Genomic DNA, 115,343 nt, shown 5'->3' on the forward strand with positions numbered 1-115,343 from the left:
AAGATGTCGCGTGCGATGCGGATGCCGTCGGCGTCGTCCTCGGCCAGGTACTCGGCCACGCCCGACATCGAACAGTGCATCTCGGCGCCGCCCAGCTCTTCGTCGGTGGCGATCTCGCCGGTGGCGGCTTTTAGCAAGGGTGGGCCGGCCAGGAAAGCCTTTGCACGGCCGCGCACCATGATCACATAGTCGGACATGCCCGGAAGGTAGGCGCCGCCGGCAGTTGAGTGGCCGTGCATCACGCAGACCTGCGGAATGCCCCTGGCCGATAGCCGCGCCTGGTTGGCGAAGCCGCGGCCGCCTTCAATGAACACCTCGCCCACATGCATCAGGTTGGCGCCGCCGGACTCGACCAGTCGCACCACTGGCAGTTTGTTCTCCAGTGCGATGGCTTCGGCGCGCAGGCTCTTCTTCATGCCCATCGGTGTGATGGTGCCGCCCTTGATCGCGCTGTCGGAGGCGATCACCACGCAACGAATGCCCGACACCACCCCGGTGCCGCAGATGATCCCGCCCCCCAGCACGTTCTTCTCGCCGTCGTCGTCGTGCATCCTGAAGCCGGCCAGGGTCGAAAACTCCAGCCACGACGAGCCGCGATCGAGCAGCAGCGCGATGCGCTCACGCGGCAGCAGCTGCTTGCGGGCGCGGAACTTGGCTTCTTGGCTGTTCGACGTGTTGCGCACACGGTCTTCGAGCGTGCGGAAACTGTCGATCAGCGCGAGCATCTGTGCGCGCTCGCGCAGGAAGCTCTCTGACTGCGGGTCGACTTGACTTTGAATGGCGGGCATGGGTGGTTCTCGCTGAAAGGTCGCAGTGAACGAATGGGGTCACAGGCCTGCTTACAGGTCGTAAAAACGCTCACCCTGATCGGCCATGCGGCGCAGCAGTTGCGGCGGCGCAAAGCGCGCACCGTGCCGCTCGGCCAGGGTCTCGCAGGCCTTGACAAAAGCGGCCAGCCCCAGGCTGTGGATCTGGCCGATCGGGCCGCCCAGGTAGGCCGGGAAACCCCAGCCCAGGATCGCGCCGACATCGGCATCGATGGGCGCCAGCAGCACTATTTCTTCGAGGCAGCGCGCGGTTTCGACCGATTGGATGAACATCAGGCGTTGCTTGACCTCTTCGACCGTGGGTTGCGTGGCCGCCAGCGGGAACGCCTGCGCCAGGCCTGCCCACAGTTGCTTCTGGCCATCTTGCGGGTAGTCGTAGAAACCCTTACCGGTCTTTTTACCCAGTCGTCCCAACTTGTCCACCATGCGGTCGCAGACGTCGTCGATGGCGCTGCGCTGGTAGGCCTTGCCGAGGTCGGCGGCGGTCTGTTTCCGGATGCGCGCCATCAATTCGAGCGAGACTTCGTCGGCCAGCGCCAGCGGCCCCACCGGCATGCCGGCCATGCGCCCGGCGTTGTCGATCAGCGCCGGCTTCACGCCTTCGGCCAGCAGCGCCAGGCCTTCGCCGACGTAGGTCGAGAACACCCGGCTGGTGTAGAAGCCGCGGCTGTCATTGACGACGATGGGCGTCTTGAGGATCGCCTTGACGAAGTCCATGGCACGGGCCAGGCATTCATCACTGGTGGCCTGGCCGCGAATGATCTCCACCAGCGGCATCTTGTCGACTGGCGAGAAGAAATGCAGGCCGATGAAATTGGCCGGACGTGCGGACGCCTCGGCCAGCCCGCTGATGGGCAGGGTGGAGGTGTTGGAGGCGAAGATGGCGCCGGGGGCGATCACCGCCTCGGCCTTGCGCGTCACGTCGGCCTTGATGGCGCGGTCTTCAAACACCGCTTCGACCACGATGTCACAGCCTGCCAGGTCGGCGAAGTCGGTGGTCGGTTTGATCAGGGTGAGCTTGGCATCACGCTCGGCCTCGGTCATGCGCTTGGCGGCCACGCGCTTGTTCCACAGGTTCTCGCTGTAGGCCTTGCCCTTGGCCGCGCTGTCGGTGCTGCTGTCGAGCAGCACCACTTCCATGCCGACCTCGGCGGCGGCGAAGGCAATGCCCGCGCCCATCATGCCAGCCCCCAGAATGCCGACCTTGCGGTAGCTGGCCTGAGGCACGCCCTTGGGCCGGGAGGCCAGCTTGCTGGCGGCGGGAATGCCAAAGAACAGCGAGTGAATCATGTTCTTGGCCTCTTTGCCGGTCGTCAGCTTGACGAACTCGCGCATCTCGACCTTGCAGCCGGTGTCGATGTCGACCTGGCAGCCGTTGTAGACGCAGTTCAAGATCGCCTCGGGCGCGGGATAGTTGCCAAAGGTCTTGGCGCGCAGCATGGCGTTGCCTGCGGTGAAGGTTTCGTAGCCCATGGGGCTTTGCACGGCGCCGCCCGGCAGCTTGAAACCCTTGCGGTCCCAGGGCTGAACAGCGGCAGCGGCACCGTCGGTCAGCAGCCACTGCTTGGCGCGGGCCAGCAGTTGGTCGGCCGGCACGACTTCATCGACCAGACCCGCTTCCAGGGCTTTTTTCGGGGCGAGCTTTTTGCCTTCGAGCAGGAAGGGCAGCGCGTTGCGCACGCCGATCATGCGCGGCAGACGCTGCGTGCCGCCTCCGCCCGGCAGTAGGCCAAGGCCCACCTCGGGCAGGCCGATGAGGGCCTTAGGGTTGTCGGCGGCAATGCGTCGGTGGCAGGCCAGCGCGACCTCGTAGCCGCCGCCAAGCGTGGTGCCGTTGAGGGCCGCGACGAAGGGCTTGCCGCTTTTCTCAATGCCGCGCATCAGGGCGTGCAACTGGGTGACAAAGTCCATCATGCCGGCCACGTCGGTGATGGCGAGCATCATGTTGAGGTCGGCGCCGGCGATGAATTCGGGCTTGGAGGATGTGACGACCACGCCCTTGACGGCAGAATCCGCTTGGGCACGCTTCACGGCGTCGGCGAAGGCGGGAATGGATTGCCCGTTGAGGACGTTCATCGGCACGTCCTGCATGGCCCAGGTGATGGTGGCGATGCCGTCGGCATCAACCTTGTAGTCAATAGTCATGGTGGTGGTCCAGGTCTGTGATGAGGATCGCGTCGTGCCGGGGCTTCAGACGCGCTCGATGATGGTGGCGGTGCCCATGCCGGCGCCCACGCACAGCGTGATCAGGCCAGTGGACAGGTTGCGCCGCTCGAGTTCGTCGAGCACGGTGCCCAGTATCATGGCGCCGGTCGCGCCCAGCGGGTGCCCCATGGCAATGGCACCGCCGTTGACGTTCATCTTGTCGTGCGGGACGTTCATCACTTCCATGAAACGCAGCACGACCGAGGCGAAGGCTTCGTTCAGTTCATATAGGTCGATGTCGCTGGCCCTCATGCCGGCGAGCTTGAGCGCCTTTTCCGCCGAGTAGGAGGGGCCGGTCAGCATGATGGTGGGTTCGCTGCCGATGGAGGCGAACGAGCGGATGCGTGCACGGGCTTTCAGGCCCAGCAGCTTGCCGGCCTCGGCGTTGCCGATCAGCACCGCGGCCGCGCCGTCAACAATGCCCGACGAGTTGCCGGCGTGGTGCACGTGCGCCATGCGCTCGATCTCCGGATAGCGCTGCATGGCCACCGCGTCGAAGCCGTATTTCTCGCCCTGCACCTTGAACGCAGGCTCCAGCTTGGCCAGCGACTCCAGCGTGGTTTCGGCGCGCATGTGTTCGTCGCGATCCAGTACGACGCAACCGTTCACGTCCTTGACGGGAACAATCGACTTGGCGAAGCGGCCTTCGGCCCATGCGAGTGCCGCGCGGCGCTGGCTTTCGACCGCGTAGCTGTCAACATCGTTGCGGCTGTGGCCGTAAAGGGTGGCAATCAGATCGGCTGAAATGCCCTGCGGCACAAAATAGGTCGGAATCGCTACCGCGGGGTCAGCCGCCCAAGCGCCGCCGCTGGTGCCCATGGGCACACGGCTCATGCTCTCGACGCCGCCGCCGATGACCAGTGGCGACTGGCCCGACATCACCTTGGCGGCGGCCATGTTGCAGGCCTCCAGGCCCGAGGCGCAAAAGCGATTGATCTGCACACCGGCAGCGCTTTCGTGGTACCCGGCGGCGATGGCCGCAACGCGGGCGATGTTGGCGCCTTGCTCGCCGGCGGGTTCGACGCAGCCGAGGATGATGTCGTCCACGAAGGCGGTGTCCAGGGTGTTGCGGTCGCGCAGCGCCTGCAGCGCGGTGATGGCCAGACTGATGGGCGTGCTGCCGTGCAGCGCACCCGAGCTGCGGCCCTTGCCGCGCGGCGTGCGCACGGCATCAAAAATGAATGTTTCGGTCATGGTGGGTTTCCTTCTTTCTGAATCTGTGGAAGCGATAGGCAAGATGGCGGAAAGCGGCTGGCGGCGTGTGCTACAGCGTACGGCTGATGATTTCCTTCATGATTTCGTTGGCGCCACCGTAGATGCGCGCGACGCGCGCATCCGCATAGGCGCGGGCAATCGGGTACTCCCACATGTAGCCGAAGCCGCCGAACATCTGCAGGCATTGGTCGATCACCTTGCAGTGCAGGTCGGTGGTCCAGTACTTGGCCATCGCGGCGGTGGCGGCATCAAGCTGACCATCCATCAGCAGGCCGAGCAGGCGGTCGACAAAGACCTGTGCGATCTGCACCTCGGTTTTCATTTCGGCGAGCTTGAAGCGGTTGTGCTGGAAATCGATCACGCGCTGGCCGAAGGCCTTGCGATCCTTGGTGTAGGCTAGCGTCCATTCGAGCGCGGCCTCGGCACCTGCGACCGCGCCGACGGCGATCTGCATGCGTTCCCAGGCTAGTTCCTGCATCAGCAAGAAAAAGCCCTTGCCCTCGCCGCCGAGAATGTTGCTGACCGGCACGCGCACGTCTTCAAAGAAGAGTTCCGAGGTGTCCTGCGCCTTCATGCCTATCTTTTCGAGGTTGCGTCCGCGCTTGAATCCGGGGCGATTGGTCTCGACCAGCACCAGTGAGGTTCCTTTGGCGCCTTGCTTCGGGTCGGTCTTGACGACAACGATCACCAGGTCGGCGTTCTGGCCGTTGGTGATGAAGGTCTTTTGACCATTGATCACCAGTTCGTCGCCGTCGCGCACGGCGCTGGTGCGCACGTTTTGCAGGTCGCTGCCCGCGCCCGGCTCGGTCATGGCGATGGCGCCAATCACCTCGCCGGTGGCCATCTTTGGCAGCCAGCTGTGCTTTTGCTCCTCGGTGCCGTAGGCCAGGATGTAAGGTGCCACGATGTCGGAATGCAGTCCGAAGCCGATGCCGGTGGTGCCGGCGCGCGCGACTTCTTCAATCAGCACGGCACTGTGCAGGCGCGTACCGCCGCCGCCGCCGTAGGCTTCGGGAATGGCCGGACACAGCAGGCCTGCGGCGCCGGCCTTGCGCCAGACGGCGCGCGGCACGATGCCATAGGTTTCCCAGCCAGCGTGATGGGGGATGACCTCTTCTTCCAGAAAGCGGCGGGCCTGGTCCCGGAAGAGTTCGTGTTCTTCACCGAAGAGGGTGCGGTTGAGCATGGGTCTGTCCTTGAAATCTGATTGACGCTGGCGTGGCCGACGGTCGCGAAGAGTTGCTCGTCCACACGGGAAGGCGCCGGAAGCGCCCAATGCGCGATGCACAAGGCTATCGACCAAACGCTTGTTAGATGATATAGTATATGGCATGACAAAGGAGCAAGACAACCCACTCCCGCGCAGAGATGCGATCCTGGCGGCTGCGGCGAGTCGGTTCCGGCGCCAGGGTTTCGAGCGCACCTCGGTGCGCGAGATTGCCCAGGCCATGGGCATGACTTCAGGCTCGCTCTTCTACCATTTCGCGACCAAGGAGGATCTGCTGGTGGCGATAATGGAGGAGGGTGTTCGCGACATCATGCGGTCGGTGCGCGACGGGCTGGCTGGCGAAGTTCGCTTGCCCGAGCGGCTGCTGTCGATGGTGCGCAGCCACCTGAAGGCTTTGCTGGGTACGAGGCTCGACGCCATGACCGTGCTGCTCTATGAGTGGCGCAGCCTTTCGCCGGCCGCCCAGACCCGGGTGATGGCATCGCGCGACGCCTACGAGACCTTGTGGATGACGCCGATCAGCGAGGCTGCGGCGCTGGGCCTGGTCGATACAGATGTCGTGTTGGTGCGCCAGACAGTTCTCGGTGCCCTCAACTGGACGGCGCAGTGGTACCAGCCTGGCGGGCGTCTGGACATCGATGCGTTGGCGCAGCGCATGTACGCGATGCTGTTTCCTCGTGTGGCCGCATCGGGAGTGAGCAGTGATTGAACGGGCCGGATTCGGCTTCCATCTTACCGTTTTCAATTGTTTATATTAGTCACATGGAGATAAAGTGAAGATATTGGTCGCTGTCAAGCGGGTGCTGGACTACAACGTCAAGGCCCGCGTCAAGTCCGACGGTTCGGGAGTCGATCTCGCGAACCAGAAATTGTCCATGAACCCGTTCGACGAGATCGCCTGCGAAGAGGCGGTGCGCCTCAGGGAGGCCGGTGTCGCTTCTGAAGTGATCGTCGTGTCCTGTGGCCCGACCGCTTGCCAGGAGACGCTGCGCAGCGCGATGGCCATCGGCGCCGATCGCGCCGTGCTGGTTGAAACCGACGCCGCGCTCGAACCGCTCGCGGTGGCCAAGCTGATGCAGCATGTGGCCCAAAAAGAGGGCGTTCAGTTCGCCATCTTCGGCAAGCAGGCGATTGATGACGACGCTGGCCAGACTGGCCAAATGTTTGGCGCGCTGATGGGCTGGGCCCAAGCCAGCTTCGCCTCCAAGGTGCAGATCGGCGGCGACACCGCCACCATCACGCGCGAGATCGACGGCGGCCTGGAAACCCTGGCCATGAAGCTGCCGGCCGTGATCACGACCGACCTGCGCCTGAACGAGCCGCGCTTCATCACGCTGCCCAACATCATGAAGGCCAAGAAAAAGCCGATGGAGGTGATCAAGGCGGCCGAGCTCGGCATCGACATCGCGCCGCGCACCGTGACCCTGCACGTCAGCGAGCCGCCGACCCGCAAGGCCGGCATCAAGGTGGCCGACACGGCCGAACTCGTCAAACGACTCAAAGAAGAAGCGAAGGTGATCTGATGACAACCCTGATCATTGCGGAACACGACAACGCCGTACTCAAAGCGGCCACGCTGAACACGATTGCCGCGGCCACGCGCATCGGCGGCGACATCCATGTGCTGGTGGCGGGCCGCAACTGCGCTGCCGTGGCCCAGACTGCGGCGGCGGTTGCGGGCGTGAGCAAGGTGCTGCACGCCGACGCGGCGCACTACGAGGCCCATATGGCCGAGAGCCTGGCCGAGCTGGTGCGCTCACGCGTGCGCGCCGATGCGGGCTACACCCATGTGCTGGCACCGGCGACGGCCTTTGGCAAGAACGTGCTGCCGCGCGTGGCGGCCTTGCTGGACGCCTCCCAGGTGTCGGACGTGATCGCGATCGAGTCGCCCGACACCTTCCTGCGCCCGTTCTATGCCGGCAACGCGCTGGCCCGCGTGCAATCAAAGGATGCCATCAAGGTGCTGAGCATTCGCACCACCGCCTTCGACCCGGTCGGTTCGGGCGGCACGGCAGCGGTCGAGACGCTGGACGCGGCTGGCGATCTCGGCTTGACCACCCTGGTCGGGCGTGAGGTGGTGAAGCTGGAGCGCCCGGAACTCGCCGCTGCAACGGTCATCGTATCGGGCGGACGCGGACTGGGCGCGGCCGACAAGTTTCACGCCGTGCTGGAGCCGCTGGCCGACAAGCTTGGCGCGGCGATCGGCGCCTCGCGCGCCGCCGTCGACGCCGGCTACGCGCCCAACGACTACCAGGTCGGCCAGACCGGCAAGATCGTGGCACCCCAGTTGTACGTGGCGGTCGGCATCTCGGGCGCCATCCAGCACCTGGCCGGCATGAAGGACAGCAAGGTGATCGTTGCGATCAACAAGGACGCCGAAGCGCCGATCTTCCAGGTGGCCGACTATGGGCTGGTGGCGGATCTGTTCACAGCGGTGCCCGAATTGGTGACTGCGTTATAGGTCGCAGCGGATGCCGAGGTAAAGCAGAGGCCAGGCTTGTTCCTGGCAGGATGGTCGGCGGCACCGGTCAAACAATTCAAAATGCAGGAGACATCGATCATGAACCCATCAACCTCCGTCATCGCTGGTGTGCCATCCCCTGGCGCAATTGCCCGCGTGGCCATCGGCGACTTCCTGCGCCGCTCGGCAGCTCGAGACCGCGCCAAGACGGCGTTCGTGCTCGGCGATCAGCGCATGAGCTACGGTGAGCTCGATGAGCGCGTGACCCGCTGCGCCAATGCCTTGCTGGCCGCTGGCTTGGTGCGAGGTGACCGCGTGACCACGCTATGCAATAACTCGCTTGAGTTCCTGGTGGCCATGTTCGGCATCCATCGCGCCGGCCTGATCTGGGTGCCGATCAACACCGGCCTGGGGCTGGATGACGTTCGCTACATCATCGACCACTCTGAGGCGCGCTTCCTGCTTGTGGATGCCGCTCTGCTGGTGCGCCCGGAGTTGCGTGCAGCCATCGAGGCGCAGCCCGGTCGCGGATGGGTGCTGGAAGGCGAGGGGGCTGGGGCTTTCAGCAGCTTCGCTGCAGCGATTGCTGCGCAGTCTGCCACTGAGTCCGAGGTTGAAATTCATGACCGCGACGTAGCCCAGATCATGTACACCAGCGGAACCACCGGCCGCCCTAAGGGGGTGATGCAAAGCCATTTGTCGGTGGTGATGGCAGCGATGAACAACGCGCTTGAGTTGGGGGTGTGGCGCGATGCCGTGAACATTGCCGTGCTGCCCCTCTTTCATTGCGCCCAGCACACGCTGATGTGCGGTGTGCTGGCGGGCGGCGGCACGGTGATTGTGATGCGCGCTTTCGAACCCGCCGCCATGCTCGACGCCATCGAGCGTGAACGGGTGACCTTGCTGGTGGGCTTGCCGCTGATGCACCAGGCCATGCTCGATCATCCCTCGCGCCCGGGGCGAGACCTGTCGAGCCTGCGCATGTGCGTGTACGCCATGGCGCCCATGGCCGAGACCCTGCTGCGCCGCCTGATCGCCGAGTTCTGCCCGAATTACTCATTGGCCACCGGTCAGACCGAGATGTACCCGCTCACCATGGCCTTCCGGCCGGAAGAGCAGCTTAAACGCTTTGGTTCCTACTGGGGCGTCAGTGCATTGATCAACGACACGGCGGTGATGGACGACGCGGGCCAGCTGCTCGGCCCCGGCGAGGTCGGCGAGATCGTGCACCGCGGTCCGAACGTGATGGAGGGCTACTACAAAAATCCCGAAGCCACCGCTGAGGCACGCGCTTTCGGCTGGCACCACACCGGTGACCTAGGCATGTGGGTCGATGGCCAGATGATGTTCAGGGACCGCAAGAAGGACATGATCAAGACCGGCGGCGAAAACGTGCCGTCCATCAAGGTCGAGGCCACGTTGCTGCGCCACCCGGCGGTGGCCAATGTGGCGGCGGTTGGTTTGCCGCACCCGCGCTGGATCGAGGCGGTCACCGCCTTCGTGGTGCTCAAGCCAGGGGCGCAGGCCGACGAGGCCGAGTTGATCAACCACTGCAAGGAGCATCTCGGTGGCTTTGAGGTGCCCAAGGCGATCCGCATCGTCGATGCCTTGCCGATGACCTCCACCGGCAAGATTCAAAAGCATCCGCTGCGTGACAGCTATCGCGCCCTGTACGAGGACATTGAACGATAGGTGTCGGGAAGGTCATGGGGTGTGCAACACACGCCCGCGCCTGTGACCAGGCTGCTTGCAAGGCGTGCTTCGGCTTGCGGTCCTAACTAACCACCGTTCTATCAATATGTTCGCATGACGTTTATCGAAACCAGCCGGTTTCCGGCAGGCGCGGACAGTCGCCCTTGATCCTTGATCCTTGATCCTTGATCCTTGATCCTTGTTCATCCCACCGTCAGAAAGGTTTTCCATGTCCGTCGTTCCTGCCATCTTGCTTGCGGTTGATGCCGACGGCATTGCGACCCTGACCCTCAACCGGCCCGATCAGCTCAATGCCTTCGATCTTGAGATGGTGGATGCTTGGCGCGCAGCACTTGAGCAGGCCGAAGCTGATGAGCGAGTCAAGGTGATCGTGGTCACCGGTGCCGGACGCGCCTTCTGTGCGGGTGGCGACTTCGAGGAAATGGCTAAGTTCAGTGAAATGGACAGCATGGGACGCAAGGATTTTCTGTACCGCCACGTGCATCGCATTGCGCTCACGCTGGAGCGGATGGAAAAACCGGTCATTGCCGCTGTCAACGGCGCTGCGCGAGGCGCTGGCTGCGACATGGCCTTGATGTGCGATATCCGCTTGATGGCCAGCTCGGCCACGCTGGCCGAGAGTTATATCAACATCGGACTGATGGCCGGTGATGCCGGTGCCTGGTACTTGCCGCGCCTGATAGGCACGGCGCGCGCGCTCGAGTTGTTCTGGACCGGTCGCGTGGTGGGGGCGGAAGAGGCCGACCGCATTGGCATGGTCAATCGCGTGGTGCCCGATGCCGAACTGATGACCGCCACCTACGATATGGCGCGCACCATTGCCGCCAAGCCGCAGCAGGCGGTGCGCTTCTTTCGCCGCGCCGTCTACCAAAGCCAGACCATGGCGCTCGCCACACACCTGGACATGGTGTCCTCGCACATGGCGGTGCTCGAAGACACGCCCGAGCATCGCGCCGGCATTGCGGCCTTCCGCACCCGCTCACGCGCCAGCAAGTAGAAAAGGGCGTTGCCGTGCAAGGTATTCTGAGTGGCATCACCGTCGTCGATCTGTCTCGCTTGATAGCCGGGCCTTACGCGGCCATGGTGCTGGCCGACCTGGGCGCCCGCGTCATCAAGGTCGAAGCCATGACAGGCGAGGAGGGGCGGCATTTCGGCCCGCCGTTTTATGGCGACTCCAGCGTCGCTTTCATGACCTGCAACCGGGGCAAAGAGTCGATCGCGCTGGACATACGCACCCCTGCCGGGCGCTCGGTGCTGGAGCGGCTGATTTCAAAAGCCCAGGTTCTGGTGCACAACTTTCGCCCCGACTTTGCCGAGACCCATGCGCTGACCTACGACGCGGTGCGGCGCATCAACCCGACGCTGGTGTACTACATGGTCAGCGCCTTCGGTGAGCAGGGCGATTACCGGCTCAGGCCCTCGGTCGACAGCGTGGTGCAGGGCATGACGGGGGCCTTCTACGCCAGCGGGGAAGAGGGCAATCCACCGGTTCGTATCGGCTTGCCGATCATCGATGTGGCGTCCGGCATGTGCGGCGCGTTGGGCGTGCTGGCCGCGGTGATGCATTGGCAGCAGACCGGCCAGGGGCAGCGCGTGGAGTTGTCCCTGGTGGACACCATGTTCAATTTTCTTGCCAGCAAGGTGGGTGAATATGCGGTTGAGCAGCGCGAGCCAGTTCGTGCGGTGAACCTGCCGATTGCTGTGCCGAGCCGTCACTTTCGAGGCTCCGACGGTGCCTGGTTCAGCGTGTCGGTGGTGAATGAAGGTGCGTTCAAGCGGTTTTGCGCCGTCATCGAGCGGCTGGAGTGGCTCACCGATCCGCGTTACCAGCGCAATGCGGTGCGCATTGCCAACCGGCCGGCGCTGCTGGCTGAACTGGAGGCGATTTTCATCACCCGTTCGGCGGCTACCTGGGTGGCAGCCTTCGAGGCCGCCGATATTCCCTGTGGTCCGGTGAACACGGTGTCCGAGGCCATGGCCGACCCGGTGCTGGCCGCCCGTTTCGTGGAGCACCCCGAGATGCCGGGGCTGCCGCTGATCCCTTTTCCGGCGCAGCTGGCTGCAGGCATGCGCAAGATCGGTGAGATGCCGGCGCCTCCTGCGCTGGGGCAGCATACCGGGCAGGTGCTGGGCGAATTGGGCTACGGTGCGCCGGAGATTGCCCAACTGGTGCGCGACGGGGTCGTGCGCCTGCAAGAAACCGCCATGGCAAGCACAGCAGGAGGGAAGCCATGAGCCCGTCTTCCACCGACATCTTGTGGACCCCCCGCGCGGATCGCATCGCGGGTGCCGAGGTGACCCGTTTCCAACAATGGCTGGAACGCGAAAAAGGCCTGCGCTTTGCCGACTACGAGGCCTTGTGGCAATGGTCCGTGGATGACCTGGAGGGCTTCTGGCGCGCCATCGTCGAGTATTTCGAGTTGCCGCTCGACGACTGGAATGGCCCGGTTCTGAGCGATCGCCGGATGCCAGGCGCGCAATGGTTTGTGGGCGCGCGCACCAACTATGCGCGGCAGGTGTTCCGGCACGCCACGGACGCCAGACCGGCCATCGTCTTCCGCAATGAAGCGGGCGAGCGGGCGGACATGTCCTGGCGCACGCTGCAAGACCAGGTGGCGGCGCTGGCCCAGTGGCTGCGCGCGGCGGGCGTGGGGCCGGGCGACCGCGTGGTGGCCTACCTGCCCAATATTCCGCAGACCATCGTGGCTTTTCTGGCCACGGTTTCGGTGGGGGCGGTCTGGTCGGTGTGCTCGCCCGACATGGGGGCGCCCACGGTGCTGGACCGTTTCCGGCAGATCGATCCGAAGGTGTTGATCGCGGTCGATGGCTACCACTGGGGTGGCAAGCGCTTCGACCGGCGCGAAGCCGTGGCCACGCTGCTCGACGGGCTGCCCAGCGTCGAGCGCTGCGTGCTCTTGCCCTGCCTGGAGCGCAGCGCCAGCGCGGACGCGCTGCGCGGTGGCGTGCTCTGGAGCGAGGTGGTCAGCGCCCCGGCTGAACTGCGCATCGAGTCACTGCCTTTCGACCACCCGCTGTGGGTGGTGTATTCGTCGGGCACCACCGGCTTGCCCAAACCCATCGTGCACGGCCATGGCGGCATTGTGCTGGAGCAGGTCAAGCTGATGCGCCTGCACAACGACCTCGGTCCCGAAGACCGCTTCCACTGGTTTTCCACCACCGGCTGGATCATGTGGAACTGCCAGGTGGGCGGTTTGCTGGTGGGGGCGACGGCCTGCCTGTACGACGGCAACCCGGCCTGGCCCGACTACACCACGCTGTGGCGTTTCGCTGGGGAAGTCGGCGTGACGTTTCTGGGTGCCGGTGCGGCGTTTTATGCGGCCTGCCAGAAAGCCGGTGTCGAGCCGCGCGAGGTGGGCGCGCTGGGGCCGCTGCGCACCGTGGGTTCGACCGGCTCGCCACTGTCCCCGGAAAGCTACCAGTGGATTGCCAAGCATGTCGGGCGCGATGTCTGGATCAACCCGATCTCCGGCGGCACCGACTTCGCCGGGGCCTTCGTCGGCGGCGTGCCGACCCTGCCCGTTGTCGTGGGAGAAATGCAGGGGCGCTGCCTTGGGGCGCGCGTCGAGGCCTTCAGCGAGCAGGGCCAGCTGGTCGTGGACGAGGTGGGTGAGTTGGTCTGCACCGCGCCCATGCCGTCCATGCCCCTCTACTTCTGGAACGACCCCGGCAACCGGCGCTATCTGGACAGTTATTTCGACATGTACCCCGGCGTCTGGCGGCATGGCGACTGGCTTCGCATCACACCGCGCGGCGGCGCAATCATCTACGGTCGCAGCGACACCACCATCAACCGCCACGGCGTGCGCATGGGCACGAGCGACATCTACAGCGTGGTCGAGGCGCTGCCCGAAGTGCTCGACAGCCTGGTGGTCGACCTTGAATATCTGGGGCGCGAAAGCTACATGCCGATGTTCGTCGTGCTGCGTCCGGGCGTGGTGCTGGACGCGCCGCTGATCGGGCGCATCCAGAGCGCCATCCGCGCGGCCGCGTCGCCGCGCCATGTGCCGGACGCGGTGTTTGCCGTGGCCGAGGTGCCGCGCACGCTCACCGGCAAGAAGCTCGAACTGCCGATCAAGAAGCTGCTGCTCGGCCAGCCCATCGACAAAGTGGTCAACCGCGATGCACTGACCAACCCCGCCAGCCTGGACTGGTTTCTTGAATTTGCACGCGGGCATGCCACGCAGAGCCGCTGATTTTCCCCAACTTTTTTTCACGAGGAAACACCATGAGCGATCAGGAAGTCATTTACGAAGTCAAGAACTTTGTCGCCACCATCACCATCAACCGACCCAAGACGCTCAACGCGTTCACCGGCGATACGATCAAAGAGATGGAGCGGCTGCTGGCCCAGGCCGGCAATGATCCGAAGGTCGGCGTGATCGTGCTGACCGGTACGGGCGAGCGCGCCTTTTGCGTCGGCGGTGATGTCAACTGGGAAAAGGGCGACAGCAGCGGCAAGAGCGGCCTGCAGGACCTGGAATTCAACTTCAACCGCCAGATCGCCGAATGCCCAAAGCCCGTGATCGCGCGCGTCAACGGCTACGCGATTGGCGCCGGTCACCACATTGCCTATTTCTGTGACTTCACGATTGCCGCCGAGCACGCGATCTTTGGCCAGAACGGCCCGCGCGTCGGTTCACCGGCGGGTGGTTACATCGTCTCGCATTCGGCCAATGTGCTTGGCCACAAGCGTGCGCGCGAGCTGTGGATGCTGTGCCGCCGCTACAGCGCGAAGCAGGCGTTCGACTGGGGTCTGGCCAATTCGGTGGTGCCCATGGCCCAGCTCGACGAAGAAGTGCAGAAGTACTGCGACGAATTGCTGTCGCTGTCGCCGACCTGCCTGAAGATCGTCAAGTGTTCGTTCTACCACCACATGGCCCCGATCATGGGCAAGGACATGAACGACCTGATCCAGGAAGTGGCACCCAACTATTTCAGTAGCGGCGAGCAGCAGGAAGGGGCCAGCGCCTTTCTTGAAAAACGCAAGCCCGACTTCAGCAAATTCCGCTAACCGGTAATCTTTGTCCTGCGCGGCTCAGCGGGGAACTTTTAGAGACTGAAAAATGATGAACCAAGAACGTTACCCCGAGTTGCGCGCCGCCCTGCGCGATCTTTTCAAACGCTTCCCCGACGAGTACTTTCGCAAGATTGACGATGCCCGTGCTTACCCCGAGGCGTGTGTGGACGCGCTGACCAGGGCCGGCTGGCTGGCGGTGATGATTCCGCAGGAGTACGGCGGAGCTGGCTTGGGTCTGGCCGAAGCCTCGGTGGTGATGGAAGAGGTCAACCGCTGCGGCGGCAATGCCGGCGCCTGTCACGGCCAGATGTACAACATGGGCACCTTGCTGCGCCATGGCTCGGATGAGCAGAAGCGCCTCTACCTGCCCAAAATTGCCAGCGGCGATCTGCGCCTGCAGTCCATGGGCGTGACCGAGCCAACCACAGGCACCGACACCACCAAAATCAAGACCACCGCGGTCAAGCAGGGCGACCGCTATGTGGTCAATGGCCAGAAGGTCTGGATCTCGCGGATTCAGCACTCCGACCTCATGATTTTGCTGGCACGCACCACCCCGCTCAAAGATGTGAAGCGCAAGTCAGAGGGCATGTCGATCTTCATCGTTGACCTGCACCAGGCCATTGGCCAGGGCATGACGGTGAACCCGATCCGCAACATGGTTAACCACGAGACCAATGAGCTGTTTTTTGACAACCTCGAAATCCCGGCCGAGAACCTGATCGGCGAGGAGGGCAAAGGTTTCAAGTACATCCTGGACGGACTGAACGCTGAGCGCACGCTGATTGCCGCCGAGTGCATTGGCGACGCCCGCTGGTTCGTCGAGCGCAGCGCCCGCTATGCCAGTGAGCGCCGCGTGTTTGACCGCCCGATCGGGCAGAACCAGGGCGTGCAATTTCCCCTGGCCGAGGCACACATCGAGACCGAGGCCGCTGACCTGATGCGCTGGCGTGCCTGCGAGCTGTTTGACGCCCACCAACCGTGTGGCGCAGAGGCCAATATGGCCAAGTACCTGGCCGCCAAAGCCTCCTGGGAGGCGGCCAACACCGCCATTCAGACCCATGGCGGCTTTGGTTTCGCCTGCGAATACGACATCGAGCGCAAGTTCCGCGAAACCCGGCTGTACCAGGTGGCGCCGATCTCCACCAACCTGATCCTGAGCTACGTGGCCGAACACGTGCTGGATCTGCCCCGTTCATTCTGAAAGAAATTGCCATGCGTCCATTGGAAGGAATGCTGATCGTTACGCTGGAGCACGCGATTGCCGCGCCGTTCTGCACCCGCCAACTGGCCGACCTCGGCGCGCGCGTCATCAAGGTCGAGCGCCCGGGTGAGGGCGACTTCGCCCGCGCCTACGACAGCCGGGCCCACGGCTCGGCTTCCCACTTCGTCTGGTGCAACCGCTCCAAGGAAAGCCTGACGCTCGACCTCAAGCACCCAGATGCCCGCGCCGTGCTGCAAAAGCTGGTGGAGCGCGCCGACGTGCTGGTGCAGAATCTGGCGCCCGGTGCTGCCGCGCGCATGGGACTGGACCACGCCAGCCTGGCGCCGGTCAATCCGCGCATCGTGGTGTGCGACATCTCGGGCTACGGCGACGGCGGCCCCTACACCGAGAAAAAAGCCTATGACCTGCTGATCCAGAGCGAGGCCGGTTTTGTCTCCGTCACGGGCACGCCCGAACAGCCCTCCAAGGCCGGCCTGTCGATTGCCGACATCGCCGCCGGCATGTACGCTTACAGCAGCGTGCTGGCCGCCTTGCTGGAGCGTGGGCGCACCGGGCGCGGCCAGCGGCTCGAAATCTCGATGCTCGAAGCCATGTCCGAATGGATGGGCTTCCCGCTCTATTACACGCTGGACGGCCAGCCGCCGCCGCCGCGTGCCGGCGCCTCGCACGCCGCCATTTACCCCTACGGCCCCTTTGCCTGCGGCGACGGCAAGCAAGTGGTGCTGGCGGTGCAGCACGACCGCGAATGGGCCACCTTCTGCAACCAGGTGTTGCAATTGCCCGAGCTGACCGCACAGTACCTGGGCAACGCCAACCGGCTGGCCCAGCGCGAGAAACTGCGCGGCATCATCGAAGGCGTCTGCGCCACCCTGACCGCGGCGCAACTGGTGGCGCGGCTGGATGCGGCGCAAATCGCCAATGGCCAGCTCAACGAGATGGCCGACCTGTGGAAGCACCCGCAACTCGCGGCGCGCGGGCGCTGGACCGAGATCGGCTCGCCCGGCGGCACGTTGCCGGCGCTGTACCCGCCGCACCACGTCAATGGCAGCGAGCCGCCGCCGCCCATGGGGCCGGTGCCTGCGCTGGGCCAGCACACCGAAGCCATCCTGACCGAGCTCGGCTACGGCGAGACTGACATTGCCCGGCTGCGTGCGGACAAAGCCATCTGACTGCGAGATCGATGCCATGACCCTGGATACAAACCCGAGCGCGACGCTGGCTGCCTTTGCCGCCGATCTGTCATTCGACACCATTCCGGCGCCGGTGCTGCGCCGCACCGAAGACCTGTTCCTCGACTGGTACGCCTCCGCGCTGGCGGGCAAGGGCGCCCGGCCGGTCGAGGCCATCGAAGCCTATGCCCGCACCATGGGGCCGGACTCGGGCCGCGCCGAGGTGCTGATCTCGCGCCGCACCACCTCGCCCCATTTCGCCGCGATGGTCAACGCGGCCGCCTCGCACTTCGCCGAGCAGGATGACGTCCACAACGGCTCGGTGTTTCATCCCGCGGCCGTCGTGTTCCCGGTGGCGCTGGCCATCGCGCAGGACATCGGTGCCAGCGGCCGCGAGTTCCTGGCCGCCGTGGTGGCGGGCTATGAAGTCGGCATTCGTGTGGGCGAGTTCCTGGGCCGCTCGCACTACCGCATCTTTCACACCACGGCCACCGCCGGCACGCTGGCCGCCGCCGCAGCGGCCGGACGGCTGCTCAAGCTCGATGCCGCCACCATGCTGCATGCCTTCGGCAGCGCCGGCACACAAGCCGCCGGACTTTGGGAGTTTTTGCGCGACGCCGCCGACTCCAAGCAGCTGCACACCGCGCACGCGGCATCCTGCGGTCTGACCTCGGCCTACCTGGCGCGAAGCGGTTTTACCGGCGCGCGCCAGATTCTGGAAGGCGCGCAGGGCATGGCCGCGGGCATGTCGAGCGACGCCGATCCGGCGCGCCTGACCGACCGCCTGGGCCAGCGCTGGGCCACGGCGGAAACCTCGTTCAAATACCACGCCTCGTGCCGCCACACCCACCCCAGCGCCGATGCGCTGCTGACGCTGATGCAGACGCACGGCGTGAAAGCCGACGACATCGAAAGCGTCACCACCCAGGTGCACCAGGGCGCCATCGACGTGCTGGGCCGCGTCACCGTGCCGGCCACCGTGCACCAGGCCAAGTTCTCGATGGGCACGGTGCTGGCGCTGGCGGCCGAATACGGCTTTGCCGGGCTGAATGAATTTGAAGCGCATTACCTCGCGCCGCGCGTGGCCGCCTTGCGCGACCGCGTGACCATGCAGCTCGACGCCGAGGTCGATCAGGCCTACCCGCAGCGCTGGATCGGCAAGGTGACGGTGACGACGCGCGATGGCCGCAGCTTGAGCGCGCGGGTCGATGAGCCCAAAGGCGACCCCGGCAACACACTGACGCGCGCCGAGATCGAAGACAAGGCGCAGCGCCTGGCAGCCTACGGCAAGGGGGCTACGCCTGCCGAGGTTCAGGCGCTGATCGCGCGCGTCTGGGCGGTGGCCGAGGCGCCGCGCATGGACCGCTGGTTGGAGGCACGCGCATGACAGCCCATACCTCTGGCCCAAAGGCTTTGCTGCATGCCTATCTTTTTGTGCCCGCCGACCGGCCCGAGCGCATTGCCAAGGCGCGCGCCAGCGGTGCCGACGCGGTGATTGTTGACCTGGAAGACGCAGTGGCCCCCGAGGCCAAAGTGCGCACGCGCGAGGCGCTGTCGGCGCTGCTGGACGAGGCCGCGCCGCTGGTGGTGCGCATCAACGCCGCCGGCACGCCCTGGTTTGACGATGACCTGGAACTGTGCCGCCACCCCGGCGTGGCCGCCATCATGCTGCCCAAGGCCGAAGGCATCGACGCCGTTTGCACCGTGGTCGAGACCACCTACCAGGACGTGCTGCCCATCATCGAGTCGGCGCGCGGCCTGCATGAGATGGACAGCATCGCACGCGTGCCGGGCGTGATCCGGCTGGCCTTTGGCAGCGTCGATCTGGCGCTGGATCTGGGCATTGAGTGTGCGCCCGATGGCACGGAAATCGAGCTGCTGGCCTTCCGCTCCCAACTGGTGCTGGCTTCGCGGCTGGCCGGGCTGGCGGCGCCGGTGGATGGTGTCAGCACCGCCATCGACGACCTGCAACGCTTGCAGGCCGACACCGAACGCTCACGTCGACTCGGCTTTGGTGCCAAGCTGTGCATCCACCCGAAGCAGCTGGCCACCGTCCAGGCGGTGTTCACGCCGAGCCCTGAACGGCTTGACTGGGCGCGCCGCGTCTGCAAAGCATTTGAAACGGCGGGTGGTTCCGCCGTGGCCGTGGACGGCCAGATGGTCGACCTGCCGGTGGTGCAGCGCGCGCGCGCCGTGCTGCGCGACGCGGGTCTGAGCGCCTGATTTTTTAACCCACTCCAATCGACTGGAATTCCTTATGACTCGCAAAGCCAAACCCATCCGCTCCGACATTGCCTGGAGTACCCCCGACCGCATCGAGGTGCACGGCAAGAGTCTGCCTGACGAAATCCTCGGCCATCTCAACCTGGGTGATATGGCCTTCTTGCAGATCGTCGGGCGCATGCCAACGCAGCAGGAGTCCAACGTCTTCAACGCCATCGCGGTGACGCTGGTCGAGCACGGCATCACGCCCAGTGCGCTGGTCGCGCGACTGACCTACGCCGGTGCGCCCGAGTCGTTGCAGGCCGCAGTGGCGGCCGGATTGTGCGGCCTGGGCAGCGTGTTCGTCGGCAGCACCGAAGGCACCGCCAAAATGCTCTACGAGGCCCTGCCACCCGGAACGAAAGGGGCTGACCTGGAGCGCATCGCCATCGACACCGTGGCAGCCTTTCGTGCCCGCGGCCAGATCATCCCCGGCCTGGGACATCCGCTGCACAAGCCGGTCGATCCGCGCGCCCCGCGCCTGTTCCAGATCGCCAAGGACAATGGCTTTTCCGGCGACTACATCCGGCTCGAACAACTGATCTGCGCCGAGGCCGAGCGCGTCGCTGGCAAGTCGCTTCCCGTCAACGCGACCGGCGCCATCGGCGCCATCAGCTGCGAGCTCGGGCTACCATGGAAAATTGTGCGCGGCATCGGCGTCCTGGCGCGTGCCATAGGGCTGGTGGGACACATCCTGGAAGAGAGCAAGAACCCGATGGCGGTCGAGATCTGGCAGCGGGTCGAAGACGAGGCCACCCAGCACATCAGACCACAAGGCGCCTGAAGCGCTGTGGCTGGCCTTGCAGGCACGATGCGCCCGCGTCGACCTATCGATTGAATTTTGCTGGACACCACTGGAGTATTGCGCAATGAATGACACGATCCTGAGAGAAGAACCCATCCACTGGGTGCAATCACCCCCGCAGCCTGCCGAGGCATCGAGCGTGGGAACCTTGTCGGTCGAGGCCCGCCAGCAGGCCTGGCCGGTGGCCGAGGTGCAGGCCCTGCTGGACCTGTCATTCCCTGAGCTGATGCACCGCGCGCAGACCGTGCACCGCGAGCACCACGACCCCACCGAGATGGAGCTGGCCACGCTGCTGTCCATCAAGACCGGCGGCTGCCCGGAGGACTGCGGCTACTGCCCGCAGTCGGTGCACTACGAGACCGGCGTGCCCGCCACCAAGATGATGACGTCCGAGGAAGTGCGCGAGGCCGTGCTCGGCGCCAAGGCGGCCGGCGCCTCGCGCTTCTGCATGGGTGCCGCCTGGCGAGCGCCCAACGACCGCGACCTGGAAAAGGTCGAGGAGTTGGTGCGCGTGATCAAGGACGAGGGCCTGGAGGCCTGCTGCACCCTGGGCATGCTCACGGGCGACCAGGCGCAACGCCTCAAGGGTGCTGGTCTGGACTACTACAACCACAACCTGGACACCGCGCCCGAGCTGTACGGCGACATCATCACCACCCGCGACTACCAGGACCGGCTGGACACGCTGGGCCACGTGCGCGGGGCCGGCATCCACGTCTGCAGCGGCGGCATCGTGGGCATGGGCGAGTCCCGCGCCGGGCGCGCCGGCCTGATCGCGCAACTGGCCAACCTGGCACCGTACCCCGAGTCGGTGCCGATCAACCACCTGGTCAAGGTGCCCGGCACGCCGCTGGCCGACGAGCCCGACCTCGACCCGCTGGAGTTCGTGCGCACCGTGGCGGTGGCCCGCATCACCATGCCCAGGGCCAAGGTGCGCCTGTCGGCCGGGCGCCGGCAGATGGACGAATCGACCCAGGTGCTGTGCTTCCTGGCCGGCGCCAACTCCATCTTCTACGGTGACAAGCTGCTGGTGACCGGCAATCCCGACGTGGAAGCCGACCAGGACCTGCTGGCCCGCACGGGCATGCACACCACGCGGGCGCACGCCTGACCTTGGCCCTGTCGATGGCCGAGGCTCCCTCCGTTCAAGCAAATCCCCTATGTTCCGCACCCTGCTGAAATCCAAAATCCACCGCGCCATCGTCACCCACTGCGAGCTGCACTACGAAGGCTCTTGCGGCATCGACGAAGACCTGCTGGAGGCGAGCAACATCCGCCCCAACGAACAGGTTCACATCTGGAACGTCAACAACGGCGAACGGTTCATCACCTACGCCATCAGGTCGCCGCGCGGCAGCGGCATCATTTCGCTCAACGGCTCGGCCGCCCGGCGCGCCAGCGTGGGCGACCTGGTGATCATCGCGGCCTTCGGCATGGTGCACGAAGACAAGCTCGACGAGGCCGTGCCCCAGCTGGTGTTCCCCGACGCTGCCAACCGCATCGTCGAGATCCGCAGCGAGCCCGCAGGTCCGCAGGCCGGCGACCCGGTCATCCTGCCCCTGGGCGCCGAGCTTTGACGCAGCCCGTGTCGGCCAACGCCGTGGCGCCAGCGCAGCCCTGGTGGGTCAACCTGTTCGGCCACAACCACCCCACGATCCGCGCCGCGCTGATCGACCAGCTGCACACACTGGGCCACGTGATGCTTGCAGGCTTCACCCACGGGCAAGTGGTTGAACTCTCCGAACGCCTGGCCGCGCGCACCGGCCTTGGCCACGCCTTCTACGGCAGCGACGGTGCTAGTGCCACGGAGTTCGCGCTGAAGATGAGCGCCCACCACTGGCGCAATGCGGGCCGGGCAGGCAAGTGCCGGTTTGTCAGTGTCGCCGGGGGCTACCACGGAGAGACGGTGGGCGCGCTGGCCGTGACCGACATCGCGCTGTTCCGTGAAGCCTACGCGCCGCTGGTGCGCATGGCCGCCACCGTGCCCAGCCCCGACGCCAGGCAGGCCGCGCCCGGCGACACCCCGGCCGACGTGGCCGAGGGGGCCGCCGCCTCACTGGGCGACTGGCTGGCCGAACACGCGCACGAGACCGCTGCGGTGATCATCGAGCCGCTGATCCAGTGCGCCGCCGGCAAGGCCATGCACGACCCGCTGTACCTGAAATGTGAAACGCGCGCGTGAGCTTTGCGACCGGCACCAGGTGCACCTGGTGCTCGACGAAATCGCGGTCGGCTTCGGCCGCACCGGCACACTGTTCGCGCACGAGCAGGCGGGCATCCGCCCCGACTTTCTCTGCCTCTCCAAGGGCCTGACCGGCGGCACGCTGCCACTGTCGGTGGTGCTCACCACCGACGCGGTCTATGCCGCCTTCTACGACGACGAGGTGGCGCGCGGCTTCCTGCATTCGCACAGCTACACCTGCAACCCGCTGGCCTGCCGCGCCGCGCTGGCCACGCTGGACCTCTTCGCGCAGACCGACGCGCTGCGCCAGAACCTGGGCACCAGCGAGCGGCTGGCCGCGCAGTTCGCGCCGATCTCCAAGCACCCGCGTGTGCGCTTCGATCGACGCAAGGGCATGGTCTTCGCGTGGCACGTGCTCAGCACGCCTGCCCGACTTCGGCCGCCGCTATGCCTGCCGCGCGCTGGCGCAGGGGCTGCTGCTGCACCCCATCGGCCACACGATCTACGCCATCTTATCGACGATGCCCTGGTGCGACAGTAGTGGTCACGCCACCTCCAAATCCACCATCGCCTCGATGCACAGGTTGCGTTCGTACAGCAGCAACGCGCGGATCGCGCGCAGCCTGACCGCCAGGCACGAGGCGTCGGGAGCAAAAGCCAGCTCTTCGGTCAGCGCCGAGGTGCTGTCTGCCAGGGCCTCACGATGCCGCCCCGCCTTGAACAGCAAGGCGGAAAAGATCACCCGCACCCACATGTGGCCGAAAGGCGAAGGAGCCTCCCCGAACTTCACTTGCACCTCGCGCAAGGACTGGGGGGCCACGGTGAAACGTCAATTGCATTTGTGCGCATAGGCCAGAACCGTTTGTGCGGCGCCATAGTGGAATGGGTCCTGATCTTGTGGTCCTGCCGGCCACTGGCGCACAAAGACCTGGCATAGCGGCGCAAAAAAGCATCATGGGACGACGACGTTGTCCAAGGGCCTGCAACAACGCCAGCAAGCCGCTCTCGACCACCGCCGCCGCGTCAATGGCCCCCATCGCGACCGGCTCCGACGGGCCTCCGATCGCATTCAACAAGGAGCGAACAAAGAACACCTGGTCGCGCCAGGAAGCATCGAGTCCCACCCACACGGGGTCTGCGTCTTTGCAAGCGCGAAACCATCCGCCCATCAATGTCGTCTTGCCATAGCCGACCGGCGCAACGATGGCCACGATCCGTTCATGCATGGACAAGGGCGCAATCGCCCGCCGCGCCACTGTGGCCGTCGTCAGGTCAGGAGGAGCCCCCTCGACTGCCGCCTGGGAGGACGGCGCAGCAACAAGCTGCGGCCACCGAAATCCCGCGTTGGGTTGGGTCATGTCCTCAGACACTCAGAAGGCGCACGACGACGCTGCCTCACGCTGGAGGTCCGGCCGCCCGGAATCGCGGCAGCGACACACCACCACCGACGGGTTCGCAAACCAACTCGACAGCCATGTCGAAAGTGACTGCTGAAGGGTCTGCGCCGATGAAGGAGCTGATCATCCGCGGACCTTCTTCGAGTTCGACCAGCAGCACCGCATAGGGCGTGTCCTGTTTGAAAGCCGGGCCGGGCGCCCGGTGAACCACGCTGAACGAATGCACCTTGGCGCGACCGCTGGCGGCCCGGTGCTCTAGGCGCTCGCTACCGCACTCACGGCAGATCGCCTGTTGGTAGAGCTGCACGTGGCCGCACGCTGGGCAGTGCTGCAGCAGCAGCTTGCCCTCCTGAATGCCGCGCCAATAGATGTCCGAATCTGCATCTGGCATCGGCTGTGGCTTGAGGTGGGCGTCTTTGAGGTTGATCACAGCGTGGCCTCCGTTCCCAGGATGGTGGTGGCGTTGGTCGCAAAACCGGCGCCCAGGCTGTGCACCAGGCCAAGTTCAGCGCCCGCGACCTGGCGTTCACCGCAGCTTCCGCGCAGCTGGTTGACGACCTCGTAGAAATGAAACAGCGAACCCGGCATGCCCGAGTGCGCAAACGACAGCAGGCCTCCATGGGTGTTGCAGGGGATGGCGCCGCCGTAGGTGATCTGCCCGTCTTCGACGAAGCGCCCACCTTCGCCCTTGGGGCAGAAGCCGAGGTCCTCCAGCATCATGATCACCGTGCCGGTGAAGCAGTCATAGATCCCGGCCACGTCGATGTCCTTGGGCCCGCAGCCGGCCATGGCGTAGGCCTTGGCGCTCGACTGCACCGCGCCCGTGGTGGTCAGCGAGGGCATCAAGAAGATGTGCTCGTGCGTGTAGCATTCGCCGCCGCCGAGGATGTAGATGGGCTTGGCAATTCCCAGCGCCCTGGCGCGCTCGGTCGAGGTGACGATGAAAGCTGCTGCGCCGTCGGAGATGAGCGAGCAGTCGAGCTTGTGGTAGGGCGTTGTCACCCAGCCGGAATTCAGCACGTCATCGACGCTCAGCGGATCGGTCATCTGCGCCCCCGGCGTGCGGCGTGCGTGTTCGCGGTGGATCACCGCCACCTTGGCAAATTGCTCGGAGGTGGTGCCGAACTCCTTCATGTGGCGATGCGCTGTCATGGCGAAGGTGTTGGCCACGGGAATGCCGAATGGCATTTCGTATTGCTGGTCCCGGCTTTCGGTCATCGAGCGCAGGGCCAGGTCGGGCGACAGACCAGTCAGCAAGCTGTCGCCGCCCACCACCAGAACGGTCTCGGCCAGGCCGCCAGCAATGGCGGCGGCGGCGATGTTGAACAGGGTGGCCGCCGTGGCGCCGGAGACCTGCATCGTGTTGGAGAACGTCGGCTGGATGCCGAGGTACTCACTGAAGGCTACGCTGAATCGGTGAAACGGCGAGGCGAAGGCGGAGCTGGAAAGCACGCCATCGACCTCGTGCTTGCCGATGCCGGCATCGGCAAGCGCCTTGCCTGCTGCGTCGGCGGCCAGCGCGAGCGCGCTCTTGCCCGGCACGCGGCCGACGGCCGAAATGCCGGCGCCGATGATCGCGGTTTCACCGCGGAGACTGCGCGGCGATGAGTTCGTTTGAGGGGTCATGATTGAGTGTCCAGAGTTGGAGGTCACGCCCCCGAAGCATGCACGCGTTGTCGCAATTGCGCCTTCAAAATTTTCCCCACCGGGTTGCGCGGGATGATGTCAAGGTACTCAATATGCTCGGGCAGCTTGTAGACCGCCACGCCAATTTGTTTCAAGTGGTCAACGATATCTTCCAGCGTCGGCAGCCGGGCCTTGTCCTTGGGCACGACGTAGATACAGGTCTTCTCGCCCATGATTTCGTCGGGCACCGCCACCGCTGCTACCTCTTGCACACCGGGGTGGGTGAGTACCAGGTTCTCGACCTCGGCGGCGCTTATATTGAAACCACCACGAATGATGATGTCCTTCTTGCGGTCAAAAAAGCCGATGTGGCGTTCATCGCGCACGATGAAAAAATCACCGGTGCGAAAGAAACCGTCGGCCGTGAACGAATTCTGCGCGAGGTCTGGCCGCCGGTAGTAGCCGGCAAACACGTTGGGTCCGCGATAGACCAACTCGCCCACCTCGCCTGGCCGCGTGCATTCTTGGTCTTGCTCGTCAAGCAGCTTGGCTTGTACGCCTTCCATTGTCGACGGCCATTCAAGTCCCGGCTTGCCCCACCAGGGAAAATGTTCCGATCGCATAGCGAAGTCCGGCACGTCAACCGGGCCGCCAACCAAGCCTGTGCCCTCGGTCTGCCCCCACAGGTTGCAGATCTCGATGTTCCAGCGGCGCTTGAACTCCTCCATGCTCCAGCGCGAGGGCGGCGCTGAGCCTGTGGCGATTGAGCGGATGGATGACAAATCGAGGCTGTCGACATTGGGCAGCTTGAGGATCATGTTCAGGATTGCAGGCACCAGAATCGTGAACTGAACCTTTTCCGTGAGTATTTGCTTGAGGAACAGTTCGACATTGAGCGGATGGTGCAGCAGCAGCGTGCCACGCGCTGCCAGCCAGCTCAGCCAAGCCACGGCACCCGTCATGTTGACCATCGGTGCTGGTGCCAGTACACGGTCACCCTCTTGAATGCCCGCCGTATTGGGCACCAGCCGCATCTGGTAAAGCCAGTTGTTGTGCGACATCGGACAGCCCTTGGCATGTGATTCAGTACCCGAGGACCAGCACAGGCTGAAAATATCGTTGGCACTGACGCTGACAGCGTCCAGCAGGGCCTGGTCTGGTGCCTGTGCGGCCAAAGCGGTGACGTCTTCAATCGCCACGGTGGCGTAGCCTAGCTTGGCAGCCATCGAAATGTGGTCGAAGCCCTTGAAATTTTTTACGCCGATGTAGAGCTGCGCCTGACTGGCCTCTGCGACGTTGCGCAACTCGGTTTCGCGCCACTGCATGGCCACCGGAGACAGCACGCCTCCGGCGCGGGACACAGCAAAGTACAACGCAATCAACTCCCAGACATTGGGTAACTGCGCAACCACAACATCGTCTTTTTTAAGTCCACGGCGAATCAGCCCGGTGGCAATCGCGTCGACGGCTTTGCCGAACTCGCTCCAAGTTACCGAGGTGGCGGGCGTGCCGATGAGCGCCTCACGGTCTGGTGTATCGACGATGGCCACTCGTTGCGGAACATCGACAACATGTGCCGCAACCACATCAAGCAGGGTGCGGCCCCCCCAAAGTTTGGCGGCAGTGTAGTGTTCAATCGTAGAAGGCGAATGCAGGATCATGAGTAGTTTCTTCAGAAAATTTTGATTAAATCAACGAAAAGCTTTGGTCAGCTCTGGGGATCGAAACCATGGAAGCTGGCAAACGCCTCCACATCGGTTCGTTCGGTAATGAAGGCATTCTCCGGGGCCGACAGATCCTCGTGCCCGAGGGCGATGCCGCAGGCGAGGATTTCGTGGTCACTGATCGGCAACTGGGCGCGCGCCACCTTGTGGAACCAGGCAAACGCGGCCTGCGCACAGGTGTGCAGTCCCTGCGCGCGCGCGGCCACCAGAATGTTCTGGATGAACATGCCCAGGTCCATGAAGCTGCCAGTGTTCAAACGGCGGTCGAGCGTGACGAGCAGCCCCACCGGCGCGTCGAAGAACGTGTAGTTGCGCAGCATCTGGCGCTCGCGTGCCGCCGCGTCGTCGCGGGCGATGCCCAGGCTGGCATACAAACCGAAACCGCAGCGACGCCGGCGCTCCAGATAAGGCTCGACCCAGGTCGTGGGGTAATACGCGTACTCGGGCTGATGCCGGTCAGGCTCGTGCGTGGCCGCCTCAATGAAGGCATCACACAGGCGCTGCCGGGCCTCACCCGCCACCGCATACACCTTCCACGGCTGCACGTTGTTGCCACTCGGGGCACGCGCCGCCACGCTCAGAATGTGCTGCACCACCGAGGAAGGAACGGAGGCAGGTAGAAACCGCCTGACCGATTTTCGGCTGCGAATCGCTTCGTCGACATGCACGGATAGACCGCCTTTCTGACTACGTAGAGCTGCGGAGAAGAAACGACGCGGTGAGACTGCACCGCTGGACTCCAATACGACGTTCGGATAGGATTGCCACATGAATTCTAGCAAACGACCGTTTGATTGGGCGCCTTCCCCTGAACTGATGGCGCAGTCCAACCTGACCGCTTTTTTGCACAAAGTGGGCGAGTCCGACTTCGAAAACTTGAGTGCCCGTGCCGACGCCGATCCGGCCTGGCTGATGCAAGAGGTGTTCGAGTTCTGCGACTTCCGCTTCTACCAGCCCTACACGCAGATGCTTGACACCTCGCGCGGCATCGAATGGGCACGCTGGTGCATCGGCGGCACCACCAACATCGTGCTGAACTGCCTGGAACGGCACCGCGGAACGCCGGTGTGGGACCAGCCTTTCCTGGTGTGGGAGGGCGAAGACCCGAAAAACCGCAAGTCCTTGAGCTACCGCGAATTTGACGCCGAAGTCTGCCGCCTGGCCGGAGCGCTGCAGTCGCTGGGCATCGGCCAGGGCGACCGGGTCGGCCTGTACCTGCCCAATCTGCCGGAGACCTTTGTCGCATTCTTTGCCGTACTGAAAATTGGCGCCGTGTTGATGCCGCTGTTCTCCGGCTTCGGGCCGCAGCCCATTGTCGCCCGCCTGAACGACGGCGAGGCCAAGGCGGTGCTGACGGTGGACGGCACCTGGCGGCGCGGCACGCCCGGCGTAATGAAGTCGGTGCTGGACGAAGCACTTGCCGAGGTGCCCAGCGTGCAGCACGTGGTGGTGCTGCGCCACCTGGGCGACGCCGCCCCCTGCCCGATGACGCCGGGACGCGACCACGACTGGGCCAGCCTGGTCGCCGGCCAGCCTCACGACATGCCGACCGCCGAGATGGCCGCCGACGCGCCCGCCGTGCTGCTCTACACCTCTGGCACCACCGGCAAGCCCAAGGGCTGCGTCTGGACGCACGTCGGCTTCCTGGGCTCGATGGTCACGCGCGACATGCACATCTGTGCCGATTTCAAGTCGAGCGACCGTTTCTTCTTCATGAGCGACATGGGCTGGATGGTGGGCGCCATGTGCGCCTGCATTCCGAGCTATTTCGGCGGCAGCCTGCTGGTGGCCGAAGGCACGCCCGACTTCCCCGACACGGGCCGCTTCTGGCGCCTGGTGCAAGATCACAAAGTCACCTACCTGGGTGTCGCGCCCACGCTGATCCGCAGCCTGATGCGCTACGGCGACGAAGAAGTCCAGCGCTACGACTTGTCTTCGCTGCGCATCACCTGCTCCGGCGGCGAGGCCTGGACCGAGGCGCCCTGGCGCTGGTTCTTCAAGCACATCTGCAAAGAGAAATTGCCGTTCCTCAACATCGTCGGCGGCACCGAGGTGGGCGGCTGCAACTTCACCGGCACCCTGCACCATCCCTTGCGGCCAGGCTCGTTCGGCGCGCGCGGGCTCGGCGCCGGGGTTGACATCGTCGATGAAAGCGGCGAGCCGGTCGGCGCGGGCCAGGTCGGCGAGCTGGTGCTGCGCAACCCCAACATCGGCTTCACCAAGAGCCTGTGGCGCGACGACGAACGCTACCTCGACAGCTACTGGCGCACCATTGCGGGCGTCTGGGTGCATGGCGACTTTGCGATGCGCGATGCGGACGGCCTGTTCTACATCCTCGGACGCAGCGACGACACGATTAAGGTCTCAGGCAAGCGCACCGGCCCGTCGGAGATCGAAACCCTGCTCACCGGCACCGGCAAGGTGTCAGAGGCGGCGGTGATCGGCGTGCCCGACGAGATCAAGGGCTCGGCCATCGTCTGCGTCTGCGTGCCGATGCCCGGCGTGGCGGCGGACGCGGCGCTGAAGGCCGAACTGTCGCAGGCGGTCGTCCATGGCATGGGCGCCTCCTACCGCCCCCGGCAGGTGCTGCTGGTCAGCGACCTGCCCAAGACGCGCAACATGAAGATCATGCGCCGCGTGGTGCGGGCGTTGTACAAGGGCGACAGTCCGGGCGACTTGTCGTCGCTGGTCAACCCGGAAACGGTGGCCGAGCTGCAGGGCAAACTTGCAAAAGCTTGAGCCTGGTTGTGCGCCATATCCTGCCCTGACGGGCAGGATGTGGCCCCGGATTTTTCACGCATCTGACGATGTCGCCGCAGTATGCGACGCCGTCAGCAAATCGCAAACCACCTGCAGTTCCTCGTCGTCACGCGGCCCATAGACCATCACGATGTTCCCGGGCAGGCCATATTGACCCGCCAGCGGATGCAACTCCGCCCAGCCGTTTTCGATGACCTGGGGAACGATCTCGGGCGGCAAGGTCATGTGCAGACTGCCGTCACTGGGCGGGTGGATGTGGGCGAACTCCTTGCCGAACATGAAGGCGCCGAAGGACTGGCATCCGCATCGCGGTAAATAAAAGGCACGCGCTCCGGGAACAGACACCTGGCTCGGAACAACTTCCACGCTGCCCAGGGACTGCCCCCTCTCGAAAACCAGCTCTTGCAGTTCTACCGGCGCATTCTGTTCAAGCTGCGTGTGCGGGTCGCTTGGCGTCGTTTGTGGGCGAGCGCCACGGCGCTGATGGCTGAGATAACTTGTCATGCGGTTCTCCGTCTTCGCACTTCATCGTTTGTTGCTGTACACCTGCCGCGAGGGTAACCGGCAACACCCCTCCGGCGACAAGCGCCTACCGGCCCAGCAAGCCACCGCCACTCAGACCCCGCCTTCCTGGCCGAACCTGAAGCTGGAGACGGTGACGCCGCCAAAGAAGCCTTCCTCGTGGTACACGCACACGGTTTCATCATGCCCGGCGGCACCCACCGCCACCATCAGGGGCAGCAGATGGTCTTCTTGCGGATGGGCCACGCGGGCGGCCGGCGCGTCTTGCCAGTCGATCAGCCGCTGCTCACGCTGGTGCGGCTCGGTGGTGATCAAGGTCTGCTGCAGCCAGTCGTCGAATTGCATTGACGGCCCTGCGGCGGACGGCCCCATGCGGCGCGTGTTGTCGTAGCTCAGCCCGCTGCCGACGATCAGCACGCCCTGCTCGCGCAGCGGCGCCAGGGCACGGCCGACGGCCAAATGCTCTGCCGGGTCATAGCCCGCGCGCAGTGACAGTTGCACGACCGGCACATCGGCCAGCGGGTACATCACCACCAGCGGCGCGAAGCTGCCGTGATCGAACCCGCGCTGGGCATCGAGCCGCGCCGAGAACCCTGCGCTCTGGATCAACTGCCGCGCCTGCTCGGCCAGCGCTGGCAGGCCCGGAGCCAGGTACTGGACATGGTAGGTATGCTCGGGGAAGCCAGCGTAGTCGTAAACCATGGGAGGCCGTTCGGCGGCCATCACGGTGAACTCGCGCTCCTCCCAATGGGCGGAGATCACGAGCACCGCCTTCGGTCGCTCGCCGAGCTGGCGCGGCATGTCCCGCAGGGACTGCGCCAGACGGTCGTACATGCCGTTGGACTGCGCCATCATGTATCGCCAGGGCCCACCGCCGTGTGAGATGAAGTAGGTCGGCAATCGCTCCGTTGTCACGGGCATGGTCCGCTCTTACAGAGCTTTATGCGTGCCGTCGCAAAGCGCGCCGTTCTTGCTTTGCTTGCAGCCGCAAAAATAGACAGTCTTGCTTTCGTCGGCGCTGTAGTTGGTCGGCACGAACTCGCCGCCCTTGTGGCTGCCGTCGCAGAACGGCTGCGATTTGCTGAGACCGCAGGCACACCAGTAGTAGTCCTTGCCTTTTTCCACGTCGATTGCGAACGGCGTGGTGGCGGCGATATGCGGCTTACTCATGTTGAGCTCCTGAGGATGATTAAGAAGTGATACGGCATTGGTTGAAGGCATCAACGAAAGCGCGGCTGATGGGCAGCCTCTTTGAGACTGGATGTCTACCCGACTGACCATGAGGAATAGCTTAATGTTTAATCTTGGTTAATCAATAGCTGTATTATTAAAACATCATTTCCTCACAAGAAACCATAAATGGATCGTCTGACCAGCCTTCGCGTTTTCAGGGAAGTGGTCGAGGCTGGCAGCTTTTCCCGCGCCGCGGCGCGCCTCACCATGTCCGCTCCGATGGCCAGCAAGCATGTCGCCCAGCTCGAACGAGACCTCGGTGCGAGGTTGCTGCACAGGACCAGCCGCAAGCTCAGCCTGACGGAGGCCGGCGCGATGTACTACGCACAATGCCGCGAGGCGCTCGACACGCTGCAGGCTGCCGAAGCGGCGCTTCGGCAAAGCGCGCAGGCACCACGCGGACAATTGAAAATCAGCGCGCCCGTCTGGTGTGCAAACCGGCATTTCGCCAGCGTACTGGCGGCCTACCGCAACACCTATCCGGAGGTGCTGGTCGACATGCGACTGGAGAACCGCAAGATCGACCTGGTCGCCGACGGCTACGACCTCGCGCTGCGCGCCACGCGCGAACTGTCCCCGGCGCTGATTGCACGGCCGATTTGTCCCGTGCAGTTCCACCTGGTCGCAACCCCGGCTTACCTGAAGCGCGAAGGCTCTCCGCGCAGACCCTCCGATCTGGTCAGGTGCAGCGCCGTGGTACCCAACTACGTGAACCTCGATGGCCTCGAAATGCAGGGACCTGCCGGCAAGGCGCGGATCAAGCTGAATGCGGTGATGCGCTCGGACGACAGCACGCTCACCTATCACGCGATGCACGCCGGCATGGGCATGGCGTTCCTCCCCGAATGGACGGTCGACGACGATCTGGCCGCGGGCTGCCTCGCGCGCGTGCTGCCGACCTACACGGTGCCCCCTTTCACGCTGTATGCGGTTTACACGAATCGGCAGTACGTGACACCCAAGCTGAGAACCTTCATCGACTTCTTCAGTGAAGCGCTTGGCGGGGGCAAGTCGTTAGCGCAACAGCCGGATCGATGAACCGAAACTGTTGCAAGCCCCGGGTGTCGATCACTTCGCCGCTGATCGTGGGCACAAAAGCGGCGGCTAAACAGACCGCACAAAATCAACGATGGACACATCGGCAGAAAGCACGCGCTGGCCGATCAACACATTCCAGTGCGCCTCCGAGCCATGCGCCATGCGCCACTCGTGCAGGCGCCGGGTCAGCAATTGCAGGTCGTATTCTTCCGCAATACCGATAGCGCCGTGCAGTGCATGCGCGATGGAGGCGACCAGAACCGCCGCCTCACTGGTGCGGGACTTGGCCATCGCTGCGGCGAGCAGGGACGGTGCCGCAGCGTCGGTGTGGAAGGCCGCTTCGGCTGCCATCGAGGCAGCAGCCACATGTTCGGCCATGACGCTCAACTGGTGCTGCACCGCCTGGAACTTGCCCAGGGTTTTGCCGAACTGGATGCGGTCATTGCAGTGTTTCAGTGTCATTTCGAACACACGGGTCATGGCCCCGCTGAGCACGGCGGCGTGCAAGGCCGCCGCGAACGTCGGCAGCAGCGGGCCAGCGCCGGGCACGTGCGTCGCGACGCGCGCATCGGACCAGCGCAGGGTGGCCGTCAGGCTCCCGTGCACGCCGCTTGCTTCACGCTGCGCCGCTGCGCAGTGCAGCAGCAACAAGGCATCACCATCTTGGGCCAGCACGAAATCCGCCAGCATGCCGTAAGGTGTGAAAGAGCACACGATAGCGCCACCGGCCTCGCGCCGCAACGCAGCGCCCAGCGTAATCATGCCGCTGGGCATCGCAAACTGCGACCCCAGCAGCGCTCGCGCCACAATCGTCTGCGCCACCGGCACCGGCACCGTGTAGCGGCCGAAGCTGCACAGTATCGGGAACAGATCGGCCAGCGGGAGGCCGGCACCGCCAGCGTCCTCGGACGCCAGCAGTTCGAGGAAGCCGGCACCTTGCAGCGCCTGCCACAGCTTAAGCGGCGAGCCGCCCGCTTCAATCGCGCGCACCACGGCGGGCGTGCACTGGTCCTGGAGGATATCTTCAATCGCTTGTGCAAACATGGAATGCTTTCTTTTTCAGCGCAGACCCAGACCGCGCGCGATCATGCCGCGCAGGATCTCGCGCGTGCCGCCGCGCAGGGAATAGGTGGGCGCCATCTGGCTCACATAAGCCACGGCGCGGTACAACTCGGCATCGACCAGGGCGTCCGGGTCCATGGCGAGGGCGGCTTCGATCACAGAGGGAATGCTCTGCTCGAATTCGGTGCCAATGTCCTTGACCAGGGCCGCTTCGACCAACGGGCTGTCCCCGTTGACGAGCTTGGCCGTGACGGCGATCGACATGTTGCGCAGCGTGGCCAGGTGCGTGGCGAAACGCCCGATGGTGGCGGCATGGACCGAGACCGCCGGTGTCTTGCGCAGGCAGGTGATCCAGTGCTCCAGCAGCACGATGCTGGAGTACACCCGCTCCGGGCCGCTGCGCTCGAAGGCCAGTTCGGCATTGACTTGCGCCCAGCCGCTGCCTTCATGGCCGATCAACGCGTCGTCGGTCAGCAGCACGTTGTCGAAGAACACTTCGGAAAAATGTGCATCACCCGCCAGGTCACGGATCGGGCGCACCGTCACGCCGGGCAATGCCAGATCGACAATGAACTGCGACAAGCCTTTTTGCCGGTCCTGCGGCTCGCCCGACGAGCGCACCAGCGCGATCATGTAGTGGCAGTGCTGCGCGTTGGTGGTCCATATCTTGCGGCCGTTCAGCCGCCAGCCGCTTGAACCGTCAATTTGGCAGCGCGTGGCCCGCGTGCCGACGCTGGCGAGGTCGGAGCCGGCATTGGGCTCACTCATGCCGATGCAGAAAAACGCCTCGGCGGCGCAGATTTTCGGCAGGTAGAACTGGCGTTGCGCCTCCGTGCCGAACTTGAGGATCAAGGGCCCGCTCTGGCGGTCGGCGATCCAGTGCGCGGAAACCGGGGCGCCGGCGGCCAGCAGTTCTTCCACCAGCACGAAGCGCGAGAAGGCGTCCAGGCTGGCGCCACCGTATTGCGCCGGCAAGGTCACGCCGACCCAGCCCCGTGCGGCCAGCTTCTTGCTGAAAGCGGCATTGAAACCCATCCATGAACGGGCCCGGATGTCGGCGGGCATTGGCTCAAAACTGGATTGGAGAAAGGCCTTCACCTCGGCGCGAAATGAATTCGTCCTGGCGGGCAGGGCGGCGAACCGGAAAGCGGACAGCAGGTTGTTCAAGAAATTTTCCTCCGAGGGGTTCATTCACCGCCGAGTTGAGGCGCCGCCCCAGGCGATACATCAGATCGGGCTGCGCTCCACCAGCTGGGCGGAAATGATCAGGCGCTGCAATTCGTTGGTGCCCTCGCCGATGCACAGCAGCGGCGCATCGCGGTAGTAGCGCTCGACATTCATTTCCTTCGAGTAGCCATAAGCCCCGTGGATGCGCAAGGCCTCCATCGAGTTCTCGACCGCCGCCTCGCTGGCGAACAGCTTGGCCATGCCGGCTTCCATGTCGCAACGCTGGCCGGCGTCATAAGCCCGCGCGGCCTGTTCAACCAGCAGACGCGCCGCCTCCGCCCGGGTGGCCATGTCGGCCAGCTTGAGTTGGATCGCCTGGTGGTCGCAGATCGGCTTGCCGAAGGTGCGACGCAGTTGGGCATAGGCTACCGACTCCTCCAGGCAGGCGCGCGCCACACCCACGCCGCGCGCAGCCACATTGATGCGCCCAAGTTCCAGTCCGCCCATCACGTGCTTGAAACCCTGTCCCTCCACGCCACCGACCAAGTTGGCGGCCGGCACGCGAAAGTTGTCGAACACCAGCTCGGCGCTGTCGATGCCCTTGTAGCCGAGCTTTTCCAGCTTCTTGGTGGACGTGAAGCCCGGGCCCTTCTCGCAGATGAACAGGCTCATGCCGCGATGGCGCGGTTGCGCTTCGGGGTCGGTCTTGACCAGCACGGCAAAGACCTGGCCATGGATGCCGTTGGATATCCAGGTCTTGGTGCCGTTGATAACGTAATGGTCGCCGTCGCGGCGCGCCACCGTGCGCACCGCCTGCAAGTCGGTGCCGCAATCGGGCTCGGTCAGCGCCAACCCGCCGCTCAGTTCGCCGCTGGCAAAGCGCGGCAAAAAATGCTGGCGCTGCGCCACGGTGCCGTTGCGCTGCACACAGGCGGCCATTATGAGGTGCGAGTTGATGATGCCCGACACCGACATCCAGACCCGCGCGATGCGCTCCACCACCTTGGAATAGGTGCTGGCCGACAGCCCCAGGCCGCCGTACTCCTCGCGGATGATGCAGCCGAACAGGCCCATCTCGCGCATGCCGGCCACAATGTCGGCCGGCCATTCGTCGGCATGCTCGAGCCGCTGCGCCACCGGCTTGATCTCGCGGTCCACAAAGCGTTCGACGGCGTCGAGCACCATATTTTCTTTTTCGGCATCAAAGGCCACGGACTGGCTGGTCGTCATCAGAGGGTTCCGGAAGTGTTGGAATGGGTCAGGGTCTGCGCCAGGACGGCGGCATCTGGGGCGCGGTCGGCTGTCAGCAGCGCGTCGAGCAGGCGTAGCGCCTGCTCGCGCGGCAAGGTCAGTAGCGCATTGCCCATGAATTTGGCTTCGATGTCAGCGGCCGTGATGGGGCGCCCCGGCGCGCCGCGGTGCGCGGCCTCGCGGTGGCGCAGCTCGCGCCCATCGTGCGTGCGCACGCGCAGCTCGCCGGAAAAGAAGGTGGGGTAATCGGCATCGGGGTCGGCCGCGTGTTCGATGCGGTCAGCCAGCGCCTGCACCTGCGGGTCGCTCAGGTTGGCGGCATCCAGTTCGGCCAGCCCCAGCTCGCCGCGCAGCAGGGCCAGCGCGACCAGATGGTGAATGCTGAACTGCGATTCATAGACGTTGGCCGGTCGCCGCTTGGCCGCCACCGGCTCGCACACCACCGGGTGCACCCCTTGCGGCAGCAGCACCTGTACCGAAGCGATCTCGTCAGTGCGCAGACCGGCCGCGCGCAGCGCCAGCGCGGCATCGATGCTGGCGTGCGTGAAGTGGCAGGTTGGATACAACTTGACCGCCACATCCATCAGTTCCCAGCGCTCGCCCAGGCCGCGCGCGCACAAGGACAAATCGGCGTTTAGGCCGCGCGCGGCCAGGTGACTGGCGTACAGACCAAAGCGGCCTTCATAGGGCTGCGACGGGCCGCGGAATCCGGCACCGGCCAACGCCGTGGCGGTCAGCCCGCTGACACCGGCCCAGCCCGAGTGCATGCGCTTGGTCCAGGCGCCGTCGCTCAGAAATTCCATGCTGCCTGATGCCATCGACAGCACCACGCCTTGCGCGTGCTCAAGGCCCGCCTGATCCAGTCCCATCAGCTTGCCGGCCGCCAGTGCGCACCCAAAAGCCCCCACCAGGCCAGTCGGGTGAAAGCCCACGTCGTGGAAGCGTCCCTGGGCCGCTGCACCCAGACGTGCCGCCACCTCGATCGCCAGCACATAGGTCATGATCATCTCGGCCCCGCTGGCATGCCGCTGCGCCGCCAGACCCAGCGCCAGCGGAAAGGCGCTGGCGCTGGGGTGGGTGATCGCGCCGGGGTGGGTGTCGTCGAAATCCAGCCCGTGGACCAGGATGCCATTCATCAGCACCGCATCGCGCAGCGGCAGGGGGGCAAAGGCACCCATGACGGCGCTGTCACCCGCACCGCCCAGGGCGTGCAAGCCGCGGTAAGCGCAGTGCGCGAAGTCGTGCTGGGACGAAGCCAAGGCGATGCCCAGTGCGTCGAGCATCAGCAGCTTGGCCTGTTCGACCACGGCTGCGGGCAGCATGTCTGGCGTCAGGCCGTGCGCGAAGGCGGCCAGTTGGGCGGCGATGCTGGGGGCAGGGAGGGTTGTCGTGTCGGCTGGCATGTGGAATAACCTTACTTGTATTCTTCGAACTTATCCGTAAATAGGTAAAATATCAATCCGAACCGTATCGAACGCGGTGTCGGAGTGATGCGTTGAGCAAACGAGTTGATTCCTGGTTGGTAACGGACGAGTTCTGGCAGCGTGTTGAACCGCTGATCCCTCAACGTGCGCTGGTGCCGGACAAGCAGTACGTTCGCAAGCCTGGAGCAGGTCGACCGGCCAAGCCGGCACGCCAAGTGTTCGAGGCCATCGTGTTTGTGCTGCGCACAGGCTGCCAGTGGAAGGCGCTGCCCGCTGAGCGCTTTGGCAGCGCCAGCGCCATCCACAAACGCTTTCTCGAATGGGAGAAGGCGGGCTTCTTTGAAGCCGTCTGGAAAGCCGGTTTGGCGGAATACGACGACATGCAAGGCATCGCGTGGCGATGGCAAAGCGTCGATGGCGCGATGATGAAGGCACCCTTGGCACAAGAAGCTGTCGGCCCGAACCCGACGGACCGGGGGAAAAAAGGGAAGCAAACGCCACCTGCTGGTGGACGGCCGTGGCGTCCCGTTGTTGCTCGTCGTGAGCGGGGCCAACGTCCACGACTGCAAGAGGCTTGATGCGGTGCTCAGCGCCGTTGTCATCAAACGCAAGAATCCACCCCACAGGCGAAACAAACACCTTTGCGCCGACGCAGGCTACCGTGGTGCCGAGCATCTGCGCACCATCGAAGGCCACGGCTACATCCCTCACGTCGTCAGTCGCCGAACGGAGGCAGCAATCAAGAGGCGCACCCCGGAGAAGAAGGCCAGGCGCTGGGTTGTTGAGGTTTGCCATAGCTGGTTCAACCGTTTCCGAAAACTGCTCGTGCGCTACGAGAAGCTCGAGCGCAGCTTCCTCGCACTCAACCATCTCGCGGCGGCGATCATCGCGTTTCGCAAGGTGCCTTTGAGTGTCAACATAATTTACGGATAGATTCTTCGTATCACTCAGAGTGTGCCAAGCGCAGCAAGAGACTGGGCGTATTGCTTCTGCTGGTCCTGACCGCGGTTGACGCTGCCCCCGACCGGCCGCAGCAAGCCGTCGCGCAGGCCGTAGACCAACCCGTGCACCTCGACTTGCTGCCCGCACTCCCAGGCGCGGCGCAGGATGGTGGTGCGGCACACGTTGCTGACCTGCTCGATCACGTTCATCTCGCAAAGCCGCGCTGCGCGCTCGTCAACGCTGGTAATGCCGTCGAACCGATCAGCGTGTTTGCGCGCCACGTCCTCCAGATGGCGCAGCCAGTTCTCGGCCAGACCGGTGCGGCGCTGTTCTATCACCGCCTGCACGCCGCCGCAGCCGTAGTGGCCCACCACGAGAACATGCTCGACCTTCAACACCTCGACCGCATACTGCAGAACCGTCAGGCAGTTCAGATCGGAGTGCACCACCAGGTTGCCGACGTTGCGGTGCACGAACACCTCGCCAGGCCGCAGGCCCAGAATTTCGTTGGCCGGCACCCGGCTGTCGGAACAGCCGATCCACAGGTAGCGCGGCATCTGCTGGTGCGCCAGCCGCTCAAAGTACTGCGGATCTTCCGCAGCGCAGCGCGCCGACCAGGCACGGTTGTTCTCCAGCAGAGGGGCCAGGCTGGACATGGCATCTCCACGGAGCGACATCAACGCCCCTTCCACACCGGCTTGCGCTTCTCGGCGAAGGCACGCGGACCTTCCTGCGCGTCCTCGCTGGCGTAAGCGGCACGGTAGATGTTGTGGGCCAGCGCCATACCGGCCTCGCAGCCGGCGCTCATCGCCGTCATGATCGATTCCTTGCCCGCCATCACCGACAGCGGCGCGTTGTCGCGGATGCGTTCGGCCAATGCGGTGGCGCGAGCGCGCACGGCATCCGGCGTGTCTTCCAGGTAGTTGATGAAACCGAGCCCATGAAAGGTTTCGATCGGATACAGGTCGCCGGTCAGCACCATCTCCATCAGCAGCGGCTGCGGCAGCATCCACAGCAGGGGAATGGCCCACGGGCTACCGCGCCCGGCGATGCGGGTTTCGGTGATGCCGACCTGCGTGCCCTTGAGGCCGACGCGCAAATCCGAGTTCAGGCTCAGCATCATGCCGCCGGCAATCAGGTGCCCGGTCATGGCCGCGATGATGGGCTTGGCCACACGGCGCTGGCGGCCATGGAACGGGTCCTTCATCTTGGTCAGGATGTCCACGCCTTCTTCCTTCTTGACACGCGAAGCCTCACGCAGGTCGAGCCCGGCGCAGAAGGTGCCGCAGTCGGCAGAAGTCAGGATTGCCACGCGTACGTTTTTGTCGGCATCGACTTCACCCCACAGATCGTGCAGCCGGTTGGCGGCGGCCGGTGACAGCGCGTTACGCATCTCGGGGCGGTTGATCTCCACGGTGGCAATGCCATCGCGCACTTCGTACAAAACCGTTTCTGCTTCACTCATATCCTGATCTCCTATTAAAAAAATTGCTTGCTCTGCACATACGAACGCTGATTCGTCAGCGCCTTCGTCGCATGATTCACTCCGTGACCGATTTCACGCGTTGTAGACCATGTCACCTTCTCTTCGTGCGGCTGCTGAACGCACAAGCTCTTGCGTCAACTGCTCCATCCAGCGGTCGATGGGAACAGAAGGAACAAACCTCTGGTGAATGAGCTGGAAGTAGCGGGTGTTGGCGGCCCAGTCGACAAAATCGGCAAAAGGCAGTTGCTGCTGATCCAGCAATTTGAACTTCAGCAACACCTTGACTGCGTGGTGCGCATGTCGGTCAGGGCTCTTGACAAAGGCGTTGAGGCGCGCGCGCGCGTAGGCCAGCACCTCGGCGCGGTAGCGGAATACCGGGCCGTGGCCAGGAATGACCCAGCACGGGTCAAGCCGCTCGATCAGGTCGAAGGTGGCGGCCACTTCGTCGAATGCGGCGTCGCCCTCAAGCTCCGGAAACACCACGCCGAAGCCTTTTTCCCACAAGGCATCTGCCGAGATCAGGGTTTGGGACTGCGGCTCAAACAGAATGACTGAATGGGGATCGTGGCCCGGCGCCGCATGAATTTGCCACGCCGTGTCGGCCAGCTGAATTTCCGTGCCAGGTAAAAGAAGACCATCGAACTTGAACCGGGGGCAGTGTTGCCCGGATGGCACATAGTTCAGGGCGACGGGGTCCCATGACGAGACAAGTGATGCATGGCCTGGCGGAATGAGGGTTTGAAGTTCTGGGTAATTGCCCTGGAGGACGGCATTGCCGCCGCAGTGGTCGCTGTGTAGATGCGTGTTGAGCAGCAAGTCCAGCGGACCCTGCTGCAAAGCGGCGCTGACCAGCCCGGTCGTTAGTTCCGCGTGCGTGCTGTAGCCACTGTCAACGAGTGCGCTGGACTGTGCTCCGATGAACAAAATATTGTTCGAGGACAGCCAGCCGCGCTCAAAAACCTGAATACCGTTCGGAAGTTGGATGCCGGTCATGGGCCGTCTCGGGCACGTCATTTTGAGCAGTGGATAACACCAGGTTTGCAAAGAGGGGCGCGCATGCTGGATTTGCTGCCGCTCATTCCGCGGCGCCCTCGGACTCAACCACGGCCACCACCAGGCCGCGCTCGACCATCTGCCCGGGCTGCACCGACAGCGAGCGCACCACGCCATCGTGATCGGCGTTGATGCGCATCTCCATCTTCATCGACTCCATCGTCGCCACCACGTCGCCGGCACGTACCCGCACGCCAACCTCCACATGGGTCTTCAGGATCATTCCCATCATCGGCGTGCGCAACTGTCCGCTGGCCTGGCGGCCAGTGGCGACCTGGCTGAGGTAGGAGGTCACGCCGATGGCGTGGGCGGTGCCGCCGCTCTGCACAAACACGGTATCGTCGCTGCGCACGATGGTCAGTACCTCATGACAATCCCCTATGCGCAAACGCCAATCGCTCCCGGCGCTGGCGGTCAGCGCCAGGCGAACCCGTTCGGTGCCGATTTGCACCGTTACTTCGGACTCGGGCGAGACGGCGCCGAACCGGGCTTCGTGTGTTGTTCCTCCTGAGCGCAGCAACAGCGCCGGAACCGGCGTGAGCCGATCGTCGCCAGCGTGCATCTGCCAACCCGTCACGTCCAAGGCCGACCAGGCTCCGAATGGCTTGCTGCTGTGCCGCGCATCGAGCAACCACCAAGCCGCCGCTGCAGCCAGCCGCTCCAGCGGCGCGCTACCCGTGCCCTGACCCCCCTCTGCCAGCACCTCGTCAATCAGACGGGTGTGGAAGCTGGCGTCCCGCGTTGCAGGCAGGGCCAGCAGACGCTGCAGAAAAGCGCAATTGGTTTCGACGCCGTGCACCTGGGTTTCGCCCAGCGCCCCACTCAGACGGTCCAGCGCAGCCTCGCGCGTGGGCGCATGAACGATCAGCTTGGCCAGCATCGATTCGTAGTAGGGCGTGACCACCATGCCGGCCCGCACCCCCGATTCAACCCGCACACCCGAAGTCGGGAACCGCACCGCGATCAGTTCGCCGGTGGATGGCAGGAAATTTTGCGCTGCGTCTTCAGCGCAGACTCGCGCCTCAATCGCGTGGCCGCGCACCTGCACTTCGCTCTGACGCAAGGGCAAGCCCTCGCCGGCGGCAATGCGCAGCATGATCTCGACCACATCCAGCCCGGTCACCTCCTCGGTCACCGGATGCTCAACTTGCAGCCGCGGGTTGACTTCGAGAAAATGGTGACGGTCGCCCTGCACGATGAATTCCACCGTGCCGACACCGCGATAGCGCAGTCGCTGCCCCAGGCGCACCGCGTCACCGAGCATCGCCTCGCGCAGCGCCGGGGCGAGATTCACCGCTGGCGCCTCTTCGATGACTTTCTGATGACGCCGCTGCAGCGTGCATTCGCGCTCGAACAGGTGAATCACTTCGCCATGGCCATCGCCAACGATCTGCACCTCGATGTGGCGCCCGCGCTCGACAAAGGCTTCGACGATCAACGCCGCGTCGCCAAAGGAACTTTTGGCTTCGCGCATGGCCGACTCGATGGCCTCCATCAGCCCGTCCAATTGCTGCACCACCCGCATGCCCTTGCCGCCGCCACCGGCGGCCGCTTTCAGAATCACCGGCAGTGGCAGGCCGCGTACGGTGGCCGCCACTTCAGCCGCGTCGCGGCTGGGCAGCTCGCTGCCGCCGAGCACGGCCACGCCAGCGGCGCGGGCCTCGCGCTTGGCCGACGCCTTGTCGCCCAGGCGCTCAATGACCTCGGGCGTCGGGCCGACGAAGACGAGGCCGGCTGCCTCGACCGTGCGCGCGAAGACCGCGTTTTCGGCCAGAAAGCCAAAACCAGGATGAATGGCCTGCGACCCGGTCCGCCGGGCCGCATCGATCACCGCATCGATGCGCAGGTAGCTCTCGGCTGGCGTTGCCCCACCGATTTCGATCGACTCGCCGATCAGGTCAACGTGCAGCGCATCGCGATCAGCACTCGAATGCACACCGGCCACTGCAATACCGAGGCGTCGGCAGGTGTGTGCAATGCGGCAGGCGATTTCGCCGCGGTTGGCGATCAGGATTTTTTTGAACATGTCAGAGTCCGCTCCAGCGCGGTGGGCGCTTTTCATTGAAGGCCTTCACGCCCTCCAGCCTGTCGGCCGAGGACACCAGCACGTTGTAGGCGGCGATGTCGAGCATGTAGCCGCTGTGGAAGTCAATCTCGCCGCCGCGCGAGGCGGCGAGTTTGGCGTAGTGGGTGGCCATCGGTGCGGCCAGCACGATGTCGCGCGCGTCGGCGACTGCGGCGGCCAGCGCCGTACCCGGCTCGGCCAGGTCGGTGACCATGCCCCATTCGGCGGCTTCTTCGGCCGAGAAGCGGCGCGCGGTGAACAGCAACTTCTTGGCGCGCCGCGCACCGATGGCGCGCACGAGGTTCTGGATACCCCCGCCGCCGGGCATGATGCCGCGCCGCAGCTCGGGCAGCGAAAATACCGCAGCGCGCGAAGCGACGATGTAGTCACACATCAACGCCAGTTCGCAGCCGCCGCCATGTGCGTGGCCTTCGACGGCGGCGATCACCGGTTGCGGGAAATCCTTGACCGCCAGCAACACCTCTTCGGCGAGCTGGTGTTGGCGCCGCCATTGACCGTCGGTCATGCCGTCGCGCTGCTTGAGGTCGCCGCCGGCCGAGAAAGCTCGTTCACCGGCGCCGGTGATGATCAGCACACGCAGGCCGTCGTCGAAGGCCAGTTCGTGCAGGGCGTTGCGCAGGTCGACGAACATCTGCGTGTTCATCGCGTTCATCACCTCGGGGCGGTTGAGCACCAGGCAGCGGATGCCGTCCTCCGTTGCGGTGCCCGGCGCGGGGTGGATCAGCAGGGTTTCGTGGTGCATCTGGGCCATCAGTAAGAGCGGGGCATACCCAGCAGATGCTCGGCCACCTGCGCCAGCACCAGGTTGTTGGAGATCGGCGCGGTGCGGAACAGCCGGCTCTCTTTCCATTTGCGCTCGATGTCGTACTCGCAGGCCACGCCATAGCCGCCGAAGGTGGTCATGGCCGCCTCGGCTGCCTCCCAGGCGGCTTCGCTGGCCAGGTACTTGACCATGGTCGCCTCGCGCCCGCAGGGCAGGCCGGCGTCGAACAGCGTCGCGGCTTTGTTGCGCATCAGTTCGGCGGCCTCGATGTTCATGTGGGCGCGCGCGATCGGAAACTGCACGCCCTGGTTGGCGCCGATCGGGCGGTCGAAGACGACACGCTCGCTGCCGTAGCGCGCGGCCTTGCCGACGAACCAGTGGCCGTCGCCGATGGCCTCGCTGGCCACCAGCAGCCGCTCGGAATGCAGCGAATCCAGCAGGTAGTAAAAGCCCTTGCCTTCCTCGCCGATGCGGTCGTCGTCGCTCAGTTCGAGGTTGTCGATGAAGACCTGGAAGGTGTGGTGATTGATCATCGTGCGGATCGGCGTGGCCTTGAGCGACGCGCCCGCCTTCTTGATGTCGATCAGGAACAGGCTCAGGCCATCGGTCTTCTTCTTCACCGCGTCGATCGGCGTGGTGCGCGCGATCAGCAGATACATGTGCGAGTGGCTGTAGCGCGAGGTCCAGATCTTCTGGCCATTGACGACGTAGCCGCCCGGCACCTTGCGCGCGAAGGTCTTGATCGCCAGCGTGTTGGAGCCAGCGTCGGGCTCGGTCACGCCGAAGGCCTGCAGCCGCAGGCTGCCGTCAGCGATGCGCGGCAGCGTGCGGCGCTTCTGTGCCTCGGAGCCGTGGCGCATGATTGACGCCATCGTGTACATCTGCGCATGGCAGTGCACCGCGCTGCCGCCGTTCTGGTTGATCTCCTGCAGGATCAGGCAGGCGTCGAGCAGCGGCAACCCGGCACCGCCGTATTCCTCGGGAATCAGCGCAGCCAGCCAGCCGGCATTGGCCATCGCGTCGACGAAGGCTTCCGGATAGGCGCCGTCCTGCGCGCACTGGCGCCAGTATTCGGGGCCGAAGCCCTTGCACAACTCCTTGACGGCGGCGCGGATCTGGCCCTGGGTCTCGGTGTAGTCGAAGTTCATGGGGATGTCGGCCTTGTCATTCAATCGACGACGCGTTGCTGTCGCAGCGCCGCCAGTTCATCGGCATGCAGGCCCAGTGCCGTCAACACCTCGTCGGTGTTCCCGCCCAGCACTGGCGGCGGCGGGCCGGTGCGCCCGCGACGGCCCTGCGAACTGATGGGCAGGCCCATCGTCTGGTGTTGCGGTGCGCCCGGCAGCGGCAGCGCGCCCAGCATGCCGATCGCTTGCACCTGTTCGTGCGCCAGCATCTGGGCCACGTCGTGCATCTCGCTGCAGGGCGCACCGGCCGCGCGCAGCGCCGCCACGCAGTCGGCGGTGCTGCGCTGCCGGGTGCGCGCTTCCAGCGCGTCGTGCAGCGCCTCGCGGTGGCCGATGCGCGCCGACATGTCGATGAAGCGCGGGTCCTGCGCCAGCTCTGGGCAAGCCAGCGCGCTGCAGATGCGGCCGAACAGCCGGTCGTTGGCCGCGGCGATGAAGACCTTGCCGTCGGCACTGTCGAAGAGCTCGTAGGGCGCCATCATCGCCATGGCCGAACCCATCTTGCGCGGTAGGCGCTGGGTGGCCAGGTAGTTCGCCACCGGCACCGTCATCCACGACAGCCCGGTCTCGAGCAGGCTGGCGTGCACGCGCATGCCTTCGCCCGTGGTGGCGCGGCGCAGCAGCGCGGCCAGGATGGCCATCGTGGCCCACATGCCGGTGCCCATGTCGATGAGCGACACGCCGACGCGCGCCGGCTCGTCACCTTCGTGGCCGCTGACGCTCATGATGCCGGTGAAGGCCTGCATCAGCGGGTCGTAGCCGGGCAGCGCGCGCATCGGGCCGACCTCGCCGAAGGCGCTGATCGCGCAGTACACGAGGCGAGGATTGGTCGGTCGCAGGTGTTCGTCGCCGAGGCCGCGCGCTTCGGCGCTGCCGGGCTTGAGCGAATGCACCAGCACGTCGGTACCGGCCGCCAGGCGCGCAACCAGCTGCTGGCCGGCCGCGCTGTCGAGGTCGATGCAGACGCTCTTCTTGTTGCGGTTCAGCGCCGCGAAGCCGGTCGAGACGCCGGCCACTTCGGGCGGTTTCCACTGGCGCGCATCGTCGCCGCTGCCGGGGCGTTCGATCTTGATAACCTCGGCGCCGAGGTCGCCGAGGGTCTGGGTACAAAACGGGCCGGCCACGTTTTGGGTCAGGTCGAGCACGCGGCAACCGGAGAGAATGGCGTCGAGCATGTTCAATTCGGTGGGCCAAAGGATTACATGCGGAACACGCCGAAGTGCGTGTCGCGCGCCGGCACGCGGCCCGCCAGCTCCAGCAGCAAAGCCATGGTGTCGCGTGTTTCCAGCGGGTCAATCACCATGTCGCACCACAGGTTGGAGGCGTAGTTGTAGGGACTGGAAAAGCTCTCGAACTGCTCGCGTATCGGTTGCTTGAATTGCTCGCGTTCTTCGTCGCTCCAGCTAGTGCCCTCGCGCCGGTGGATGTTCTCGCGCACCAGGCCCAGGGTGGTGGCGGCCTGCTCTGGGCCCATCAGCGCGGCGCGGCCGGTAGGCCACATCATCATCACGTTGGGCTTGAACGGGCGCCCGCACATCGCCAGGTAGGCCGCCGCGTACGAGCCTCCGGTGATCAGCGTGTAGCGCGGCACGTTGGCCGAGGCCATGGCCGTCATGAACTTGGCGCCGTGCTTGGCAATGCCCTGCTGCTCCACGGCTTTGCCGACCATGAAGCCCGACACATCGGCCATGAACAGCAGCGGAATGTCGCGCTGGCAGCACAACTCAATGAAGTGCGCGCCCTTGAGCGCGCTCTCGGAGAAGATCACGCCGTTGTTGGCTAGAATGCCGATCTGAAAGCCCTTGATGCGAGCAAAGCCGCAGATCATGGTGTCGCCGTACAGGGGTTTGAACTCCTGCAGGTCACTGTCGTCGATCAACCGCAGCAGCACTTCGCGGTTGTCGGTCGGATGCCGGTTGTCGGCGCTGACAATGCCGTAGATCTCGCGCGGGTCATGGCGCGGCGGCAGCGGCGGCACCACGTCCCAGCGCTGCTTGGCTGCGGTACCGAGGTTGGCCACGATGCCGCGCACGATGGCGATGGCATGGCCATCGTTCTCGGCCAGGTGGTCAGTGACGCCGCTGATGCGGCTGTGCATCTCGCCGCCGCCCAGGGTTTCAATGTCAACCTCTTCCTTGGTGGCGGCGTACACCAGCTCGGGCCCGGCGAGGAACATCGCACCCTGGTTGCGCACGATCACCGCTTCGTCGCACAGCGCCGGGAGATAGGCGCCGCCGGCGGTAGACGGCCCGTGCACGGTCGCGATCTGGGTGATGCCCTCGGCCGACATGCGGATCTGGTTGTAGAAAATGGAGCCGAACTGGCCGTCGTCGGGGAAAATATGCGCCTGCTCCGGCAGGTTGGCGCCGCCCGACTGGACCATGGTGATGCACGGCAGCCGGTGCTGCCAGGCGAACATCTGGGCCCGCACATGCTTTTTAGCGGTGATGCCGTAGTAGGTGCCGCCCTTGACCGTGGCATCGTGGATCATCAGCATGCAGGCGCGCCCGCACACCAGCCCCACGCCGGTGATGATGCTGCCGCCCGGCGGCACGCCCTCGTACAGGCCGTCGCCGGCAAGCTGCCCGAACTCGAGGAAGGGCGAGCCGGGGTCGAGTACGGCAGCCAGGCGCTCGCGCGGCAGCAATTGCTTGCGCTTCTTGTGCAGCAGGCGCGCCTTTTCGGGGCCGCCGACCAGGGCACGCGTGCGGCGTTCATGCAGATCAACAATGCGCGCCTCGTAGGCTTCACGGTTGCGCTGGAACGCGGGCGAGTTCGGCGCGGCGGTGGATGTCATCAAGCTCATTTTGGCAGCCCCTAAAGTGGCTCAGTGTGGGTCGGTCATCAGGCGATCAGGCCTCCGCACGCAGCGCCGCAAAGCGCTGCAGGTGGTGGTCGGTGCTGCCCAACAGGTTGCAAAAGAGCGTGAGGCGGCGAAAGTAATGGCCGATGTCCAGCTCATCGGTCATGCCCACGCCGCCGTGCAGCTGCACCGCTTGCTGCGCCACATACCGTGCGCGTTCGCCGATGGCCGACTTGGCCGCCGACACGGCACGCGAGCGGGTGGCCGCATCAGCATGATCGGCATGCAGGGCCGCCATCAGCACCAGGGAGCGGCTGGCCTCGACCGCGGCGAACATGTCGACCAGCCGGTGCTGGATGACCTGGAAGCTGGCAATCGGCACGTCAAATTGTTTGCGCGTGCTGACGTATTCGCCAGTTTTGCGCAACAGCGCGCCCATGGCACCCAGGGCGTCGGCGCAGGCGGCAACAATGCCAAGATCAACCAGGTGCTCAAGCAGCCCCAGGCCCTCGCCTTCCGTGCCCAGCAGTGCGTCGGCCCCGAGCACGACCTGTTCCAGTATCAGATCACCGGCGCGACTGCCGTCGTAGGACCGGTAGCCCGCCACCTGCACGCCCGGCGTTTTGGCACTCACTAGAAACAGGCTGATGCCCTGGCGCTCGTCCGCTGCGCCCGAGGTTCTGGCGACGACCACGAAGCCATCGGCCCAAGGGGCGCCCAGCACGCCGCTCTTGCGACCCGACAGCAGCCAGCCACCGTCCTTGGCCGTGGCACGCGTGATCACATAGCTGAGTTCATGACGGGCATCGGCCTCGCCGTGCGCCAATGCGAGTATCCGCTGGCCGGACGCGAGCCCGGGCAGCCAGGCCGCCTGCTGCGCAGCACTGCCCGCGCGCGTCAGCGCCTGCGCGCCCAGCACCGTGCTGGCCAGGTAGGGCTCGACCACCAGCGCAGCCCCCATCGCCTCGGCGATCTGGATCAACTCGACTACGCCGCCAAAGCCGCCATGCGCCTCGGGCAGCCCGAGCCCAAGCCAGCCGAATTCGCCGAATCGCTGCCAGTGCTCCCGGCTCATGCCGGACGCTGACGCAACGATCTGGTTGCGGGCATCGAAACGGTATTCGGTGCGCAGAAATTTCTGTGCCGCGTCGCGCAGCATCTTTTGTTCTTCGGAGAGATCAAAGTTCATGACGATCCTTAGCGCGTGCCGCCGGCCAGCAGCATCTTGGCCAATACATTCTTTTGCACCTCGTCGCTGCCGCCGTAAATCGTGGCAGCGCGCGAGAAACAGTAGTGCGGCATTGCATGGGCATGGCGTCCGCTGCCAAACTCGCCGCCGTCATGCCAGGGCCAGGCTTGCTCGGCGGCGATCTCGACGCCCAACTCGGCCAAGGTCTGTTGCACCGCAGTGCCCATGGTCTTGAGCAGCGAGGATTCCGGCCCCGGCGCCTTGCCCGAGGCGGTGGCGGCCAGCACGCGGAAGTTGGTGTATTCGAGCGCCATCAGTTCGATCTCGGCGCGCGCCAGCTTGAGCCGCATCGCCGCGTCCTCCATCAGCGGTTGGCCACCCGAGCGGCGCTCGGCGGCGGCCACGCGCAGGTTGGACAGGTGCGCCTTGCAGTCGGCCACGCCGGCAATGCTGGTGCGCTCGTGTGTGAGCAGGTACTTGGCAATGTCCCAGCCCTGACCTTCGCGACCCACCAGATTACTCTTGGGCACGCGCACATCGGTCAGAAAAACCTGGTTCAGGTGGTGTTCGCCGTCGATCGATACAATAGGTTTGACATCGATGCCGGGGCGGTCCATCTCGATCAACAGGAAGGAAATGCCCTCTTGCTTTTTGCCGCTGTTGGCGGTGCGCACCAGGCAGAACATGTGCGTGGCCCAGTGCGCGTAGGTGGTCCAGATCTTGGAGCCGTTGATGACGTAATCATCGCCATCGGCCACGGCCGTGGTCTTCAGGCTGGCCAGGTCGGAGCCGGCGCCGGGCTCGGAATAGCCCTGGCACCACCAGTCCTCGCAGCGGCGGATGCGCGGCAGGTACTGCGCCTTTTGCTCTGGCGTGCCGAAGGCAATCAGCACCGGTCCGAGCATGATGACGCCCATCGACAGCCCCACCGGCGCGCTGGCCGCCGCGCGCTCCAGGTCGAAAATGTAGCGCTGCGTCGGCGTCCAGCCCGGCCCTCCATGCTCCTTGGGCCAGCCGGTGACCAGCCAGCCCTGGCCATCGAGTCGGCGCTGCCATTGAACGATGTCGTTCTTCTGCAGCATCTCTCCGGTGACGGCCTTGCGCTTGAGATCGGACGGTGTGTGGGCTTTGAACCAGGTGCGAACCTCTTGCTGGAACGCCATGTCTTCCGGGCTGAAATCGATGTCCATCGTGGGCCTTTCTGCGTTCGGCTTGCGCTTTAGATCGAGATGCCGCCGCCGCAGATCAGCGTCTGTCCGCTGACGTAGTTCGACTCGGGAATGCACAGCAGGTAGACCGACCCGGCTGCCTCCTCGGGCGTGCCGCCGCGACCCAACGGAATGGTGCGCTCCATCATTTCCAGCAGCTCGGGGTTGACGCCGACCTTGATCTTGCGACCCTCGACGTCGATGGAGGCATCGCCACTGGCTGGTGCCTCGGTCAGCCGCGTCTTGATCATGCCAAAAGCAACGGCGTTGACGTTCACCTTGTAGCGACCCCACTCCTTGGACAGCGCCTTGGTCAGACCAATGATGCCGGCCTTGCCCGCCGAGTAGTTGGCCTGACCGGCGTTGCCACCGGTGCCGGCGATGGACGAAATGTTGACCACCTTGCGAAACACCTCCTGCCCCGCTTCGGCTTCCTTGCGCGAGGCGACGCGGATGAACTCCGAAGCAGCGCGCAAAATCTTGAACGGCGCGGTCAGATGCACGTCGATGATCGCGTTCCATTGCTCGTCCGTCATCTTCTGAACCACGTTGTCCCAGGTGTAGCCGGCGTTGTTGATGATGATGTCCAGGCCGCCGAAGCCGTCGATCGCGGTCTTGACGAACTTTTCAGCGAAGCCGTCGGCAGTGACGCTGCCGGCACAAGCCAGCGCCATGCCGCCAGCGGCCTTGATGTCGGCCACGGTCTGCTCGGCCGGGCCGGCGTCCAGGTCATTGACGACCACCTTGGCGCCTTCGCGGGCGAGTTTCATGGCGATGGCGCGGCCGATGCCGCGACCCGATCCGGAGACGATGGCAACTTTGCCTTCAAGTGTTTTCATGGTGTGTCCTTGCTTGTGATTAAAAGGAAATAAATAAAAAGTCGGGCCGCCAAACGGAGGCCTCAGTTCAAGGCAACCAGTGCCTCGCCGGCCAGCGTGATTTCGCCTGTCGCCTTCGCCGCGCTGATTTGAACGCGCACGCAGGGCCGACCTGCATGCTCAATCTTTTCAAGCACCTTGCCCGTGCAGCGTATGCGGTCGCCGAGGTGGGTCATGGCCGCGAAGCGAACGCCATAGCTGAGGAGCTGGCGCTGCGGCACCCATTCGGTGAGCGCACGCCCGAGGTAGGCCATCGACAACATACCCTGCGCGAACACATCCTTCATACCCGCGCTGCGGGCGAAGTCGATGTCGATGTGGATCGGGTTGTGGTCACCCGACGCACCGGCGAACAGTGCCAGTGTGGTGCGGCTGATCGGTGGCAATTCCAGTACAGGCATTTCGTCACCAACATCCAGGATTTTTACTTGAGTGTTCATGAATAGTCCTTCAGGCGTGGCGCACGACGACCACCGAATGCAGGTCAGAGACAGGCTCGCCGAGCTGATTGGTGACTTTCGTGTCGTTGACGACAAACTCGAGCGCGCCGCCCTTCTTGTCGTAGATGTCGGTGACGCGGGTCTGGAAGCGCAGCGTGTCGCCAGCGCACACCGGGGCGTGGTAGTCAATGCGTTGCTCGCCGTGCAAGACCTTGCGCAAGTCGATCTTGAGCGTGTCGAGCAACGTCATCAACACCCCCGAATCGCTCTCGGCGCCAAAGATGAAGGTCGGTGGTGCCACGACGTTGCGGTAGCCAGCGGCCTGGGCGGCGCTCGCGTCGAAGTAGATCGGGTCGGTGGCACCGATCACCTCGGCGAAAAAGCGGATGCGCCCCTTCTCCACATCCCACAGCGTGGGCGGCACCTCGTAACCGATGAATTGCTTGTCAATCATGGGACTCCAGCTTCTGGTTTGCTGCGCCTGCGCTCAGCCGGCTTGGTAAAGCGTGACGACGCAAGCGCCGCCCAGCCCGAGGTTGTGCTGCAAGGCCACACGCGCACCCTTGACCTGGCGTTGCTCCGCCGTGCCGCGCAGTTGATGGGTCAGCTCGAAACATTGCGCCAGGCCGGTAGCGCCCAGCGGATGACCTTTCGACAACAGGCCGCCCGACGGGTTGGTCACCACCTTGCCGCCATAGGTGTTGTCGCCATCGAGCACGAACTTCTCCGCGCCGCCCTCCGGGCACAGGCCCAACGCCTCGTAGGTGATCAGTTCGTTCTGCGCGAAGCAGTCGTGCAGCTCAACCACGTTCACGTCCTGCGGCCCGATGCCGGCCTGCTTGTAGACCTTTTGCGCCGCATCGCGCGCCATGTCGAAGCCGACCACGCGCATCATGTCGTGCGACTCGAAGGTGCTGGGGAAATCGGTCGTCATTGCCTGGGCGGTAATCGACACGCGGGTGTCGAGCCCATGCTTTTTGGCGAAGGCTTCGGAGCAAATCACCGCAGCAGCGGCGCCGCAGGTCGGCGGGCAAGCCATCAGGCGGGTCATCACGCCCTCCCACAGCATCGGTGCGTTCATCACGTCATCGACCGAGACCTCCTTGCGAAACAGCGCCAGCGGGTTGTTGGCGGCATGGCGGCTGGCCTTGGCGCGAATGCTGGCAAAGGTCGCCAGTTGGGTGCCGTACTTGTCCATGTGCGCCTTGCCGGCACCGCCGAAGTAGCGAATGGCCAGCGGGATTTCCGGATGACCCACAAGCTCGGCGGTGGCCCGGTCAAACTCCTCGAACGGTGTCGGCCGGTCCTCGAACTGGGCCTTGATGGCTCCGGCGGCCATCTGCTCGAAGCCCAGGGCCAGCACGCACTCGGCGGCACCGCTTTCGACCGCCTGGCGCGCCAGGAACAGCGCCGACGAGCCGGTGGAGCAATTGTTGTTGACGTTGACGATGGGGATGCCACTCATGCCCACCGGGTAGAGCGCCCGCTGGCCGCAGGTGGAATCGCCATACACATAGCCCACATAGGCTTGCTGGATCATGGGGTATTCGACGCGGGCATCGGCCATGGCCTGGCGCACCGCCTTTTCTCCCATCACGTGATAGGGCTCGCTGGCGCCCGGTTTGGTGAACGGGATCATGCCCGCACCGGCAACAATAACTTTCTGGTTCATCGCACTGACTCCTTGGGTTGAAATGTTTCGATCGAAACGTTTTGGACTCGGACACCGGGAGGCCGACGGCCTCAGCCGCCCTTGTCCGCGTTGGCATACTCGGTTTTGAGGTCCTTCTTGAGGATCTTGTTGGCCGCACTGATTGGCAGCGAGCTTCGGAAGTGAATCCGCTTCGGCGCCTCGAAGCCGGGCAGGCGGCCACGACAGAACTCGAAGATGACCGTATGTTTTTCTCCGGTTGCCTTCACCGCGCGGCGCAAGTTGTCGCCCACGTTTTGGCGGCGCAGCAGGTTCATCCCGCGTTCGTGGGTCAAGGCTGTTTCCTTAGGTCGAAGCGTCGTTTGTCACTGATGAAGGGTCGCGCCGCGAGCGGCGTGATCCGATAGGTGTCACGGGTGAATGCGGCACGGGTGACCACCTGCTTGAGCAACAGGTCGGCCCCCGCCAATGAATCCGCACTGATTCCGCCTCCCATGGCCGAAGTCTCCAGATCTCTGGCACTTCAGGTGAGCGCCTGCAACGAATCCTACCTAACGCTTGACAGTTTGGCAATCCCTCATTAAATTCGCGCAAACCCAAAGAGACCTCGTCCCCGCAGCTTGGGCGCGCGCCGTGACACCTTGCCCGCAGCCCACGCATTGATAGGCATCCTTTATGTCCACGCCTCGCAGTTTTGCCCTCTCCGCCGACGACCGTGCCGTGCTCGAAGCCGCCGACAAGTTCGCGCGCAAGGAATTCGTGCCACTCGCGCGCCGCATGGACGACGAGGAGTGGTGGCCATCTGATATCTTTCAGAGAATTGGAGCGGCTGGCTTCATGGGGGCCACCGTGCCTGCCGAGCATGGTGGCGCGGGCATGGACCTGTTCAGCTCGGGCCTGATCTGCCAGGCCTTTGCGCGCTGGAACCCCGCCATCGCCTTGTCCTGGGCGGCGCACGACAACCTGTGCGTCAACAACATCTACCGCAACGCCAACGAGGCGCAGCGCCGCCAATACCTGCCCGATCTGTGCAACGGCACAAAAATCGGCGCGCTCGGCCTGACCGAACCCGGCGCCGGCTCGGATGCGCTGGGCGCGATGCGCACTAGCGCGCGCCGCGAGGGCGACCACTACATCCTCAACGGCACCAAGATCTACATCACCAACGGCCCGGTGGCCGACGTGCTGCTGGTTTACGCCAAGACCGCGCCGGAGTTGGGTGCCAAGGGCATTTCGGCCTTCATCGTCGAGAAGAATTTTCCCGGCTTCAAGGTGGCTCAAAAGCTCATCAAGATGGGTTTTCGCGGCAGCCAGACCGGCGAGCTGGTGTTCGACAACTGCCGCGTGCCGGCAGCCAACCTGGTGGGCAAGGAAAACGAAGGCGTCAAAATCGTCATGAGCGGGCTCGATCTGGAGCGCGCGCTGGTGGCTGGCTTGTGCGTGGGCATCTGCGAACGTGCGCTCGAATTGAGCGTCGAGTACGCCAGGACGCGCGTGCAGTTCGGCAAACCCATCGGCAGCTTCCAGATGGTGCAGGCCATGCTGGCCGAGATGTACACCGAGATCGAAGCCATGAAAACCCTGGTCTGGCGCACCCTGGCCGAGGTCAATGATCTGGAGGTGGGCGGCGGAGGCCGCGGCGATGTGCACAAGCTCACCGCAGCGTCCATCCTCTACGCTGGCGAAGCCTGCAACCGGGTGCTCAACAAGGCCGTACAAGTGCATGGCGGTAGCGGCTACATCTGGGAGTCCGAGATCAACCGGCTGTTCCGTTGCATCAAGATCCTCGAAATCGGTGCAGGCACATCCGAGGTGCGCAAGATGATCATCGCCGAAGAGCTGCTGCGCGGTTGATTCCCCAAACCCGCATGGCAAGCGCAGCTGACCACCACACAAACAAGCAGGCCTTGAAGATGCAACCCTCGTTGACCATCCGCTTTGAGCAACGTGGCGCCGTGGCGTGGATCACGCTGAACCGGCCCGATGCGATGAATGCCCTGTCGGAGTCAATGTGCGCCGAATTGCGCAATGCGACCGAGCGTTGCGAGCGTGACCCGGCCATCCGCGTCATCGTGCTGACCGGTGCGGGCCGAGCCTTCTGCGCAGGCGCCGACCTCAAAGGTGTGTTCGAGAGCAGCGCTGGCGACCCCGGCCCAAGCGACCCGATGGGCGAGTTTCTCGATCTTGTCGGCGGCATGATGGATCGGCTGCGCGTTTGCCCCAAACCCACCATCGCCGCGCTGAACGGCCTGACGATGGCCGGCGGGCTGGAATTGGCCATGGCCTGCGACCTCATCGTCGCCGCCGAAAGTGCCCGCATCGGCGATGCGCATGCCAACTTCGGCGTGTTTCCGGGCGCGGGCGGCGCGGCGATCCTGCCACGGCGCATCGGCGCCACCGCCGCCAAATACCTGCTGTTCACCGGCGACACCATGCCCGCGCGCGAACTGGTTCCGCTTGGCCTGGTGAACCGCGTGGTGCCGGATGCCGAGCTGGCGTCCGAGGTCGAAAAAATCGCCTTGCGTATCGCCAGCAAGAGCCCGTTGGTGCTGCGCCGCATGAAACAGGTCGTGGCCGATGGGCTGGAGCAGCCACAGGCTTCGGCACTGCGGCTGGAGCGCCTGGTGCTCGACGCGCACCGCCATTCGCACGACATACAAGAGGGCCTCGCGGCTTTCGTCGGCAAGCGCACACCCGATTTCAAGGGCTACTGATTTCACACCGCTTCTTCTGAATGGACGCATTACCATGACCAACCCGCAAGCCGCCGTTTACATAGTCGGCGTCGGCATGACGCCGACCGGCAAGTTTCTTGACCGCGATATCAAGCAACTGACCGCCGCTGCCGTGAACGCCGCGCTGGCCGATGCCGGACTGTCCATCAGCGAAATCCAGTCGGCATACTTTTCCAACGCAACACAGGGCGCACTCGAAGGCCAGACCATGATCCGTGGCCAGGTTGTGTTGCGTTCGATGGGCTTCGAGTCCATCCCGATTTTCAACATTGAGAACGCCTGCGCCAGTGCCAGCTCGGCTTTCAACCTGGCGGTGCAGTACGTGCGCTCGGGGGCAGGCGAGATCGCGCTGGCCATTGGTGCCGAGAAAATGTTCTGCGCCGACAAAGCCAAAATGTTCAGCGTCTTCGACGGTGCCTGGGACGTGGCCACGGTCGAGGAGAATAAACGCAGGCTGCTTCAAATGGGGCACGGTATTGAGCCGCCGGAAGGGTCCATGTCCAAGGCGCCCTACAGCCTGTTCATGGACATTTACGCCGCCTTTGGTCGCTTTCACATGCGCGAGTTCGGCACCACGCAGCGACAAATTGCCGCCGTGTCGGCCAAGAATCATGGCCATTCGGTGCACAACCCGCTGGCGCAATACCGCAATGCATACACCATTGACGAGGTACTGGCCGCGCCCCCCATCACCTACCCGTTGACGCTGCCGATGTGCGCACCCATCAGCGACGGCGCTGCCGCGGTCGTCGTGTGTTCCGAGGCAGCATTGGCGCGCATGGCAAAGCGTGAGCGCGCCATCAAGGTGCTGGCATCGGTCATTGCCACTGGCAGCACCCGCCGCTCTGAAGACCTGGATCAACACATCACCGTCAAGGCTGCCAAACAAGCCTACGAACTCGCAGCCGTTGGCCCGCAAGACATTTCGCTGGCCGAGGTCCACGATGCCACCGCCATCGGCGAAATCGTGCAGAGTGAAAACCTTGGCTTCTGTGCGTTCGGCGAAGGCGGGCCACTCGCCGAGCGCGGTGACACCACGATTGGCGGCCGCATCCCGATCAACACCTCGGGTGGTCTGGAGTCCAAGGGGCACCCGATCGGCGCCACCGGGCTGGGTCAGTTGCATGAACTGGTCGTGCAGTTGCGCGGCGAAGCGGGGGCTCGCCAGGTGCAAGGGGCCCGCCTTGCCATCGCAGAAAACGGTGGGGGCCTGTTCGGAATTGAAGAAGCCGTGGCCGCCATCACCATCCTCGGTCGCTGAAGGACAAAAATGATTCTGCATGACAAGGTGGCCATCATCACAGGTGGTGCTTCAGGCTTGGGGCGCGCGGTGGTTGATGCGCTCGCCGCAGGCGGCGCACGGGTGTCATTGTTCGACCGCGACAGCGAGCGTGGTGTACAGGCAGCCACCGAACTGGGTTCTGCCGCCATGTTCGAGCAGGTAGATGTCACCAGTGAGTCACAGGTGCAGGCGGGCATCGACGCAACCCTGGCCCGTTTTGGCGCCATTCACATTTGCATCAACTGCGCTGGCGTGCCCGACGCAGCCAAGACCGTGGCCGATGGAAAACCCTTTCCCCTGGCACTGTGGGACAAGGTGATTGCCGTCAACCTGACCGGCACTTTCAACGTGCTGCGCCTGGCAGCCGTGGCGATGGCGCGCAATGAGCCTGAGGGTGATGAGCGCGGCGTCATCATTAACCTGTCGTCCGGTGCCGCACAGGACGGCCAGATGGGACAGGCGGCCTACGCCGCCAGCAAGGCCGGGGTGATCGGCCTCACGCTGCCGGTGGCACGGGACCTGGCCGGTCTGGGCATCCGCTGCGTAGCGGTTGCGCCGGGCTTGTTCGAAACGCCAATGGTCGCGGGCCTGCCAAAGAAGGTCGCACAGGCCATCGTTGACCGCATGATTCTGTTCCCGCGCCGCATGGGTCAAGCCGGCGAGCTGGCCCACCTGGTGCGTTCCATCGTCGAGAACCCCTATATCAACGCGACCTGTTTGCACATTGATGCCGGTGCACGCATGAGCACTCGCTGAACGAGACCGACAACACACCGAGACCAGCACCATGAATTTCCTCCCCACCGAAGAACAGCGCATGGCCGTGGAAGGCTTCACTCGCTTCCTGGAGACCGAACTGCGTCCGATTGTCGAACGCTACCAGCCCGACAAGCTAATTGAAAAAGAGGTGATGCTGGAGATCTTCCAGAAGATGCTGCCCTACGGCATGGGCGGCAACGGCATCATTGCCGAGGAACATGGTGGTCTGGGCATGCCCTGGCTCACCTATGCACTGATGTATGAGCAACTCGCGCGCATTTCCGGCGACGTGGCAATCTCGCTGTTGATTCAGCAGCTCGGCGCCTATTCGCTGGAGGTCTGCACGAACGTGGCCATGCGTGAGAAATATTTGCCACGCATGGTACGCGCCGAAATCATTGCCTGCAGCGGCATCAGCGAGCCCGGGGTCGGCTCCAACGTGGCTGAAGTCACCTGCCGTGCCCAGCGCGATGGCGACCACTACATTGTCACCGGGGAGAAAACCTGGATATCCAACGGCCACTACTCCGACTTTTGCATGGTCATCGTGCGCACCTCACAAGAAGGTTCGGGCGCCATCTCGATGATCCTGGTGGACCGCGCCGAACACGGCTACGAAAGCCGCAACATCGACAAGCTGGGGCTCAACAGCACGTCAACCGCACAACTGTTCTTCGACGGCGCTCGCGTACCGGCCGAGAACATGATGATTGAACCCGGCACCGGTCTGAAGAACACCATGGTGCTGTTCGAGAAGGCGCGTCCCATGGTCGGCATGACTTCGATCGGTATCGCCCAGGCGGCACTCGACAAGGCGGTGGCCTATTCGAAGGAACGCCGCCAGCATGGCAAGCCGATCGGTGGTCATCAATTGATCCAGGGCATGCTGGCCGAGGCGGCCACCGAACTCGACGCCGCGCGATTGCTGGTCTACCGCGCGTTCAACCTGATCGACCATGGCGTGCGCAGCGAGGTGCAAAGCGCCATGGCCAAGTGGTACGCGACCGAGATAGCGGTCAACGTCGCGTCGAAAGCATTGCAGATTCATGGCGGCAACGGCATCACCAAAGACTTCGGCGTTGAACTGTTGTTCAGAAACGCCCGCATGATGCCGATTCCCGACGGCACCACCGAAATCCAGAAACTCATCATTGGCCGCGCCCTGACCGGTATCAACGCCTTCTCCTAACCCATGACCTCTAACTCCTTGAATAGCCCGTCCAGCGAGGCTTCGGTGCTGCAGGCGCGGGACATCACCTTGCGCTTTGGCGGTGTCACCGCGCTGGCCGAGGTCGCCATCGATGTGCGTGACAACGAGCTGCTGGCCATCATTGGACCCAACGGCGCAGGCAAGAGCTCGCTGATGAATGTGCTCAGCGGCTTTTACCTGCCGCAACAAGGCAGCGTGCACTACCGTGGTCAAGACATCAAAGGCCGCGCGGTGCATGAGATCGCGCGCGATGGTGTGGTGCGCACTTTTCAGGGCACCCATTTGTTCTCCAACATGAGCGTGATCGACAACATCCTGGTCGGCCGCTACAGCCAGATGCGATCAAATCTGGCGCAGGCATTTCTCTACTTTCCCTGGACCCAGCGTGAAGAAACGCTGCATCGGGAAGCAGTCGAGGAAATCATCGACTTCCTTGAAATTGAGAATATCCGCCACCAGCCGGTAGGCGCACTCGGCTACGGTCTTCGCAAGCGCGTTGACCTGGGCCGTGCGTTGGCGATGAAACCCAAGGTTCTGTTAATGGATGAACCCATGGCCGGCATGAACACCGAAGAAAAAGAAGATTTGGCCCGTTTCATCATAGACGTGCGCGAGGCCAAGCGCATCCCGGTTGTGCTGGTGGAGCACGACATGGGGGTGGTCATGGATCTGGCAGACCGCGTGGCGGTGCTCGACTTTGGCCGCAAGATCGCCGACGGCACGCCAGCACAAGTGCAGGCCGACCCGGCCGTGATCCAGGCCTACTTGGGAGCTGCGGCATGAGTGCGAACGACCCCGCCCCGGAAGTCGTCATGACCCTGCCGCAGAAGTTGTTCGCCCACGCCCGGGAACATCCCCAGTTGCTGGCGCAGCGCGTCAAGCGCAAAGGTATGTGGCGCTGCCATACATGGGCCGACGTGTTTGATCGAACGCGCAGCATTGCGCTTGGCGCGGCGGCGCAGGGCCTGCAGCGCGGCGAAACCGTGATCGTGATCGGCGAGAACGAACCCGAGCATTACTGGGCGCTGTTTGCGGCCCAGTCACTGGGCGCCAAAACCGTGTCGGTTTACCCGGATGCCACCGTCGACGAATTGCATTACCTGTGCGAGGATTCAAAGGCCCGTTTCATCTTCGCGCAGGATCAGGAGCAGGTTGACAAGGCGCTCGCGCTGCTGGAGCGACTGCCTGATATCCAGGGCATCGCCTACTGGGACAACTCGGGCATGTGGTCGTACCGGCATCCGCTGCTGCAATCCTTTGATGACCTGACCGCTGAAGGTCGGCGTCAGCACGAGAAGCACCCGCTGCGCTTCGAACGTGAAGTCAACGCCGGCCAGGCGGACGATCTGGCGCTACTGACCTACACCTCCGGCACCACCAGCAAGCCCAAGGGCGTGATGATCAGCCACCGTTGGCTGATGGACAACGCGGTTCGGATGAGGAGCGCGTTGCCGCTGCAATCCGGCATGGAATATTTGTCTTACACGCCGCTGGCCTGGATCACCGAGCAGTTGCTGGGTGTGACCCTCGGGCTGATCACGCCCCTGGTGGTCAACTTCCCGGAGGGCCCCGACCAGGTCTTGCCGAACTTGCGCGAACTCGCGCCACACATCGTGCTGTTCGGCCCGCGCCAATGGGAGAACATCGCCGCCACCATCGAGGCGCGCATGCTCGCAGCGAGTTGGATGGCGCGCGGCATCTACCGCTGGGGCATCCGCATCGGCCACGACGTGCATGTGGCGCGGCTCGAAGGGCGCACGGCACCGTGGCTGTCGCGCCTGCTGCTGCCGGTGGCCGAAGCGCTGGCCCTGCGTCCGGTGCGCGATCAGTTCGGCTTTGTTCGCAGCGACGTCGCGGTTTCAGGCGGCACCGCCATGGCGCCCGACGTGTTTCGTTTGTTTCACGCCATGGGCGTCCATTTGCGCAATATTTATGGCTGCTCGGAGTTTGGTCTGATTGCTGGCCACCGCGGCGAGCGCTACGACCTCGAAACCGTGGGCCCGCTGCTGGATGTGGACCCAGCCTTCGGCGCACCGCTGGAATCGCGCATCGAGGACAACGGCGAGCTGCTGCTGCGCGGCGGTACCGGCTTTCTCGGCTACTGGGGCAAGCTCGACAAGACCGCCAGCATCCAGCGCGACGGCTGGTACGTCAGCGGTGACGCAGTGCGCAAGACCGAGAGCGGAGAACTCGTGTACCTCGACCGCGTGGAACACCTGGTCAAACTCGCCAGCGGTCACTCGTATCCCCCGCAGTTCATCGAGACGCGGTTGCGCTTTTCGCCCTTCATCAAGGACGTGATGGTGCTGGGCGACGCCACCCGGCCCTGGGTTGGCGCGCTGATCAACATCGACATGGCGGTGACCAGCCGCTGGGCCGAGGAGCGGCGCATCGCATTCTCCACCTTCACCGACCTGTCGCAACGGCCCGAGGTGCGGCAACTGGTGCAGGGCGAAATCCGCCGCATCAACAAACTGCTGCCAGAAAGCTCGCGGGTGGTGCGCTTCGCCAATTTTCCGAAGGAGCTCGATCCCGACGAAGGCGAACTCACCCGCACGCGCAAGCTGCGCCGAGAGTTTCTCGAGGTGCGCTATGGAGCTCTGATTGACGGACTGTATGCAGGTGTCGCCGACATTGCCTGCGAAATAGCCGTGACCTACCAGGACGGCCGCCAAGGCGCGTTGCGCGCAACCGTGGTGGCCACCGACATTGAAGGAACACACACCCCATGATCATCGAATTCATCAACTACACCATCAACGGCGCGCTGCTCGGCCTGCTGTATTCGCTGGTGGCAATGGGCTTTGTCGTCATCTACCGCGCCAGCAAGGTCTTCAACATGGCGATCGGCGAGATGATCGTGCTGGGCGCCTTCCTGCTGTGGTGGGCGATCCAGTCGCGCGGCATGCATCCGGCGCTGGGCATCGCCGTTGCACTGGGCATTTCGGTGCTCATCGGGCTGGCGATTGAACGCCTGTTGTTCAGGCGGCTGATTGGCGAGTCGGTGTTCTCGATGATCATGGTCACCATCGGGTTGCTGATCCTGATGCGCGGACTGGTGCTGGTGATCTGGGGCCCGCAGGAGCGCCAGTTCCCCGCCATCTTTCCCCTCACGCCCATCATCCTGGGCGAGATGATCATCCCGCGCTCGCTTGCCATCGGTGGCCTCATCGCGGTGGTGGCGGCTGTGGCGCTGCACTGGTTCTTCAACCGCAGCCGCACCGGGCTGGCGATGGCGGCGGTGGCCGAGGATCACCAGATCGCTCTGGCCATGGGCATTAGCGTGCGCCGCTCCATCGCCTTCGCCTGGGCGCTAAGCGGTGTGCTGTCGGTCATCACCTCGATGGTCTACCTGAGCGGCAAGTCGCTGACATTCCTGTCCTCCGAAATCGGCTTCGCCGCCCTGCCGGTGGCCCTGCTGGCAGGGCTCGAATCCATCGGCGGCCTGCTGCTGGCGGGCATCATCGTCGGGGTCGTGCAGGGACTGACCGCCGCCTACATCGACCCGCTGATCGGTGGCAGTGCCGCTGCCGTCGTCCCCTATATCTTCATGCTGGTGGTGCTGGTTATTCGTCCGACCGGCATGTTCGGCTGGAAACGCATTGAAAGAGTCTGACCCATGGATCCATCCGGCATTTTTTCCACCAGCTATGCGCGCGACCGCGCGCTGATCCGCACGCGCGCCCAGTGGGTCACCCTGGCGCTGTTCATTGTCATTCTGCTGATCCTCCCCTGGTTCGCCTCGGAGCGTCTGGTAGCCGTAGCCAACCTGATGCTGGTCACGTCCATCGTGGTGGTCGGGCTGCAAATCACCACCGGCTACGCCGGGCAGATCAACCTGGGCCAGGCTGCCTTCATGGGGGTCGGTGCCTACGCCGCCAGTGTGGTCGAGGTCAAGGCCGGGCTGCCGTTTTGGGTGGCAGTGCCGGTTGCCGGCCTGGTGGCTGCGCTGGCCGGTTGGCTGTTCGGCATGACAGCGAAACGCATCAAGGGTTTCTACCTCGCACTGACCACCATCGCGGCCCAGTTCATCTTCCACTTCGTTGTCCTGAACCTGCCCTCATCCTGGCTCGGCGGCGTCAATGGTTTCAGCCTGGAGCCTGCGAGGCTGGGCACATTTTTGTTCAACACCGACCGTTCTCTGTATTACCTGTTTCTTGTCGTCACCATGGTGATGGTATTCGGCGCTTTCGGCATCCTGCGCAGCCGCCACGGGCGCGCCTTCGTCGCCGTGCGCGACGACGATGTGGCCGCCGGCATGATGGGCATCGACGTGGCCGGCGCCAAGTCGCGCGCCTTTGTGCTCGGCGCTTTTTACGCTGGCATCGGCGGTGCCCTGTGGGCCTACCAGGTGCGCTTCGTCTCGGTCGACCAGTTCACGCTGTTCAACTCGATCTGGTTCATTGCCATGATGATCGTCGGCGGGCTCGGTTCGATCGTCGGGGCACTGATCGGCACCGTGCTCATCCGGGGCGTCCAAGAAGTCATCACCAGTCTGGGCCCCGACCTGGTCGAGCGAATTCCCAGCCTGAGCAGCGACCTGATCTTCGCCAGCATGAATGTGTTTCTCGGCCTCATCATCACGCTGTTCCTGCTGCTTGAACCGAAAGGCCTGATGCACCGCTGGAACATCCTGAAAGCCAACTACCGGCTCTGGCCGTTTCACCACTGAGCCCGCCCGGCACAGCGAGTCGCAATTCCCCCCGCCCCTTTTCCTCACCACCACCACAACTGGAGACAAGCATGCAACGCAAAACCTTTCTGAAACTCACGACCGCCCTGGCCACTGGCCTGCTGCTGAACGCGCCCGCCCACGCGCAAACGACGACGATCAACGTGGCCGCCTTTGCCGACTTCGCCGGCCCCTACGCCAACGTCATGCCACAGATGCAAGGCGGGCGACTCGCCGTGATCGAGTGGTGGAACAAGGAAGTCGGTAGCAAGCTCAACGTGCAGATCGTCGTCAAAACCTTCGACACGCGCTACGACGTGGCTCAAACCGCCAGCCTGTGGCCCGGCATCAAGGCCGAAGTCAAACCCGCGCTCCTGCTCGGCCTCGGCGGCCCGGATGCCGCCGCGCTGCAGCAACGCTTGCCGGAAGACAAGATCCCCATGCTCATGAGCACCGCCACCTACGGCTTCGGCTGGAAACCCAACCAATGGGCCCTGAACCTGCGCCCCACCTACGCCCATGAGGCGGGCGGATTCCTGGAATGGTTCCGCACCACCAAACTCGATGGCAAGCGCCCTGTCAAGGTTGCGATCATCACCTCCGAAGCCACCCCCGCTTATGCCGACATGGCCAAGGGCCTGCAAAGCTACACCAAGGCCAACCCGGACAAAGCCACCTTCGTCGAGGCGGTCTGGACCGAAGTGCAACCGGCCGACGTGACCCTGGCAGTGCGTCGCTTGGTCAACGCTGGCACCGACGTGATCGTGATCCAGACCAACACCGCGCAGGCCGTGGCCACCAAGCGTGCGCTGCAGGCGTTGGGTAAAAACGTCCCGATCATGCTCTCGCTGCACAACAGCTTGGTGGGATCATCCAAGGCACTGGGCGACCCGAACGGCTTTGCCGGTGATTTCGAGGTGGGTGCCATCGCCGATGCCAGCGAAAGTGACTCGACCGCACGCGAGTTCTACAGCATGTTGCAGGAAAAGCACGGCCTGAAATCGACCTGGAATGCCATGACCATCATGGGTCTTGGACAAACCATCGTGGCCGTGCGCGCGATTGAAGCCACCATCAAGGCCAAGGGCGCCGGCAAAGTCACCGGTGAATCCGTGCGCGAGACCTTGATGAACAGCCAGTTCACCAGCAACGACCTGATGGGCATACTGCCAGGCGCGGACTTCAGCAACGACAACCCCTTCCCCACCGGCACCGCCAAGGTCAACATCGTGACCATGAAGGACGGCAAGGTCGTTCGGGCGGCGGGCGATGTGGCCGTCCCAATGGTGCCCAAATGGTGAATTCAGCCCTTGCTGCAGCACCGGATCAACGGACCACGCCCGATGCGGCCGCCAATCCGGCGGTGCTGACGCTGTCCAACGTCGAGGTGCTGTATGCCGAGGTGATCCTGGCGCTCAAGGGCATGTCGATGCAGGTCCCCGAAGGCGGATGTGTGGCGCTGCTGGGCGCCAACGGCGCAGGCAAGAGCACCACCCTCAAGGCCATCTCCGGCGTCATTGACTCGGAAGATGGCCGCGTCTCAGGGGGGACGATCACCTTCGACGGCCGACCGATTCAGGGGCACGACCCGGCGACCGTGGTGCGCGGTGGTCTGGTTCATGTGATGGAAGGCCGGCGCGTGCTGCAGCACATGACGGTCGAGCAAAACCTCATCATCGGCGGCCACATGTTTCCATCGGCGCAGGCGATGCGCCGGGCGATGGACAGCGTGTACGAAGCGATTCCGCGCCTGGCCGACCTGCGAAAACGCACGGCCGGTTATCTGTCGGGCGGCGAGCAGCAAATGCTGGTGATCGGGCGCGCGATCATGGCCGAGCCGAAACTCATGCTGATCGACGAGCCGTCACTCGGGCTGGCGCCGCGCATGGTCGAGGAAGTCTTCAGCGTGCTGCGCCACCTGCGTGAGCAGGGGCTGTCGCTGCTCATCGTCGAACAAAACACACGCGTGGCCCTGGAGATCGCCGACTATGGTTATGTCATGGAGAGCGGTCGCATCGTGCTGGAGGGGCAGGCCCAGGAACTCCGCGACAACGAGGATGTGCGCGAGTTTTATCTCGGCCTGGACCGCGAGGGGGTGCGCAAGAGTTTCCGAGAGGTCAAGCACTACAAGCGGCGCAAGCGCTGGCTGGGGTAACAAACGGCTGGCTTGTGGTTCAAATTCAGTTTCAGGAGTAACGACAAATGAGTGGTCCCTTGCAGGGGTTGAAAGTTATCGAGTTCGGCGGCATCGGCCCCGGACCGTTCTGCGCGATGATGCTGTCCGACATGGGTGCGGATGTGATCCGCCTGGACCGCAAGGCCGACAAGGGCAAAGACCGCGGGGAAGGCGCCTTCCTGGCCAGTGGTCGGCGCAGCGTGCTGCACCGCGGCCGGCGTTCGGTGGCGGTCGATCTGAAGTCACCCGCAGACGTACAGCGGGTGCTGGAGCTGGTCGACGGGGCCGACGCAATCATCGAGGGTTTTCGCCCGGGCGTGATGGAGCGGCTGGGATTGGGCCCGGACGTGCTGCTGGCACGCCACCCGCGACTCGTCTACGGACGCATGACCGGCTGGGGTCAGGACGGCCCGCTCGCGCAGGCCGCCGGGCATGACATCAACTACATTGCGCTGTCGGGCGCGCTTAGCATGATTGGCCGCTCGGACGGCGGGCCAGTAGCGCCGCCGGCGATGGTTGGCGACCTGGGCGGCGGCGGCATGATTCTAGCCTTTGGCATCGTTTGCGCTTTGCTTGAAGCGCGCTCCTCTGGCCATGGTCAGGTGGTCGATGCTGCGATCACCGACGGCGCTGCGCTGCTGACCTCCATCGTCTGCGACCTCAAGGCGCTGGGAATGTGGAAGAATGAGCGGCAGGCCAACCTGTTGGATGGCGGATCGCATTTCTACGACACCTATGAGTGCGCTGACGGGAAATGGATCTCGATCGCATCACTGGAACCCCAATTCTATGTGCTGCTGCTGGAGAAGCTGGGCATCAGCGATCCCGAGTTTCAACGGCAACGCGATCCGGCCGTCTGGCCGACACTCAAACGCCAGGTCACCGACATCTTCCGCTCCCAGCCGAGCACGCACTGGTGTGCGTTGCTGGAAGGGACCGACGTGTGCTTTGCGCCGGTGCTGACTCTGGAAGAGGCTGCACATCATCCACACAACAGCGCGCGCGGCACTTTCTTTGAGCGAGACGGCGTGCTCCAACCTTCGCCGGCACCAAGGTTCAGCCGGACGGTGACTGATCGCCCAGGCCCCGCACCGTTCATTGGCGAACACGACGACGAACTCTTGTAGTCGAAGAATGGTGGGGGCTGGGGAAAACGGACCACAGGCATTCGACGCAGTTTCAGCCCGACCAAATCGAACGCATCAACCGCGAGCTGAAAATCCTTCCGCCGCCCGATGATCATTTGCATTGAGCGGCAGTGCTTTGCCGGGCGGTCTCCGCCGAGCACCGATCAGACCGCTTTGACCAGTGACTTGGTGTAGATGCGGTAGGTGCCGATGCCGCGCGACACGATGTCTCCGTCGAGTGCGTCGAGCGTGACCTTCACCGACACATAGGCCAGCGTCTTGCCGATGTGGTCAGGCGTTGCCGATGCAAACAGGATTCCTGTGCCGACCGCACGCATGAAATCCACGGTGAGCGTGACCGTTACCGACGACTGGATGAGCTGGCCGCTGCCCGGGATCGGCCGGTCGATCAGGGTTCTGCCCCCGACCGCATCGAGCAAGGTCAGGGGCACGCCGCCGTGGAGCACGCCGTGGGGGTTGAGGTGGTCGCGCCGGATCGGCAGCCGGAAATACAGGCCGCGCTCGTTGTGCAGGATGTCGTACCCGACGAGCTGCTGAAAAGGCCCGTGGGAGTATGTTGCCGACGGAAGAGGGGGCTGTGAGGTCACTCTTGATCGACCTTGAAGTAGTCGGGTTTTCCGGCTGGCCAGAACTCGCCCCACAGCAGCATCCCGCCTTCGACGTTGAGTACCTCGCCGGTGATGAACTTGCCCGAGGGTGCGGCGAGGTAGACCACCGCCTCCGCGATGTCCTGCACGTCGCCGGCCCGTTTCATCGGATTGCACGAGTAGAAAGTGGAAACGTTTTCTTCGCGGTAGTTGTTGAAACCGTTGCTCTCGATGGCGCCGGCGCCAATGCAGTTCAGGCGGATGCCGTGCTCTGCCCACTCGATGGCCAGCGTGCGCGACAGCGCGATGACGCCCGCGCGCGAGGCGGTGGTGTGCGCCATGCCCGTGAGGCCGCGGTCGATGGCGGCGGTGATGTTGACGATGTTGCCGGGCCGGCCTTGCTCCACCCAGCGCCTGGCCGCGCCCTGCATCATGTACCAGCTGCCATTGAGGTTGGTGTCGATCACCGCGTTCCAGCCCTTGACGTTGAAGTCCATCGCATGGGCGGCAAACTGGCCGCCAGCGTTGTTGACCAGCACGTCGACGCCGCCCAAACGTTCCCACACGGCACTGAGCATGGCGTCCACCTGCTCGGGGTCGCGGATGGTCATCGGGTAGGTGAATACCTCACGGCCCGACAGCGCGCGCAGTTTTTCGGCGCAGTCCTCGAGTTTGTCGGCCTTGCGCCCGCAGATGGCGAGCGTGGCACCCAGCCGCGCGAACAGGAAGGCAATCGCCTTGCCGATGCCACTGCCGGCGCCCGACACCAGCACCACTTTGCCGGCGAAAAGGTCGTCGCGATAGACCGTCGGGAGTGCGGCCAGGGCCTCGTCGCCCGGGCCGAACTTGGGGTGTTGCGAGTCAGCCGAATTCATGTGTTCACCTTGAAGTAATCGGGTTTGGCGATGGTCCAGACTTCGCCCCAGAGCACGCCGCCGCCATCCACCGTGAGCAGTTCGCCGGTGACGAACTTGCCGCTGGGCGCGCTGAGGTAGACCGCGGCCTCGGCCACGTCCTGCACGTCACCGACATGTTTCATCGGGTTGGCTCCGGCGAAGGCCTTCACCGCCTCGGGGGAGTACTGACGAAAGCCGGTGCTGGCGATCGCTCCAGGCGCTATGCAATTGACGCGGATGCCATGCTGCGCCCACTCCACTGCAACAGTTTTAGACAGGTGAGTCACCGCGGCGCGCGCAGCGCAGGTGTGCGCCACGCCCGGCATGCCCCGCTGGAACGTGGCGACTATGTTGACGATGTTGCCCCGCGTGCCGGTGCCCTGCCAGCGGCGCGCCATCGCATGCATCATGTACCAGGTTCCGTTCAGGTTGGTGTCGATCACCGCCTTCCAGCCCTTGACGCTGTAGTCCAGCGCCCGCTGCGGGAATTGCCCGCCGGCGTTGTTGACGAGCACGTCGATGCGTCCGAAGTGCAGCCAGGCCACGTCGATCAACTGTTCCACCTGCTCGGGATCACGGATCGTCATGGGGTGCACCAGCACATCAGGGCTGCCGAGCCGGCGCAGCCATTCGGCGCAGCTCTCTAGCTTGGCTGGGTCGCGCCCGCAGATGACCAGCTTGGCGCCCAGGCGCGCGTACAGGAAGGCGATGGCTTTGCCGATGCCGCTGCCGGCGCCGCTGACCATCACCACCTGGCCTTCGAAGAGTCCGCTCTGGTAGACGGTGGGGCGGGTTGCGAGGGCTTCATCGTCGAAGCCGAAGGTGGTGTCTTCTGTCATGTTGTCCCTTCAGAATCGGAAAATTCCGTAGTGCGGGTCGGCGATCGGGGCGTGTGCGGCGGCTGAGAGTGCCATGCCCAGTGCGTTGCGGGTGTCAGTGGGCGCCAGCAGACCGTCGTCCCACAAGCGCGAGGTGGCAAAGTAGGCGTTGGATTCGCGTTCGGCCTTTTCGTACACGCGCTGGCGCAATTGCGCCATCTCGGCCTCATCGGGCGTGTGGCCCTTGCGGCGCAACTGGGCGATTTTCACGTCGGCGAGGGTGTTGGCGGCCTGATCGGGGCCCATCACCCCCATGTGCACGTTCGGCCAGGCCCAGATCATCCGTGGATCCCACGCCCGTCCGCACATGCCGTAATAGCCCGCACCGAAAGCTGCGCTGGTGATGACGGTGAACTTGGGCACCTCGCTGCCAGCCTGCGCCATCAACATCTTGGCGCCGTCCTTGGTGATGCCTTCCATTTCGTAGTTGCGGCCGATCATGTAGCCGGTGGTGTTTTGTAGAAACACGAGCGGTGTACGGTTCTGATTGCACAGCGAGATGAAGTGCGCCGCTTTCTTGGAACTGTCGCTGAACAACACGCCGTTGTTGGCGAGGATGCCCACGCGGTACCCCCAGATGTAGGCGTAGCCGCAGATCAGCGTGGTGCCATAAGCGGGTTGGTATTCGTGGAAGCGGCTGCTGTCGACGATGCGGGCAATGAGTTCGCGCTGGTCAAACTGCACCCGGTGGTCGGGCGAGACGATGCCCAGCATTTCGTCGGGGTCGTAGTAGGGTGGCTCGGCATCGCGTTCTGGCAGGTAGCTTTTCGTCGCGGGCTTGAACTGCGCAACGATCTCGCGGCAAATCGCGATGGCGTGGGCCTCATTGTCAGCGGGGTAGTCGACCGTGCCGGATACCCGCGTGTGTAAATCACAGCCTCCGATCTCGTCGGCGGTGTGCTCCTCACCGGTGGCGGCCTTCACGAGCGGTGGCCCGCCGAGGAACACGCCGCCGGTGCCACGCACAATGATGCTGTAATCGCACAGCGCCGGGATGTAGGCACCGCCGGCGGTGCAGTGGCCGAACACCATCGCGACCTGCGGCACGCCGGCCTTGGACAGCAGGCATTGGTTGCGGAACACCCGGCCACCCTCGATGTACACGCCTGACAGTTCTTCAAGGAAGGCGCCGCCGCTGTCGCACAAATGCAGGACCGGCAACTGGTTCTCCAGCGCGATGTCCAGCAGTCGTGCCAGCTTGCGTGGCGTGAGCGTGTACCAGACACCGCCCTTGACGCTGGAATCGTCGGCGTGGATCAGCACCTCGCGGCCACTGACCACGCCCAGGCCAGTGACCACATTGGCACCCGGGACCTCGCCGTTGTAGTCCTCGCAGGCAGCCAGCGCCGAGAACTCAAGAAAGGGCGTACCGGGATCTAGTAGCAGGTCCAGCCGTTCACGTACCAGTAATTTGCCCTGCGCGCGCACGCGCTTGATCTCATGCGGCGGACGTTGGTGGCGCGTGATTTCCATGCGCTCGCGAAAACTCGTGACGATGGCGCTCATGGCTTGATGGTTTCGCCGGAACGCTTCGGATGCGGTGTCGATGCGGGAGTCGATGCGTTTCATCAATCGGTTCTCAGGGGTCTTGCAGCGTCACGAGGGTGGACTTGAGAGCGAAGGTGTTGCCAACGGCAAAGTGCACAGTCTTGACCCGGGCGTCGCGCGGTGCCGTCAGCGTGGTTTCCAGCTTCATGCTTTCGATCACGATGAGCGGTTGGCCCGTGTGCACGGCATCGCCGGCTGCTACATGAACCGCGATCACCGTGCCGGGCATTGGCGCCTGCAGCAAGTCGGAAGCGGCACCGGCCCGGTCGCCGCCGGAGGCTGCGCTGAGATCGATCACCTCGACTTCAAGGGCACCGGTGGCCGCACTGTGCACGAATCGACTGTCGCCTTGCGCGGCGATCCTGACGGCTTGCGGGCGCTGATCCACGGTGACCCGCCAACGGCCATCAGGCAGCGTCTTCCCCTGCATCTCGAATTTGCGTTCGCCATGGCTGACGTGGAACACGCCATTCGCTCCACGTGTTACCACGAGGTCATGGACCTTGCCATTGATGACATAGCGGCGGCGCATCGTCAATTCCTCCAGGGTCCCATGGCGGCGTGCATCGCGGGAATGGAGTGAACGGCGCGCAACAGTTCGCGGTCGGCGAGCACCGCCGATGCCAGTACCAGGTCGATGTCATCGGGGGTGAGAGACTCGCGCAGCTCGTCGGCGCAGCGTGCCAGCATGCCGGTGTCGGCCTGCCCAGCACGGAACTCGGCATGGCGCAGTACCCGCGTGAGGTAGCGTGCGTTGGTGGTCAGACCCAACAGCACCGATTGCTCAAGCGCCAGGATGGAGCGTTCGATAGCCTGTGCACGCGTGTTTGCATGGCAAATAATTTTGGCGATCATGGGGTCAAATGCGGCAGTTACCGCCTGTCCTTCGCGCACGCCGGCATCAACCCGCACGCCGGGACCAGAGGGTGGTCGCCAGCACAGGATGTCACCGGTGGAGGGGCGAAAATCATGCTCGGCGTCTTCGGCGTAAAGCCTGCATTCGATGGCGTGACCAAGCTGCACGATGTCCGCCTGGGTGTAGCCGAGCGGCTCACCCTGGGCGACGCGTACCTGTTCGCGAACGAGGTCAAAGCCCGTCACCATTTCGGTGACCGGGTGTTCGACCTGCAGACGCGTGTTCATCTCAAGAAAGTAAAACTCGCCACCGGCGCCGTAGATGAACTCCACGGTGCCGGCGCCGCGATAGTTGGCGGCGCGGGCAATGCCGGCTGCGGCTTCGCAAATATCGTGGCGCTGCACCGGTGAAAGGGCCGGGGAGGGGGTTTCTTCAATGATTTTCTGGAAGCGTCGCTGCACTGAACATTCACGCTCCCAGAAATGCACCAACTGGCCATGCGCGTCGCCCATCACCTGCACCTCGATGTGGCGTGGGCGCTCCACATAGCGCTCGACAAACAGCCGACCGTCGCCAAAATAGCGCTCACCTTCGCGCCGTGCGGTCTCGATCTCGCGATCCAACACGGCGAGGTCACGCACGATTCGCATGCCCTTGCCGCCACCGCCGGCTGAAGGCTTGATCAGCAGCGGCGCGCCGAGCGCCCTGGCGCGCTCGACGAAGCTGGCCGGGTCATCGTCCTCGATGGCGCTCGGTGCCACCGGAAAGCCGCGTTGGGCGACGAAGCTGCGCGCGCGCACTTTGTCGCCCATCAGTTCGATGCTGTCCGGACGCGGGCCAATGAAGACGATGCCAGCAGCTTCCAGCGCACGCGCAAACGCCGTGTTTTCAGACAGGAAGCCGTAACCGGGATGCAGCGCCTGTGCCCCACTGCGCCGACACGCTTCAACCAACTGCGCGATATCGAGGTAGGCCGCCACGGGCGTCAAGGCGTGCAATTCGACCGACTCGTCAGCCTCCAGCACGGCCGGGCTATCGGCGTCCACCGCGTGGTGGGCCACCACGGTGGCGAGCCCCATGCCCTTGAGTGTGTGCAGGATCCGCAGCGCGATCTCGCCACGGTTGGCGATCAGAACTTTTTGAAACACGGGCGGAACCAGTTGTACGGCGGGTGACGAACGGCGTCTGGTGTCAATCGAGCACGGGGATGGGTTCGGACACGCGCTCGAAGCGGGAGTTTTTGGCGTCCGAGCGCAACACGAGCACGCTGCTCGGCGAGTGCCGGTCATTGGGGCCGAAACTGATGGGAGAAGCCAGCCCATCGGTGTTGAAGTTCTTGGTTGTCTCCAGCTTCTCGACGACACAGGCGCGGGTCAGCGCCTTGCCACAGCGGCGGATCGCGTCTTCCATCAGCAGCGCACCGACGTAGGCTGTGATCGAATAGCGGTTGAGCGACTTCAACTCGTCGGCTGACAGATATTTCTGTGCCAACCCCATGAACTTGGCCATGCCTGGCACCGACAGGTCGGTCAGAGGCGGGACATAGTCTGCGACGAAGTAGCCGTCGCCCGCGGCACCGGCGAGCGCCTGAACAGGGGTCAGGTGGGCCGAGTGCACGGCAAGGAAGGTCAGCGACATCTGGTTTTTAGCGGCTTCCTTCATCAGCATCGAATGCTCGGCTACCACGCCGCCCGACGCGAGAAAGGTCGCTCCCACCTGCTTCAGACTCAGCATCTCAGCCGAGAAGTCCTTGGTGCCACGCTTGAAGGAGATCTCGGACACGCTGTTAAGCCCCAGATCCTTGATCGCCTTCTGGTAGCCGCAACGCACGTCGCTGCCAAACTCGTCATCCTGATAGACCAGCGCAAACTTCTCCTTTTGCAACTTCTTGCTAGCGACCATGTTTTTCATGGCGGAGCTCAACTCCTGACAATAGGTTGGCCCGATCACAAATACCGTTTTGTTCGGTGGAGTGAAGTGCGCTGCTGCCACGGCCATCGCGTTGATGGTTGGCAAGCCTTGCTCGTTGATGTAGGGCAGCATGGCTTGCAGCATCGCTGAGCCCGAGGTGCCGATGAGGCCGAAGATGCCTTCCACGTCGACCAGTCGCTTGACGCCTTGCACAGCACGCTGAGGCACATAGCCGTCATCTTCCTGGCGAATTTCCACCTTGCGGCCGTTGATGCCACCGCGGGCGTTGACATCCTGCTCCCATACCCGCAAGGCAAGCATGTGGGCCTTGCCCAGCAGGCTAGGGGGGCCGCTGACGGGCGTCACCGAGCCGAGGACGATTTTGGCGTCGGTCACGCCGGGGTCGGCAGCAGCGGCGGTCGTGGCCGTCAGGCTGATAACCATGCTGAGCAGACTGGCGGCGGCATATCGAAAGTATTTGCGTGTCATGAAAAGGCACTCCTGGTTGAGTAATGGGGGAGGGGCTGGTGGCACGTCGTCTTGATTACTTGGAACTCAGAAATTCAGAGGCTCGCTCGAATTTCCCGGCGCTGGCATTCGCCTTGAGCAAAATGGGGCGGGTCCCCGACTGTCGAATATTGGGCCCGAAGGTCAAGGGGGCCATGATGCCGTCGCTGGTGAAATTGTTGGTCTGCTCGAGCTTTTCAACCACGCAGGCACGCGTGAGGTTTTTGGCACAGGCGTTGAGCGCTGATTCGAGCAACTGGACACCCACATAGGCGGTCAATGAATACCGGTTCATGTCCTTGACCTCATTGGCTGAGAAATATTTGTAGGTCAGTGCGGTGAGTTTGCCAATGCCCTGTGTTTGTGTGTCGGTCACTGGAGGCACATACTCGGCGACGTACACGCCGTCTGCTGCCGGGCCGGCCAGGGCCAGTACCGCAGGCAGATGCGAAGGGTGAGCGGCCAGGCGCACGGCTTGCATCTGGTTCTTCGCGATCTCTTTGAGCATGGCGGCGGTTTCGGTGATGATGCCGCCGGTCAGCACGAAGGTGGCGCCGGCGCGCTGCACGCTCAACACCTCGGCGGAAAAATCCTTCGCCCCGCGTTTGTAGGCAACTTCGATGCTGCTTTTCAAGCCGAGCTCTTTCAGGGCCTGTTCGTAGCCGCATTTGACGTCGGTGCCGTAATCGTCTTCCTGGAAGATCAGGCCGAACTTCGATCCCTGCAGCTTCTGGGATGTGACCAGATGCTTCATGCTGGCAGAGACCTCCTGGCAGTAAGTTGCCCCGATATTGAACAGCGTCTTGTGCGGTGGGTTGAAGTGGGCGCTGTTGACGGCGATATGGTTGATGGCGGGAATTTTCTGCTCGTCGATGATGGGCAGCATGGCCAGCAACTGCGACGAGCCGGAGGTGCCGATCAATGCAAAGATCTGTTCGACATCGATCAGTTTTTTGAGACCCTGAACGGTGCGCTGCGGCACATAGCCGTCGTCCTCGATGCGAATGTCGATTTTGCGTCCGCCGATGCCGCCGCGCGAATTGACGTCCTGCTCCCAAACTTTCAGGGTCGTGGCAATGGCCTTGCCAATGATGCTGGGCGGGCCGCTCAGCGGAATGACCGCGCCAAGCACGAGTTTCTCGTTCGTGACCCCGGGATCTGCCGCCAGTGCGCTGTCGAAGGTCAGTGCGGCGAGGGCGCCGAGGCAAAAGCGCTGGGTCAGCTTCTGTAGTGTTCGCATCGCAGGTCTCCTATGGAATAAGCAGCGCGTGTGTTGCGGGGTCAGAATCGGAAGGGCCAATGGGTCCAGTAATGCTTGATGTCGCGCCATCGCCCCATCAGGCCATCGGGCTCAAAACGCAGGAACAACACAATCGCGAGTCCATAAATGACGCCTTTGATCTCATAGGCGGCAGTGGAGCCCGACCCGCCGAAGCTGGCGCCGATCATGCCGAACACGAAGCCCAGGCTTTCGTTGAGCAGGACGATGAAAGCCGTTCCGAGCAAGGCGCCGGCTACAGAACCCAGGCCGCCGACGATGAGCATGGAGAGCACCTCGATCGATATCAGCAGGCTGAAGCTGTCGACATTCAGGTAACGTGTGTAGTAGGCCAGCAAGCCTCCGGCGATGCCGGTGTAGAAGGCGCTGACCATGAACGCCAGCAACTTGTAGCGCACCAGGTTGACGCCCATGGCCTTGGCTGCGATGTCGTGCTCCCGAATCGCCAGGAACGCCCGGCCAATGCGGCTGCGCAGGATGTTCAGGGTGATGAAGGTGAACACCACCACAAAGCACAGCACCACGTAGTAGTAGCCACGTTCTGCCCCCAGCGCCTGACCGAACAGCGAGGGTTGCGGCACCGTCAAGCCTTCCGAGCCTCCGGTCAGGTCGCCACCGTTGAGGATCAGGTGGTTGATGATCACGGCAAATGCCATCGTCGTGATGGCCAGGTACAGCCCTTTGAGACGCAGCGAGGGTATGCCCACGATGATCCCGGCGATGGCCGCGCTCACGCCACCGGCGAAGATGGACGCCAGCATTGGCCAACCAAGTTTGCTGGCCACGATGCCGGCCGTGTAGGCGCCGACCGCCAGAAACCCCGAGTGCCCGAGCGAGATCAGCCCGGTGGTCCCGGTCAGCAGGTTCAGGCCCAACACCCCCACCGCTGTGATCAGCAGCAGCAGAATGACGGAGACATAGTACTTGGCCAGCAGCAGTGGCGCGGCCGCCAGCAGCGCCACCAGCAGACACGACCAGACGATGACAGGAACCGAGTCGGTCAGTGCCAGCAGCTGACGATAGTTTTGTTTGAAGTTTCCGCTTCGCATCAGACACGCTCGATTTCAGGTTTGCCGAACAGGCCATAGGGTCTGACCATAAGGACGACGAGGATCAAAACAAAACCGGCGATCTCCTTCATGCCGCGGCCGATATAGCCTTCCGACAGATTCTCGACCACCCCGATCAGGATGCCGCCGAGTGCGGCGCCGAACACCGAGTCCAGCCCGCCCAAGATGACCGCGGGAAAGCTGCGCAGACCTGTCGTCCACATGCCGGGATTGACGTCGTAGACCACGCCGATCAACACGCCCGCAATGGCGGCGAGCCCCGCCGACAGGGCCCAGGACAAGGCGAAAATGCGCTTGACATTGATGCCCATCAGCAGGGCTGCAGTTTGCACGTTGGCGGTGGCACGCATGGCGATACCGACCCGCGAATAGCGAAAGAAGGTCCACAGGCCGAGCAGTACGGCCGCCATCAGCCCAACGGAATACAGCTGCGCCGGGTACAGGCCGGCCGGGCCGATCTTGATGACCTCCGTTGGCAGGCCGGCATTGAGCGGCATGGGGTCTGCGCCCCAGATCAGCACCACCACCGAGCGTAGGATCACGGCCAGGCCAATGGTCACCATCACCGTGGAAAACACCGGCTGACCAAGCATCGGACGGATCAGCAAGACCTCGATCAGCAGGCCAATCAGCACCGAGGCCGCGACAGTTGCTGCCAGCATGAGCCAGAAGCCAAATTGGAAGGTGCCGGCCAGGGTGAAGGCGATGTAGGACACCAGCATCATCAGCTCGCCCTGGGCGAAGTTCACCACGCCGGTGGCGCGGTAAATCATCGCAAAGCCCATGCCGATGAAGCCGTAGAGCAGGCCCACGGCGATGCCGGAAATGACCAGTTGCAGAAAATAGTCCATCAGCCCGCTCCTGCGCCGTAGATGATCGCGATCTCTTTCGCGAAGGTTTTTTCGATGACGTTGCGGCGCACCTTCTGGGTGGCGGTGAGTTCGCCGTCGTCGTGGTCGAGTTCTTTTTCCAGGATCAGGAACTTGCGGATGTTCTCGACCCGGGCAAACAGCTTGTTCACACGCTTGACGTCCTCGTCGATCAGTTCGCGCACCTCGGGCAGCGCGGCCAGGCTCTTGTAGGTGGTGTAGGCCAGTTTGCGTTCTTGTGCCCACTTGCCGACCGTTTCGTAGTCGACCTGGATCAGCGCCGCCAAATAGTGGCGTCCGTCGCCCAGGATGATCGCCTCGCGCACATACAGGCTGTCCTTGAGCGCGTTTTCGATCTCCGAGGGCGCGATGTTCTTGCCGCCGCTGGTGATGATGATGGCCTTCTTGCGGTCAACGATCATCAGCTCGCCGTTGTCAGCCAGCGCCACGATGTCGCCCGTGTGCAGCCAGCCGTCCACCACGGTCTTGGCGGTGGCGCCTTCGTCGTGGATGTAGCCCTTGAACACGGCGGGGTGCTTGACGACGAGCTCGCCGTCCTCCGCGATCTTCCAGTTCAGGCCGTCGATGGGCAGGCCGGTGGCGCCCAGTTTGATCGCTTTTTCATGCTGGAAGAAGATCACCCCGCCGGACTCGGTCATGCCGTAGACCTGGTACACCGGAATGCCGAGGATGCGGAAGAACTTCAGTACCTCGGGCGAGACGCTGGCGCCGCCACAGAAGCCGCACTGCATGCGGTCCAGGCCGACGAATTTCTGCAGATTGCGAAACATCAGCAACCACAGAACGAAGAAGTGCAGGCGATCCGACAGACTGCGCTGGCCCCCTTGCGCCTCGACCTTTTCGAACAGACGGCGCCCGGCATCGAAGCAGCGCTGGAAAGCCCAGCGCTGAAAGCGCGAGGCGTCCTGCATGCGGATCAAAATGCCTTGCTGCAGCTTCTCCCAGATGCGCGGCACGCCCAAAAACACCGTGGGTGCGATCTCGCGCAGATTGACGGCTACCGTGTCGATCGATTCGGCGTAATTGACCACGCCACCGGTGAGCAGGTGCATGACCGTCGAGAAGGCACGCTCGGCTACGTGGCACAACGGCAGGTAGCAGACCACTTCGTAGTTGTGCCGGTCGAGCTTGAAATGGGTTTTGAGCTTGTCAACGGTGACGATCAAGTTGCGGTGCGACAGCATCGCGCCCTTGGGCGGCCCGGTGGTGCCCGAGGTGTAGACCAGCATGCAGGTGTCGTCGGGTTGGGTGTCCTCGATGGCGCGATCAAAGGTTCCCGCGTGCTGAGGCGATGCCGCGGCGTATTGGTCTCCTAGCTCAAGCACGTCCTCGAACGACATCAGCTTGTCGTGTTTGTAGCTGCGCATCCCCTTCATGTCGACGCAGATGATCTTCACCAGGTCGGGCAGGCCGGTGTCGTGCTTGGCCATGGCGTCGAGCACCTTGTCGACCTGTTCCTGATCGCCGCAGACCACGAACTTGCTGTTCGAGTGGTGCACGATGTACTGCAGTTCCGGCCACGGGTTGGTGGGGTAGATGCCCACCACGACACCGCCGATGGCTTGCGTGGCCAGGTCGGTGAACATCCACTGCGGACTGTCCTCGCTGGCAATCGCCAGCCGGTTGCCCTTGTCGAAGCCCAGAGACTTGAGACCGAGGGCGAAGCGGCGCGCCGTTTCGAAATAGTGCTGCCAGGTCATCCGGTTCCAGATGCCGTAATCTTTCTCGCGAAACGCGAGCGCATCCGGAAAGCGCTGTGCCCAGTGCTGGAGCAGCTTGGGGAATGTGGTGTTACCGTCGCGCAGCAACGCGTCCAGGTTGTCGATCACGCGGCCTCCTTGGTTTTGCTGCCCAGGTAGGCGTCGATCACGGCCGGGTTGGCCGATATCTCGACCGGCGTGCCCTCGCCGATCTTGCGGCCGAAGTTGAGCACGCAGACGCGGTCGGAGATGTCCATCACGATGCCCATGTCATGCTCGACCATGAGGACCGAAATGCCGAGTTCGTCGCGGATGTCCAGCACGAAGCGGGCAATGTCTTCGGTCTCCTCGCTGTTCATGCCCGACACCATTTCGTCCAGCAGCAGCAACTTGGGCTCGGTGGCCAGTGCGCGCCCCAACTCGACCCGCTTTTGCAGGCCATAGGACAGGGTGCCCACCGGCATGTCGCGAATTTCCTCGATTTCGAGAAAATCGATGATCTCTTCCACCTTGCGACGGTGTTCGAGCTCCTCGCGCCGCGCCCGTCCGAAGAACCACGAGGCATCCAGCACGTTGGTGGCCATGTGGCAGTGGCGGCCGACCAGCAGGTTGTCCACCACGCTGGCATGTTTGAACACCGCCAGGTTCTGGAAGGTCCGACCGATGCCGATGGCGGCCAGGCGGTGTGCCGGCATGCCGGTGATGTCGCTGCCATCGAAATGCACGGTGCCGCTGCTGGGCTTGACGACGCCGCTGATCATGTTGAAGGTGGTCGTCTTGCCGGCCCCGTTGGGGCCGATCAGGGAATAGATTTCACCGCGCCGAACGTGAAAACTGACACCGGCAACGGCTTCGACGCCGCCGAAGCGCTTGGACAGGGTTTCGACCCTTAACAATGTGTCGTTCATGTTTTTTCTCAGGACAGCCAGCGTTTGCGCCGCTTGTAATGCTTCACGTCGCGCATGTTCTTGCGCGATCCACCTTCGCCGAAGCCTAGGTAGAACTCTCGCACGTCGTCGTTGCGCAGCATCTTGTCGGCCTCACCGTCGAGCACCACGCGGCCGTTTTCCATGATGTAGCCATAGTCGGCAATGGCCAGCGCCATCTGTGCGTTCTGCTCCACCAGGAGAATGCCCATGCCTTCCTGGCGGCACAGGCGGGTGATGATGTCGAAAATCTCTTCGCTGATCTGTGGCGCCAGACCGAGCGTGGGCTCGTCGAGCATCAGCAGTTTCGGGGACGACATCAGCGCGCGGCCGATAGCCACCATCTGCTGTTCGCCGCCCGACAGGTAGCCCGACACCGTGCTGCGTTTTTGCACCAGACGCGGGAACAGCCCATACACCATCTCCATCTGGCGTCTGGCGTCGGTCAAACTGCGTGTGTAGCCGCCCATCACGAGGTTTTCCTCGACCGTCAACTGGTCGAACAGGCGGCGCCCCTCGGGCACCATGACCACGCCGGCGCGCACGATTTCGTCCGGCGCCAGGCCGGTCAGCTGGCGGTTTTCAAACGTGATCTGGCCACCCTTGATCTCACCGTCTTCCGGATACAGAACGCCCGAAATGCCTTTGAGCGTGGTAGATTTCCCGGCCCCGTTGGAACCGAGCAGGGCGACTATGCGACCTTTGCCGACGGCCAATGAGGCCTCTCGCACCGCCTCGATGGTGTTGTCGTAAACGATCTGGACATTGGTGAGATTCAGCATGACAGGCCGCTACTTGCGCTGTGCTGCGGCGACTTAACCATTGAACGGGTTTGCTGGTCGAGCGTAGTGGAGGGGTGCGCCAGGATGGCAGCCGCAGTTGTGCAGACCTTCGGCTCGGATGGGCCGGGTGCATGGGCGCGACCATGGTCTCTGGTTGCCAGGGTGCCGGTCGAGGGGGCAGTTAATTTTCTCAAAGGTTGTCCCGTGTTGGCCGTGTTGGGCAGCGTGCCTGCCATGTGCCTTACCGTTCGGTAGGCGCCATGCCTTGTTTGCATGATGGTAAGCTAACGGTAGTTAGGCTGACGTCAACTCGGGAAATCCCTATGCAGGTGCCATCAAGTCCGGGTGCAAGTGCGGGCGGCAACTTCTGGCCAGGCTCGCTACAGCATGAATGCCGGTGATTCACCCTCGGCGGATTCAAGACTGAAGTGCAACAACTGCCCCCGAGTACGGTCCGCAGATACAAAGCAGCCCACCCAAGCGCAAACGACTACCTCGCAACAAAGGAAAAGGCCGAAGAGCTCAGATACTATTGCTCCGGCCCCATGAATCTTGAACTTCCGTGGATCGTTTGCCTGTGGCAGTCCGTCCACGACTCGCGACTTCAAAGGGCCGGATCAATAGATGGACATGGTGAGCATCCATGTGCGTCCGCCCGAGATTGAAGACCGGCAGTTGCCCGGGCACGGGGAGGGTGACCTGATCGAGGGTGCTGCGAACGCCAGCGCGGTGGGCACCCTGGTGGAGTGCACCAGTCGGGCTGCTCATGCTCATCAAGCTGCACGGGTTCAAGCCCGCCAGCGCGGTCAATGTCCTGCAGGCCTTCTCTGACAAGCTGCTGAGGCTCGCCGAGCCTATGTGCCAGAGCATGACGTACGACCAGTGCCGGGAGAAGGCGATGTACAGGGAACTGAGCCGACGCACGGACATTGCGGTGTACTTCTGTTACCCCCACAGCCCTTGGCAGCGAGGCTCTAACGAGAACTCCAACGAGCTGGTGCGCCAGTACCAGCCCAAGGGCTCGGACCTCTCAGGGTACAGCCAGGAGCAGCTCGATGCGATTGCCGATCAGATCAACAACCCGCCCTGGAAGGGGTAGGGCGCACGATCCCCCTCTGGCAGTCTATCGGGACCTCCTGCTCAATAGCACGCAACACCCACCCTCGTTCATTGAAACCCAGGGTATTGCACTTTAGATTTGAATCACTCTCGGCTACATTCCCGCGTAGTTCGGCCCGCCGCCGCCTTCGGGCGTGAACCAGACGATGTTCTGAGTCGGATCCTTGATGTCGCAGGTCTTGCAGTGCACGCAGTTCTGCGCGTTGATCTGCAGCCGGTCCGAGCCGTCGTCGTTCTTTACGAATTCGTAAACGCCGGCCGGGCAGTAACGGCTCTCGGGGCCGGCGTATTTCGCCAGATTGATCTGCACCGGCACGCTGGCGTCCTTGAGCGTCAGGTGCGCGGGCTGGTTTTCTTCGTGGTTGGTGTTGCTGACGAACACGCTGGAGAGCCGGTCGAAGGTGAGCTTGCCGTCGGGCTTGGGGTAGCTGATCTGCGGCATCTCGGCGGCCGGGCGCAGGCTGGCGTGGTCGGCCTGGGTGCGGTGGATCGTCCAGGGCGGACGCTTGATGCCAAGCCTGGGCAGCAGCCACTGTTCAATGCCGGTCATCAGGGCTCCGACGAGGCTGCCCTTCTTGAACCACTGTTTGAAGTTGCGCGACTGGTCGAGTTCGGTGTGCAGCCAGCTGTTTTTGAACGCAGCGGGGTAGGCGCTGAGTTCGTCGCCGCTGCGTCCGGCGGCCAGGGCTTCAAACGCGGCTTCGGCGGCCAGCATGCCGCTCTTGATGGCGGCGTGGCTGCCTTTGATGCGTGCGGCGTTCAGGTAGCCGGCATCACAGCCGACCAGCGCGCCGCCCGGGAACACGGTCTTGGGCAGGCTGAGCAGGCCACCGGCGGTGATGGCGCGCGCGCCGTAGCCGATGCGCTTGCCACCTTCGATGTGGGCGCGAATGGCGGGGTGGGCCTTCCAGCGCTGCATTTCCTCAAAGGGGCTGAGCCATGGGTTCTTGTAGTCGAGCCCGGTGACGAAGCCCAGCGTGACCTTGTTGCCTTCCAAGTGGTAGAGAAAACCGCCGCCGTAGGTCTGGCTGTCCATCGGCCAGCCGGCCGTGTGCACCACCCGACCAGGTTGGGCGCGGGCCGGGTCGATCTCCCACAGTTCCTTGATGCCGATGGCATGGCTTTGTGGATCGCGGCCTTCGTCGAGCTTGTATTTCGTGATGAGCTGTTTGCCCAGATGGCCGCGCGCGCCTTCGGCAAAGATAGTGTATTTGGCATGCAACTCCATGCCGAGCTGGAAGCCGTCGTGCGGCAGGCCGTCCTTGCCAATGCCAAGGTTGCCGGTGGCGACACCCTTTACGGAAGGTAAATTCCCGATCTCCGAACCGTTGTCGTTGTACAGCACCTCGGCGGCTGTGAAGCCGGGGAAGATTTCCACGCCCAGGGCTTCCGCCTGCTCGCCCAGCCACTGGGTCAGGGCGCCCAGGCTGATGACGTAATTGCCCTCGTTGTGGAAGCAGTCGGGCACCAGGAAGTTGGGCGTGCGCCTGGAGCCGGTTTCGCTCAGGAAAAGCACGTCGTCACCGGTGACGGGTTGGTTCAGCGGTGCGCCCAGCTCCTTCCAGTTGGGGAAGAGTTCGTTCAGCGCGATGGGGTCCATGACCGCGCCGGAGAGGATGTGAGCACCGGGCGCGGAGCCTTTCTCCAGCAGCACCACGGAGACGTCCGCGCCCTTTGCTGCAGCGAGCTGCTTGAGGCGGATGGCTGTGGCCAAACCGCCGGGGCCGGCACCCACCACTACCACGTCGTATTCCATCGCCTCGCGCGGGCCGTATTGTTCGAGCAGGGAGGTGGGCTTCATGCGGAGAGAGTCAAAAAGTTGGCGATCCTGGGGCCGAAGTTGACGAAATAAAAAGGGGAGGTCAGGGTCGGCTGTCGACCGGCAGCGGCGGTGCGGTGCGCGGTGCGCCGTCACGTTTGTAGACCATCACCGTGCGTTTGAAGGTGCAGACAATCACGCCGCTCTGGTTATAGCCTTCGGTGCGCACCGTGACGACGCCGACATTGGTTCGCGACCGCGACTCGCGCCTATCCAGTACCGTGGTGCGGGAGTAAATCGTGTCGCCTTCAAACACTGGATGCGGAAGTCGAACTTCGTCCCACCCCAGGTTGGCCATGACGTTTTGCGAGACATCGCTCACCGTCTGCCCCGTCACGAGGGCCAGCGTGAGGCAGGAATTGATGAGCGGACGGCCGAACTCCGTCTGCGCGGCGTAGTGGGCATCGAAGTGCAGCGGAGCCGTGTTTTGCGTCAGCAACGTGAACCAGATGTTGTCGTTCTGGGTCAGGGTGCGGCCGAGGGCATGCCGATACTCGTCGCCGACCTCGAAGTCTTCATAGAACCGGCCGCGCCACCCTTCCTTGACAGTCATTTTTTGATCCTTCGGTGTGTTGTTCAATTTGCGATTTCCAAGATGCAGTCGGTTGGCGTGCCACTGAGCCACGTAGGCGACATGGGGACCATGGTTGTCCGTCTCTCTGCCCGGCCTATTGAAGTTGCCGGCAATGCATTGCGGCTATGCTTTGTCATGCATGAGGATTCCATCGAACACGATCGCTGTGATTTGCCGTGAGAAGTCCTGAAAAGAGCCGCGTTGGGGGTTGTACCATTCAACGGTCCAGTTCAATGCCCCAATCACGAAAAGCCGAATCATGGCCGTGCTGGTGTCCTGGCGCAACTCGCCGCTGGCGAGCGCTGATTCGAACAGCCGATCCCAATAGTCTGCGTAAGCCCGCCGCACGACCCGGTGGCGATTTTTTGCGCTGATCGGGATTTGGCCGTAGATGCGGATGTTGGCTGACGTAAAGTCGCCATAATGCAGCATTCCCCAGAGATGGCCTTCAATGCCAGCGGCGATTCGGTCTCGCCAGGGTGCACTTTCGGGAAGAGCCGCAACACGGGTGCGCACGGCATCGGCGACGATGGTGATACCTTTGTCCAGTACCTCGCCCAGGATCTGCTCTTTCGATTCGAAGTGATAGTAGATGCTGCCGGCTTTGACGCCGGCAGCATCCGCAACCTCGCGCAAAGTAGTTGCCGCATAGCCATGATGCCTGAACAGCCGCGCAGCTTCGAGCAGCACCCGTTCACGTGTAGCGGGGCCATCTGCGTTATCGTTGCTGAGCTTTGCTTCTGTACTTGGCTTCATAATGACCGATAGTTAGATCCAAAAAAAGCAAATCGTATCAAACTTGGCTTTGGTCGAAGGGGCAGACTCGTGCATTGGCGCGTCGCAAGTAGTTGCTCACTTGCTCCCGTTGGTCCACTGCCTGAAATCAGGCCGGCGTTTTTCCAGGAACGCGCTCACGCCTTCTTTGGACTCTGCCGTGTCGTAGTACAGGCTCAGCGCTTGAAGTCCCAGGCTGCCGATCCCGCGAATGTGCTCGGTGGATGCATTGAACGAACGTTTCGCGATCGCCAGAGCCGTCGGACTTTTTTCGACAATTTCCTTGCACCAGCGGGCGACTTCGGCGTCGAGCTGGTCGTGGGGCACGACGGTGTTGCACAGACCCATGGCCAAGGCCTCCTGTGCACTGTAGCGGCGGCACATGTACCAGATCTCGCGGGCTTTCTTTTCGCCAACCACATGGCTCAGGTAAGCCGTGCCCCAGCCAGGGTCGACCGAGCCTACTTTCGGGCCGACTTGGCCAAACACGGCCTTTTCCGAGGCAATGGTCATGTCGCACAAGGTGGCCAGGACATTGCCGCCGCCAATGGCGTAACCCTGCACGCGGGCGATCACGGGCTTGGGCACGTCACGAATGGCACTGTGAAACTCTTCCACCGGGATACCGATGGTGCCCCGGCCGTCGTACTGGCCGGCATGAGCCGACTGATCGCCGCCGGTGCAGAAAGCACGGTCACCCGTCCCGGTGAGCACAATGGCGGCGATTCGCTTGTCCCAGCCTGCTTTCATGAATGCCTGCAGCAGTTCCTCGACGGTCTGGCCGCGAAACGCATTCATCACTTCGGGGCGGTTGATCGCGATGTAGGCCACCGAGTCGAGTTCTTCGTAGAGGATGTCCTTGAATTCCATGGGTTTTCCTTTTTGTCTGTTGTTTCAATGCCGCATGTCTTTCGACCGTGCCCGGGCGTTTACCCAATCATGCTGTAACCACCAGACACTGAAAGAACCTGCCCGGTGACATGGCCCGCAGCCTTCGCTGAAGACAGGAAGACGACGGCATTGGCAATATCCCGCGGCCGTCCCACCTTGCGCAACGGCAGCGCCTTGGCGACTTTTTCCAGTTGCTCCGGCGTGAACATACTGTCGGCATCAATCCACATGCTGCTTCCGCCCACTTCGTCGGTGGTACTGGGGATAGTGACGCCGGGGCATACCACGTTGCAGCGGATGCCGTAACGCCCGTTTTCCTTGGCGATCGTTTTCATGAAACTGTTGATGGCAGCCTTGACGCCGCCATACACCGCTTCACGTGGCTCACCTTGCCGACTGGCATCAGAGCTGATGGAGACGATTGAGCCGGCGTTGCGAGGAACCATGACTTCAAGCGCGGTCTTGGTGCAGTTGAGAACGCCGAGGTAGTTGATGTTGATGATCTTTTGCCACAGATCGGGGGTCGTCTGCGTGAAGAACATCAACTGGTCCCAGCCGACGTTGTTGACGAGGACATCGACGCCGCCGAACTTGTCCGAGGCTGCCTTGAACATGGCTTGCACCTGGTCAAGTTGGGTGACATCGGTCTTGACAACCTGCGCCGACGCCGCGCCGCTCGCCAGCGCGAGTTCTGCCGTCTTTTGCGCCTGACTTTCGTCGATGTCGCCGATGGTGATGTTGGCGCCTTCCGCGGCGAAGCCGAGCACGATGCCGCGGCCAATGTTCGAGCCGCCACCCGTGACGATGACCGATTTTCCTTTTAGTTCGAGATCCATACTGATTGCTCCTTGCGCTTTAGGCGCCACATTGGTGAGGATGAAATTATAACTATCTAACGATAGTTAGATGGCGGGCGAGATTTCCTGTGTTGGATGGTGCGCCTGGCAGCTACCACTGCAATCCACTGTGGCATAGGCTGCCACCTGTCGATTCAAGAGAGGGATGAAAATCCGAGAAACAAGACGGGATGGTTCACTATCAGTGCGCAACGCGCCTGACCGTGAACCATCCCATGGGAAGGCAATTACTGTTTGTTCTTGGCGAACTCGCCAGATTCTTTCTTCACGATGTCCTGGACCACGTCGTCATACGCCGAGAACCAGTCAGTCTGGGGCACCCACTTGGCGCCGTCCCACATGTCGATGCGGGTTTTGCCGCCGCCGCCATGGTCTTTGGCGGTCACCGTCACGGGGGCGATCAGGCCTTCGGCATCAAAGTTTTTCAAGCTTTCCAGTCCGCGCTTCATTTTGTCAGGGTTGAGGGGCCATCCACTTTGCTTGATGGCTAGGCGAGCGCCTTCGAAAACGCTGGCATAGATGGCCAGACCGGTGTTGTAGTAAACATCGTTGAGATGCTTGCGGTCACCGCTGCCCTTGTTTTTCTCATACAGGTCCTTGATGATCTGCTGCATCAGCGGGTGGCTCTGTCCACCCGTCACGTTGGTGCCGCGCTTGAGACCTTTTGCGTTTTCCAGACCAATGTTGGCGAGGTCAACTTCGTTGAGCCAATTGACGGAAATGTACTTGTCCATCGGGATGCCGTTGCGCTTCATTTCGCGCGAGGCGACGACGTGCATGCCGGCCAGGTTCCAGCTGATCACCCAGTCGGGGTTGTTGCGGCGGATCTGGGACCAAGCGGCGGCCTGGTCATTGCCCGGCATCGGGTTGGGAACCAACTGCAGGTCAAAGTCCTCTTTGGCCGCAAGTGTCTTCAACACGCCGATCGGTTCCTGCCCGAACGGATAGTCGGGGTAGATGAACGAAATCTTCACGCCCTTGAGGTTGTTGTTGGACTTGGTTTTGATGTAGTGGATATTGTTGGCCATTTGACCCCAGTAGGTGGGCCCAATGGGGAAAATCCACTTGAACACATCACCATCGACCGCATCGCCACGACCTACAAAGGATTGCACCATCACATTGCCATCCGCCATGGCGCGCGGCAGAACGGCGCGGGAAACCGGCGTGGACAGGAAATCAAAGGCAACGGCGCCTTCGCGTTTCATCTTTTCGTAGCACTCAATGCCACGCTGCGGCTCGTTGCCATGGTCTTGAACCAGTATCTCGATGGGGTGGCCTTCAATGCCGCCTTTCTGATTCAATATCTTGGCATAGTCATTCGCCGCCTGGGCAATTTGTGGCGTCACAAAGCCGTAGGATTTACTCAGGTCATAACAAAGCGCGAATTTGAGGGGCTGGGCTGGTGCCTGCGCCTGCGCGGACTGCAGACCGGCCAGCGCCAATCCCAGGCCAGCAAGAATGGAAAGCTGTTTGATTTTCATGATGATGTTTCCTGTTTGGTTAGTACGGGGTGAAATGCAGTCTGCAGAAGGCACGCCGTACAGTCGTGCCCGAGGCCTGACCGAGGCGTATCGCTACTGCTTCGACTTGGCGAACTCCGCCGATTCCTTCTTGGCGCTTTCCTGGACTACATCGTCGTATGCGGAGAACCAGCCAGTCTCTGGCACCCACTTCGCGCCATCCCACATGTCGATGCGCGTCTTGCCGCCGCCGCCATGGTCCTTGGCCGTCACAGTTACTGGGGCGATGAGGCCGTTAGCGTCGAAGTTGCGCAGGCTCTCCAGCCCGCGCTTCATCTTGTCGGATGTCAGAGGCCAGCCATACTGCTTGATTGCTAGACGCGCGCCTTCGAAAACAGGAGCGTAGGTGGCCAGCCCAGTGTTGTAGAAGATGTCATTGGTATGCTTGCGGTCGCCGTTGCCCTTTCCCTTGTCATACAGATCCTTCAGGATCTGCTGGATCAGCGGGTGCTCCTGACCGCCCACCACATTAGTGCCGCGCTTGATGCCCTTGGCTGCGTCGGCGCCAATGTTCGCGATGTCCACTTCGTTGAACCAATTGACGGCGATGTACTTGTCCATCGGCATGGCGTTGCGTTTCATTTCGCGCGAGGCAACAACGTGCATGTTGCCCAGATTCCAGCTGATGACCCAATCGGGGTTGAAGCGGCGGATCTGGGACCACGCCCCTGACTGATTGTTACCAGGCAGCGGGTTCGGGAACAATTGGAGGTCGAAGCCTTCCTTTGCCGCGAGTGTCTTCAACACGCCGATGGGCTCCAACCCAAACGCGGTGTCCAGGTAAAAGAATGCGATCTTCACCCCCTTCAGGTTGTTGTTCGACTTGGACTTGATGTACTGGATGTTATTGGCTGCTTGGCTCCAATAGGTGGGCCCGATCGGGAATATCCACTTGAACACATCGCCGTCGACTGCATCGCTGCGGCCAGTAAAGGATGAAATCATCACATTGTTGTCCTGCATTGCGCGCGGCAGCAGCGCGCGCCCGACCGGCGTGGAAAAGAAGTCGAAGGTGATCGCACCCTCGCGTTTCATCTTTTCATAGCACTCGATGCCCCGCTGCGGTTCGTTGCCATGGTCTTGAACCAGAATCTCGACCGGATGGCCTTCGATGCCGCCTTTCTGGTTGAGTATCTGCGCATAGTCGCGCGCGGCCTGGGCAACTTGCGGTACGGCGAAGGCGTAAACCTTGCTCAGGTCGTAACATAGCGCAAATTTAATCGGTTCGGTCTGGGCCTGGGCCAGCGCGGGCTGGACGTTGGACATCGCCATCCCCACGCCAGCAAGAATTGAAAGCAGTTTGATTTTCATGGTGATGGTTGCTGTTTAGCTAGCACGGGGTGAAATGCAGTCTGTAGTAGGCATGCCGGTCGTGCCCAAGACTTAATGCGAGAGCTCGACGCGATGTGGAGGTGTCCATGCTACGAGAAGCTTGTTTCAGGTGAGCCAGCGTTTGCGCCGACTATAGTGTTTGATGTCATGGAAGCTTCGCCCTTCGGTGCCTCCTAGATAGAACTCCTGGATGTCCGGGTTTTTCTTCATGGCTTCTGCGCTGTCATGCATCACCACGCGTCCGTTCTCGATCAGATAGCCATGCGAGACGACCTCTAAAGCTGCAATTGCGTTTTGTTCCACCAGCAGAACGGACAGGCCTTCTTCCTTGTTGATGCGCCGAACAATGTCGAAAATCTCGGCCACCAGAAAAGGCGCGAGACCAAGACTCGGCTCGTCAAGCATCAGCAGCTTGGGTTGCGTCATCAAGGCACGGCCAATGGCCAGCATCTGCTGCTCGCCGCCTGACAGGTAGCCGGACTGCGCGGTGCGCCGCTGATGCAAGCGCGGGAAGTAGCTGTAAACCATATCCTTGTTACGCAGCATGTCTTGGCGGGTGCCACGAACAGCCGAGGCCGCCACCAGGTTTTCGTCAGGCGTCATGTGTTCGAACACACGCCGCCCTTCCAGCACATGCACGATACCGAGCTTGACGCGCTCCTGCGGCGCCAGTGCATCGATGTTCTGACCCAGGAATTGCACCTCACCGCGGGTTACCAGGCCGCGCTCAGGGCGCAGCAGGCCGCTGATCGACTTCAGCGTCGTGCTTTTGCCAGCGCCGTTGGCGCCCAGCAGTGCCACCATGGCGCCTTGCGGCACATCGATCGAAACGCCCTTGATGGCGAGCGATACATGATCGTAGATGACCTCGACATTGTTCAGTGACAATATCAAGGCAGGTTCCGCAGTCTGGTTTTGCATCAGCGTTGGGGTGGAAGTCAAGTTGTCAGTCGCCATGATGTCGTTTTTACTTTCGGGCGTAGCCGAAGGGCCAGACCAGCAGGTAGTTGCGCAGATTGGTGTACATCTTGCCCAGCCCCATAGGCTCAACCAGCAGGAAAATAATGATCAGCGCGCCATAAACCGCATGTGGAATGTGGGCCAGCGTTTCGATCCCGAGCGAGATGCCCAGGAGCTGCGCCAGCCAGCCGATCAGACTGTTCATCAGGCCGGGCATCAACAGAATGAAGGCGGCCCCAAAATAGCTGCCGATGATGCTGCCCAGTCCGCCGACGATCACCATGGCCAGCAACTCGATGGAGACATTGACGGCAAATTGCTCCGGTGTGGCTGCTCGGTAGAAGGTGAAGATCAGGATGGCGCCGCTGATGCCGCCAACGAAGGACGAGGTGGCGAACGCCACCAGCTTGTAATACAGGCTGTGCACGCCAATGACCGCCGCAGCGAAGTCCTTTTCACGCACCGCAATGAGCGCGCGGCCAAGCCCGGTGCGGCGCAAGTTGAGCATGAACACGGTGACGATCAGGCACCAGCCCAGCGCCACGTAATAGAGTCCGGTATCCGAGGTGATGGCCTGGCCGAGCAGGCTGATGTCAGGTGCCTGCAGTGTGGCCTGGGTGCCGCCGCTGATGGCCGGCACGTGGGAGATCACCCAGTCCATCACGAACTGCAGGGCCAGCGTGCTGAGCGCCAGATACAGGCCTTTCACGCGCAGCGCCGCGAAAGCGAAAACGATGCCGATCACAGCGGCCATCACGCCGCCGAGCACCATCGCGATCTCCCAGGGAATGCCGTTGCGTACGCCGTGCACCGCCGTGTAGGCGCCGATGCCCATGATGGCGGCATAGCCGAAGTGGAACTGTCCGGTCCAGCCCAGGATCAGGTTCAAGCCGAGCACGGCCGCAGTCCACACCAGCCACGGTAACAACTGGGTGCTGAGGACGAGCGTGCTCATGGTGAATGGCGCAGTTAACGCAAAGGCCAGCAACAAGCCGATCATCCAGCGATCCGCGGGGAGCGGAAAAAGCGAGCGCGCGTTGGCGTAATTGGTATGGAAAATTCCTGATTGACGAAATAGCATGAGCTTCAGATCCTTTCAATGTCGTGGCGCCCGAACAGGCCATGCGGCCGAATCAGGATGGTCAGAATCAGTATTGTGGCAACCACCAGGTCGCGGCTACCACCGCCAACCAAGGGGTCGAGATAGCCAGATGCAACGCCTTCAATAAGGCCCAGCAGCAAGCCGGCCAGAATGGCGCCGCCGATGCTGTCAAGACCGCCCAATACGGCGACGGTCAAGCCCTTGAGCAAAAGCAGCGCCAGCGCCTGGCTGACCCCTTGAACCGAGCCCCACAACACGCCGGCCGTGGTGGCTAGAACCGAGGACATTGCCCAGGAAAACGCCACCCCGCGTTCAACCGAAATACCGATCGACCACGATGCGATGTAATCGTCGGAGATGGCGCGCAGAACAATGCCCCTGCGCGTGCGAAAGAAGAACATCAAGACCAAAAACAGCGCGATGGCCACCACGGCGCTCACCACATAAGCCCGACTGAGCAGCACCGGCCCCAGAAACAGCGGGTCGTCGCTGATGCCAATGGACAGCGGAAGGCCAGAGCCGCCCCAGATGGCCATTGTTGTCGCGCGTATAAAGATGTCCAGCCCCAGTGTCATCATCAGGATCATGATGATGGGGCGGCCCGCCAGCCGGCGCAACGCCACCCGCTCGATGCCCATTCCGACAAAGAACATCGTTCCCATGGCCAGCGGGATGGCGACCCACATCGACACGCCCAATCCATTGGCGATGGCCAGCACGACATAGGCACCCAGCATGGTCATCGCACCTTGCGCCAGGTTAGGCACCGAGGATGACTTGTAGATGATCACGATGCCCATGGCGACCAGTGAATACATGAGCCCCGACAGCGCGCCATTGATGGCCAATTCGGCAAACAGTGAAAAATCCATAATTTAAATCTCCTGCACCGAGAGTTGGCGCTCGATGGTGCCGACTTCACCGGATTCATACGTGATCTGCGCCTTCATCGTGACCGTCTGCTGGCCGCCGTAGATCGCATCTATGATGGGCGCATAACGCTCCTCGACCACGTTGCGGCGCAGCTTGCGGGTTCGCGTGACCTCTCCGTCGTCGGGGTCGAACTCCTTGTGTAAGGACACGAAGTGATGCAGTTTCAACCCGTCTGGCAGGATGCTGTTGACGCGCTTGACCGCTGCCGTGACCAGTTCGATCACCTCGGGTTTTTGCGACAGGTCGGCATAGGACATGTAGGAAATGCCCCGTACCTCAGCCCAATGGCCCACCGGCTCCATGTCGATGCAGATGATGGCCGCCAGCGTGTCGCGGCCGCTCCCGAGCACGGCCACATCCTTGATGTACGGACTGAATTTGAGGCGGTTCTCAATGTAGTTCGGAATGTAGCGTTCGCCTTTGGAGGTATACACCACCTCCGACAACCGTCCGAGCACCACCATGTGTCCATCAGGCTCGATATAACCTGCATCGCCCGTGTGCAGCCAGCCGTCCTCAAGTGCTTCACGGGTGGCATTTTCAAGTTTGTAGTAACCGGAAAACACGCTCCCGGAGCGAATCAAGACCTCTCCGTTGTCGCCGATCTTGACTTCCACACCGGGCAGCGGTTTGCCGACCGTGTGCAGGCGTACTTCTTCGGTGTCCTGCAAGGCAGTGAAGGCGCTGCTTTCAGTTTGACCATAAAACTGTCGCAATTTCACGCCCAGTGCGCGGTAAAAAACAAAAGTGTCTTCGCCAATGGCCTCGCCGCCGGTGAAAGCACCTCGCAGGCGGGTGAGGCCCAACTGGTCCTTGATCGGTCCGAAGATCAACCACTCTCCCAGTTGCCGCATCAGACGCTCTGTCAGGCTGGGCTGTTTTCCCTCGAGCTTGCGTCGTTCGGACGCCAGCGCCGAGTTCATGAAAACATCGTAGAGCCATTTCTTGAGCGGCGTCGAATCCTCCATGCGAACCTGGATGGTGGTCAGCATGTTGTCCCAGCTGCGCGGTGCCGCCAGATAGAAAGTGGGAGCCACCTCGCGCAGGTCGTGCAGCACCGTTTCCTGGCGTTCGGGGATATTGATGGTGAAGTGCAGCGCAACACCGGCGCCGACCGTGATGGCAAAGTCGCCCACCCAGGCCATGGGCAGATAGGCGAGGATGGTCTCGCCAAATGTGAAGGCGCCCCCGCGATGGGCGTTGCGCACCCCCGCGAGGAAATTGCGGTGGCTCAGTACCACGCCCTTCGGCTTGCCCGTGGTCCCCGACGAGTGCACGAACACCGCCGGTCCGTCGGGCAGCGCCCGTTCGATCAAGGCATTTCGCAGTTTCGGCTCGGCACGCAAGCGATCTGCACCGATGGCCTGCAACTTTTCCCACGAAATCAGTCCGGGATTCGAATAGTTGGTCAAGCCGCGTGGCTCGTCGTAAATGATGTTCTTGATCGTTGCACCCTGATCGCCCAGATCAAGCACCTTGTCGACTTGCTCCTGGTCTTCTGCCAGGACAAAGCGGACATGCGTCTCATGCATGAAGTGACGGATTTCGTCGGGTGTTGCAGTAGAGTAGACGGGCATCGCGTAGCCGCCCAGCACGCCGGCCGCGAGCATGCCCATGTAGAGCCGGGGTCGGTTGTCGCCCAGGACCAGCAAGGCATCCTCTGCGCTAAAACCCAGGCTTTCCATGCCGGCCGCGCAGGCGAGCGTGGTATCCAGCATCTGCGACCAGGTGATCTCCTGCCATATTCCCAGGTGCTTTTCGCGCATGGCCACGCGATTGCCCAGCAACTCGGCGTTGCGAGCCAGAATGTGGATGAGGGTGGTGTCGGTGCCCATATCCCATGTGGTGTTGCTGCCCTTGGCAGCATTGGTTTCAGTGCTTTGCATGCGCACCCCCCAGGTAGGCCTTGATCACACGTTCATCCTTCATCACGTCGGCAGGAATACCGGTTCCGATGGTTTCACCATAGCTGAGCACCATCATGCGGTCGCAGATACCGGTGATCACATCCATGTGGTGCTCGATCAGCAGCACAGTGACATTGCGCTCGGCACGCGCATCGAGGATAAAACGGGCCATGTATTCCTTTTCCTCCTGGTTCATGCCAGCCATCGGTTCGTCAAGAACCAGAAAGCTGGGTTCGGCCACCAACGCGCGTGCCAGTTCGACGCGCTTTTTCAGCCCGATCGGAATGCTGTCCACCAGCTCGTCGCGCACGCTCTGCAGCTGCAGGAAATCGATAATCTCTTCGACCTTGAGCCGGCTCGCCATCTCATCCTTGCGACCCAGCCACCAGTAGAGGGCGGTTTTTGCCACGCCGGGCTTCATGTGGATGTGACGCCCCAGCAGGATGTTGTCAAGCACGCTCATGCCGTTGAAGAGCGCCAGGTTCTGGAACGTGCGCGCGACGCCCAGAGCTGCGACCTTGTGCGGCGCCATGCCGGTGATGTCGCGGCCATTGAGCCATATGCTGCCGACCTGGGGTGGAAAGAAGCCGGTGATGGCGTTAGTCATGGTCGTCTTGCCGCTGCCGTTGGGGCCAACCAAGCCGAAGATCTCCCCACGCTCAATGCGCAAATTGGCATCCTTCAACGCGACGAGGCCGCCGAATCGCCGCTCCAGCCCTCGGCATTCGAGGGCGGGCACTGCCGCCGCGTTGCTGGCTTTCATCGGAGTTGGCCGCTGCTCTTTGGTACTGATGGTGTTTATCACTGAGGGTGCCTATGACATAGCACGGTCGACCACCTGCCTGTGCGCAGTTTGCCGAGCCGATTTTCTTTTCTGCACAAAGGTTTTTCATTATGGTACCTAACATTAGTTAGGCACATAGGGGGTTCCCCTAGTCTCTGGCAGGCAGAGTTCATTTCGCAACGTGTTCTACGATGCTTCCCCGTGCGATCAGGGCATCAATGGTGGCGGCGCCGTAGCCGTGCTCCGTGAGCAGTTCGCGTGTGTGTTGGCCGAAGCGCGGCGGCGCGCTGTGGGCGCGCCCCGGTGTGCGTGACAGCTTGACCGGGATGCCGATGCCAGGCACACCCTCGACCTGCACCACCATGTCCCGATGCAGGGTGTGGAGGTCGGTCAATACCTGCGGAATGGCCCTGACTGCGCCGGCCGGAATACCGGCGGCCAGCAGGTCACGGCACAGCTGTTCGCCATCCACCTCTTGCAACTGCGCCTCTAGCAAGGCGCGCAGTTCGTCGCGATGGCGAAAACGCTCGGCGTTGGTGGCAAAGCGCGGCTCGCTGGCCATGTCGGGATGGCCGAGGAACTCGCACAGTTTTTCCCACTGCCCGTTGTTGCCGATGCCCAGGAAGACCTCGCAGGTCCGGGTCGGCAACTTGTCGTAGGGCACGATGTTGGAGTGCGCATTGCCGCTGAGCCTGGGTGTCTGGCCCGACTGCAACCAGTTTGCACTTTGCGGATGCAGCAGCGACACGGCGGTGTCGTACAGCGTGGCCTCGACGAACTGCCCTCGCCCGGAGCGCTGCCGCTCGATCACCGCCAGTAGCACGCCTATCACGGCCGACAGGCCGGTGGTGATGTCGACCACCGGGACACCGACCCGCAGCGGGCCGGTGTCCGGCGTGCCGTTGACGCTCATCAGGCCGCCCAGTGCCTGTGCCACCGCGTCGTAGCCAGGCGCGCCGCCGAGCGGCCCATCGGCGCCGAAGCCGCTGACCCGGCAGTGGATCAGGCGCGGGAAGCGCTCGCGCAGCGTCTGTTCATAGCCGATCCCCCAGCGCTCCAGCGTGCCGATCTTGAAGTTCTCGATCAGCACGTCGGCGTCCGCCAGCAGCTTGAGAACGATCTCGCGCCCTTCGGGCTTGGACAGGTCGATCACGATGTCGCGCTTGTTGCGGTTCAGGCCGTTGTAGTAGGCCGCCGTGCCGTCGTCGGCAAAGGGTGGGCCCCAGGCGCGGGTCTCATCGCCAGCGGGCGGCTCGACCTTGATGACCTGCGCGCCGTGGTCGGCCAAAATCTGTCCGCAGTACGGGCCACCGAGCACGCGTGAGAGGTCAATCACCTTCAGGCCGGCCAGGGCACCAAAGGCTGGCAGGGGAGCGTTGTTACCCATGGTTGCCTGTCAATAGGAGCGCGGCAGGCCCATCACATGCTCCGCGATGTAGTTCAACACCAACTCGCGGTTCAACGGAGCCGTGCGCAGCAGCCGCACCAGACCGTACAAGTCGTAAATGCCGTATTCCTTGGTGAAACCGTTGCCGCCATGGGTCTGGATGGCCGCGTCAACGGCATGGATGCCGGCTTCGGCACCCGCGTACTTGGCGATGTTGGCAAACTCCCCGGCAGGCAGACCCTGGTCGAAGGCCCAGGCGGCCTTGAGCGCCATCAGCGAGGCCATCTCGATCTCGCTGCGGGCTATCGCGAGCGGGTGCTGAACGCCCTGGTAGGCGCCGATGGGGGTGTTGTTGAACACCTTACGGTCGTTGGCGTAGGCCACCGCCTTCTTCAAGGCGAAGCGCCCGACACCGGTACACAGGCCCGACAGGATGATGCGCTCGGGGTTGAGCGTGTCGAACAGGATGTTGAAGCCTTTGCCGACTTCGCCCAGCACATCGGCCTCGGTGAGCTCCACGTTGTCGAAGAACAGTTGCCATTGTGTTTCGGGCACCGGGAAGGCAACTTCAATCAGCGTCTTGCTGATGCCTTTTTTCGTCATGTCGACCATGAAGATGGTGAAGCCGTCGGTCTTCTTTTTCACGTCAGCGCGCGCTGTGGTGCGGGTCACGACCATGGCGTAGTCGGCGCAGTTGGCGTCGGTGATGAAGACCTTCTGGCCGTTGAGCTTGAAGCCGCCCTTGCCGTCGGACTTGGCGATGCTGGTGATCTCGATCGAGTTCGAGCCGGCGTTCGGTTCGGTGATGGCGAAGCAGAACTTGATGTCGCCGGTGCAGCCGCCCGGCAGAAAGCGGCGCTTCATGTCCTCGCTGGCGTGCTTGGCCAGCAGACCCATGGTCATGGTCGGTCCGACCACCAGGTTCAGCAGCGGAATGCCGTTGTTGGCCAGTCCCTCCATGAACAGCAGCATCTCGGTCATGCCCTGGCCGGCACCGCCATAGGCTTCGGGCACCATGATGCCGAGAAAACCGTCGTTGGTGATCTGCTCGTACAACTCGGTGGGGCGTTCGTTCTTGTTGGCGTAGCCGCGCCAGTAATTGTGGTCGAACTGCTTCGAGATACGGTCGCCGTACTCGTAGATCATCCGTTGTTCTTGGGTCAGCGCGAAATCCATGGGGTGTTCTCCTGTGTACTTGGGAAATTCAGGCTCCTTCCCCGAGAGGGAGAAGGAGCGAACTCAATCAGTTCTGGGCCGAGGGGAACTCGGGCGCGCGCTTCTCGCGCACTGAGGCCACGCCCTCCTTGGCGTCTTCGCCCAGGAAGCACAGCATTTCCATCGCCAGCGAGCTCTCGAAGATCGGGCGCGCCACGTTCATCCAGCCGTTGAGCGAGCGCTTGGTGAAGCGGATCGCCTGCTGGCTGCCATTGGCCAGTTTGTTGGCCACGGCCATGGCCTTGTCCATCAGCTCGGCGCGCGGCACGCACAGGCTGACCAGACCGATGCGCTCGGCTTCCTTGCCGTTCACGAACTCGGCCGTCATCAGGTAGTACTTGGCCTTGGCCATGCCGCACAGCAGCGGCCACAGAATGGCTGCGTGGTCGCCGGCGGCGACGCCGATCTTGACATGGCCGTCGGTAATCTTGGCCTCCTCGGCCATGATGCTGATGTCGGCCAGGAAGGCGACTGCCAGACCGGCACCGACGGCCACGCCGTTGATGGCCGAGATGATGGGCTTGTCGCAGGCCATCATGTTGTAGACCACGTCCGAAGCCTCGGTCATGGTGTTGGCGATTTCCTTCGGGTTGCCGACCATGCCGGCCACCCATTCCAGGTCGCCGCCGGCCGAGAAGGCCTGGTCGCCCGCGCCGGTGATGACCGCCACCTTGGTCTTGGCATCGTCAGTGACCACGCCCCAGATCTTGGTCAGCTCCCAGTGCAGCCGGCCATTGGTGGCATTCATGACCTCGGGGCGGTTGATGGTGATGACCAGCACGCCGTTGGGCTTGTGGTCGAACTTGAGGAATTGAAAGTCAGCGTAGTTCATGTTGAGGCTCCTTGAAAAAAATTGAAAACGAAAACGAAAATGAAAGGCAAAGGACGGTCAGCGCAGCTCGGCGCGTCCGTTGTTCAGCACGACGATGTCGCGTTCGACGGCGCGGGCGCGAAAGGAAACGACCTTGCCATCCACCCAGAGCTCGGTGCGTATCGTTTCGCCGGGGTAAACGGGTGACGAAAAACGCACATCCAGCGACTGCAGGGCGCTCGGGTCGCCGCCGCAGACGCGCTGGGTGAGTGCCCAGCCGGCGATGCCGTAGGTGGCCAGGCCGTGCAGGATGGGCTGCTTGAAACCAGCGGCGCTTGCCACCGCGGGTTCGGCGTGCAGCGGGTTGTAGTCGCCCGAGAGGCGGTAGATCAGCGCGGCACGCGGCTGGGTGGCGAAATCGTCGCTGTGATCAGGCGCGCGCGTGGGCAGCTCATGCACGGTTTTGACCGGCCCGGCCGGGCCGCCAAAACCACCGTCGGCGCGGCAGAAGGTGGTCGAGGTCAGCGTGGCCAGCAGTTCGCCGCTGGTGGCGTCCGTCACCGTGCGCTCGGTGTAGATCAGAGCCCCCTTGTCCGGCCCCTTGTCGATGATCTGGCTCACCCGCGTGCGCCCGATCACTTCACCCTCGGGCGGCACCGGCCGGTGCAGGCGCAAGCCCTGTTCGCCATGCACCAGCCGCACCCAGTCAACGCCGGTGGCCGGGTCCTTGAGCCACATGCCGGGATAGCCCAGCACCACCGGCAGAGTGGGCAGCGCCAGCAGGTTCTTTTCATAGACAAAGCGCAGCTCGGTCTCGTTGGTCGGGTCGGTGCCCAGGCCCACGCCCAATGCGTAGAGCATGGTGTCGCGCTGGGTGTAGCGATGGCGAACGTCCTCGAACGGCCATGCCATCAGTTTCTCGTAGTTGATCGCCATGGCAGATGACGTCAGACGGGATCCCAGGAGAACACGATGTTCGAGCTCTCCAGCGGATAGAAGTTCTGCTTCATGGCGGGCAACACGCGCTCGGCGATGGTCTCGGGTGTCCAGCCCTCGGCGGTGTGCATGCCGCGGATCGGGCGCGACTGGCTCATGAGGAAAATCTCGTTGCCGCGCACGGCGAAGATCTGGGCCGTGACGTCGGCTGCGGCATCGCTGGCCAGGAAGGTGGCCATGGGCGCAATTTGCTCGGTACCGAGTTTTTTTAGTTTTTCCACGCGTGCCTGCTGCTCGGGTGTGTCGGTGGGGATGGCGCCGATCATGCGGCTCCAGGCGAACGGCGAGATGCAGTTGGAACGCACGTTGTAGCGTTGCATGTCGCCGGCGATGTGGCGCGACATGGCCACGATGCCCAGCTTGGCAGCGGCGTAGTTGGCCTGGCCCAGGTTGCCGATCAGGCCGGACGTGGAAGTCATGTGCACATAGGCACCCGACTTCTGCGTCTTGAAGTGCGGGGCGGCGGCTCGCGAAGTGAAGAAGCTGCCGTTGAGGTGCACGTCGATGACGGCGCTCCACTCCTCGGGCGACATGTTGAAGAACAGGCGGTCGCGCAGGATACCGGCGTTGTTGACGACGATGTCGATGCGCCCGAAGGTGTCGGCCGCGCATTCGATGATGCGGTTGGCCGTGGGCCAGGTCGAGACGCTGTCGGTGCTGAGAACGGCCTGGCCGCCAGCGGCCTTGATCTCGTTGACCACCTGCTGGCCGTGGCTGGCGTCATTGCCTTCGCCGCCGACCGAGGCGCCGATGTCGTTGACCACCACCTTGGCGCCTTGCGCCGCCATCATCAGTGCGATGTCGCGGCCGATGCCCCGGCCCGCGCCGGTGACTACGGCGACTTTGTCTTGCAGCATGTTGCCCTTGCTCATGAAATGACTCCTGGTTGTTGATTTGAAAAATCAGACAGTGGCGGCCGTGCCCAGCAGGGCCGTCACCTGGCTGGAAAGAACGCCGCCGTTGCCGTGGCACAGGGCGATCTCCGCATTCGGCACCTGGCGGTCGCCGGCCTCGGCGCGCAGTTGCTGCATGGCCTCGATCAGCAGGAACATGCCGTACATGCCCGGGTGGCAGCACGACAGGCCGCCGCCATTGGTGTTGACCGGCAACGCGCCCCCCGGTGCGATGCGCCCGTTGCGCACGAAAGCGCCGCCTTCGCCCTTGGCGCAAAAGCCCAGGTCTTCGAGGAACAGCAGCGTGTTGATGGTGAAGGCGTCGTACAACTCCAGCACGTCCACGTCCTTCGGGGCCAGCCCGGCCATAGCGAAGGCGCGCGGCCCGGACTCGGCGGCGGCGGTGACCGTCAGGTCGGGCATGCAGCCGATCTGGCGGTGCCAGGTGGCCGCAGCCGCGCCCAGCACATAGACCGGTGGCTTGGGAAAGTCTTTCGCCCGCTCGCTGCGCACCAGCACCAGGGCGCCGCCGCCGTCGGTGACCAGGCAGCAATCGAGCACCGACAGCGGATCGCTCACCAGACGCGAAGCCAGCACCTGCTCGATGCTGAGCGGATCGCGTGCATGGGCCAGCGGATTGAGTTGCGCCCACTGGCGCGCCGCCACCGCGATGTGCGCCAGGTCTTCGCGCGTGGTGCCGTACTGGTGCATGTGGCGCGCGGCCGCCAGCGCGTAGCTGGAGATCGGGTAGCGCGGCTCGTAGGGCGCCTCGTACAAGGGCGTTTCGGCCATCGACTTGAGTTTGCCAAAGCCCGAGCCCTGGTTGCTGCCGTAGCAAATGAGCGCCACTTCGCACTGGCCGGTGTGCAGCGCCATGGCGGCGGTAAGCAGGTGGCCCACATAAGACGAGCCGCCAACCATCGTGGCTTCGCAGAACTTGGGATGGATGCCCAGATATTCGGCCACCGATAGACCGGCGAGGAAGTGGTAGGACGAGCCGGTGAACAGGCCATCGACATCGGACAGCTTCAAGCCGGCATCGGCCAGCGCGCCGTGCACCGCTTCGCCCAGAATTTCGAGCGCGCTGCGACCGGGGGCCATGGGCACGCCGCCCAGGCTGGCACCCACGATGGCGGCCGCGCCGCGCAGGGGAGAGATGGTGCTCATGGAGGACCTTCGCGCTGCGCACTGCGGTGCGAGCTTGCTTGGGAACGGCCCGACGCGGCGCTCATGGTGTGGCGCCCTCGGGGATGAAGACCAGCAACTTGCCCTTGGCAGGATCGTCGATCACGCGCGCCTGCACCCGCATGCCGATGCGCACCTGGTCGGGTGCAATGCCATCGATGCGCGACATCAGCCGCGGCCCTTCGGCTAGGTCCACCAGCGCCACGTTGTAGTCGCCACCGGCTTGCGGTTTGCGGCGCACCGTGGTGCTGGAATAGACGCAGCCGACCCCGCTGGGTTCAATCCAGTCGAGCTGGGCCGAGCCGCAATGGGTGCACAGCGCGCGCGGATAAAACACATGCTGGCCGCAGGCCGTGCAGTGCTGGATCTGAAAGCGGCCTTGCGCCAGCTCCTGCACGAACTGAGCGTCCGGGCCGGGGCCGTCAAATGCCGGATAGCCCGATGCGCTCATGACGGTAGCTTCAGCACGCTGGCAGCCAGGATGTTGCGTTGCACCTCGTTGCTGCCGCCGTAGATGGTGGCTGGGCGCGCGTTGTAGAAGCTGGTCAACGCATCGGTTTTGCCACCGGGCAGGGCTGTGGAGCCGGGCGTGCCGCCACTCGATCCCATGACATCGACCAGCAGGTCGGCCAGCCGCGAATAGGTTTCGGTGGCGAACAGCTTGAGCATGGAGACATCGGGCCCCAGGGTTTCGCCGCGCTTGACTTGATCGATGAAACGGCCATAGAGCGCGCCCAGGTCGGACACGTCCAGCGCCAGCTTCGTGTAGCGGTCCACGAAGCCGGTGTCTTCGAACAGGCCGAGGCGCTGCGCGGCTTCCTGCACGCGCGCCAGCGCGTACTGGCTTTGTTTGGGGCTGCCCAGGAAGATGCGCTCGAATCCGAGCAGCGCCTTGGCGATGGTCCAGCCCTTGTTAAGCTCGCCGACAATGCTGGTGCGCGGCACGCGCACGTTTTCCAGGAAGACCTCGCAGAAGTCTTCGCTGCCCGCGATGTTGCGGATGGGGCGCACCGTGATGCCCGGCGTGTTCATGTCGACCAGCAAAAAGCTGATGCCTTCCTGCTTCTTGGCCGATTTGTCGGTGCGCACCAGCAGGAAAATGTGGGTGGCGTCCTGTGCCAGCGTGGTCCAGGTCTTTTGCCCGTTGACGATAAAATCGCTGCCATCGACCACCGCCTCGGTGCGCAGACTGGCCAGGTCGGAGCCCGAATTGGGTTCCGAGTAACCCTGGCACCAGATGTGCTCACCGGAAATGATCTTGGGCAGGTAGTAGGCGCGCTGGGCGTCGTTGCCATGGTTGATCAGCAGCGGGCCGACCATGGTGATGCCCATGTCGGGCGCGCGCGCCACGCCCCAGCGCTCCTGCTCTTCAATGAAGATGATGAGTTTCTCGGGTGAGAGTCCCATGCCGCCGTACTGCGTGGGCCAACTCGGCGCGACCCAGCCTTTTTCTGAAAGCCTCAGGTACCAAGGGCCGATTTCGGACCAGCGCAGGCGCCGTTGCGGGTAGCGCCATTCGCTGGGGAAATGTTCTTCAAAGAATTCGCGCAGTGTGGCGCGAAAGCTGGCGTTGTCGAACGCATTCCAGTCAGTGGAAGTGGAGGCGGTGGTGTTCATGCGTGCTCCTGCGCGGTGGCGTTTTGGGTGAGGTTGGCGTAGCGGCGGCGCTGCTGGTTGCCATTGCCCAGCCAGGCGGCCAACACCAGAGCACGCTGCAGATACAGTCCCAGGTCGTATTCGTCGGTGACGCCGATGGCGCCGTGCAGTTGCACTGCCTCCCGCGCCACCTGCAGCCCCGCATCCGACGCGCGCGACTTGACGCGGCTTGCCAGGGCAGAGCGCGCGCTGGCGTCGGCGGCCGGGTCATCTAGCAGGGCCAGAGCCTGCGTCACCACGCTGGCAGTCAGTTCCTGCTGAATCAACAGGTCCACAGTGCGGTGCTGCAGTGACTGGAAGCTGCCTATCGGCTTGCCGAACTGGATCCGCGTTCGCAGGTAGTCTTGTGTCATGGTCAGCATGCTGCGCACAAGGGCCAGCAGTTCAACGCTGGCCAGTACCAGGGTTTCGTCGTAGGCGCGGGTCAGCGCGGCCGCGGCGGCGGCCCCTTCGGCCAGCAGGTGGCTGGCGGGCAGGCGAACGCTGTTCAAGTTGAGCTGTGCTGCATAGCTGCCGTCGGCCAGCGGCTGGCTCGACAGGGTAAGGCCGGATGCATCTGCCGGCACCCACACCAGGACCAGACCTTGTGGGTTGGTGGCGCTGACGATGTAGCCGTCGGCCCCGGCACCGGGGCGTACATGGCGCTTGTAGCCATGTATCAGCAGGGAGTCGCCCTGGCGCTCCAGCCGGGTCGCGGCCAGACCGGGCTGGTCTTTCGCGCCGGTTACATCTTCCTGCCAGGCCACGGCGGGTAGCGTGCGACCCTCGGCGAGTTCGGTCAAGAGACGCATCGATAGCTCGGTGGCACCCACATGGGACAGCAGCCGGCCGGCAAACACCAGCACCGGCACCACCGGTTCGGGCGCGACCTGAGAAGCCAGGGCGGCCGCCACCTCGGCCATCTCAGCGAAACCCTGGGCGTAGCCGCCCAATTGTTCGGGCACCAGCAGCCCGGTCCAGCCCTGCTCGGCCAGGGCGCTCCAGAAGCGGCGGTCGTAGCCCGGCAACTGTTGGCGCAGGGCGCGGGCACGGTTGAGTGGTGATTCTTTGGTGACGAAACTTAGCGCGCTTTCGCGCAGCATGGTCAGTTGTTCAGCGCGTTCGCTGTCGTGGGTGGTAGTCATGATGGGGTGGGTGCTGGCCTGGGTAAAAATTGGGTATTGCTGGCCTCAGCGGGAAGAAAATCGGTCGCGAGCTCGTGAATGTCAATAGGATTTAGGCAGGCCCAGCACCTTCTCAGCGATGAAGCACAGGATGAGTTGCGGGCTGATCGGCGCGATGCGCGGAATCATCATTTCGCGCAGATAACGCTCGACGTGGTATTCCTTGGCATAGCCATAGCCGCCCAGCGTGGCCATGGCGCGCTGGCAGGCGTTGAAACCAGCCTCGGCCGCCATGTACTTGGCAGCATTTGCGTCGGCGCCGCAGGGCAGGCTGTTGTCGTATTTCCAGGCCGCGCGCATCGCCATCATTTCAGCGGCCTCAAGCTCCATCCATGATTGCGCCAGCGGATGCTGGATAGACTGGTTCTGCCCGATCGGCCGGTCAAAGACCACGCGCTCGCGGGCGTACTTGACGGCTACCTGCAGCGCCGCCCGACCCAGGCCGACGGCCTCGCCCGCGATCAGCACCCGCTCCGGGTTCATGCCATGCAGGATGTACTCAAAGCCGCGGCCTTCTTCGCCGATGCGGTCTCCTACCGGCACGCGCAAGCCGTCGATGAAGAGTTCGTTCGAGTCGACCGATTTGCGTCCCATCTTTTCGATTTCGCGCACCTCGACAAAACTGCGGTCGAGGTCGGTGTAGAACAGGCTCAGGCCGAAGGTCGGTTTCTTGCAGTCCTCGATCGGAGTGGTGCGCGCCAGAATGAGCATCTTCTCTGCCACCTGGGCGGTCGATATCCATACCTTCTGGCCAGACAGCACATAGTGGTCGCCTGCCCGTTCGGCGCGGGTTTTCAGACGGGTGGTGTTCAGGCCGGTGTTGGGCTCGGTGACGGCGAAGCAGGCCTTCTCCTTGCCCTGGATCAGCGGAGGCAGCATGCGGCGTTTCTGCTCCTCGTTGCCAAACACCGCCACGGGCTGCAAGCCGAAAATGTTCATGTGCACCGCCGATGCGCCAGACAGCCCCGCACCCGACTGTGAGATGGTCTGCATCATCACGGTCGCTTCACTGATGCCCAGTCCGACGCCGCCATATTCCTGTGGCAGACAAACGCCGAGCCAGCCGCCGTCGGCTAGAGCGCGGTGCAGCTCATGCGGAAAGCCGCCCAGCCGGTCCCGTTCGAGCCAGTAGCTGTCGTCAAAGCGAGCGCAGATTTTGCCGATTGCTTCGCGTATCGCTTCATGTTCCTGGTTGTGGGCGAAATCCATGGTGGTGTTCCAGTGGACTCAAATCGCCAGACCGAGGCGTGTGCCTTGGTCAATGGCGCGCAAGGCGTCGAGTTCGGCGGCCAGCTCGGCGCCGCCGATGACATCGGGCGCCAGGCCGAGCGCGCGCAATTCGGCGACCAGCGCGTTCTCGCTGTCCTGGCCGGCGCAAATCACGATGGTGTCCACGTTCAGCGTCTGCGGTACACCGTTGACGCGCAGGTGCAGCCCGGCGTCATCGATGTGTTCATAGACGCATCCTGGCAGCGTGCGCAGGCCGCGCCGCGCCAGCTCGGCCTTGAGTGCCCAGCCAGTGGACATACCCAGACTGCGTCCAGGCTTTTCAGGTTTTCTCTGCAACAGGGTGACTTCGCGTGGCGCGCTGATTGGCTGTGCCGGTTTGAGGCCACCCGCAGCTGCGGGCGAGGTATCGACGCCCCATTCAGCGTAAAACTGCGCAAGCGCCTGAGGCACGTTGGCAGCGTTACCCTCATGCTCGTCATGCAGCAGGAAGGTGGCTACATCGAAACCGATGCCACCGGCGCCGATCACCGCGACCCGGCGGCCTGCCTGCACCCGACCCGACAGCAGATCGGCATAGCTCATCACTTTCGGGTGAGCCATGCCCAGGAGCTGCGGCAGGCGCGGGCGCACGCCGGTGGCTATCACGATGCGGTCGTAGTGACCGGCAGCGAGAGATGGGGCATCCGCCCGGCTGTTGAGCCTGAGCGTCACGCCATGCCGAGCCACGCCTTGCCTGAAATAGCGCAACAGTTCGTTGAACTCCTGCTTGCCCGGCACGGCCCGGGCCAGGTTTAACTGGCCGCCAATCTCGGGTCCAGCCTCGAACAGGGTGACCGCATGACCGCGTTCCGCCGCAGTCAGCGCGCAGGCCAGTCCGGCCGCGCCGGCACCGATCACCGCCACCTTGCGCTGCATGGCCCGTGACGGCATCAGCGAGAACTCCAGCTCGCGCCCGGCGCGTGGATTGACCAGACAGGTGGCGGGGCGGTCGGCGAAGATGTAGTCGAGACAGGCTTGGTTGCAGGCGATGCAGGTGTTGATCTCATCGGCGCGGCCCTGCGCCGCCTTGCGTACGAAGTCGGCATCGGCCAGGAAGGGGCGCGCCATCGACACCATATCGGCGTCACCGCTGGCCAGGATTTCTTCGGCCAGATCGGGCGTGTTGATCCGGTTGGAGACGATGACAGGAATCGTCACTGCTTGTTTGATGCGGGCCGCCGCAAAGCGCCACGCCGCGCGCGGCACCACGTAGGCAATGGTCGGGATGCGCGCTTCGTGCCAGCCGATGCCTGTATTGAGGATGTCAGCGCCTGCGGCCTGCACCGCCTGGGCGAGCTGGATGATGTCGTCAGCCGGGGCACCGCCCTCGACCAGATCGAGCGCCGAAACCCGATACATGAGCAGAAACTGCGACCCCAGGCGTTCGCGCGTGCGCCGCACGATCTCCACCGGCAGGCGATGACGATTTTCCATGCTGCCGCCAAATTCGTCGCTGCGGTTGTTCGTGCGCGTGACGGTGAACTGGTTGAGCAGGTAGCCCTCCGAGCCCATGATCTCGACGCCGTCGAAGCCGGCGCGTTGCGCCAGTTCGGCACAGCGTACATAGTCTTCCACCGTTTGCCAGACTTCGGCCGTGCTCAAGGCGCGAGGCGCGCGGGAGTTGATCGGGGAGGGGATGTCAGAAGCGCCCACTGGCCTGGCGACTTTTGCGTAGCGCCCTGTGTGCAGGATTTGCAGAATGATCTTGCCGCCCTCGGCGTGCACCGCCTGAGGGATCGGTCTGAGCACATCGGCTTGTGCCGTCGTGATAAGCAGGGGACCCGTTTCATCCAGCAGGCCATCCTGGCAGGGGGCATAGCCGCCCGTGACAATCAGGCCCGCGCCGCCGCGTGCGCGCTCGGCATAGAACAGGGACAGCCGGTCGATCGACCGGTCCAGCGACTCCAGACGTGTGTGCATCGATCCCATCAGCGTTCGGTTGCGAAGGGTGTGCGCGCCTACCTTCAGGACGGAGAGTAGCGTCGGAAAGAAAACAGTGGCTTCGGTGGACATGGGGAACGCCTCTTTAAAAATCTAACTAACACCTGTTCGATGATATCATGCGACAACGACCAGCCATGCAATTGGCGAGCACCTCAAATTCTTCGTCCGGATTGACGGTGTGATGCAGGCGGCGATTTCGACAACAGTCAGTCAGGAGATTTACCCATGATGTTCGACGATGACCAGATTGCGCTGCGTGACGTGGCGCGCCGCTTTGCACGAGAGAAGCTCAGGCCCGATTACCAGAAGCGCGAATCGCAACCTGGCATCGACCGGGCCTTGTTCAAGGAAATGGGTTCGCTCGGTCTGATCGGTGTTGATCTGCCCGAGGAATATGGCGGCTTGGGCCTCAGTGGCGTCACTGCCGGCATGATCACCGAGGAAATTGCCTATGGTGACTTCAACGTCAGCTACATGCAGCTGCTCAGTTCGCTGATGGGCGCCATCATCCATGCCAATGCGTCCCCCGAGCTGGCGCGCACCTGGAACAGCCGGATCGTGGCGGGCGAGGCAATCGTCGCGCTGGGTCTGACCGAACCACGGGGCGGCTCGGATGCCGCCAATCTGCAACTCAAGGCGCGTCGCGTGGGCGACGAGTACGTGCTTTCCGGCGAGAAAACCTCCATCACTTTTGCCGACCAGGCCGATGCCATGGTGTTGTTCGCACGCACCGGAAAGCCCGAGGATGTCGCACGAGGCATCAGCGCCTTCCTGGTCGATCTGACTCAGCCCGGCGTGCAACGCACGCGCTTCAACGATGTTGGTAGCAAGATCATCGGCCGTGGTTCGGTGTTTTTCGACGATGTGCGGGTGCCGGTCGAGAACCGGCTGGGCGAGGAGGGCAAAGGCTTCACGCAGGTGATGCAGGGCTTTGACTTCAGCCGCATCCTGATCGCGCTGCAGTGCGTGGCCGCCGCGCAGGCCTCGATCGACGAAGCCTGGGAATACGTGAAGGAACGCCAGACCTTTGGCGCGCCGCTGGCGCAGTACCAGGGCGTGAGCTTTCCCCTTGTCGAGTTCGAGACCCTGATCGCCGCTTGCCGCCAGCTCTGCTACCACGGCCTGGCCCTGCGCGATGCCGGTCAGCCGCACACCGCGGAAGCGGCCATGGTCAAGTGGATGGGCCCCAAGACCGCTTTTGACGCGATTCACCAGTGCCTGCTGACCTTTGGGCACTATGGCTGGTCGATGGACCTGCCTCACCAGCAGCGCCTGCGCGATGTGATGGGCCTGGAAATCGGCGACGGAACGGCGCAAATCATGAAGCTGATCGTTGCCCGCGAGCGCGTGGGACGCGCCGCCGTGCAGTACGCCAAGGAGAGCAAGAAATGATTCAGACATCCCCAGTGGAGATCAGCCGTGCCGGCGCCGTTGGAATTATCGAGTTAGCCCGCCCCGAAAAATTCAATTGCCTGTCGATGTCCGTTCATGCGGCCATCGAGGCCGCCATCGACGGATTCGAGAAATCCGACTCCGGTGTGCGCGCCATTCTGATCCGGGCGCAAGGCAAGCACTTCTGCACCGGCGCCGATCTGGATGAGGTGAAGTCGCTGCGTGGCGATCCAGCCAGGCTCAAGCACTTCATCAGCTATGGTCACAGCGTGCTCAAGCGCCTGGAACGCAGCGATTTGCCGGTGGTGGCGGCCTGCCAGGGTCTGACCCTGGCCGGTGGTAGCGAACTGATGCTGGCCTGCGACATCATCTTTGCGGCCAAGGACGCGCGCTTTGGCGACCAGCATGCCCAGTTCGGCCTGATTCCCGGGTGGGGCGGCAGCCAGCGCATGCCACGCATTGCGGGTCTGCGCCGTGGCCTGGACCTGTTCTTTTCGGCGCGCTGGATCGATGCCGCCACCGCCGAGCAGTGGGGGCTGGTGAACTATGTGGTCGAGCCTGAGCAGTTGGGTGAAGCGGCGCTGGCGTATTGCAGCAAGATCGCCACGCGCAGCCGCATCGGCATGGCCACCATGAAACGTTTGGCACGGCAAGGCATGGAGGGTTCGTCGGAGGTCGGTCTGCAGCTTGAGGAAGACCTGGCCAGCGCGGCTCTGCTCGATGACGACGTCAGCGAAGGTCTGGCGGCCTTCGAGGCACGCCGTACACCGGTGTTCAAGGCCTGAGCGGCTGAATGCTTTGTCTCGCGAATAGGCGCAATCACATATGACCATCCTTTCCTCCCGCATATCGACTTCCGACGACGAATTTCGGCTCAACCAAAAAGCCTACCAGGCCGTGATTGCGGACCTGCAAAGCCGTCGCCAACTGGCGCTGGCCGGAGGCCCCCCGAAAGCGCGGGAAAAACACTTGGCGCGCAACAAGATCCTGCCGCGCCATCGCGTCGAAGTGCTGCTCGATCCAGGTTCGCCTTTCCTAGAGGTCGGCATGCTTGCCGGCGAGGGCATGTACGACGGCGTGCCGCCGGGTGCCAGCATCATCACCGGCATCGGTCTGGTGCAGGGCCGTCCGTGCATGATCATTGCCAACGATGCCACCGTGAAGGGTGGCACCTACTACGGCATGACCTGCAAGAAGCATGTGCGGGCGCAGCAAATTGCCTGGGCACACCGCTTGCCCTGCATCACGCTGGTGGACAGCGGTGGCGCCTTCCTGCCTGAGATGGCCAACATCTTTCCCGATGTGGGGCAGTTCGGCAGCATTTTCAACAACCAGGTACGCATGTCGGCCGAGGGTATCCAGCAGATTGCCGTGGTGATGGGGCCTTGCACGGCGGGTGGCGCCTACATCCCGGCGCTGTGCGACGAGGCGGTGATTGTCAAGGAACAAGGCTATATGTACCTCGGTGGCCCCGAGTTGACCTTTGCCGCCACCGGCGAGACGGTGGATGCAGAGTCGCTGGGCGGCGCCAAGATGCACTGCAGCGTCAGCGGTGTCACTGATCATATTGCCGAAGATGACCGCCACGCGCTGGCCATCACGCGTGAAATCGTACGGGACCTGGGTGAGCAGCCCAAGCCACGCTGGACGCGTCAGCCGTCGGTGCCTCCGCGCTTCGATCCGCGCGAGATTTACGGCATCATCAGCCGCGACACCAAAATCCCGACCGACACGCGCGAGATTCTGGCGCGTTTCGTCGATGACAGCCGGTTCCAGGAATTCAAGCCGATGTACGGCGACACCCTGCTGACCGGCTTTGCTCGCATCCATGGCCACGAGGTCGGCATCCTGGCCAACCAGGGCGTGCTGTTCCCGGAAAGCGCGATGAAGGCGGCGCACTTCATCGATCTGTGCTGCCAGCGAGACATCCCTCTGCTGTTCATGGCCGACGTGACCGGCTTCATGGTCGGGCGCGCCGCCGAGCAGGCTGGCATTGCCAAAGCCGGGGCCAAGATGATCACGGCGATGGCCTCGGCCAACGTGCCCAAGTACACCATCATCATGGGCGCCTCTTACGGTGCAGGTTACCTGGCGATGTGTGGCCGCCCGTTCAACCCGACCGCGATGTTTGCTTGGCCGACCGGCCGCGCGGCCATCATGGGTCCGGATCAGGCCGCCACGGTGATGGCACTGGTGCGCAGACAGATCAACAAGACCGAGGGAAAAGAGTGGACGCCCGAGGAAGAAGAGGCGTTCAAGGCGCCGGTACGCAAGATTTACGAAGACTTCCAGCCTGCTGCGAACTTCTCCTCGAATTTGTGGGTGGACGGCATCATCGATCCGGTGGAAACACGCGACGCCATGGGACTGCTGCTCGACCTCGCATCCCGGACTGCCGCCAAACCGACGCCGTTCGGTGTCTTCCGTTTTTAACCAGGACGCCAGCCATGCAATGCATCCACACCGTATTGATGACCCACTTCGCCGCAGGAGTTGGGCATGCTTAAGAAAGTCCTCATTGCCAACCGCGGCGAGATCGTCTGCCGCATTGCCCGCACCTGCCGCAAGCTCGGCCTGGAAGTGGCCACCGTGCACTCCAGTGCCGACCGGTTTGCCCGCCATGTGCGTGAGATCGGTGAATCGGTCGAACTCGGGGGTGCAGCGCCCAGCGAGAGTTATCTGAACATCGATGCCATCATCGCGGCGGCCCGGCGTGTGGGCGCCGACGCCGTTCATCCGGGCTACGGTTTTGTCTCGGAAAATCCGGCCTTTGTGCGCGCACTGGATGCGGCTGGCTTGACCTTCATCGGACCCCGGGCCGACACCATCGAGCGCGTCGGCGGCAAAGCCAGTGCCAAGCGCGAGGCAGCCCGTCTCGGCGTGCCGGTCATTCCCGGCAGCGAAAGCGGCATGACCGACCCAGCCGAGGTGTTGAATCTGGTGCGCGGTATGAAGCTGCCCGTGCTGCTCAAGGCCGTGGCTGGTGGCGGTGGCCGTGGCATGGCGGTGGTCGAGACGCTGGAGGGGCTGGAGTCGCGCATCGAGAGTGCCATGCGTGAGGCCGAAAAAGCCTTCGGCAACGGCGAACTGATCGTCGAGCGCTACCTGCCGCATGTGCGCCACCTGGAGGTGCAGGTGGCCGGTGACGGCCAGGGCCACGCCATTCACCTGTTCGAGCGCGAGTGCACCTTGCAGCGACGCCATCAAAAAGTGATCGAAGAAGCGCCGTCAAGCGGACTGAGCCCGCGTCTGCGTGAAGCTATCCTGGCCGATGCGGTCAAGCTGGCCTCTGGCGTGAATTACCGCGGCCTGGGCACGGTTGAGTTTGTCGTCACGGGTGAAGAATATTATTTCCTGGAGGTCAATCCTCGCTTGCAGGTCGAACACCCGGTGACCGAAGAAGTCACCGGCCTCGATCTGGTCGAACTGCAACTGCGCATTGCCGACACGGACAGCCTGCCGCTGGCGCAAGCCGACGTGCGGTGCACCGGTCACGCCTTCGAGGCCAGGCTGTGCGCTGAAGACGCCGCTGCGGGATTTTTGCCGGCTACCGGGCGGTTGCAGGTGGTCGATTTTTCGCGCGCGGGCGTGCGCGTCGAGTCCGGGGTAGACAGTGGCGACGAAATCTCGCCGCACTACGACTCGATGATCGCCAAGCTCATCGCGCACGGGCCCGACCGCGAGTCGGCGCGCCGGGCGCTGGTGGCCGGATTGCGCGAAAGCACGGTGATCGGCCTGGTCACCAACCTGGAATTTCTGCATGAACTGCTGGAATGGCCGGAGACCCGCGATGCCACATTTCACACCCGCCTGATCGACGAGCGCCACGCGCAGCGCGGCGTGGTGGCTCCCGCCGCGCCGCCTCTTGAGCATCTGGCTGCTGCCGCGCTGCACTGGCTGGCGCAACGGCGTGCCGAGTCGTCCGCGCTGGGCTGCTGGACCCTCTGGGACGGTTTCACGGGCTGGCGCCTGAGCAGTGGGCCGATTCAGGCCGCACCCCAGCCGGTCCTTGTGTTGAAGGCGGGCGCGGCGGAGTGGCCCGTGCGGTTTTCGATGCGCGATGACCAGGGCAGCAGTGCGCTGGTCATTGGCGAGCAAAAGGTGCGCGCTACGCTGCAGCCGCTCGCGGGCGGACGCTTCCTGCTGCAATGTGGTGGGCGGGCGCTGGAAATGACGATCCGGGGCGACGCGTGGCAGGCCGAGCTCGCCAGCGCGTTGGGCAGCAGCTTGTTCACGGCACGACCCTATCTGGGGGGGGGCGCCGGTGACGCTGCCGCCAGCGGTCAATTGGGCGCGCCAATGATGGGCAAGGTGGTGGCGGTCAAGTCGGCGGTCGGTGAGAAGGTTTCCATCGGCCAGACCGTGATCGTGCTCGAATCGATGAAGATGGAGCTGCACGTCATGGCGCCATTCGAAGGCAGCCTGAGCAGCCTGCGCTGCCGGGTCGGCGACATGGTTGAGCGCCACCAAGTGCTGGCCGAAGTCAGCCCAGCTTGATCGAAGGAAGTACAAGCGATGAGCAACTTGCCTACCTCCGTCGAGTTCCATGAGGAGGGACCGCGCGAGGGCTTCCAGATGGAGCCAAAAACCTATCCGCGGGCGGACCGCGCCGCGCTGATTGACGCTTTGAGCCTCTCGGGTCTGAGGCAGATCCAGGTTGCGTCCTTTGTCAGTGCGCGCGCGGTGCCGCAGATGGCCGACACGTCCGAATTGTTCGCCGCCATCATCAAGCGCCCTGGAACCCGCTACACGGCGCTTTGGCTCAACGACAACGGCTTCGAGCGGGCGCGCGCCTGTGAACAGGTGGATCTGGACGGCAAGCTGATGTTCTACACGACCGAGCCGTTTTCGCAGCGCAACAACAATTGCAGCGTGGCCGAGATGCGTGAACGCCAGCTCGGCTGGCTGGACCGCTACATCGCCCTGGGCATTCCGGTGGAAAAGGCCTACGTGATCACGGCCTTTGGCTGCAATCTCGGTGGCGCCGTGCCGCTGTCGGTCCTCACCGATCAGGTCCGCTGGCTGGTCGATGCCTGCGCCGACCGGCGTGTGCCGCTGCCGGCGGTCTACTTGGCCGACACCATGGGCTGGGCAAATCCCGAGGAGATCAAGCGCCGCGTCGGCGCGGTGCGCGCGATCGTGCCGGAGGCTCAGATCGGCCTGCACCTGCACGACACGCGCGGCGTCGGCGGTGCCAACGTTTATGCCGCCTTGCAAATGGGCGTGCGGCTGTTCGACAGTTCGGTCGCCGGTCTGGGCGGCTGTCCGTTCGCGGGTCACACGCACGGTGGCGCGGCCGGCAATATCTGCACCGAAGACATGGTGTTCATGTGCCAGGAACTGGGCATCGAGACCGGCATCGATTTAGAGGCGCTGATCGAGGCGTCCCTTCTGGCCGAACGCGTCATCGGCCGCACCCTGTCGGGCCGTGTGATGCACAGCGGCTCGCTCAAGGGATTTCGCGCCGGCCAGCGAATGCAAGAGATTTGTGGGGCGGTGCGCTGAATCACATGACAAGGAGAAGGTCATTGGTCGAGTACAGGACAAGGTCATTCTGGTGACGGGCAGTGCGATGGGCATGGGCCAGGTCCACTGCGAGCTGCCTGTCGCGGACATGAACGCCGGGATTGGCGAAACCGTCGCGGCGGGCGTTCGTCAGCGCGGCGGAGTGGGACCGCATGTTCAACGTCGACGTGCGCTACCCCTTTTTCGGCACGCGGACGGGGGTGCCGACGATGAAGCAGGCAGGTGGTGGCTCGATCATCAACATCCAGTCTATCTACGGCCGTTAGGCGCACCCTGTGCCTATGGGGCTTCCAAGGGCG

General features: G+C 63.4%; 103 protein-coding genes and 2 pseudogenes (1 of these 105 running past the window's edge). 38 read left to right on the plus strand and 67 right to left on the minus strand.

The window, feature by feature from the left end; translation table 11 throughout:
* The 4 genes from AC07RV_RS31010 to AC07RV_RS31025 form a co-directional block, all read right to left on the minus strand.
* A protein-coding gene (locus AC07RV_RS31010; protein ID WP_492714895.1) for an acyl-CoA carboxylase subunit beta crosses the window boundary here: on the minus strand, positions 1-788 show its beginning. It extends 832 nt beyond the left edge of the window; only the first 788 of its 1,620 coding nucleotides appear in the window; its start codon is at positions 786-788; its stop codon lies beyond the left edge, outside the window.
* A gap of 51 nt (positions 789-839) precedes the next feature.
* Positions 840-2,972, minus strand: coding sequence for a 3-hydroxyacyl-CoA dehydrogenase NAD-binding domain-containing protein (locus AC07RV_RS31015; RefSeq protein ID WP_492714897.1), 2,133 nt, complete (start codon positions 2,970-2,972; stop codon positions 840-842).
* Positions 2,973-3,017: 45 nt separating this feature from the next.
* A complete protein-coding gene (locus AC07RV_RS31020) occupies positions 3,018-4,226 on the minus strand; it encodes an acetyl-CoA C-acetyltransferase (protein WP_008905376.1) in 1,209 nt (402 codons plus the stop codon).
* Between the two features lie 70 nt (positions 4,227-4,296).
* On the minus strand, positions 4,297-5,433 hold the full coding sequence (locus tag AC07RV_RS31025; RefSeq protein WP_204734825.1) for an acyl-CoA dehydrogenase family protein: 1,137 nt from the start codon (positions 5,431-5,433) through the stop codon (positions 4,297-4,299).
* 145 nt (positions 5,434-5,578) lie between these two features.
* On the opposite strand from AC07RV_RS31025, the gene AC07RV_RS31030 reads away from it, so the two are divergent.
* The 16 genes and pseudogenes from AC07RV_RS31030 to AC07RV_RS31105 all read left to right on the plus strand — a co-directional run.
* Positions 5,579-6,184: a TetR/AcrR family transcriptional regulator gene (locus tag AC07RV_RS31030; protein WP_310309198.1), complete on the plus strand. Its 606-nt coding sequence runs from the start codon at positions 5,579-5,581 to the stop codon at positions 6,182-6,184.
* Positions 6,185-6,248: 64 nt separating this feature from the next.
* The gene (locus AC07RV_RS31035; protein WP_008905380.1) at positions 6,249-6,998 is read left to right on the plus strand and encodes an electron transfer flavoprotein subunit beta/FixA family protein; all 750 of its coding nucleotides are present in this window, start codon (positions 6,249-6,251) and stop codon (positions 6,996-6,998) included.
* Positions 6,998-7,936 carry an electron transfer flavoprotein subunit alpha/FixB family protein gene (locus AC07RV_RS31040; protein WP_008905381.1) on the plus strand — a complete coding sequence of 313 codons (939 nt, stop codon included), beginning with the start codon at positions 6,998-7,000 and terminating at the stop codon, positions 7,934-7,936. Before AC07RV_RS31035 ends, AC07RV_RS31040 begins: the two co-directional genes overlap by 1 nt.
* A 99-nt stretch (positions 7,937-8,035) precedes the next feature.
* Positions 8,036-9,628: an AMP-binding protein gene (locus AC07RV_RS31045; protein ID WP_246330766.1), complete on the plus strand. Its 1,593-nt coding sequence runs from the start codon at positions 8,036-8,038 to the stop codon at positions 9,626-9,628.
* Between the two features lie 229 nt (positions 9,629-9,857).
* Positions 9,858-10,646, plus strand: coding sequence for an enoyl-CoA hydratase/isomerase family protein (locus AC07RV_RS31050; protein WP_008905383.1), 789 nt, complete (start codon positions 9,858-9,860; stop codon positions 10,644-10,646).
* Positions 10,647-10,660: 14 nt separating this feature from the next.
* Positions 10,661-11,884 (plus strand): CaiB/BaiF CoA transferase family protein, encoded by a 1,224-nt coding sequence (locus AC07RV_RS31055; RefSeq protein WP_085942575.1) that lies wholly within the window; start codon positions 10,661-10,663, stop codon positions 11,882-11,884.
* On the plus strand, positions 11,881-13,863 hold the full coding sequence (locus tag AC07RV_RS31060; RefSeq protein WP_204734823.1) for an acetoacetate--CoA ligase: 1,983 nt from the start codon (positions 11,881-11,883) through the stop codon (positions 13,861-13,863). The genes AC07RV_RS31055 and AC07RV_RS31060 overlap by 4 nt, the downstream gene beginning before the upstream one ends.
* Before the next feature lie 32 nt (positions 13,864-13,895).
* Complete coding sequence (locus tag AC07RV_RS31065) at positions 13,896-14,681, plus strand: enoyl-CoA hydratase-related protein (RefSeq protein WP_444760088.1); 786 nt, start codon at positions 13,896-13,898, stop codon at positions 14,679-14,681.
* 52 nt (positions 14,682-14,733) lie between these two features.
* Positions 14,734-15,891, plus strand: a complete 1,158-nt coding sequence (locus AC07RV_RS31070) for an acyl-CoA dehydrogenase family protein (protein ID WP_008905387.1) — start codon at positions 14,734-14,736, stop codon at positions 15,889-15,891.
* Between the two features lie 29 nt (positions 15,892-15,920).
* On the plus strand, positions 15,921-17,081 hold the full coding sequence (locus AC07RV_RS31075) for a CaiB/BaiF CoA transferase family protein (protein WP_127806081.1): 1,161 nt from the start codon (positions 15,921-15,923) through the stop codon (positions 17,079-17,081).
* A gap of 16 nt (positions 17,082-17,097) precedes the next feature.
* A complete protein-coding gene (locus AC07RV_RS31080; protein WP_008905389.1) occupies positions 17,098-18,468 on the plus strand; it encodes an MmgE/PrpD family protein in 1,371 nt (456 codons plus the stop codon).
* On the plus strand, positions 18,465-19,304 hold the full coding sequence (locus tag AC07RV_RS31085; protein ID WP_492714903.1) for an HpcH/HpaI aldolase/citrate lyase family protein: 840 nt from the start codon (positions 18,465-18,467) through the stop codon (positions 19,302-19,304). Before AC07RV_RS31080 ends, AC07RV_RS31085 begins: the two co-directional genes overlap by 4 nt.
* 34 nt (positions 19,305-19,338) lie before the next feature.
* The gene (locus AC07RV_RS31090) at positions 19,339-20,127 is read left to right on the plus strand and encodes a citryl-CoA lyase (RefSeq protein WP_008905391.1); all 789 of its coding nucleotides are present in this window, start codon (positions 19,339-19,341) and stop codon (positions 20,125-20,127) included.
* Positions 20,128-20,212: 85 nt separating this feature from the next.
* Positions 20,213-21,259: a biotin synthase BioB gene (gene bioB / locus AC07RV_RS31095; protein ID WP_310309208.1), complete on the plus strand. Its 1,047-nt coding sequence runs from the start codon at positions 20,213-20,215 to the stop codon at positions 21,257-21,259.
* A 49-nt stretch (positions 21,260-21,308) separates the two neighbouring features.
* The gene (gene panD / locus AC07RV_RS31100) at positions 21,309-21,725 is read left to right on the plus strand and encodes an aspartate 1-decarboxylase (RefSeq protein WP_008905393.1); all 417 of its coding nucleotides are present in this window, start codon (positions 21,309-21,311) and stop codon (positions 21,723-21,725) included.
* Positions 21,726-21,766: 41 nt separating this feature from the next.
* Positions 21,767-22,842, plus strand: a pseudogene (locus tag AC07RV_RS31105) (aminotransferase class III-fold pyridoxal phosphate-dependent enzyme); the annotation flags it as partial.
* 32 nt (positions 22,843-22,874) lie between these two features.
* On the opposite strand, the gene AC07RV_RS31110 reads toward AC07RV_RS31105, so the two are convergent.
* The 5 genes from AC07RV_RS31110 to AC07RV_RS31130 form a co-directional block, all read right to left on the minus strand.
* Positions 22,875-23,150 carry a hypothetical protein gene (locus AC07RV_RS31110; protein ID WP_008905394.1) on the minus strand — a complete coding sequence of 92 codons (276 nt, stop codon included), beginning with the start codon at positions 23,148-23,150 and terminating at the stop codon, positions 22,875-22,877.
* A 575-nt stretch (positions 23,151-23,725) separates the two neighbouring features.
* Positions 23,726-24,157: a Zn-ribbon domain-containing OB-fold protein gene (locus tag AC07RV_RS31115; protein ID WP_008905395.1), complete on the minus strand. Its 432-nt coding sequence runs from the start codon at positions 24,155-24,157 to the stop codon at positions 23,726-23,728.
* Positions 24,154-25,353 carry a thiolase C-terminal domain-containing protein gene (locus tag AC07RV_RS31120; protein ID WP_008905396.1) on the minus strand — a complete coding sequence of 400 codons (1,200 nt, stop codon included), beginning with the start codon at positions 25,351-25,353 and terminating at the stop codon, positions 24,154-24,156. Before AC07RV_RS31120 ends, AC07RV_RS31115 begins: the two co-directional genes overlap by 4 nt.
* Positions 25,354-25,376: 23 nt before the next feature.
* A complete protein-coding gene (locus tag AC07RV_RS31125) occupies positions 25,377-27,014 on the minus strand; it encodes a class I adenylate-forming enzyme family protein (RefSeq protein ID WP_204734821.1) in 1,638 nt (545 codons plus the stop codon).
* 47 nt (positions 27,015-27,061) lie between these two features.
* Positions 27,062-27,745 carry a nitroreductase gene (locus AC07RV_RS31130; RefSeq protein WP_034694535.1) on the minus strand — a complete coding sequence of 228 codons (684 nt, stop codon included), beginning with the start codon at positions 27,743-27,745 and terminating at the stop codon, positions 27,062-27,064.
* A gap of 208 nt (positions 27,746-27,953) precedes the next feature.
* On the opposite strand from AC07RV_RS31130, the gene AC07RV_RS31135 reads away from it, so the two are divergent.
* A complete protein-coding gene (locus AC07RV_RS31135; RefSeq protein ID WP_492714908.1) occupies positions 27,954-29,816 on the plus strand; it encodes an AMP-binding protein in 1,863 nt (620 codons plus the stop codon).
* Positions 29,817-29,870: 54 nt separating this feature from the next.
* Here AC07RV_RS31135 and AC07RV_RS31140 read toward each other — a convergent pair whose 3' ends face one another.
* From AC07RV_RS31140 to AC07RV_RS31150, 3 genes are all read right to left on the minus strand, one after another.
* A complete protein-coding gene (locus AC07RV_RS31140) occupies positions 29,871-30,341 on the minus strand; it encodes a luciferase domain-containing protein (RefSeq protein ID WP_492714910.1) in 471 nt (156 codons plus the stop codon).
* Positions 30,342-30,452: 111 nt separating this feature from the next.
* The gene (locus AC07RV_RS31145) at positions 30,453-31,280 is read right to left on the minus strand and encodes a DODA-type extradiol aromatic ring-opening family dioxygenase (RefSeq protein WP_127806078.1); all 828 of its coding nucleotides are present in this window, start codon (positions 31,278-31,280) and stop codon (positions 30,453-30,455) included.
* A gap of 9 nt (positions 31,281-31,289) precedes the next feature.
* Positions 31,290-31,529, minus strand: coding sequence for a CDGSH iron-sulfur domain-containing protein (locus tag AC07RV_RS31150; RefSeq protein WP_008905402.1), 240 nt, complete (start codon positions 31,527-31,529; stop codon positions 31,290-31,292).
* Between the two features lie 189 nt (positions 31,530-31,718).
* Here AC07RV_RS31150 and AC07RV_RS31155 point away from each other — a divergent pair, with 189 nt between their 5' ends.
* The gene (locus tag AC07RV_RS31155) at positions 31,719-32,630 is read left to right on the plus strand and encodes a LysR family transcriptional regulator (RefSeq protein WP_008905403.1); all 912 of its coding nucleotides are present in this window, start codon (positions 31,719-31,721) and stop codon (positions 32,628-32,630) included.
* A 66-nt stretch (positions 32,631-32,696) separates the two neighbouring features.
* On the opposite strand, the gene AC07RV_RS31160 is transcribed toward AC07RV_RS31155, so the two are convergent.
* The 4 genes from AC07RV_RS31160 to AC07RV_RS31175 are packed head-to-tail and all read right to left on the minus strand — an operon-like array spanning position 32,697 to position 37,513.
* On the minus strand, positions 32,697-33,674 hold the full coding sequence (locus AC07RV_RS31160; protein WP_008905404.1) for an acyl-CoA dehydrogenase family protein: 978 nt from the start codon (positions 33,672-33,674) through the stop codon (positions 32,697-32,699).
* Between the two features lie 15 nt (positions 33,675-33,689).
* Positions 33,690-34,859 carry an acyl-CoA dehydrogenase family protein gene (locus AC07RV_RS31165; protein ID WP_182118894.1) on the minus strand — a complete coding sequence of 390 codons (1,170 nt, stop codon included), beginning with the start codon at positions 34,857-34,859 and terminating at the stop codon, positions 33,690-33,692.
* A 60-nt stretch (positions 34,860-34,919) separates the two neighbouring features.
* The gene (locus AC07RV_RS31170; protein WP_204734818.1) at positions 34,920-36,089 is read right to left on the minus strand and encodes an acyl-CoA dehydrogenase family protein; all 1,170 of its coding nucleotides are present in this window, start codon (positions 36,087-36,089) and stop codon (positions 34,920-34,922) included.
* The gene (locus AC07RV_RS31175; RefSeq protein ID WP_008905407.1) at positions 36,089-37,513 is read right to left on the minus strand and encodes an MmgE/PrpD family protein; all 1,425 of its coding nucleotides are present in this window, start codon (positions 37,511-37,513) and stop codon (positions 36,089-36,091) included. Before AC07RV_RS31175 ends, AC07RV_RS31170 begins: the two co-directional genes overlap by 1 nt.
* A gap of 92 nt (positions 37,514-37,605) precedes the next feature.
* On the opposite strand from AC07RV_RS31175, the gene AC07RV_RS31180 reads away from it, so the two are divergent.
* Positions 37,606-38,467, plus strand: a protein-coding gene (locus AC07RV_RS31180) for an IS5 family transposase (protein ID WP_444760056.1) whose coding sequence is annotated in 2 segments (ribosomal slippage) — positions 37,606-38,021 and positions 38,020-38,467 — 864 coding nt in all. Because the reading frame shifts where the segments join, the coding sequence is not laid out codon by codon here.
* 14 nt (positions 38,468-38,481) lie between these two features.
* Here the strand turns inward: AC07RV_RS31180 and can are convergent.
* From can to AC07RV_RS31255, 15 genes are all read right to left on the minus strand, one after another.
* Positions 38,482-39,132 carry a carbonate dehydratase gene (can, locus tag AC07RV_RS31185; protein WP_182118896.1) on the minus strand — a complete coding sequence of 217 codons (651 nt, stop codon included), beginning with the start codon at positions 39,130-39,132 and terminating at the stop codon, positions 38,482-38,484.
* Positions 39,133-39,152: 20 nt separating this feature from the next.
* The gene (locus AC07RV_RS31190) at positions 39,153-39,941 is read right to left on the minus strand and encodes an enoyl-CoA hydratase/isomerase family protein (RefSeq protein ID WP_182118897.1); all 789 of its coding nucleotides are present in this window, start codon (positions 39,939-39,941) and stop codon (positions 39,153-39,155) included.
* 93 nt (positions 39,942-40,034) lie between these two features.
* Entirely contained in the window at positions 40,035-40,955 is a 921-nt protein-coding gene (locus AC07RV_RS31195) for an MBL fold metallo-hydrolase (protein WP_008905410.1), read from the minus strand.
* Positions 40,956-41,037: 82 nt separating this feature from the next.
* Positions 41,038-43,041 (minus strand): acetyl/propionyl/methylcrotonyl-CoA carboxylase subunit alpha, encoded by a 2,004-nt coding sequence (locus tag AC07RV_RS31200; protein ID WP_204734816.1) that lies wholly within the window; start codon positions 43,039-43,041, stop codon positions 41,038-41,040.
* 1 nt (position 43,042) lies between these two features.
* On the minus strand, positions 43,043-43,951 hold the full coding sequence (locus AC07RV_RS31205; protein ID WP_492714916.1) for an enoyl-CoA hydratase/isomerase family protein: 909 nt from the start codon (positions 43,949-43,951) through the stop codon (positions 43,043-43,045).
* The gene (locus AC07RV_RS31210) at positions 43,852-45,012 is read right to left on the minus strand and encodes an acyl-CoA dehydrogenase family protein (protein WP_204734815.1); all 1,161 of its coding nucleotides are present in this window, start codon (positions 45,010-45,012) and stop codon (positions 43,852-43,854) included. The genes AC07RV_RS31205 and AC07RV_RS31210 overlap by 100 nt, the downstream gene beginning before the upstream one ends.
* Before the next feature lie 20 nt (positions 45,013-45,032).
* On the minus strand, positions 45,033-46,226 hold the full coding sequence (locus tag AC07RV_RS31215; protein ID WP_492714918.1) for a CaiB/BaiF CoA transferase family protein: 1,194 nt from the start codon (positions 46,224-46,226) through the stop codon (positions 45,033-45,035).
* A 23-nt stretch (positions 46,227-46,249) separates the two neighbouring features.
* Positions 46,250-47,857 carry a carboxyl transferase domain-containing protein gene (locus AC07RV_RS31220; protein WP_204734813.1) on the minus strand — a complete coding sequence of 536 codons (1,608 nt, stop codon included), beginning with the start codon at positions 47,855-47,857 and terminating at the stop codon, positions 46,250-46,252.
* Between the two features lie 46 nt (positions 47,858-47,903).
* Complete coding sequence (locus AC07RV_RS31225; protein ID WP_008905416.1) at positions 47,904-49,043, minus strand: acyl-CoA dehydrogenase family protein; 1,140 nt, start codon at positions 49,041-49,043, stop codon at positions 47,904-47,906.
* A gap of 8 nt (positions 49,044-49,051) precedes the next feature.
* Entirely contained in the window at positions 49,052-50,233 is a 1,182-nt protein-coding gene (locus tag AC07RV_RS31230; protein ID WP_008905417.1) for an acyl-CoA dehydrogenase family protein, read from the minus strand.
* Positions 50,234-50,262: 29 nt separating this feature from the next.
* Positions 50,263-51,090, minus strand: coding sequence for an SDR family NAD(P)-dependent oxidoreductase (locus tag AC07RV_RS31235; RefSeq protein WP_008905418.1), 828 nt, complete (start codon positions 51,088-51,090; stop codon positions 50,263-50,265).
* A 62-nt stretch (positions 51,091-51,152) separates the two neighbouring features.
* Entirely contained in the window at positions 51,153-51,569 is a 417-nt protein-coding gene (locus AC07RV_RS31240) for a MaoC family dehydratase (RefSeq protein ID WP_204734810.1), read from the minus strand.
* Positions 51,570-51,579: 10 nt separating this feature from the next.
* Positions 51,580-52,023, minus strand: coding sequence for a MaoC family dehydratase N-terminal domain-containing protein (locus AC07RV_RS31245; RefSeq protein ID WP_492714922.1), 444 nt, complete (start codon positions 52,021-52,023; stop codon positions 51,580-51,582).
* Positions 52,024-52,056: 33 nt separating this feature from the next.
* A complete protein-coding gene (locus AC07RV_RS31250; RefSeq protein ID WP_492714924.1) occupies positions 52,057-53,241 on the minus strand; it encodes a lipid-transfer protein in 1,185 nt (394 codons plus the stop codon).
* A gap of 71 nt (positions 53,242-53,312) precedes the next feature.
* A complete protein-coding gene (locus AC07RV_RS31255) occupies positions 53,313-53,555 on the minus strand; it encodes a hypothetical protein (RefSeq protein WP_008905422.1) in 243 nt (80 codons plus the stop codon).
* 340 nt (positions 53,556-53,895) lie between these two features.
* Here AC07RV_RS31255 and AC07RV_RS31260 point away from each other — a divergent pair, with 340 nt between their 5' ends.
* The 12 genes from AC07RV_RS31260 (at position 53,896) to AC07RV_RS31315 (ending at position 67,181) form a co-directional block, all read left to right on the plus strand.
* Positions 53,896-55,074 carry an acyl-CoA dehydrogenase family protein gene (locus tag AC07RV_RS31260; protein ID WP_204734808.1) on the plus strand — a complete coding sequence of 393 codons (1,179 nt, stop codon included), beginning with the start codon at positions 53,896-53,898 and terminating at the stop codon, positions 55,072-55,074.
* Positions 55,075-55,133: 59 nt separating this feature from the next.
* On the plus strand, positions 55,134-55,934 hold the full coding sequence (locus tag AC07RV_RS31265) for an enoyl-CoA hydratase/isomerase family protein (protein ID WP_164868399.1): 801 nt from the start codon (positions 55,134-55,136) through the stop codon (positions 55,932-55,934).
* 34 nt (positions 55,935-55,968) lie between these two features.
* Positions 55,969-57,216, plus strand: coding sequence for a thiolase family protein (locus tag AC07RV_RS31270; RefSeq protein WP_204734842.1), 1,248 nt, complete (start codon positions 55,969-55,971; stop codon positions 57,214-57,216).
* A 9-nt stretch (positions 57,217-57,225) separates the two neighbouring features.
* Positions 57,226-57,993 (plus strand): SDR family NAD(P)-dependent oxidoreductase, encoded by a 768-nt coding sequence (locus AC07RV_RS31275; RefSeq protein ID WP_204734807.1) that lies wholly within the window; start codon positions 57,226-57,228, stop codon positions 57,991-57,993.
* Between the two features lie 31 nt (positions 57,994-58,024).
* The gene (locus AC07RV_RS31280) at positions 58,025-59,185 is read left to right on the plus strand and encodes an acyl-CoA dehydrogenase family protein (RefSeq protein ID WP_204734806.1); all 1,161 of its coding nucleotides are present in this window, start codon (positions 58,025-58,027) and stop codon (positions 59,183-59,185) included.
* 3 nt (positions 59,186-59,188) lie between these two features.
* Positions 59,189-59,989, plus strand: a complete 801-nt coding sequence (locus AC07RV_RS31285; protein WP_182118906.1) for an ABC transporter ATP-binding protein — start codon at positions 59,189-59,191, stop codon at positions 59,987-59,989.
* Positions 59,986-61,938 (plus strand): AMP-dependent synthetase/ligase, encoded by a 1,953-nt coding sequence (locus AC07RV_RS31290; protein ID WP_310309232.1) that lies wholly within the window; start codon positions 59,986-59,988, stop codon positions 61,936-61,938. Before AC07RV_RS31285 ends, AC07RV_RS31290 begins: the two co-directional genes overlap by 4 nt.
* Entirely contained in the window at positions 61,935-62,822 is an 888-nt protein-coding gene (locus tag AC07RV_RS31295; protein ID WP_204734805.1) for a branched-chain amino acid ABC transporter permease, read from the plus strand. The genes AC07RV_RS31290 and AC07RV_RS31295 overlap by 4 nt, the downstream gene beginning before the upstream one ends.
* Positions 62,823-62,825: 3 nt before the next feature.
* On the plus strand, positions 62,826-63,878 hold the full coding sequence (locus AC07RV_RS31300; protein WP_008905432.1) for a branched-chain amino acid ABC transporter permease: 1,053 nt from the start codon (positions 62,826-62,828) through the stop codon (positions 63,876-63,878).
* Between the two features lie 71 nt (positions 63,879-63,949).
* On the plus strand, positions 63,950-65,179 hold the full coding sequence (locus AC07RV_RS31305) for an ABC transporter substrate-binding protein (RefSeq protein WP_182118907.1): 1,230 nt from the start codon (positions 63,950-63,952) through the stop codon (positions 65,177-65,179).
* Positions 65,173-66,033 (plus strand): ABC transporter ATP-binding protein, encoded by an 861-nt coding sequence (locus AC07RV_RS31310; RefSeq protein ID WP_204734804.1) that lies wholly within the window; start codon positions 65,173-65,175, stop codon positions 66,031-66,033. The genes AC07RV_RS31305 and AC07RV_RS31310 overlap by 7 nt, the downstream gene beginning before the upstream one ends.
* A gap of 47 nt (positions 66,034-66,080) precedes the next feature.
* On the plus strand, positions 66,081-67,181 hold the full coding sequence (locus AC07RV_RS31315; RefSeq protein ID WP_204734803.1) for a CaiB/BaiF CoA transferase family protein: 1,101 nt from the start codon (positions 66,081-66,083) through the stop codon (positions 67,179-67,181).
* 164 nt (positions 67,182-67,345) lie between these two features.
* Here the strand turns inward: AC07RV_RS31315 and AC07RV_RS31320 are convergent, their stop codons facing one another.
* Genes AC07RV_RS31320 through AC07RV_RS31380 form a run of 13 tightly spaced genes read right to left on the minus strand, consistent with a single transcriptional unit; the run spans position 67,346 to position 81,032 of the window.
* Positions 67,346-67,789 carry a PaaI family thioesterase gene (locus AC07RV_RS31320; RefSeq protein WP_182118908.1) on the minus strand — a complete coding sequence of 148 codons (444 nt, stop codon included), beginning with the start codon at positions 67,787-67,789 and terminating at the stop codon, positions 67,346-67,348.
* Entirely contained in the window at positions 67,786-68,664 is an 879-nt protein-coding gene (locus AC07RV_RS31325; RefSeq protein ID WP_008905437.1) for an SDR family oxidoreductase, read from the minus strand. Before AC07RV_RS31325 ends, AC07RV_RS31320 begins: the two co-directional genes overlap by 4 nt.
* Positions 68,661-69,524 carry an SDR family oxidoreductase gene (locus AC07RV_RS31330; RefSeq protein ID WP_008905438.1) on the minus strand — a complete coding sequence of 288 codons (864 nt, stop codon included), beginning with the start codon at positions 69,522-69,524 and terminating at the stop codon, positions 68,661-68,663. The genes AC07RV_RS31325 and AC07RV_RS31330 overlap by 4 nt, the downstream gene beginning before the upstream one ends.
* Before the next feature lie 9 nt (positions 69,525-69,533).
* Positions 69,534-71,132: an acyl-CoA carboxylase subunit beta gene (locus AC07RV_RS31335; RefSeq protein WP_492714931.1), complete on the minus strand. Its 1,599-nt coding sequence runs from the start codon at positions 71,130-71,132 to the stop codon at positions 69,534-69,536.
* Between the two features lie 10 nt (positions 71,133-71,142).
* The gene (locus tag AC07RV_RS31340) at positions 71,143-71,643 is read right to left on the minus strand and encodes a biotin/lipoyl-containing protein (RefSeq protein WP_204734802.1); all 501 of its coding nucleotides are present in this window, start codon (positions 71,641-71,643) and stop codon (positions 71,143-71,145) included.
* 2 nt (positions 71,644-71,645) lie between these two features.
* Positions 71,646-73,115, minus strand: a complete 1,470-nt coding sequence (locus AC07RV_RS31345; RefSeq protein WP_182118910.1) for an acetyl-CoA carboxylase biotin carboxylase subunit — start codon at positions 73,113-73,115, stop codon at positions 71,646-71,648.
* Between the two features lie 43 nt (positions 73,116-73,158).
* Positions 73,159-74,367, minus strand: coding sequence for an ABC transporter substrate-binding protein (locus AC07RV_RS31350; protein WP_204734801.1), 1,209 nt, complete (start codon positions 74,365-74,367; stop codon positions 73,159-73,161).
* A 55-nt stretch (positions 74,368-74,422) separates the two neighbouring features.
* Positions 74,423-75,625, minus strand: a complete 1,203-nt coding sequence (locus AC07RV_RS31355; RefSeq protein WP_204734800.1) for an ABC transporter substrate-binding protein — start codon at positions 75,623-75,625, stop codon at positions 74,423-74,425.
* A 41-nt stretch (positions 75,626-75,666) separates the two neighbouring features.
* Complete coding sequence (locus AC07RV_RS31360; protein ID WP_204734799.1) at positions 75,667-76,713, minus strand: branched-chain amino acid ABC transporter permease; 1,047 nt, start codon at positions 76,711-76,713, stop codon at positions 75,667-75,669.
* Positions 76,713-77,585, minus strand: a complete 873-nt coding sequence (locus AC07RV_RS31365) for a branched-chain amino acid ABC transporter permease (RefSeq protein ID WP_182118913.1) — start codon at positions 77,583-77,585, stop codon at positions 76,713-76,715. Before AC07RV_RS31365 ends, AC07RV_RS31360 begins: the two co-directional genes overlap by 1 nt.
* On the minus strand, positions 77,585-79,453 hold the full coding sequence (locus AC07RV_RS31370; protein WP_204734798.1) for an AMP-dependent synthetase/ligase: 1,869 nt from the start codon (positions 79,451-79,453) through the stop codon (positions 77,585-77,587). The genes AC07RV_RS31365 and AC07RV_RS31370 overlap by 1 nt, the downstream gene beginning before the upstream one ends.
* On the minus strand, positions 79,450-80,232 hold the full coding sequence (locus AC07RV_RS31375; RefSeq protein ID WP_182118915.1) for an ABC transporter ATP-binding protein: 783 nt from the start codon (positions 80,230-80,232) through the stop codon (positions 79,450-79,452). The genes AC07RV_RS31370 and AC07RV_RS31375 overlap by 4 nt, the downstream gene beginning before the upstream one ends.
* Positions 80,233-80,240: 8 nt before the next feature.
* Positions 80,241-81,032: an ABC transporter ATP-binding protein gene (locus AC07RV_RS31380; RefSeq protein WP_008905448.1), complete on the minus strand. Its 792-nt coding sequence runs from the start codon at positions 81,030-81,032 to the stop codon at positions 80,241-80,243.
* A gap of 627 nt (positions 81,033-81,659) precedes the next feature.
* Between AC07RV_RS31380 and AC07RV_RS31385 the strand changes: the two are divergent.
* Positions 81,660-82,125, plus strand: a pseudogene (locus AC07RV_RS31385) (IS30 family transposase); the annotation flags it as partial.
* Between the two features lie 120 nt (positions 82,126-82,245).
* Here AC07RV_RS31385 and AC07RV_RS31390 read toward each other — a convergent pair.
* From AC07RV_RS31390 to AC07RV_RS31500, 23 genes are all read right to left on the minus strand, one after another.
* Entirely contained in the window at positions 82,246-83,952 is a 1,707-nt protein-coding gene (locus tag AC07RV_RS31390) for an electron transfer flavoprotein-ubiquinone oxidoreductase (RefSeq protein ID WP_204734796.1), read from the minus strand.
* A gap of 61 nt (positions 83,953-84,013) precedes the next feature.
* On the minus strand, positions 84,014-84,523 hold the full coding sequence (locus AC07RV_RS31395; protein WP_127806047.1) for a MaoC family dehydratase: 510 nt from the start codon (positions 84,521-84,523) through the stop codon (positions 84,014-84,016).
* Between the two features lie 144 nt (positions 84,524-84,667).
* Entirely contained in the window at positions 84,668-85,234 is a 567-nt protein-coding gene (locus tag AC07RV_RS31400; protein ID WP_492714936.1) for a TetR/AcrR family transcriptional regulator, read from the minus strand.
* A 162-nt stretch (positions 85,235-85,396) separates the two neighbouring features.
* Entirely contained in the window at positions 85,397-86,188 is a 792-nt protein-coding gene (gene badI / locus AC07RV_RS31405) for a 2-ketocyclohexanecarboxyl-CoA hydrolase (protein WP_127806045.1), read from the minus strand.
* Between the two features lie 59 nt (positions 86,189-86,247).
* Positions 86,248-87,045, minus strand: a complete 798-nt coding sequence (locus AC07RV_RS31410; protein WP_204734794.1) for an SDR family NAD(P)-dependent oxidoreductase — start codon at positions 87,043-87,045, stop codon at positions 86,248-86,250.
* A gap of 248 nt (positions 87,046-87,293) precedes the next feature.
* Positions 87,294-88,550 carry an ABC transporter substrate-binding protein gene (locus tag AC07RV_RS31415; protein WP_204734793.1) on the minus strand — a complete coding sequence of 419 codons (1,257 nt, stop codon included), beginning with the start codon at positions 88,548-88,550 and terminating at the stop codon, positions 87,294-87,296.
* Between the two features lie 93 nt (positions 88,551-88,643).
* Positions 88,644-89,900, minus strand: coding sequence for an ABC transporter substrate-binding protein (locus AC07RV_RS31420; RefSeq protein WP_008905457.1), 1,257 nt, complete (start codon positions 89,898-89,900; stop codon positions 88,644-88,646).
* A gap of 126 nt (positions 89,901-90,026) precedes the next feature.
* Positions 90,027-90,878: an ABC transporter ATP-binding protein gene (locus tag AC07RV_RS31425; protein WP_374726524.1), complete on the minus strand. Its 852-nt coding sequence runs from the start codon at positions 90,876-90,878 to the stop codon at positions 90,027-90,029.
* Positions 90,879-90,888: 10 nt separating this feature from the next.
* Positions 90,889-91,962: a branched-chain amino acid ABC transporter permease gene (locus AC07RV_RS31430; RefSeq protein ID WP_492714940.1), complete on the minus strand. Its 1,074-nt coding sequence runs from the start codon at positions 91,960-91,962 to the stop codon at positions 90,889-90,891.
* A gap of 5 nt (positions 91,963-91,967) precedes the next feature.
* Positions 91,968-92,855 carry a branched-chain amino acid ABC transporter permease gene (locus AC07RV_RS31435; protein ID WP_204734791.1) on the minus strand — a complete coding sequence of 296 codons (888 nt, stop codon included), beginning with the start codon at positions 92,853-92,855 and terminating at the stop codon, positions 91,968-91,970.
* A 3-nt stretch (positions 92,856-92,858) separates the two neighbouring features.
* Positions 92,859-94,802 (minus strand): AMP-dependent synthetase/ligase, encoded by a 1,944-nt coding sequence (locus AC07RV_RS31440; protein WP_204734790.1) that lies wholly within the window; start codon positions 94,800-94,802, stop codon positions 92,859-92,861.
* Positions 94,789-95,586 carry an ABC transporter ATP-binding protein gene (locus AC07RV_RS31445; protein WP_008905462.1) on the minus strand — a complete coding sequence of 266 codons (798 nt, stop codon included), beginning with the start codon at positions 95,584-95,586 and terminating at the stop codon, positions 94,789-94,791. Before AC07RV_RS31445 ends, AC07RV_RS31440 begins: the two co-directional genes overlap by 14 nt.
* A gap of 190 nt (positions 95,587-95,776) precedes the next feature.
* Complete coding sequence (locus AC07RV_RS31450; protein ID WP_204734788.1) at positions 95,777-96,994, minus strand: CaiB/BaiF CoA transferase family protein; 1,218 nt, start codon at positions 96,992-96,994, stop codon at positions 95,777-95,779.
* A 9-nt stretch (positions 96,995-97,003) separates the two neighbouring features.
* Entirely contained in the window at positions 97,004-98,170 is a 1,167-nt protein-coding gene (locus AC07RV_RS31455; RefSeq protein WP_204734787.1) for an acyl-CoA dehydrogenase family protein, read from the minus strand.
* Positions 98,171-98,237: 67 nt separating this feature from the next.
* Complete coding sequence (locus tag AC07RV_RS31460) at positions 98,238-99,041, minus strand: enoyl-CoA hydratase/isomerase family protein (RefSeq protein WP_069047288.1); 804 nt, start codon at positions 99,039-99,041, stop codon at positions 98,238-98,240.
* A gap of 57 nt (positions 99,042-99,098) precedes the next feature.
* Positions 99,099-99,956 (minus strand): MaoC/PaaZ C-terminal domain-containing protein, encoded by an 858-nt coding sequence (locus tag AC07RV_RS31465; protein WP_008905466.1) that lies wholly within the window; start codon positions 99,954-99,956, stop codon positions 99,099-99,101.
* 11 nt (positions 99,957-99,967) lie between these two features.
* Positions 99,968-100,888 carry an SDR family oxidoreductase gene (locus AC07RV_RS31470; RefSeq protein WP_008905467.1) on the minus strand — a complete coding sequence of 307 codons (921 nt, stop codon included), beginning with the start codon at positions 100,886-100,888 and terminating at the stop codon, positions 99,968-99,970.
* 30 nt (positions 100,889-100,918) lie between these two features.
* Positions 100,919-102,076 (minus strand): thiolase family protein, encoded by a 1,158-nt coding sequence (locus tag AC07RV_RS31475; RefSeq protein ID WP_204734785.1) that lies wholly within the window; start codon positions 102,074-102,076, stop codon positions 100,919-100,921.
* Positions 102,077-102,137: 61 nt separating this feature from the next.
* On the minus strand, positions 102,138-102,545 hold the full coding sequence (locus AC07RV_RS31480; protein ID WP_204734784.1) for a Zn-ribbon domain-containing OB-fold protein: 408 nt from the start codon (positions 102,543-102,545) through the stop codon (positions 102,138-102,140).
* The gene (locus AC07RV_RS31485; RefSeq protein ID WP_204734783.1) at positions 102,542-103,711 is read right to left on the minus strand and encodes an acyl-CoA dehydrogenase family protein; all 1,170 of its coding nucleotides are present in this window, start codon (positions 103,709-103,711) and stop codon (positions 102,542-102,544) included. The genes AC07RV_RS31480 and AC07RV_RS31485 overlap by 4 nt, the downstream gene beginning before the upstream one ends.
* On the minus strand, positions 103,708-104,874 hold the full coding sequence (locus AC07RV_RS31490) for an acyl-CoA dehydrogenase family protein (protein WP_204734782.1): 1,167 nt from the start codon (positions 104,872-104,874) through the stop codon (positions 103,708-103,710). Before AC07RV_RS31490 ends, AC07RV_RS31485 begins: the two co-directional genes overlap by 4 nt.
* Before the next feature lie 81 nt (positions 104,875-104,955).
* Positions 104,956-106,122, minus strand: coding sequence for an acyl-CoA dehydrogenase family protein (locus tag AC07RV_RS31495; protein WP_056278207.1), 1,167 nt, complete (start codon positions 106,120-106,122; stop codon positions 104,956-104,958).
* Positions 106,123-106,140: 18 nt separating this feature from the next.
* Positions 106,141-108,195, minus strand: coding sequence for an FAD-dependent oxidoreductase (locus AC07RV_RS31500; protein WP_492714946.1), 2,055 nt, complete (start codon positions 108,193-108,195; stop codon positions 106,141-106,143).
* 156 nt (positions 108,196-108,351) lie between these two features.
* On the opposite strand from AC07RV_RS31500, the gene AC07RV_RS31505 reads away from it, so the two are divergent.
* The 6 genes from AC07RV_RS31505 (at position 108,352) to AC07RV_RS31530 (ending at position 115,310) form a co-directional block, all read left to right on the plus strand.
* The gene (locus AC07RV_RS31505; protein ID WP_204734780.1) at positions 108,352-109,518 is read left to right on the plus strand and encodes an acyl-CoA dehydrogenase family protein; all 1,167 of its coding nucleotides are present in this window, start codon (positions 108,352-108,354) and stop codon (positions 109,516-109,518) included.
* Positions 109,515-110,303 carry an enoyl-CoA hydratase/isomerase family protein gene (locus AC07RV_RS31510; protein ID WP_056278198.1) on the plus strand — a complete coding sequence of 263 codons (789 nt, stop codon included), beginning with the start codon at positions 109,515-109,517 and terminating at the stop codon, positions 110,301-110,303. The genes AC07RV_RS31505 and AC07RV_RS31510 overlap by 4 nt, the downstream gene beginning before the upstream one ends.
* 40 nt (positions 110,304-110,343) lie before the next feature.
* Positions 110,344-111,951, plus strand: coding sequence for a carboxyl transferase domain-containing protein (locus tag AC07RV_RS31515; RefSeq protein WP_056278196.1), 1,608 nt, complete (start codon positions 110,344-110,346; stop codon positions 111,949-111,951).
* Between the two features lie 66 nt (positions 111,952-112,017).
* Complete coding sequence (locus tag AC07RV_RS31520) at positions 112,018-114,015, plus strand: acetyl/propionyl/methylcrotonyl-CoA carboxylase subunit alpha (protein ID WP_492714950.1); 1,998 nt, start codon at positions 112,018-112,020, stop codon at positions 114,013-114,015.
* An 18-nt stretch (positions 114,016-114,033) separates the two neighbouring features.
* Positions 114,034-115,023, plus strand: coding sequence for a hydroxymethylglutaryl-CoA lyase (locus AC07RV_RS31525; RefSeq protein ID WP_182118929.1), 990 nt, complete (start codon positions 114,034-114,036; stop codon positions 115,021-115,023).
* A 173-nt stretch (positions 115,024-115,196) separates the two neighbouring features.
* A complete protein-coding gene (locus AC07RV_RS31530; RefSeq protein WP_291470069.1) occupies positions 115,197-115,310 on the plus strand; it encodes a hypothetical protein in 114 nt (37 codons plus the stop codon).
* Positions 115,311-115,343: the final 33 nt, after the last annotated feature.

Source organism: Variovorax sp. GW821-FHT09B01 (genome assembly GCF_059418345.1).

Bases quoted from the DNA above. Each gene is read 5' to 3' on its own strand.
- AC07RV_RS31015 (WP_492714897.1), bottom strand. From the start codon at position 2,972: ATGACTATTGACTACAAGGTTGATGCCGACGGCATCGCCACCATCACC.
- AC07RV_RS31020 (WP_008905376.1), bottom strand. From the start codon at position 4,226: ATGACCGAAACATTCATTTTTGATGCCGTGCGCACGCCGCGCGGCAAG.
- AC07RV_RS31025 (WP_204734825.1), bottom strand. From the start codon at position 5,433: ATGCTCAACCGCACCCTCTTCGGTGAAGAACACGAACTCTTCCGGGAC.
- AC07RV_RS31030 (WP_310309198.1), top strand. From the start codon at position 5,579: ATGACAAAGGAGCAAGACAACCCACTCCCGCGCAGAGATGCGATCCTG.
- AC07RV_RS31040 (WP_008905381.1), top strand. From the start codon at position 6,998: ATGACAACCCTGATCATTGCGGAACACGACAACGCCGTACTCAAAGCG.
- AC07RV_RS31045 (WP_246330766.1), top strand. From the start codon at position 8,036: ATGAACCCATCAACCTCCGTCATCGCTGGTGTGCCATCCCCTGGCGCA.
- AC07RV_RS31050 (WP_008905383.1), top strand. From the start codon at position 9,858: ATGTCCGTCGTTCCTGCCATCTTGCTTGCGGTTGATGCCGACGGCATT.
- AC07RV_RS31060 (WP_204734823.1), top strand. From the start codon at position 11,881: ATGAGCCCGTCTTCCACCGACATCTTGTGGACCCCCCGCGCGGATCGC.
- AC07RV_RS31065 (WP_444760088.1), top strand. From the start codon at position 13,896: ATGAGCGATCAGGAAGTCATTTACGAAGTCAAGAACTTTGTCGCCACC.
- AC07RV_RS31070 (WP_008905387.1), top strand. From the start codon at position 14,734: ATGATGAACCAAGAACGTTACCCCGAGTTGCGCGCCGCCCTGCGCGAT.
- AC07RV_RS31075 (WP_127806081.1), top strand. From the start codon at position 15,921: ATGCTGATCGTTACGCTGGAGCACGCGATTGCCGCGCCGTTCTGCACC.
- AC07RV_RS31080 (WP_008905389.1), top strand. From the start codon at position 17,098: ATGACCCTGGATACAAACCCGAGCGCGACGCTGGCTGCCTTTGCCGCC.
- AC07RV_RS31085 (WP_492714903.1), top strand. From the start codon at position 18,465: ATGACAGCCCATACCTCTGGCCCAAAGGCTTTGCTGCATGCCTATCTT.
- AC07RV_RS31090 (WP_008905391.1), top strand. From the start codon at position 19,339: ATGACTCGCAAAGCCAAACCCATCCGCTCCGACATTGCCTGGAGTACC.
- bioB (WP_310309208.1), top strand. From the start codon at position 20,213: ATGAATGACACGATCCTGAGAGAAGAACCCATCCACTGGGTGCAATCA.
- panD (WP_008905393.1), top strand. From the start codon at position 21,309: ATGTTCCGCACCCTGCTGAAATCCAAAATCCACCGCGCCATCGTCACC.
- AC07RV_RS31120 (WP_008905396.1), bottom strand. From the start codon at position 25,353: ATGACCCCTCAAACGAACTCATCGCCGCGCAGTCTCCGCGGTGAAACC.
- AC07RV_RS31125 (WP_204734821.1), bottom strand. From the start codon at position 27,014: ATGATCCTGCATTCGCCTTCTACGATTGAACACTACACTGCCGCCAAA.
- AC07RV_RS31140 (WP_492714910.1), bottom strand. From the start codon at position 30,341: ATGACAAGTTATCTCAGCCATCAGCGCCGTGGCGCTCGCCCACAAACG.
- AC07RV_RS31145 (WP_127806078.1), bottom strand. From the start codon at position 31,280: ATGCCCGTGACAACGGAGCGATTGCCGACCTACTTCATCTCACACGGC.
- AC07RV_RS31150 (WP_008905402.1), bottom strand. From the start codon at position 31,529: ATGAGTAAGCCGCATATCGCCGCCACCACGCCGTTCGCAATCGACGTG.
- AC07RV_RS31155 (WP_008905403.1), top strand. From the start codon at position 31,719: ATGGATCGTCTGACCAGCCTTCGCGTTTTCAGGGAAGTGGTCGAGGCT.
- AC07RV_RS31160 (WP_008905404.1), bottom strand. From the start codon at position 33,674: ATGTTTGCACAAGCGATTGAAGATATCCTCCAGGACCAGTGCACGCCC.
- AC07RV_RS31170 (WP_204734818.1), bottom strand. From the start codon at position 36,089: ATGACGACCAGCCAGTCCGTGGCCTTTGATGCCGAAAAAGAAAATATG.
- AC07RV_RS31175 (WP_008905407.1), bottom strand. From the start codon at position 37,513: ATGCCAGCCGACACGACAACCCTCCCTGCCCCCAGCATCGCCGCCCAA.
- can (WP_182118896.1), bottom strand. From the start codon at position 39,132: ATGTCCAGCCTGGCCCCTCTGCTGGAGAACAACCGTGCCTGGTCGGCG.
- AC07RV_RS31190 (WP_182118897.1), bottom strand. From the start codon at position 39,941: ATGAGTGAAGCAGAAACGGTTTTGTACGAAGTGCGCGATGGCATTGCC.
- AC07RV_RS31195 (WP_008905410.1), bottom strand. From the start codon at position 40,955: ATGACCGGCATCCAACTTCCGAACGGTATTCAGGTTTTTGAGCGCGGC.
- AC07RV_RS31200 (WP_204734816.1), bottom strand. From the start codon at position 43,041: ATGTTCAAAAAAATCCTGATCGCCAACCGCGGCGAAATCGCCTGCCGC.
- AC07RV_RS31205 (WP_492714916.1), bottom strand. From the start codon at position 43,951: ATGGAAAGAGAGCCGGCTGTTCCGCACCGCGCCGATCTCCAACAACCT.
- AC07RV_RS31210 (WP_204734815.1), bottom strand. From the start codon at position 45,012: ATGAACTTCGACTACACCGAGACCCAGGGCCAGATCCGCGCCGCCGTC.
- AC07RV_RS31215 (WP_492714918.1), bottom strand. From the start codon at position 46,226: ATGCTCGACGCCATTCTCTCCGGTTGCCGCGTGCTCGACCTGACCCAA.
- AC07RV_RS31220 (WP_204734813.1), bottom strand. From the start codon at position 47,857: ATGAGCTTGATGACATCCACCGCCGCGCCGAACTCGCCCGCGTTCCAG.
- AC07RV_RS31225 (WP_008905416.1), bottom strand. From the start codon at position 49,043: ATGAACTTTGATCTCTCCGAAGAACAAAAGATGCTGCGCGACGCGGCA.
- AC07RV_RS31230 (WP_008905417.1), bottom strand. From the start codon at position 50,233: ATGGACATCGATTTCAGCCCGGAAGACATGGCGTTCCAGCAAGAGGTT.
- AC07RV_RS31235 (WP_008905418.1), bottom strand. From the start codon at position 51,090: ATGAAAACACTTGAAGGCAAAGTTGCCATCGTCTCCGGATCGGGTCGC.
- AC07RV_RS31240 (WP_204734810.1), bottom strand. From the start codon at position 51,569: ATGAACACTCAAGTAAAAATCCTGGATGTTGGTGACGAAATGCCTGTA.
- AC07RV_RS31245 (WP_492714922.1), bottom strand. From the start codon at position 52,023: ATGATTGACAAGCAATTCATCGGTTACGAGGTGCCGCCCACGCTGTGG.
- AC07RV_RS31250 (WP_492714924.1), bottom strand. From the start codon at position 53,241: ATGAACCAGAAAGTTATTGTTGCCGGTGCGGGCATGATCCCGTTCACC.
- AC07RV_RS31260 (WP_204734808.1), top strand. From the start codon at position 53,896: ATGTCCACGCCTCGCAGTTTTGCCCTCTCCGCCGACGACCGTGCCGTG.
- AC07RV_RS31265 (WP_164868399.1), top strand. From the start codon at position 55,134: ATGCAACCCTCGTTGACCATCCGCTTTGAGCAACGTGGCGCCGTGGCG.
- AC07RV_RS31270 (WP_204734842.1), top strand. From the start codon at position 55,969: ATGACCAACCCGCAAGCCGCCGTTTACATAGTCGGCGTCGGCATGACG.
- AC07RV_RS31275 (WP_204734807.1), top strand. From the start codon at position 57,226: ATGATTCTGCATGACAAGGTGGCCATCATCACAGGTGGTGCTTCAGGC.
- AC07RV_RS31280 (WP_204734806.1), top strand. From the start codon at position 58,025: ATGAATTTCCTCCCCACCGAAGAACAGCGCATGGCCGTGGAAGGCTTC.
- AC07RV_RS31285 (WP_182118906.1), top strand. From the start codon at position 59,189: ATGACCTCTAACTCCTTGAATAGCCCGTCCAGCGAGGCTTCGGTGCTG.
- AC07RV_RS31290 (WP_310309232.1), top strand. From the start codon at position 59,986: ATGAGTGCGAACGACCCCGCCCCGGAAGTCGTCATGACCCTGCCGCAG.
- AC07RV_RS31295 (WP_204734805.1), top strand. From the start codon at position 61,935: ATGATCATCGAATTCATCAACTACACCATCAACGGCGCGCTGCTCGGC.
- AC07RV_RS31300 (WP_008905432.1), top strand. From the start codon at position 62,826: ATGGATCCATCCGGCATTTTTTCCACCAGCTATGCGCGCGACCGCGCG.
- AC07RV_RS31305 (WP_182118907.1), top strand. From the start codon at position 63,950: ATGCAACGCAAAACCTTTCTGAAACTCACGACCGCCCTGGCCACTGGC.
- AC07RV_RS31310 (WP_204734804.1), top strand. From the start codon at position 65,173: ATGGTGAATTCAGCCCTTGCTGCAGCACCGGATCAACGGACCACGCCC.
- AC07RV_RS31315 (WP_204734803.1), top strand. From the start codon at position 66,081: ATGAGTGGTCCCTTGCAGGGGTTGAAAGTTATCGAGTTCGGCGGCATC.
- AC07RV_RS31325 (WP_008905437.1), bottom strand. From the start codon at position 68,664: ATGAATTCGGCTGACTCGCAACACCCCAAGTTCGGCCCGGGCGACGAG.
- AC07RV_RS31330 (WP_008905438.1), bottom strand. From the start codon at position 69,524: ATGACAGAAGACACCACCTTCGGCTTCGACGATGAAGCCCTCGCAACC.
- AC07RV_RS31335 (WP_492714931.1), bottom strand. From the start codon at position 71,132: ATGAAACGCATCGACTCCCGCATCGACACCGCATCCGAAGCGTTCCGG.
- AC07RV_RS31340 (WP_204734802.1), bottom strand. From the start codon at position 71,643: ATGCGCCGCCGCTATGTCATCAATGGCAAGGTCCATGACCTCGTGGTA.
- AC07RV_RS31350 (WP_204734801.1), bottom strand. From the start codon at position 74,367: ATGACACGCAAATACTTTCGATATGCCGCCGCCAGTCTGCTCAGCATG.
- AC07RV_RS31355 (WP_204734800.1), bottom strand. From the start codon at position 75,625: ATGCGAACACTACAGAAGCTGACCCAGCGCTTTTGCCTCGGCGCCCTC.
- AC07RV_RS31360 (WP_204734799.1), bottom strand. From the start codon at position 76,713: ATGCGAAGCGGAAACTTCAAACAAAACTATCGTCAGCTGCTGGCACTG.
- AC07RV_RS31365 (WP_182118913.1), bottom strand. From the start codon at position 77,585: ATGGACTATTTTCTGCAACTGGTCATTTCCGGCATCGCCGTGGGCCTG.
- AC07RV_RS31375 (WP_182118915.1), bottom strand. From the start codon at position 80,232: ATGAACGACACATTGTTAAGGGTCGAAACCCTGTCCAAGCGCTTCGGC.
- AC07RV_RS31380 (WP_008905448.1), bottom strand. From the start codon at position 81,032: ATGCTGAATCTCACCAATGTCCAGATCGTTTACGACAACACCATCGAG.
- AC07RV_RS31390 (WP_204734796.1), bottom strand. From the start codon at position 83,952: ATGAAGCCCACCTCCCTGCTCGAACAATACGGCCCGCGCGAGGCGATG.
- AC07RV_RS31395 (WP_127806047.1), bottom strand. From the start codon at position 84,523: ATGACTGTCAAGGAAGGGTGGCGCGGCCGGTTCTATGAAGACTTCGAG.
- badI (WP_127806045.1), bottom strand. From the start codon at position 86,188: ATGGAATTCAAGGACATCCTCTACGAAGAACTCGACTCGGTGGCCTAC.
- AC07RV_RS31410 (WP_204734794.1), bottom strand. From the start codon at position 87,045: ATGGATCTCGAACTAAAAGGAAAATCGGTCATCGTCACGGGTGGCGGC.
- AC07RV_RS31415 (WP_204734793.1), bottom strand. From the start codon at position 88,550: ATGAAAATCAAACAGCTTTCCATTCTTGCTGGCCTGGGATTGGCGCTG.
- AC07RV_RS31420 (WP_008905457.1), bottom strand. From the start codon at position 89,900: ATGAAAATCAAACTGCTTTCAATTCTTGCTGGCGTGGGGATGGCGATG.
- AC07RV_RS31425 (WP_374726524.1), bottom strand. From the start codon at position 90,878: ATGGCGACTGACAACTTGACTTCCACCCCAACGCTGATGCAAAACCAG.
- AC07RV_RS31430 (WP_492714940.1), bottom strand. From the start codon at position 91,962: ATGCTATTTCGTCAATCAGGAATTTTCCATACCAATTACGCCAACGCG.
- AC07RV_RS31435 (WP_204734791.1), bottom strand. From the start codon at position 92,855: ATGGATTTTTCACTGTTTGCCGAATTGGCCATCAATGGCGCGCTGTCG.
- AC07RV_RS31440 (WP_204734790.1), bottom strand. From the start codon at position 94,802: ATGCAAAGCACTGAAACCAATGCTGCCAAGGGCAGCAACACCACATGG.
- AC07RV_RS31445 (WP_008905462.1), bottom strand. From the start codon at position 95,586: ATGAAAGCCAGCAACGCGGCGGCAGTGCCCGCCCTCGAATGCCGAGGG.
- AC07RV_RS31450 (WP_204734788.1), bottom strand. From the start codon at position 96,994: ATGGGTAACAACGCTCCCCTGCCAGCCTTTGGTGCCCTGGCCGGCCTG.
- AC07RV_RS31455 (WP_204734787.1), bottom strand. From the start codon at position 98,170: ATGGATTTCGCGCTGACCCAAGAACAACGGATGATCTACGAGTACGGC.
- AC07RV_RS31460 (WP_069047288.1), bottom strand. From the start codon at position 99,041: ATGAACTACGCTGACTTTCAATTCCTCAAGTTCGACCACAAGCCCAAC.
- AC07RV_RS31465 (WP_008905466.1), bottom strand. From the start codon at position 99,956: ATGGCGATCAACTACGAGAAACTGATGGCATGGCCGTTCGAGGACGTT.
- AC07RV_RS31470 (WP_008905467.1), bottom strand. From the start codon at position 100,888: ATGAGCAAGGGCAACATGCTGCAAGACAAAGTCGCCGTAGTCACCGGC.
- AC07RV_RS31475 (WP_204734785.1), bottom strand. From the start codon at position 102,076: ATGAGCACCATCTCTCCCCTGCGCGGCGCGGCCGCCATCGTGGGTGCC.
- AC07RV_RS31480 (WP_204734784.1), bottom strand. From the start codon at position 102,545: ATGAGCGCATCGGGCTATCCGGCATTTGACGGCCCCGGCCCGGACGCT.
- AC07RV_RS31485 (WP_204734783.1), bottom strand. From the start codon at position 103,711: ATGAACACCACCGCCTCCACTTCCACTGACTGGAATGCGTTCGACAAC.
- AC07RV_RS31490 (WP_204734782.1), bottom strand. From the start codon at position 104,874: ATGACTACCACCCACGACAGCGAACGCGCTGAACAACTGACCATGCTG.
- AC07RV_RS31495 (WP_056278207.1), bottom strand. From the start codon at position 106,122: ATGGATTTCGCCCACAACCAGGAACATGAAGCGATACGCGAAGCAATC.
- AC07RV_RS31500 (WP_492714946.1), bottom strand. From the start codon at position 108,195: ATGTCCACCGAAGCCACTGTTTTCTTTCCGACGCTACTCTCCGTCCTG.
- AC07RV_RS31505 (WP_204734780.1), top strand. From the start codon at position 108,352: ATGATGTTCGACGATGACCAGATTGCGCTGCGTGACGTGGCGCGCCGC.
- AC07RV_RS31510 (WP_056278198.1), top strand. From the start codon at position 109,515: ATGATTCAGACATCCCCAGTGGAGATCAGCCGTGCCGGCGCCGTTGGA.
- AC07RV_RS31515 (WP_056278196.1), top strand. From the start codon at position 110,344: ATGACCATCCTTTCCTCCCGCATATCGACTTCCGACGACGAATTTCGG.
- AC07RV_RS31520 (WP_492714950.1), top strand. From the start codon at position 112,018: ATGCTTAAGAAAGTCCTCATTGCCAACCGCGGCGAGATCGTCTGCCGC.
- AC07RV_RS31525 (WP_182118929.1), top strand. From the start codon at position 114,034: ATGAGCAACTTGCCTACCTCCGTCGAGTTCCATGAGGAGGGACCGCGC.
- AC07RV_RS31530 (WP_291470069.1), top strand. From the start codon at position 115,197: ATGTTCAACGTCGACGTGCGCTACCCCTTTTTCGGCACGCGGACGGGG.